The sequence below is a fragment of the Hafnia alvei genome (assembly GCF_964063325.1).
GTDB lineage: Bacteria > Pseudomonadota > Gammaproteobacteria > Enterobacterales > Enterobacteriaceae > Hafnia > Hafnia alvei_B.
The window spans coordinates 2588868-2702075 of record NZ_OZ061315.1 but is presented as its reverse complement, the minus strand read 5'-3'; the positions used below and the strand labels follow the sequence as shown (position 1 = coordinate 2702075).

The following is a 113208-nucleotide window of genomic DNA, read 5'->3' as shown; positions in this document are numbered from 1 at the left end:
GAGCATCTGAAGAAAGAACTCGCGGCGCTCCCTTCGCGACCGGGGGTATATATTTTTCATGGTACGAGCAAGACAATGCCGCTTTATATCGGTAAAAGTGTCAATATTCGCTCTAGAGTTATGTCGCACTTTCGGAATAAGAATGAAGCAAAACTGCTTCATTTAACTACCCATATTGAGTATATAGAAATGGCTGGTGAGCTAGGGGCGTTACTCATAGAAGCTCAGTTGATAAAGGCACAAAAACCATTGTTCAACAAAAAGCTGAGGCATGCTAAGCAGCTTTGCTCGCTATCGCTAAAGCATAGCGGCGTTGAGGTTGTTTATGCTGGCGATCGTGATTTTTGGCACGAAACCCAATTATTCGGTTTATTTCCCAATAAATTGTCAGCATTAGATGCATTGAGAGCGGTAGCTGATCAGCAAAAACTCTGTTATGGCGTATTAGGTCTGGAGCGTTTGGTTCAAGGGCGTGCTTGCTTTCGTTATGCTCTTAAGCGGTGTGGTGGAGCATGCTGCGGTAAGGAGTCGCTTGAAGAGCATCAGTTGCGTTTGGTGCAAGCGATGGAGAGCATGCGAGTACAGTGCTGGCCATATAATGGCAAGGTTGCTGTTGAGGAAAGCTGCGAGACTTTCACTCAGTATCATATTATTAATAACTGGTTTTACCTAGGAACAGTCGGAAGCTTGCAAGAGGCCAAATCAATCAACACTACGGCAGATTGCTTCGATAGGGACGGCTACAAAATATTATGCAAACCGTTACTGAGTGGGAAGTTTAATATTATTGCTTTGGAATAAATTGAAATGTTACGAAAGGCCGTTTGCTGCGCCACATGCAATGGTTCGACGCGGCAGATTTAATGCTTAAAGGTATAATTGTTAAAAGCATGAAAGGCTTAATCGTTGCCAAGACCGTGATCTATAACTTTGAACGTCAGTTAGAAGGCGCTAACCTGCTGAAATGTTCAGAGTTTGGTGACGCGATTATTAAGCACATGTAATCGGATAACTTCGATATATGCCAACGGGAGCCTAGTGCTCCCGTTTTGTTATTATTCAATTTGAATTGGTTATTAAAACGTATGGGTAAACGAAGGCAGGAATAAAAGGAATACCAAATAAAAATTCAGGGGACGCCGATTATTACCGAAGGTAAATCCTCTGAGGCGTAAACACCTCAGAGGATTTTTTTATGGTGTCACAATATTGAACCAGAACTCGAACTTGTCCATATAGCCCAACATTTCGTCCATCTTCGCACCGTTACCCGTTACCTTCACATCACCTTTATCTTCGGCCTGTTTCAGCGTTTCTTCTTTCAGGATGATTTTATTCAGCGTGTCGCGGTTTAGCGTAATAGTTGCGTCGGCGTCTTTTGCTTCTGCATTAGGGGTGTGGTTCAGTACACCGTTTTCCAGCTCCAACTTGTACTTGCCGCCATCATTACCCAAGTCGATATTAAACACCGCCCTAGCATTACCTGCTTTTTCACCGTTGATGTGAACAGCAAGGTAGTCGAAGAACATTTCAGGCGTCATGGCACGAACGGTGTCCGGGCTTGCTGTGTTCGGCGTTGGACCTTTCACCACGCCATTACGCAGCTCCTGAGCTCCGGTCAAATAGAAGTTACGCCACGGGCCAGACTCTGCTTGGTAACCCAGCTGTTCCAGTGCATCAGCTTCAAGGTTACGTGCATTCTGGTTATTTGGGTCGGCGAATACGACTTTACTGACAACCTGCGCCACCCAGCGGTAATTACCCTGGTCAAAGTCGGTTTTAGCTTTCTTAAGAATTGCATCGGCACCGCCCATATATTCAACAAATTTCTTTGCTGCTTCTTCTGGCGGCAGTTCATCGAGAGTGGCTGGGTTGCCATCGTACCAGCCGAGGTACAGCACATAGGTCGCTTTCACGTCGTGGCTAATGGAGCCGTAGTAACCACGGTTAGCCCAAGTTTTCGCGAGACTATCTGGTAACTTGAAGTTTGCCGCAATTTCATCGCGGGTCAGACCCTCGTTCGCCATACGTAGGGTCTGGTCGTTGATATAGCGATACAGATCACGCTGGCTCTTCAGCAGGCCAACCACGTTATTGTTACCCCAGGTTGGCCAGTGGTGCTGGGCCATAATTATTTCGGCTTTATCACCCCAGCGAACGATAGCTTCGTTGATGTATTTCGACCATGGCAATGGTTCACGAATTTTCGCACCGCGTAGCGAATAGGTATTGTGCAAGGTGTGGGTTACGTCTTCTGCGGCTTCGATGAGTTTTTTCTCTTCGATATACCACAGCATTTCGGATGGGGCTTCAGAACCTGGCGCCAGCATAAAGTCATAAGTCAGACCATCAATGACTTCTTTTTGACCATCTTTTTCGATGATATTCGTTGGCGCAATCAGCGTAACGGTACCCGCAGACGTCGTAGTACCTAAGCCCGCACCAACCTGTCCAGTTGCTTCGGGTTTGAGCAAGTTGCCATACATATAGCTGGCACGGCGGCTCATGACATTTCCGGCCATTATGTTTTCAGCAACGGCGGCCTCCATGAAGCCAGCAGGCGCATAAACTTTTACTTTACCGGATTTCACATCTGCTTCATCGACAACACCACGCACGCCGCCGTAATGGTCAACGTGGCTGTGGGTGTAAATGATGGCGACGACAGACTTGTTGCCACGGTTTTTATAGTATAAGTCCATGCCAACTTTTGCTGTTTCAGCTGAAACGAGCGGATCAACTACGGTAATACCTTCTTTACCTTCAATGATGGTCATATTGGATAAATCAAGGTTACGGATCTGGTAAACACCGTCTGTTACTTCGAACAGGCCACTGATGTTGATAAGTTGGGACTGACGCCACAGGCTTGGATTCACGGTGTCAGGGGCTTTTTCCCCTTCTTTAATAAAAGCGTATTGTTGCGGATTCCAGATGACATTCCCTTGCTCGCCCTTGATAACGTCCTGTGGCAACGCGGCGATAAAACCTTTGTGGGCGTTTGTGAAATCAGTGTTATCAGAGAAAGGAAGCTGGTTATAGAGTGCATCGTTAGCTTGTTTTGTTGAAGGTGTCGCTTCTTTTGGTGCTTCCTGCGCAAACAGCGGTGTCAGTGCAGTGGAGGAGAGTAGCCCCGCCAGCGCAAGGCTTTTGACGATCAACTTAAGTCTCATTTGCCATCCTTATGTGAAAACTCTAACTACCCAACGAGCTCGAGCAGTTACCTCTGGATATAATTCGTTAATTTCAATGACAATGATTGTCATCAGGCAAAAACATTTTTTAAATATAACCAAGTTGTTACATTTCGCCATGTAATAACACAAAATATTCAAAATTTGAGGATTGTATATTTGAGATTCATTGGAGGAGCACTGAAAGTTAATAGGGCGAGGTCTGGGTTCGGTATCTCATTGATAATTATGAATTGTTTGTATTTGAGCTGAAAAAAGATGCTTTAAAGTGCCTGCGAAGGGCGATAATTTCTAGTTTGGTGCAGTATGTGATAGAAGATATTTCTTAAAATTAACCCTACTTAACTAAAGCATATGCTTTGTTAATCTTTCCGATGTTAAATAATCATTACATGGACTAACAGAGGATATAGCATGTCAATTACACTTCTTGAGACAACACCAAAACAGAATCGTCATTATTTTATCGCCCTAGTTATCGGGGTTATTACCGGGATCATTTCAGCATTCGTGAAATCAGGAACGGAGGATATTCTTCCTCCTCGAACCCCAGACCGAATTGCTCCTCCCGTACAGATGCTGACTGATATGGGCATTGATTGGCATTCACTTGTTTATAGTTATTCTGACCAGCTGGTGTATTGGGGAGGGAACTTTGTACATATTGTTTTTTCTATTGCTGCGACTGTTTTTTATTGCGTAGTAGCAGAAGTCTTCCCTCGAATAACCATGCTGCAAGGTATTGTTTTTGGCGTTCTTTTTGCCATTGTCTGTCACGGAGTTATGCTCCCGATTCTTGGGCTATCACCAGCGGTTATTCATCTTCCTGCAGACGAAATCATATCTGAGATCCTAGGAACCTGCTTATGGATATGGTCTGTTGAATTGTTACGTATTGCGCTTAGAGCAAAAATGACAAAAATCTAAGCTTACGCTTGAAACTCAAATAATCTGTTTATTCGGCCATATTTTTATGTGGCCTTTTTTTGTATGTAGCGCCAGCCAAACAGACATCCACATATTGAAGCTTTTGACTTGAGGTTGACGACGGGGACTTCCTTAAATACCAAGATAGTACCTTTGCAATACCGATCGTTTTGAACGATCAATATGAGGTAATTGATCTATACAACCAATTTTAACCATACTCTTCATGCTGTTATCTTCGCTTTTATTTTGGGAAGGAACTCCGCGTGAAGTTTTCCACTGGTGTAAAAGCGATATTTATTACGTTAGGTATTGGGCTGGTATGCATTATTGGCGCCTTAAACTGGGCCATAAACGGCGCTACTTCTCCCGGCGGTAAGCTAGAAATGCCAAGGCCTCAGGGGAAGGAATTCAGGTGTGGTGATCAGGCAACGGTTGTCACTCAAAGCCGATTATTTGAGATGCTGAATAGGGCGCCTGTCGGTATGTGCGTAAGCCGCGTTAATGATGATACGTTTGTCGCTAGAGAGATGGCAGTGATACCGCGGTGATAAAACCCGCCTAGCGGGAGTAACCACGATGCAGAAACAGCTGGAAAGGGCACGGCAGTGGATTAAGGCGCTGTGCCACTCATTCTCGTTCTTATATTGACTCACCGAGCCTTTTTATCCGGCATCATCCTCAAGAGCGTATTGTCTTTTTGTATGTAGTGGTGAAATAACGCCGCAGCGGCATGAAATGCTATTAAGAAATAGCCCGCATTGGCGAGTGTTTCGTGGATATCTTTTATTGTTGTTTTTACTCCGCCATCAGCTGCCACAAAAGGAGAAATAGTAAAACCTAGCAAGCTCCATGATTTGCCACCATAGGCCATTAAGGCAATGCCGAGCACGGGTAAAGCAAGGAAGGTTGCATAGAGGGCAATATGCATGAGCTTAGCTGCGTACATTTGCCAACATGGCGGCGGTGGAACAATATTCGGATCTTTGTATTTATGCTTTAGCCCCAAACGAAAGAACATCAGCAGCCATACAAATACACCCGCATTGTAATGTGTTGCTCTCATGGCAAGATACGCACTTGAGTCCTTGGGGAACCAGCCACGTAGCTCCATCGCTGCATAGGTAACAGCAATTAAGACGAGCGTGAGCCAGTGGAGTTGTATTTGTAGCGTAGAGAATTTTGTCATTGTTATGCCCTTTGAAACTATGAATATAAAGTTTATAAACTAAATCTTAACAAATCCTTAATAACATAATGGTTATAGGGCTTTCATATCTGCCAACGCTCGGTTTAATTGAGAACACCGAGATTACGCGTTAGATTGAATACGCCAGATGCCAACTATGCCAACTATGCCAACTATGCCAACTATGCCAACTATGCCAACTATGCCAACTATGCCAACTTCAGTCAGTCGTGGAATACCGCCCAGAGTTAATGTAACGATGGGGCCATCGCAAACTGCTGCGAAACACCTTTGATAGCCTGAGATAACAGTAACTCCTGCCGTTCCCATTGATGGCTCATTGGCGTGAAAAGGTACATTGAAAACGCAAATCTACCCAGTGAATCCATCAGCAACCTTTAACGTACTGAGGAGTTATCGCGTGGTGAATGCGACATGAATGCCAGAAAACGGAGTAAGAATGATATTATTAAAACCAGCCAATGCAGACCGCAACTGACTTAGACTAAAACGTGGAGATGAACGATGAATAATGAAGTATCCCTGAAATACTATGACATTCTGGATGAGTATTCGACGGAATCGGCAGAGCCAGTGAGCGAGTCGGAGCGTGACGCTTTGGCGCATTATTTCCAGCTACTGATTACCCGTTTAATGAATAACGAAGAGGTCAGTGAGGATACGCAGAAAGCGATGGCCGTTGAGGCCGGAATTAACCAACAACGAATCGATGATATTGCGGAGTTCCTAAATCGATGGGGCAATGAGTAGTTCTTGTTGAGGCTATTCTACTAGCGATATCGTTGTTTGATCTTATCAGCCGCCTATATGAAGCACATTTCTCTATTCGTCGGTCAATAGCCATTCCAATCACTGACGAATAGAGTTGATTAACCTCCGCATTGAGCTCTGAGTTCAGCAATTAATCCGTTTTCAATCAGTTTTGCGATTAATAGAGATTAAACAAATAACGAGAGGTTATTGTTTATGATATTTCATTCGGCTACTCTGTGAAGGTTGCATGTTTTAACCCAGCTTATGGAAAAGGGTGGTTGCCATGAACAACTTAAGTTGGCGCACTATGCGGCAACAAGCCACTATCCCAGCTGGTAACAGCGGATTTATCTTTTGAGTGAATATCTGTGAATAAAGGAAGGGGACTCTATGGGGTTGAATCCTATAAATAATTCTCTTAGATATTGATATTCGCTAAGCTTTGATTATAAGTGATTAATAATGCGTAAATTTATTACTCTTTCAGCGGTGCTGCTTCTTTCTGGATGTAGCAGCTATCAATGGGTAAAACCGGGCTCTAATGCGAACGATGCTTCCATCGCTGAAACAAAATGTGAAGCTCAGGCCCTAAGAGACCTACCTCCTGATAATGTTGTTAGCTCGACTTATACGACCAAAGATAAGAAAAATAAAACGTCTGATACGAGCTATTCAGTTTCTGATGCAAATGAGTCAAAGCGAAAAGTGCTGATTAATGATTGCATGTACAGTAAGGGCTGGTCACAGATCGAAACGCAAAACTAAGGTTTTTTTGGTGGCGTTGATAAATTGAAAAGGCCACCTTAGGTGGCCTCTTTTACGGGCTGAAACTCTATTTTTGAATAGGCCAAGTATCCAGTATTGGAATTACTTAGACCTTGAGCAGTTTCACCGTGGCATCTATGTCTATCTCATCTTCAGTGAAGATCAGCGTTGTTCCTTGGAATGTTGTGATCGCCAGCTTTTTTAGCGAGCGCATTTCATCTGATTGAGTCGATGCTTTCGGTCTGATGCTGTTCATCAATATGCCTACAGACAGCACGGTATTTTCTTTATCAATACCGGTATCGGCGGGTACTTCTTCGCTGTAAACAAGGTAAGACTTGATCGACGTCAGCTTAATACGTTCGCCTGCGATGTAGATGTATTTGCTGTCCGGAATAACCTTCACAGAAAAAGCCGACAGGCCCTTGTTATTTGTGGTGGGTTCGAATGTCACCGCTGCATCTTTTTTAATCAGCTCAGGGTTGGCGACCTTAATCACATGAAAATAACGGTTATCACCGTTTTCATCTTTGATAAACCCAAAACCTTTATCTTCAAACCACGTTGTGATCGTTCCATTCATCGCCATTACCGCCTACTTAAATTGTTTATCTACTCAGTTTTTGCAGCGCGCAGTGTAAAGCACAATGCCTGCGTAGCCTACGTCTTTACATGATCTGGTTGAACATAAATTCGTAATGAAAATCCCAAGGGGATTTTCTAATAGAAACATCCATTACCACATCAAGTCATCGGGCACTTTAAAATCGGCATAAGGATCTTCTTCATCTTGCTCTTCCTGGCTCAGCGAGCTATTCAATACGATACTGTCTGCATCACGCTGCGCAATTTTATCGGCTACGCTGGCAGGAATAATTGCGTACTCAGCGTCACTATTGCCATCTATCACTAAACGAGCAATCGCGAGGCGACCGCTAATCAGCTGTGATTGAGTCAACTTATCAACAAAGAGTTTCTTAATTAAATTATTATCAGTGAAGTTAAAGCCAATGTCGCCTTTTGAAATGTCAATTCTATTCATTTCAATAAGCTGCTTCACTTGGGCTTTGTATTCTTTCGATAGAGCGGCTTGTTTTTGTTGCTCGCTCAGCTGTTTATCGCGCTCAAGCTGTGCTTTCTTATTTTCTTCTACGGCCTCTCTCGCCTCGCGAGCCTGAACGCGCGATTTTTTAGCCGTTCTTTGTACTTTGGCCATTTTTTTGCTGCTGACGAGTCCGGCTTTAAGCATCTGTTCTTGTAACGTGAGTTTTGTCATGTTCGTATCTAAATTCAGGGGATAATGGTGAGATTATACCTGTAGTTTTTGATGTGATGCCAGATTGTCGTGGCCGATCGCTGCATTGTTTAAGTTTGCTGGTGGTTATTAAGCCCGTTTTCAGCCACTGACGGACTGCAACAGCGACGCTATCAATGATCGGCGCAACACCTGTGTAGTGTGTATTTATAAATGATATGGAAATTACTCTTATAATTAAGCAGTAGCGTCCTGCTCAATGTTAACGAGCCATACGCAAAGGGCCGTGCTCACCAAGCCTATTTCAACGACTCAATAAGAGGTCTTACTCCCAATGAAACAACAGAATATTAATGAGTTAACCGAACAGCAAAAAGAAGAGATAGACGAGTTCGCGTTACAGAGAGTTAGGGCAATGAACAGCGATGAGTTTTTATGTCAGGATATTGACGCCAAAATTCACGCGATGGGGGAGAGCGTTAAAGCCTATTTCAAGACTCGTCTTTCATTTCACTCTAAAACAGATAAAGATCAGTAGCCATTCTGACGTGGGGTCGAAAAATCGGTGGGTTTGATGTCAATCGGCCCACATTGCAGTCGTAGCGAGAATATCTCATATGCAATAGCGGCAACGGTTTCTCTGTCTCTTCGAACCTAAACAGAATAAAAACAAAATGATGGCTGCGTTTGAACGCCCGAGACTCGTGGGCTTAGTTCTGGTAGCATGCGCGGCACTATCATTGGGGAGTAGCCATCCTTCAGCCGTACTGGGAGTACTGCTAAGGAGTCCACGTCAACAAACTTGAGGTTTATTTCCTCATGGCGTGGTCAGCCATTGCGAAAGCATAGCCAGGCGAGACTTTTGGTCGCAATACACTTTCCCTGCCGGGCGAGTCGTGTTGTTGCACCATTGGGATCCGACTCGCCCGGCCACATGACTATCATGTATCAAACAATCACCCTCTTTTTCCTTTCTGCGATCGCTATTTATTTAGCCTGTGAGTGTTTTGTTAATGGAATCGAATGGTTTGGGCGGCGGCTAAATATTGGCGCTACAGCCGTCGGTTCTGTGCTTGCTGCTTTTGGTACTGCGCTGCCTGAAAGTACCGTGACCTTTATGGCCGTGGTTTTCGGCGGTACGCCAGAGCAAAAAAATATTGGCGTGGGGGCCGCAATGGGAGGGCCGCTCGTGTTGGCGACTCTGGCCTATGCCGTGGTTGGATTAGCATTGATTTGGCACCATCGCCGTTCCAATCGAAAAAGCACTCAGATACGCGCCGACTATGCGCGCATGAGCCATGATCAGGGCGCATTTCTTGCCGTATTTATCGTTAAAGTGACGTTAGGCTTGGTTGCTTTTACTTTGAAGCCATGGCTGGGCGTTTTATTTCTGGTGGCCTATGCGCTCTATGTTTGGCGGGAAATTCGAAATAGCGATACTGCCCCCGAAGAAGAAATGATTGAACCGCTCAAAATTCGCCCCTCAGCGATTGAGCCGTCTCTGGGTTGGATTGTTCCGCAAATTGTTTTATCGCTTGCCGTTATTGCGATAGCCTCGCATATTTTCATCCGCCAACTTGAGGATATTGGAACCCTTATGCATTGGCCTCCACACTTAGTGGCTTTATTTTTGAGTCCGGTGGCGACTGAACTACCTGAAATAATGAACGCGTTAATTTGGGTGCGTCAGGGTAAAGAGCGTTTAGCTCTGGCGAATATTTCAGGCGCGATGATGATTCAAGCTACCATTCCCAGCGCGCTAGGCCTATTTTTCACACCATGGTTATTTGATGGTCCGCTGCTGGTCGCAGGCATTGCTACCGTGCTAGCCATTGTCTATCTCTGGCAGATTTTTCGTCGTGGCAGCGTGGATGGGCGTGCATTAGTTATTGTCAGTGGAGGATATGGGCTGTTTGTGCTGTTGATATTCGGCTGTTTTGCGTAGCGATAAACATTGACGCGCTATCCGCACTATATGACCTGCATTATATGACGATGACGCCGGAGTGTATTTATAACTTCGGCGTTAACATGTTTATATAAGTTCTAACATTAAACTTGCATAGTACCTGTGAGTTTAAAAAATAGACTTCCCTAATTTTATTTCATTTGACCATAGTCCTTTATAGGCCCACTTATCGTTTGATCTGCCAATACTAAAAATAAATTCCTTATTTTTCTGTTGGCAAAGGCTATGGGCAGTATTGATATTAGCGAAGAGTAAAAGGCTTCCTACGCTAAAATCTTTTATATCGGTGTTAATCCCGCCATTATGATCGTCAAAATAGATCCAATTATTGCACTCTGCTTGATAAATTAAGTCGTAAGCACAGGCTTCACCCTTATAGAACAAGACGTTGCCAAAAATCATTGGTCGGATTGATTCTATAAAGTCGGCCAGCTCTTTGATATCACTGTGATGATGCTGACTCCCCCAACGCATACCAGATAATTTAAGGTAAATTGTGCTGAGCTGCTCGCTGCTAAAGGCGGAAACGGGAACCACTTCTCCGCCGTTGTTGAGAAACTTGTTCATCTCAGATTGTCTTTTCTTATTCGTTTTCTTAGAAAATGAATCTTTAACAAGACATATTGATCGACGGTTTAACACGCCATAGGTGAAGTTAATGAACTGTTTTTTATGCTTTATTGAGAGCTCTTTCGATTTTGCAGGCAGATAACAACGTCCCAGTTCTGGTGAAACGGGTAGAATAATGTTCTCAAATATAACGGGGATTTTCTTGTATGGATGAATAATCTCCCCACGTTTATCAGTGAATAATGCACCAACGATTTTTCCATTCACTTTTTTATGAAAAAACTGAATTTGGTTGGGGTCTCTATCCTCCAGTATTTTTAATACTAAAGGATGGTTGCATACACTCCCACCAAATGTGTGATAAGCCTGGCAATAAATCTCATAGCTAGATGGTTTCCATCCTAATAATTTTATTGGTAACATATTACGATTTTCCAAAATAACTCGGTTTACTTTTCGCAAATTTATCAATCCATACTTCAATATTAAGTAAACCAATTTACGTTACTAAAAAATCGCTGCTAAATACTCCAGAGGAAAACTCATGTTATTTCTGGGGCGTAGATTCGCCGCATTTTATCAGGGCCAAGCTGGTTCAGAATAAGAACTGAGCTGAAAAAAATATAATTCTTTCCAAATCAGAACTTTCTCGCATAGACCTGCCAATCTTGGACGTAGAGGCTGTTCATCATTAGAATCACGCACTATACTGTATGAATATACAGTTAATGGTTTAACATGATGAAATTCTATCCTGCCTGTTTAAGCAAGCTCTCAGTATCAATACCGCTTTATGCCGACAGCGTGCCTGCTGGTTTTCCAAGCCCTGCGGCTGATTACATCGATAAACCTATTAATCTGAATGAGCTACTCATTGCACATCCGGCATCAACCTATTTTGTGCGCGTTTCTGGTGAGTCAATGACGGGCGCGGGGATCTTTGATGGTTCACTACTGCTGGTGGATTCGAGTATTAGGCCTAAGCATAACGACATTATTATTGCGTGCCTCGGGGGAGAGTTCACGGTAAAGCGCTATGTAACCCGCCCGAGGATCATGCTAATTGCCGAAAACCCTGAGTACCCAGCGATCGAATTCAATGACGGGGAAGATCTTGAGACATTCGGGGTCGTTAAGTTTGTGATCAATGAGGCGCGTTAATGTTTGCCCTTGTTGATGTGAATAGTTTCTATGCCAGCTGCGAAGCGGTGTTTCGCCCAGACTTGCATGGCAAGCCGATTGTGGTTCTTTCAAACAACGACGGCTGTGTCATTGCTCGCTCTGCGGAGGCCAAAAAGCTCGGCGTCAGCATGGGAGCGCCTTATTTCAAACAGCGGAAGCTGTTCGAACAATATGGCGTACACGTTTTTAGCAGTAATTACTCGCTTTATGGCGATATGAGCCAGAGAGTGATGTTACTGCTTGAGGCCATGGCACCGCGTGTTGAAGTGTATTCCATTGATGAGGCGTTTCTGGATCTGCGAGGCGTCAGTCATTGCCATAATCTAGAAGCGTATGGGCACGAAGTCCGTGAGCAAATCAAGCGGAGTACTCACCTTGCCGTGGGGATAGGTATTGCTCCGACGAAAACGTTGGCTAAGCTTGCCAACCATGCGGCAAAGCAGTGGCCGCAAACCGCAGGCGTTGTCGATTTATCTCATAAGCTAAGGCAACGCAAACTGATGGCATTAATGCCCGTTGAAGAGGTGTGGGGCGTTGGCCGGCGACTATCTAAGTCGCTCAAAAATGCGGGTATTGATACGGCTCTGAAGCTGGCTGATATGGATCTGGCCTATATTCGCCGTAACTATACCGTTGTCCTTGAAAGAACCGTGCGGGAGTTACGTGGTGAATCATGTTTAAGCATTGAAGATGTTGCGCCGACAAAGCAGCAAATTGTGTGTAGTCGTAGCTTCGGCGAGCGAATTACTGAGTATCAGGATCTGAAGGAGGCTATCTGTAGTTATGCCGAAAGGGCGGCAGAAAAACTTCGAAGGGAAGGTCAGTTTTGCAAGCACGTGAGTAGCTTTATTAAAACCTCGCCATTTTCTGAGTATGAATTGCATTACAGCAACTTGGCGTCGACGCGGTTAGAAATTCCCACGAATGATACGCGAGACATTATCAAACACGCATTACTTTGCTTAGATAACATTTGGAAGCCCGGCAAGCGCTATCAAAAGGGGGGCGTTATGCTCGGCGATTTCTACGATCACGGTATTTCGCAGCTAAATCTGTTTGATGAGTTTAGCCCTAAGCCCAATGCTGAAGCGCTAATGAAAGTGCTCGATGAGATAAATAATAAAGGACGCGGGAAAATATGGTTTGCTGGGCAGGGAATACAGAGAGGCTGGCAGATGAAGCGCAACATGTTATCTCCAGCATATACCACGCGTTTTAGCGACCTGCCGATGGTAATGGCCCACTAGGAATAACTCTATTCCGGCGCTTGGCGCGAGATCAAATTTTATTAAGTGGTATGGGTTTTGGGTTAATTGAGCAGGGCTGCGGCGTGCATTATGGATTACGTTAAGTATATAAAATGTGAATAATTTGATGTGGATCATTCATGTGTGTTGATTATATGTTACGGTTGGTATTCATAATGAGCATGGAGTGTTATATGAAAAAAGTTATTTTAGCTACCGCCCTCGCTTTCTCAATGACGGCATTCAGTGCCACTGCGGCGGACCTGATTTCCAAGGATGAAGCTCATCATTTTAAATATGAGTATATTGGAAATGTATCTGTAGGTGCGACTAACGGAGAAGTTGGCTCTCCTTCCGATCTGCATAAACGTTTATCAAAACTGGCAGATGAAAAGGGTGGCAAATACTACGTGATTATTGCCGCCCGTGAGCATGGTCCTAACTTTGAAGCTGTAGCTGAAGTTTTCAAATAAATAAAATGAATATAAGGGCTACTTTATAGTAGCCTTTTTACATAACAGCCCCGCGATTGAGAGCAAACCTGTTGAAATCAGGTTTGGTAATCCATTTATTACACTCAGATTTTCTACATATTAGCTCATTTTGCTTTTCTGTTAGGGAAGGTAAACGCGTTTTGTTTTGAACCACTCGCTTGAATAATCCTAAAATGATGCCCGATATCTCCCAACAAATGCATATATCTGCTCAGATTGCCTTTGAACTCTGAAAATGAGTTGCGGCTTTGATCCCAGACTTTTATAACCTATCTTCAAATATTCTTAAAAAAAACTGTACAATAGCAGCACGCGAAAAACACCAGCCATAGATAATATGGATAGTAACTAAAATGTAATCAAGGTGATGGAATGCTTGAGCTATTTGATGTCAGTTACGAAGAGCTGAATGGGGTTCGTTCTGATGAACTCTATCGACTGAGAAAAAAAACGTTCAGTGACCGGTTGGGATGGGATGTTGTCTGCAACAAAGACATGGAGTTCGATGAGTTTGATAATCCTAATACACGTTACATCCTAGGATTATATGAGGGACAACTTGTCTGTAGCGTGCGCTTTGTCCCATTGGATGAGCCTAATATGATTACTCACACGTTTCAGGCTTGCTTTGCAGATGTGCCTTTACCCGCAGGTGAAATGGAATCAAGCCGATTCTTTGTTGATAAATCACGCGCGAGGGATTTGTTAGGCGAGCGATACCCGCTAAGTCAGGTGCTATTTTTAGCGATGATAAATTATGCTAGGCACTATGGCTGCAATGGTATCTACACTATCGTTAGCCGAGCAATGCTAACAATATTGAAACGTTCAGGTTGGCAAATTAAGCCGCTTAAGGAGGCATATCTGAGTGAGGATGAGCGAATCTATCTGGTTTATCTCCCAACAGACTCTGCCAGTCAAACAAAAATGGCTGCAAAAATAAGCGCTTCAGTCAGTGGTATTCAGTCCCAGCTGGTTAATTGGCCGATGTCGATAGCCGTTACACCGGCATTGGTGTAATAAGATCAAGTTCAACGCCCAACCTTATTGCTTGTCGGGCGTTGCTTACTCCAAGCTTGCTCACAACGTTGCCCATATGAAACTTCACGGTGCGCACTGAAATACCTACGATCGTAGCAATTTCGGCGTAGGTTTTGCCCATGCTGGCCCAATAGAGCACTTCATTTTCACGCAGAGTGAAAATTGGTTTGTCCGAATCGATTTCGATGTCTTCTTTACCAAAAGATATCGATTGAACGAGATGATACATCTGTTCGTTAATTTCAATCAGGTGCATCTGAATATTGCCGCGCTCAGATGCCAGCTTTTTCTCTAAGTTTTCCTTCATATTGCTATCAATGATTAATGATAAAAGCGCTAGATTATTCAAATGATCGTGCAGTACGAAGGTGAATCCGTTAGCAATGTTGTATTGCTTCGATAGCGAAAAAATCTTTGAAATCTTGAGATCTGACATCAATGTGATGTTCTCGTCCCACGCGAAGGGTGAAGTGCGTTTGAAACCGGTTAAGATGACCGGATCGATATGCTGCAGATTATTAGTACGATAGAGGTTAACCCATTCATCGGGATAGCTTGAAATGATAAGCAGTTTTGACGGATTTTTTTTATTGATAACCGTATATGCGTACTCAGGGCTGCCTAAATGCGACAGTTTTCTATCGATATAATCTCGGAGCGTTTCCGTTAGTATCGGATTTTCATTGAAAACAGAAAACATTTGGGCTCCTAGACGTTCAATTTCCCATATCTGAGTGACAATATGTACTTTAGTACAGGGCGCAAAGTACTTAAGTACAACTTACAGAACTTAGCCAATGACTTATAATGCCCCGGTAAGCTGAAGGTAAAAAAAACCTGACCACGAGAGTCAGGTAGCTAATTCAGCCAACACCAGGGAAAAATCTCTGGACAGTGGATTTGCAAAGCCAATACTGTCCAGAGAGACTCTACTTTATCACTACTTAAATTTCGTTTCAAACACTCCCCATTCTGTTTCTCATTAGTGCTCAAAAAATCTTCTTATTTCAATACGACTAAACTGAATAAAATTGCTTAAAGCTGGCTATATTTTTCTGCTTTTGGGTTAAATAAACACCAGCGTGTACTGTAATTTTGTATTGAGAAATACTAAATAACATCTGGAAACATAAGTGCTTTAGCGAGGCTTATTGTATGGATGACATTTGATATTTCATGGGTTCGTTTCCTCAACAATTCGGCGTAGGATTGCGGGCGAATGATAACGGTGGCGCACCTGAAAAAACGATGTGGAATTCTGCAATAAGCATTAAAGAATAAGCTTTAGGTTATACCGCTCATGTGATAATAGGGCGCCGCGTTGATGCCGTTGATAGAAAGACTCAGCAAGCTCTAACATCAGGAATTATCAGAGGAATATACAATGTTTCTAACTAGTTTTATCTTTGACAAAAAACAATATGATGAAGATTTTTATAAGTTGGATAAAAAAATAGAAGATTTCTCAAAGGACATTGCAGGATTTATTGGGATGGAGTCTTTTACTGATGTTCAGAGTGGTCGTTTGATAAACAACTACTACTGGGATAGCCGCGAAGGACTCGAGTTACTCATGAACAACGTTGAGCACTTACGAGCAAAAGAACAAAGCAGCAAGTGGATTTCTGGTTTTCAGGTAGTTATCGCTAAAATCGAAGGCGCCCATAATGTAAATTTGGATCACCCATTATCCGAACATCCAATGTCTTATCGTAGAGAAAATTGAATACACCAATTGTTCAGGTATCTGATCAGCGTATCTGCGATAGTTATTCACGCAGATACGTTTGAATCACGGCAGCAAGGTGTGCATTGTTAGTTATTTGCTTTATCACTTCCGTTAATTGGCATTTTTAGACTGCCTGAGTGCGAGCATAACGCGATACCTGCCACAATGAATATGGCACTAACCGCATGGTATGTATGAAGTTGTGCATGTAAAAACAAGATACTAAAGATACCTCCGCTGAGCGGAATAATATGGGAGAATATCTCTCCACGTGTCGCTCCAATAGTCGCAATACCTTTATTCCACAGAAGATATGAGAGCCACGATGGGAATATAATCAGATATACAAGTCCCAGTAAAAACTCAGGCTGAACATAGGGAATTATGCTGAGGACCCCGTTTCCTATGACGGTTAGCGCAAGTATAGGAAGCAACACCACTGCCCCTAAAGCAGCGCTAACGGCGACAAAGGCATTACCTTTCACCTCACGCGGTTTTATGCGTAAGAATGCACAATAAACTGCCCAACTGACGGCCGATCCCATTGTCCAAATATCACCTCTATTTAGCTGATTGAAGAGGTCTATGTGTGAAATATTACCTTGCAGGATTAACCAGATGACCCCCAAAGAGCTGAGTATGACGCCGCTGATATTTCGTGATGATATCCTCTCCTTAAATATGGAGTGATTAATCAGTAATACCATCGCGGGCGTTGTTGATAAATAGATGGCGGCATTCAGTGACGATGTGTATTGCAGGCCAATATAAAGCGTTAACGGAAATAAAACCTGCCCACAAAGTGCAAGAAATACAATAGTGCCGGCAGATTTTTTCATGGCAGGCCACTGTTCCCGAACCTGGCGAAAATATAGGGTCATCAGCATAAGCGCGGTAAAAATCCAGCGTGCGGCAGAAAGAATGATAGGGTTTGCGGTAGCAACCAGTACATGGCCTACAACATAGTTCCCACCCCAAAAACATGCGGCGAGGCTAAGCAGGAGATAGGGCATAACTGCTCCAGTAAAGGATAAACTGATTCGTTGGCTCAAGATTACTGCCAACAAATGCTAGGATGCTAATACAAAGTTTTCATCCTCGGATATAGATTAAAACTATGAACTTTACATTGAGACAACTTGAATTTTACATTGCATTAGCTGAGACCTTGCAAATATCAAAAGCGGCTAACCGTTGTCATATTTCGCAGTCCTCAATGACAGTATCTATGCGTAATCTTGAGGAGGCACTGAACTGTCAGCTATTCATTCGACACCCAAAAGGCGTTCGGCTAACGCAGGCGGGAGAGCGGTTTCTTAACCACGCGCGCAAAATTATGATGGATAGCCACGTGGCATTCGAAGATCTACAAAATCAGCCGGAAACTGCGAGTGGTACAGTTCGTATCGGCATTGCTGAAACGCTTTCGGCCTATTTGTTGCCTAATATTCTGAGCGATATAACAAACCGCTTTCCGCTGATGGAAATTATCTTTGAAGAAGCGGCTTCACCGGTTCTTGTTAGCGCATTACGCCAAAAAAGGTTCGATTTCTGTTTATTGCTGACCTCCAATATAAATCATGACGCTGATTTGCAGATCGAGACGTTTATACGTTCGCAGAGAAAGCTATGGACACCTATTGGCCATCCATTGTTGAGTCAGCCGGTCGTCACTCTTTCTGATGTGGAAAAATCACCATTTCTGCTGTTAGTGACCGACGAATACGCAGAGGTATTTCAAGATTATTGGCAGCGTCGGCAATGTGTTCCCGATATTCACTTTCGAACTAACTCTTTCGAAGCTATTCGGAGCCTCGTCGCTCAAGGTAAAGGCGTGACTATTTTATCTGATCTGGTATATCGGCCTTGGTCTTTGGATGGGCTCCGGGTTGTGCGCAGAACTATTGATGACTGCATTACCTATATGGATGTTGGTGTTGTAAATACTAAGGCCGCTGTCCTGTCACCAGACAGCAAGCGATTAGTTGATTTTCTACGCCAAAGGATCATGCGGTTTAGCGATGGGCAATGAAGCGGTAACAGATAGAGAATATCCGTTTTTAAATCAGATGTTAGTATCCAGCGGCTTTGTTCGCTGCTTGAATTCTTGAGTCCATTGTTGAACGGCTATGGTCATCTTTTGCCTGCATAATGCCACCGGCGGCGCTGATCCAATCACTGGCAGTACAACCTGATAAGATAAAAATAGCGGAAAGAAGCATCGTTTTTAGCATGGTGAATCCCAATAAGTATTGAAAATTTAGAATAGTAGTAAAAATCCTAGCGATGATATCACTGGTTATATAAATGTATTGTTCAGAAAGGCTTTTTTTAAGATGTGTTTAGGCTTTGTTTAAAGCGTTGCGCTGAAATTAATTTAATTAAAATTAAAACCATGCTAGTCAAAAGCGTAGTTCTTGCTGCAATAGAGCGAGAAGGAATTACATTAGTTCGCAAAGTTTTGGCGCGTGAAGCCATCACGATAGTTATCGAACAGAAAACTAGCACAGCTGAAAGCCCGTATAACCCCAGCGGAACTGAAATTTGCAGGCTGAGCGGCATTTTCCACCAATATTACTCTGTATAGTTTAGCTCCGTTCCTGAACTGGAGATGCGATGAGACTACTCAGAGAGATAATGCGTAGTAGATTAGTGGGGTATATTGTGGGGCTGCTTGCGACAATTGCATTTGGGTCGAGTTATATTGAAACGGAAGAAGAGGCTGAGAAATTTACACGTGATTAATCGTTATTCTAGTTAGAAGGCCACCAAACGGTGGCCTTTGTCGTTTATGTGATTAAGCAAGCGCTAATACATGCTCGGAACAATGGAGTGGCCACAGGTGCTGTCTGCATTAGCGTCTGCGTTTTGGCAGGTTTGCTGACGACTTTGATCGTCAGTTGCTTTCTGATGATGGTATCCACCAGCGCACCCAGCAAGTACCAGAATAAATAAAACAGATAAAGTTTTGCACATAAGAACCTCAATGCTCACTCAGTTATTGTTTATTCTGAAAGTCTAGTGCATGACAGCGTTTTGTGTAGAGCCCGTTAGCCCAGCATTTTGTTGTAAACAAAGAACTGTGTATCTCTAACGTAGCCTTCTTTTTCATACAAGGCCTGAGCTTTAACGTTGTCAGTAGCCGTGCTTAGCATGATGAAGGCGGAATCAGTCTCTTTTGCCAGTTGATCGGCGCGCGCAATCAGCTGTTGCGCGACCCCAGATTTTCTTGCTTCAGGGGCAACATACAGATCATAAAGCAGCCAAATACGCTTCATTTCTAATGAACAAAACAGCGGATACAGCTGCGTGAATCCAACAGGAACGCCGTCTTTTTCAACAAAATAAATCACGGATTCATGATTGGCGATCCTATCCGTTAGGAATTTTTCGGCTTTTTCGGCTGATTCAGGGACTTGGTAAAATGCCCGGTAGCCTAAGTAAAGCGGAAGGATTTTCTTAACGTCTTGCAGTTGGGCTGTAAATAATTTCATTGTGTTATCACCTCTATATGTGTGATGAAAAGCATAGCGCTAAAAAACAGTTTATGAGAGTGATAGTCAGTATGGACAATTTTGCTGAATTTCAGGCGGCATTTTTATGTAAATTTAACTGAACATTTATTTTCAACGCCGCCATAGCAAAGCGAATGACTTTGAGGATGCCTTTCCCAGCCAAAAACTAATCTTACCTCTTAATTCTACAGAGAAAATAGGTATGAAATTTTCCACCACGTAGTCATAAAACATCTACGCTTGATGAGATAGCAAAGCAAAAACGTTAGCGATCCTAATCACAGACAGTGTGGATGATAAAATGGTGACAGCGACAATCTTACAGAACAAAGGTGAATCGTCAGAGACGGTTTCACTCGAACTGATCTACCGACGTGCCGATTTGTTGATGTTTTTACTCGTCTGGGGGCTATTTGCTATTGCGGTTGGCGTGGGCTGGTATTACGAGCATATATCTACCGCATTAATCGCGGGGTTAATATTGGCACTTAGCTCTACGCTGATAAAGATGTTGTTTCCAGGAAAATTAATCACCCGATTGTTTTATGCGTTTACGCTATTAGGATTTGCTGCTTTATTGATCCAATTAGGTGAAGGGGAGACTGAGTTTCATTTCTCGGTTTTTGTTCTGCTGTCAGCGCTATTAGCTTACCGAGATTATCGACCGCTGCTTATGGGAGCGCTTACTGCGGCGGTTCATCATCTGTTGTTTAATTATTTACAGGAAAACGATCTTTATGGGATCGTCTGCTTTATGCATCCTGGATTCCATATGGTTGTTTTCCACGCAATTTTTGTGGTGGCACAAACGGCTATACTGATTTATATGGCGGTTCATATGGCACGGGATGCGCGCTCGGCAAGCGAAGTCGCACAGTTGGCATCACATATTAATCGAGAGCCAGGCTGTCTGACATTAGATCGCGAGGAGCACCCAAGCCATTCTGCTTTTGCCCGTACCTTTAGTTCCACCTTGAAAACGATGCGCAATACGCTTGGTCAGGTGAGCCACGGGATAGCGATGGTACAAGGTGATGCAGAAAGTATTCTGCGGCAAAATTCAGCGCTATCGCAGCGAACAGATGAGCAAGCATCGGCGCTCGCGGTGGTCGCGAGTGCGATGGCGCAGCTGACGTCTGTGTCTGCGCACACCAGCGAGAAAGCATTACTTGCTCAAGAATTATCCTTAAAAGCCACAAATATCGCGGCTCGCGGTGACGAAAATATTTCTTCTACGATCCAAACGATGGCGCAGATTAGAGAAGAATCGGTGCGCATCAGCAATATTCTAGAAATTATTGATGGTATTGCTTTCCAAACTAATATCCTTTCACTTAATGCCTCCGTGGAGGCAGCGCGTGCCGGTGTGCATGGCAAAGGATTCTCGGTGGTCGCTACAGAGGTCAGAATACTGGCTCAGCGCTGTGAAAATGCGGCGAAAGAAATACGTCAATTAATTGCAGTATCAGTCAGCTGCACTCAAACGGGTTCGCGACAGGTGAGCGCCGCCGGCGTGACCATGCAGGAAGTCATGAGTTCGATTACACATTTGTCACAGCTGGTTGATGAGTTATCGGAAATGAGCGTCCAGCAGCGGGTCAGCATTGCGCAAATGCATAAAAGCATCGCGCAAATTGACAATAGCGTGCAGGAAAACGTAAGCCATGTGGCTGAGACGGTAAGGGTGGCTCAGCAGCAAGGGCACCAGGCCGATGCGCTCAAGCAGGCGATTTCGGTATTTCGTCTGGCGTAGTGTACGACTAAATGCAGCGACTACTTCTCATGCAAACTTTGCTGCAGCTGCATGATGGTAGCCAAAAGTTGAGAAAAACCCGGTGAGTCAGCGACGTGTTTATTATGCAGAACGTAAAACGTAACAGGATCGAACGGAATATCAATATCGATCTGGCGGATATGAGGATAGTGATTATCTGTTAACAAAGAGGTGGGCACGAGGCCAATGGATTCTGTACTTTGTATAATGCTTAAAATAGTCATGACGGAATCACTAGAGAAGATAAAGTTCCGTTCTTTAAACAGGCGCGAAAGCTCAACTTGCCGACGCATAATATAAGGAATCGTCGAGTTTAAGCCACAGAAACGCTCGTTATACAGCTGTGTAATATCGACTTTACCTTGGAGGCGAGGGTGTTCCGTGTTGCATACTAACGTGAGTGTTTCGGTAGAAAACTCGGCCGAAATGATAGAGTGACTGGCCGTAGGGTGAAGATCAAAAACAAGGTCGGCTTGGCGATTAATCAATAGTTCGTCAACGTTGGTATTTTCAGCCAAGGTATGGTGCACGATCTCAACGTTAGGAGACTGGTGCTGTAGCAGATTAATCAGTTTTGGCAGATAGAACGTCGCCATAAACTGTGATGCATAAATAATAAACTTCTTCTTTTCAAGAGGATCAACGCGGCTATTTAGGGAAAAATCAACTAAACGCATGATTTCGGCTAATTGCTCATGGACTTTCAAACACACGAGCGTCGGCTGTAATACGTTTCCCTGTCGAATGAAGAGAATATCGTTGTAGTGATTGCGTATTTTCTGCAATGATTGGCTAACTGCGGATGGCGATATATTCAGCGTTTTGGCAGCCAGACTCACACTCTTACAACTAAAAATAGCTTCAAAAACAGTGAGTAAATTCAAATCTATGCTTCGTACTCGCTTGAGGATTTGTTTCTCATTGATATTACTCATTTCGTATCCCTGAACGCTTGATTTGGTGTGGAGCATATCATGAAGAAACTCACTCTGAGCCTGTGTTTTTATATATGCTTAATATAAAGACTATAAGCTAAAATTTAACCGATTCAATAATTTTAAGATAAAATCACAAATGGATAAATAAGCAAAGTAGGGCGTAAGGGGAGAAGATTGTGAAGGAATGTAAGTGTATATGTTTAAAAGAGTTCTTGGCGTAATTTAAATGGCTTGCTATTTATAACCAGCTACGAATACATCAAGTAACTGGTCGTTAAAAATATTAGTGCGATACCGAATGAGAAAATATATTAATGATCAGTACGCCAGCAATAATAAACCCTAAGCCGATCATCGCAGGGAAATCGAGGCTTTGTTTGAATAAGATATAATTAGCGCCTGCAATGAGTACGATCCCTAGGCAGCTCCATATCGCATAAGCAATGCCAACGGGCATGGTTCGCGTTGCAATAGATAGCATATAAAACGCAATGGCATATAGAAGTGCCATGACAATAGTGAGTGCAGGACGAGTAAACTCTTTGGTATGCGGAAGAATCGACGTGGCTATGACTTCGCAAATAATAGCAAAAGCTAACGCACCATAGGTGATTAACGCGGGGGACATTATATATCCTTACAGATTAAAGGGGAAAGCGTGCAGGTCTGCCTTATTACCACCATTATACGGTAAGGATCAGCGACTGAAAAATGATTCAATATGGTGAAATAAATAGTGCGGGAGCCTATTGGCTTCGTTGAAGTCGAAAATGAATGCAGTCCATATGGCAAGTAAAATGACGACAAGCCCAGTCATTGTATTGATCAAAAATCGCATAAATTTCCCTGCCACGATAATGCCAAAATACACTCTACATATCTTAGCAAGGCAAGTTCAACCTATCTTCAACAATCGCCATTTTTACAGGGTATTTGTTACGCAGGATAGCCGCTAAATAGACGAAATTTTATGCCGTTTACGATTGAAGCTATAATGACAATGCGGGCAGTGCATCATTATGCTGTCTTCAATTTTGAACTCATCAAAGCGACCTTTGTGATTGCATTCCTGACAAATAACAAACGCCTGCTTACTTTTAAATATATCGAGAACCTTAGTCATTAAGGCCATACTACCACCTTTTATAGTAGCGTGTAGCATACCATATCTGCCTTTTTAGCTCTTGGTGTTTTGTTCCATAGGTCGCTCATTTTTTAGAGCAAATTCGTGCTCTGAATGGGAAAAGTCCGTATCTTCTAGCACGAAATGCACCAGATGAAAAATACAGGCACTTACAATACGCCATTATCAGAACTGGAGTTCGTATAGAATGAATAAATCTGAACATAATATGAGCACATTTCCCCCTAGAGAAGAGTGCAATACAGTAGAGCAAAAATAGAATTGGGGGAGAAGTGAGAACGCTTCTTGCCCAATGGCTGAGAAAACCGCGAGACGAGTTTTCGACGTTCTGTAGGCAATAAGACTATGTTGATACAACAAAAGATGTACAGATAATCTTATACCGCAAGTAGAGCCGATGTATGGCGTACTGGTGATGGTGCTAACAACAGGATCGGCGACTCAGCGCGCTAAAGAAATTATGAGTATCAGTTAAAGGCCGGGTGCTCACAGAAAGAGGTTATAAATGTCAGAGGTGATTGTCAGCGAGCTTATTCAGTGGATAGAAGGACAGCTTCAATTGAGTGAGGCAATTAAGGTTGATGCCATTGCAGCGAAAAGCGGGTATTCAAAATGGTATCTACAACGTGAATTCAAACAGAAACAAGGCCTCTCTATTGCTGAATATGTTCGCAAACGACGCTTACATGAAGCGGCAACGTTGCTGTGCGGCAGTGAGCTTCCAATTATTGATATCGCGCTTAAATATGGCTTTAGCTCTCAGCAGACATTTAGCCGTGTATTCAGAGCTCACTTTGAAACATCGCCAGCCAAGTTTCGCGATAAAAGACAGTATCCTAGCCTCGATGAGGTAATGGAAATGAATAAGCGAGACTAGCTAGAACCGCCGTCAAGGCGGTTTTTTATGGTCATTAAATGGATATCGGCATACTGCTTATAATACAGATGCCAAGGTTATGTCTGTTGTTTGTGTATGCCCATAACGAAATACACCTAGTTCATTGAAAGATAAATGAACAATTATTGTCTAAAGAGAAAACGTGTCTAACCGATATATTGACGAGCAGCAGCGTTGCATTTGGTTTACTTAGCGTAGAGATGCTTATAGGCCGCACAATAAAAGGAACAATCTCATTGAAGTTTCAGTTATATCTAATAAAAATAGCGCCGTAATTGTGCAAAAAATTCGCGCACGAGAAAAATCCTAGGGTTTACGTGTATACTTTTTTTGTACTTAATGTTTTCATTATGCTGGCGGATGTTAACGGAGGAATAATAATGTGTAACCTAATTAAAACTGAGGCCGTTGCCATTAGGCTTCTTTTTTCATGATATCACCCTCCAGCCGTACAAAACTTAGTCATTATTTAAGAGGGATACAGAGCAAAGCCGCTGTAGCCTTAATTTTCGTTCTAGTTCTATCAGTACAGAGCGTTCATGTTTTAGCAGCCGAAACGCCTGTAGACACACCACAGTTAATTGCTGTTAAAGAACAAGAAGTTGCAAAAGTTGTTATTGGGATGATCCGCTATACTCGCTGGGCCAATTCTCCTGAACCTATCAAGCTTTGTATTGTTCCTCCTGCACGCTATGCACGCTTATTAGTCGAGGAGAGTATTGTGTTACCTAGTCGTCATGTATCTACGCAGATCGTTGATTTTTCACCAACGAAATTGCTTGAACAATGCGATGTGGTTTACTTCGGAAATATAAAACCGGCCGATCAAGAGTTGCTCATACAAAGCATGCAAGGAAAAAGTATTTTAACCATTGCAGAAGATAATCCAGAGTGTATTAAGGGCAGCGCATTTTGCTTACGCATTGATAATTCAGGGATCGCGTTTGACCTGAACTTAGATATTCTGGCGCGCAGCAATGTACAGGTGAACCCTAACGTGCTGCTTTTGGCGAAGAAAAAGGGTAATTAGATGAATCAAATTTTTGCCTCAAACGCCAATATGCCAAAACCGCGGCCGACTTTACGCCGCATGTTTCAGCGCATTCATCTGATGATCATCGCGATTACATTGCTTATGGCGGGTATACCGCTGTCTGTATTATCTGTGTTTACGTTGAAAACCTATGCAGAGCACAATTTGCAGTTGGTTGCGTCAACGATAAGTTACACCAGCGCAGCGGCGGTCGTATTCGGTGACAAACCCGCAGCTCAGGAAGCCCTCACGTTGATTGCGCGAAAAGAGCAAATTTACGAGGCTCGCATTTATGATCAAAAGAAAGAACTGCTGGCCAGTTGGACTTCACCGACTCGTTTGCATATGACCATCGATGATCCTATTCGCAAGTGGTTGCTGCCAAAAATGGTTGTGCAGCCTGTGATGAGTGAAAACGAAGTTGTGGGGTATGTGACGCTGACCGCAGGCGGCGCGACGATGGTAAAGTTTCTTGGAAACTTGATGCTCGGTCTATTGAGCTGTTTGGTGCTTACCGCACTGCTGTCATTGTGGCTGGTACGCCGGATGCACACCGGAATTGTTGACGAGTTACAGAATATTGCGCACGTTGCTCGTTCGGCCCGAGAAAATAGAGCGTTTTCTTTGCGCGTGAGACCGTCACAAATTGCTGAGATTAATGAACTCAGTAGAGGTTTCAACAGCCTGTTGCGTGAGATGGAGCTACAGCAGGCAGATTTGGTGAATGAAAACGATCAGCTTTCATACAAAGCATTGCATGATCCACTGACATCATTACCTAACCGCTCCAACTTTATGAGCATGTTGGAAAGCATGAATACGGCGCAGGAACAAATATGCGTGATGTTCCTTGATGGCGATGGTTTTAAAGCGGTGAATGATACGTGGGGGCATGCCGCCGGCGATCACGTGCTGACAACTATCGCAGAGCGGCTGAGAATGCAAGTTCGCAAGAACGACTTAGTTGCTCGCATGGGCGGAGATGAGTTTTCAATCTTATTGCGCCACATTGCGCATAAGGATGACGTTATGCAAATCATAGACAAAATTGTTAAGGCAATGCGGGAAACAATATATCTACCTAACGGTGAGCCGGTATTTATTTCATTGAGTATTGGCTTTACGCTTTCACATGCACAGAGCACGCCGGTTGAATTATTAGAGAAGGCAGATGCCGCGATGTATCACAGCAAGCATAGCGGCGGTGGTTGGAGTATCTCATAACGAGAACGTTAAAAAATAGAAATAGGGAGTAGGAAACGTGAAAACGCATATTCACTGGAAATTTATTGGCATGTTCTTAGCCATGTTATTTTTGGCCGGCTGTCAGCATAAAGGCGGGCTTACCGCTGAACAAATTGCAGTACTAAAAGAACAAGGCTTTCAACAAACGGAAGAAGGGTGGATGTTTGGCCTATCTGAGAAAGTTCTTTTCGGTAACAATAAGTCCAATCTAACGCCAGAAAGCGTTGAAACAGTAAAACGAATGGGTAAAACGCTCGCGCAAATTAATATCATGCATGCGCGTCTGAGTGGCTACACTGATAATTATGGCGACGAAAGCTATAACCAACAGCTCTCTTTGAAAAGAGCCAATACCGTGGCGGATGCACTTTCTCAGGGTGGGATCCCACGAATGAATCTGACGACTCGTGGTATGGGTGAGAGTAACCCGATTGCGAGTAATAGTACTAAACAAGGCCGCTCAGAAAATAGACGCGTTGCTATTGTAATCGAGTCACCATAATTCAATTTTGGCTTGGGTATCACGGATGATGCCTACTCAATGATGCCATTCAAAGCCCGCGTTATTCAGCTTTCCTGATAGTAAAAATATTTAATCCGTTAATTAATTCCCTGTCGTTAATATAAGCTTTGCTAGTTATTTTCCTAGCCAAATCATCTTTACGTTTCAGGTGACTAAGATCACAAATTTTGACATTTGGACCATTTTGTTGAATTATTGTTATCTACCCGCTGCGTTATTTGAAGGATTAAATAAGGATAAAAGGGCCGAGAAATGCGTAGTTTAGCGGAGAATGGCTCTCCAATAACGCATATTGACGGCGATTTAGGCCACGTCTATCAGGCATAAGTGGCCACCGTGCGCCTCAGCGAGATGGCTTTCGCTGTGCAGCACAAAATTTAGCAAGGAAACGATAATGAGATTAAGAAGAAAGCAGGCAAAGCCGCTACACATTAACGACATTACAATTATTGATGATGAAAAATTAAAAAAAGCTATCACCGCTGCTGCGCTTGGTAATGCAATGGAGTGGTTCGACTTTGGTGTATATGGCTTTGTGGCCTATGCACTTGGACAGGTATTTTTTCCCGGGGCAGATCCTGGCATTCAGATGATTGCCGCCCTAGCAACATTCTCTGTTCCATTTTTAATCCGTCCTCTCGGTGGCGTTTTCTTCGGCGCATTGGGCGATAAATTTGGTCGCCAAAAAGTTCTGTCCGTCACGATTATTATCATGGCCGTCAGCACGTTCTGTATTGGTTTAATCCCTTCCTATGCCTCTATCGGCATTTGGGCTCCGATTCTGCTGCTGTTAGCTAAATTAGCTCAGGGCTTTTCTGTCGGTGGTGAATATTCTGGTGCGGCAATCTTTGTTGCCGAATATTCTCCAGACAGAAAACGTGGATTTATGGGCAGCTGGTTAGATTTCGGTTCAATAGCCGGTTTTGTCCTTGGCGCAGGCGTCGTTGTTCTTATTTCTAGTATTGTCGGTGAGCAGGACTTCCTTGATTGGGGTTGGCGTATTCCGTTCTTTATTGCGGCTCCGTTGGGCTTAATCGGTCTTTATCTGCGTCATGCGCTGGAAGAGACTCCAGCATTCCAACAGCATGTCGATAAAATGGAAAAAGACGATCGCAACGCGATCCAAAATCCGCCTAAGACTTCATTTAGACAAATCGTTTCCCAGCATTGGAAAAGCTTATTAACGTGCGTAGGTGTGGTAATTTCAACCAACGTAACCTATTACATGCTGCTGACGTATATGCCGAGTTATTTATCACATAACCTGCATTACTCTGAAGACCATGGGGTACTGATCATCATTGCTATCATGATTGGCATGCTGTTTGTGCAGCCAGTGATGGGGTTGATGAGTGACCGTTATGGCCGTAAGCCTTTTATTATTTTCGGCAGCGTTGGTTTACTGTTGCTGGCAATCCCATGCTTCAAGCTGATTAATAGTGATGTCATTGGGTTGATCTTCTTAGGCCTGCTTATCCTTGCCGTATTACTGAATGCCTTCACCGGCGTTATGGCATCGACGCTGCCTGCGATGTTCCCAACCCATATCCGTTACAGTGCTTTGGCGATCTCCTTCAACATCTCGGTTCTGGTGGCTGGTTTAACGCCAACAATTGCCGCGTGGTTAGTTGAGACGACAAACAACCTGTATATGCCAGCGTATTACCTTATGGTTGTTGCATTGATAGGTTTGGCAACGGGGATCTTTATGAAAGAAACCGCAAACAAACCACTGCGTGGTGCAACGCCTGCGGCATCAGACCGCGCTGAAGCCAAAGAGTTGTTACAAGAAACGTATGACAACATTGAGCAGAAGGTCGAAGATATTAACGGGCAGATTGAGGAGTTGGAGCGTCAAAAACAACGCCTTATCGACCAGCATCCCAAGTTGGATTAAAGCATCTGACTGAATCAAGGGCCGCATTGCGGCCCTTTTTTGTTTTATAGCCCTAAGCCTTTACGCTATGTTTTTTGGATATAGTTTTCGGCAAAAGTTTACAATTTAAAAACACAGCTTGAAGCAGAAAGGTATAGGCTTTTTCCTAATAACTGTGAGCGTGTAGGAATAGCGCTCAGTTATCAGAGGAGCCAAATGATGAATGCAAAAAGAGTTAAAATTGCCCAGTCCGTCGCAAAATATGCCGTTGCACGCCATAGTTCAAGTCGCTGGAATACGGCAATGAAAATGCTTAAGGCTTCGCTTTTAGCCGGCGTTAGTGCCTCAGGCAGTGATGCATGATCATAAAAAACCTGCGGTGCCATGCTCTTTTGGGTACTCTCCCAGAGCATGTCACATCATGCTATAGGTAGCGGGTTGACTCATTACATCGACAAAGACGTCTTTTGCAACGGCCCAAAAATGGCTCATGCCGGCCGTGTTAATGGTGGTGCCAGATAACGCCAAAACCAGCCAACATGTGATGGCAAAACCAATGCCGCTGAATGTAAAGGCGACAAAACGATGGCCTTTTTTGCGGAATTTGACATTCAATGAGCTGGCAATAAACATCATAAACGTGCTCATAATTTCCCAGCGGGCGACGATCAGCCCGGTCATAACAGTACCCATGTAACCCAATCCTTACTCAATATTAAAATGTGACGTTGGTCACATTATAAATTCCAGCGAGCGAATGCTCCAGCAGGTTTTTCATCCAAAAGCCTGCATTACTGTTTCCAGAGAAAATCAGAGGTACTGCATCTTCGGATGAGCGTCTACGCTTAATCTAACAATCAGAAGGAGTGCAGAATGAATGATGAGCCAAAACCAGAAGAGATTGTCGATGAGAAACCCTCAGATGATTTAAAGGTCGATAACGAAGAAGAAAAGCAAGGGAAATCGATTAATACCGATGAAGAGCAGCTACCGTCGCGCGCGGCTGCGGTGCACGAAATTATTCGCCAAGAAGGAACGAAGGAGCTGGAGCGTGATATTTGGGCGCTTTTGTGGTCGGCGCTCGCCGCAGGACTTTCGATGGGTGCATCGTTGATGGCGAAGGGGATTTTTCATGTCAAACTGGATGGTGTTCCCGGCGCCTTTTTGTTAGAGAACTTTGGTTATACCTTCGGGTTTATAATCGTCATTATGGCGCGACAACAGTTGTTTACCGAGAATACGCTAACAGCAGTACTTCCCGTTATGACTAAACCCAATAAAACTAATTTTGTTTTGCTGATGCGGCTGTGGGGATTAGTTCTATTCGGCAATTTAATCGGCACAGGCCTTGTCGCGTTTATTTTTTGGTATTTGCCGGTATTTGATGTGGAAACGCGTGAGGCATTTGTAACAATCAGCCAGCAGGTGATGAGTAACTCGCCCACCGAGATGTTTGCTAACGCCGTTATTTCTGGTTGGATTATCGCCTCGATGGTCTGGATGTTTCCATCAGCCGGAGCCGCCAAAATTTGGGTGATTATTATCATGACGTATCTCGTTGCGATAGGTGATTTAACGCATATCGTTGTTGGCTCCGTTGAAGTTCTGTATCTCGTATTTTCAGGTCATCTTAATTGGCAGGCATTTTTATACCCATTTGCTTTACCTACGCTGGCTGGAAATATTATCGGAGGTACCTTCATTTTCGCGTTAATCAGCCATGCGCAGATACGTAATGAGTTGGATAAGTCGAAGAATAAAAATAGGGGCTGATAATCGGTATAGCGGGAGTGGTGTTGATTTCATATACTCGAAATGTTGACTCACCGAGTATCAAAAAACATACCAAGGATAGCATGACTAATGATTGAATTATTTAAAGCAATTGGACTAGGACTGGTGGTTTTGTTGCCGTTGGCAAACCCATTAACAACGGTTGCATTGTTTCTTGGCCTAGCCGGAAATATGAATCGCGAGGAGCGAAATCGCCAGTCGCTGATGGCTTCAGTCTATGTGTTCGCTATCATGATGGTCGCTTTCTACGCGGGCCAATTAGTCATGAACACCTTCGGTATCTCGATCCCAGGGCTACGCATCGCCGGTGGATTAATCGTGGCCTTTATTGGTTTTCGAATGCTATTTCCACAGCAGAAAATGGAAGATCGACCTGAGGTTGAAAGCAAAACCAAAGAGTTGGTCAAGCACCCAACGGCCAATATTGCTTTTGTACCGCTAGCGATGCCAAGCACCGCGGGGCCAGGAACTATCGCGATGATTATTAGCTCGGCGTCCACCATTAAGCACGGTGCTGATTTCCCCGAGTGGGTATTATTGGTTGCACCCGTACTGGTGTTTTTATCCGTCAGCGTTATTTTATGGGGGTGTTTGCGGAGCTCGGGTGCCATTATGAAGCTAGTGGGGAAGGGCGGTATTGACGCTATTTCCCGTTTGATGGGATTTTTATTAGTCTGCATGGGTGTTCAGTTTATCATTAATGGCATTTTAGAGATCGTGAAGACATTTCACGTGATGATCTAACGACACTGACTATCCCTCTCTTTGGCCACGTCTATGCTGCACGATGTGGCCTATCTCATTCACCGCTCGATAATTCTCCATTGTGTTCTAAAATGAAGATAGAAAGGTTGTCTTCTTTTTATACCAAAGGAGTTAAAAATGAGCGACGGTATGAAAGATTCTCTTATTCTTCTTTCCCGAATACTACTGATGCTGCTATTTATTATTTTTGGCTGGTGGAAATTAGCTCATTTTGAGCTAGCCGTTTCTGCGATGCAGGGCTATGGCGCACCGTTACCTTATATCTCTGCCATTATTGCCGTCGTTATTGAGTTTTTCTTTGGTTTAGCGATTATTCTTGGGCTCTGGACCCGGCCTATCGCTGCAATTTTTGCACTTTATGTTTTGGGAACCTCAATTATTGGACATCCATTCTGGAGACTGAGTGGGATGGATATGGTGCTTAACGAAATCAACTTTTATAAAAACATCAGCATTATCGGGGGGCTTTTACTCTTGTTAGTGACAGGTGCAGGACGCTATTCACTTGATTATCGTTTGAGTAAAAAGCTGTAACCCTATTTATTTATCGACTAAACGGCCTCTTAGAAGGCCGTTTGCATATCCGAGAAATGAATTGCCTCTTCAAGCGCGGAGAATTCAGATTCGCCAAAAACGGTTATACCGTTTTCTCTGAGTAGTGAAGTTGTTAACCCCATTCCAGCGATGCGCTTCCCGCTGAAACTTCCATCGTAAATTTGTGAGCTACCGCATGATGGGCTGCCATCCGTGAGCAATGCAAATCGACATTGGTGCTGAAGGGCTAGCTGTAGGGCAATATGAGCCCCCGCCAAATAACCTGACGTCACGTCATGACTATTGGATTCAACCACCGTACGCTCGCCCAGCGGCGCAATACGTATTTCTGCGCTTAAGCGTGGAGTTGGGAAACCCGCACTCACTTCAGGACAGCAAAGTACAAGCCGTCCTTCTTGCTGCCAGCGTAACAATGCAGGAGGCATAAACGGCTTGGCGCTCGCGTTATAGCGAACCGGAAAGCCCATTAAGCAGCTACTAACTAATATTTTGGTGTGGGGTGCCATAAAAAAGCCTAAAAATGGTCGCCTTGCGAAGAGATTTATTTGCTATATACCTCGCATTATCGCATGAAAAACATTGGGAATAGATGCTTAACTGATTAATAAATAGCATTTTCTGGCTGAAAATGATCCGCATGGGATGAATATTGCTCACTTGAGCAAAAAAAACATTTTAACGCTGGACAGCCACCGGGAAGGTCGCTAATATCTGCCCCCATTGGAAGGATGGCTGAGTGGTTTAAGGCAGCGGTCTTGAAAACCGTCGAGTGTAATAGCTCCTAGAGTTCGAATCTCTATCCTTCCGCCAAATTAGAACCCCAAGCTTGTAATGAGCTTGGGGTTTTTGCTTTTCAGCATGACCACAAATCCTATGGCGAGTCTGCACGTTCTGTCCTTTGTTGTCGCTTGGCGAAATTAGCGATCAAACGTGAGACCGAGTGAGTAGGGCTTCGTGTGGCGCTGGCGCCTTTATCGTTGAAAAATATTGGTATCTGACGGCGATGACTTGGAGGTGAGAATAGCAGCGGCTAAAGCGCGATTTTAGTGCTTTAGTTGGGATGACGGTTATGGAATGAGTTATGTACCGGAAACACAATGAGTGTTTTACACTCAATATTATATATTATAAATGGTGTTGGACAGTATCAGAAAATATAGACAATAAATTTTTAATGTTCTTTAGACGTTTATTAGTACGGCTATTTTTATACTAAATATTATTTATAGCTTTGGATATTATATTTATTAGCATCGATAATTTTTCTTTTTTGGCTGATAGATAGAAAATTTCCCTAGGAATGTAAAAACTAAGCCCTTCTACATCAATAAATTCGACGTTATGATCTCTCTCGATAAATGGCGATTTTTCTATCGTTTTTGAAACAAAACTTATCGCAAGGTTCTTTTTCACGAGTTCGATAGTTTGAGTTATTTCTGAAGTTGAAATCAGAGATGAGTTTATACGCCTGTCATTTCTATATTGATGCATGTTTTTAAAGTAGGGAGAGCTAGGGGTGTGTCTTAGCTGTGCCCACGTTGCATTAGAAAGGACGGCTTCTACGTTGTTTTGGTACTTGAGAAGTAGGTCTTTCCCCGTCATCAGCATCAGCCTATCACCTTGGAGCTGCGTTGATTCAATATTTGCATAGGACTCTAAAGCGTCTCCGTTGTGGATATAAAAATCAATATTTTCATTATGCAAGTTGTAAGGAATATCTGTATCTATATTGATAATCTGGATGTTGTAATTATATTGCGTTAGCAAATTATCTAAAGCTGAACAAAGCCCCCAAAAGTAATAATTATTAACACCAATTTTAATGATTGGGTTTTGTGTCAAACCGCGGCCACGAACGATCTCATTTTCTAATTTAACTAGCTCCTCATATTTTGGGAGGAGTTCTGTATATAAACAGTTTCCCTTGCTAGTTAATTTTAAACCATCGTTGCTTCTAGTGAATAGCTCATACCCCAATTGTTCCTCAAGGTTGTTTATTGATTTCCCAAGCGGAGACGGTGTGATAAATAGCCGTTTTGCTGCTTTTTTAAAGGAAAGTTCTTGTGCGGTAATCATGAATAAGTTGAGGTTTTTTGACAGAACAAACATATGTATATAAACCATCCGATAAATAGTTAAATTGCCTACCTAAATTAATACAGATGAGTATTTTATTTTGAAAGCCTCGCAGTTAATAACTTAGGTTAATAATACCTAGTAAAATTATATTTGCAACTAATTTGAAATAACCATGCTTCGTTTTTAGTTTTGATATTTTTAAATCATGTAAAGAAATAATTACATTGTTTTAATTGCCGAAATTTTATTTCGTATTAATTGGATTTAATTCTTTCTGTAGTGTTAATTTATTGATTATGCAAATTACAGAATAAAATTAAATATTGCCAAAATAGTAAGGCTTATTAACATAGCAACGATATGCAGGCGCGTAATGAAATGATAAATTAATGTAACCAACTGAAATGAATCACTTTTATTTTGGTTGTGGGAGGCCGTTTATCAGAGCACAGGCAATAGTTATGATTTTTACTCAATAATGAAGCGTGTTGATTGAATTATTTTCTCTAAGAGTTACTGGTATGTGTAATGTGTGGTTCAGGTTTTACGCCATTGAAAATATATAACTGCATGAATATATATGATTTTGTGCCCATATGCTGCTGGTTATAGCCTGCTTGAGGTTGATTAATTTAACATTCTCAATACAAACTTCAATAAAAAAAATCGATCGGATTATGTTTCTTGAATGTTATGCCGCCGGCGTTCTAATAACCCTGTATATACAGGGTTATATAAAATTAAAGAATCAATACTATTTATAGTTACCTGCTCGTACAGGTCTTAGTAATATTACGTTGCGGTATTAATGTGACTTATGAAAAATATTGCATTATTAGAAAAAATGATGGTTTTTATCTATAAATAATATGGTTTGAGCTATATGAGGGGAGTGCAGAAAACCAATATTGATGGGACAGGACTTTATGAAGGTGGCCCGATTATCGAGCCAATGTATTCTAAGATTCGAACACTACTTACTTATAGAGTTTGCAGACAATGTTTCAATCGCCATCAAAACGCCAGACTGATAGAGAGCATTAGATTCAGTGCCGGCTGCTCCAAAAATAACCCCTTTCTGATTGTCTGTTACCGCAATAGACGGTGCGCTAGCATTGACGCCCGCTGAGTTGATGTTCGATTCTACCGTTAAAGGGATAAAGTCAGAGTTAAACTCATTGAAGCAAATGCCATCAGCATCTGTTTTCCACGCGATAATAAATCTTATGTCAGAGATATCCGTTGTGCAGGTGAAGGGCTGTATAGCGGGAAAACTCGTTTTATGATTCGATAAATTTAGCTCTAACCGATCGGTTCCAACTTTCGGCATCATTTTCTTACTAGGGAAATAAGTAATGCTATCTCCATACACATCACTGTATGAAACTTCGGTTTCGCCGCCATCTGTGTATTCGAGGGTATAGACTATCTTGAGTTTTTTGTTAAAAGAGTCATAGGCGGTGGCAAATTTTTTGATTGCTGTCGTTTGGTACTCAAGAAGATTTGTTTGAATGATTTTGTTGTTTGAGCAGTAGCACTCGAAGAAACCCACGGAATGATCGTCGATATTGACAGCGATAATATCGCTATTTTCGGCCTGAGTTAAACACAGATTGAGTCTTGCTGACGTATGTAAATTGAGATCATCGGCGAAAAATGCGGCGTCGACGGTGCCCTCTAGTTCGGTAATGTAGGATGCATCTTTAAAAGTATCGGCTGCTTCATCAAAGCTGAGATACTGCATCTGAATCGATTGATTAAGTATTGAAAACCAGGTGACGAAAAAGAGCCCACTTGCAGTGTTATAGATAACTCGCGGGGCAACGTTTATGCCAGCGTTATCGCTGATTTTCTGAGGGGCTTGCTGAGAATGTAATGCACCATTAGCATCGAGGCTAAAATAGCGAATAAAAATGCTTTTCTCATTTTCGTCAGTGGCTTCATCCCATACGGCAACAAAGCTATCATTTTGTGAAATACGGGTTAGGTGCGCATTTGATTGTGCATGCTCACTATTATTTGAAATACGAAATGGTTGCGGCATCACACCCGTGTTGGTAACCACTTTACCAAACACGGTGATATCCGCTGAACTCTTTCCGCTAGTGTATGCAATAACAAGATGGTTGGACTTGTCGGTATTAATGGCAGAATAAAGTGTATCTTCGTTGATAGTATCAACAAGGCAATAATACCCATTAAAAAAATGGCTTTTCATATCTGGCCTATTTCATTAAGTAACAGGCAGCGCTATCGCTGCCTGCTATTCACTTTATTGTTAGCGGTAAAGCTAACGTTTAACGTTAATATTAAAAAATTATTCTACTGCAAGCAGAATGGCTTGGGATGACAACGTTTCACCGTCAAGAGCTAAAGCATTAAACATGTAGCAAGTCTGGTTATCAGTAATAACGATACGTACGTTATCGCTATTTTTGTCTCCGTTATTCAATACGCCTTCTGCACCCATTGGGATAAAGTTTTTAGATACTTTGATGGTATGCACGGAGGATTGATCGCATTCCCAGGCAATGACATATTGGCGGTCATTTTGATCGGATAAATGTGGCGTACGTTTAATGTATGGGCGACGACCTAGGAACGTTGATTGGTTAATTTTAATAGCGGCACGCGGTTGAACTGGATAATCACTGCGCATACGCGTTGGGAAATACTGAACGGTATCACCATAGATGTCACCTTTATCACTAGTGGTAAAGACCATCTTAATCGTGGTGGTCTGATCGTCAAAGGCAATATGGAATTTGCTGATGCTGCTTGCCTGATACTCAGGCATGGCGTTTTGTGATACCTGATTATTTGCAAAGCCAAATTCGAAGAAAGCAAGATTAGTCCCATCTACCGTAAAAGCACCAACGATTTTGTCTGCCGCATTAACCAAACAGGCGTTCGTATTGATGGCTTCGTTCAGGTTGAATGTTGGGCTAAAGAAGTTATCACTGACTGGTGCTTCAAGCGTGCTCAGATAACCTTTCTGGGTGAATTGGCTAGCAGCATCATCCCAGTCAAAAAAGCCCATCTTGATCTCTTTATCTAATACCGCAGCCCAAGTGACGAAAAAGAGATCTAATGGTTTATTGTAAACAATACGCGGAGCCATGTAATCGCCATTACTTTGGCTAATAATCTGTGAAGATCCTTTAGGAATGATGTTACCTTCAGCACCAACGGTAAAGCGACGCATGCAAATTTGATACTTTTGGGTGGCAGATGTTGCACTGCTGGCCCAAACGGAGACAAAATCATCGGTGCCTGCGACTGGGGCCAGGTCCGCGTCAATTTGGTTATAGTCTGTAACATCAGGAATGAAGACAGGCTGAGGCATCGCCCCATCTTTGGTAATCACTTTTGCATAGGTTGACTTATAGTCTTTAGTTCGCATAGAAACATAACTGCTAACAAGATGTTTGCTCTTAGCGGTTAAAATAGTTGAGCAGATTGACTCGCTATTGGATGTATCGACAAAAGTGTGCAGTCCGACTGGGAAATTAGTGGTCATACATGGTCCTTTAATTGTTTGTTTAATATTTTCAGAATATTGCCATGACGTGCATGGTAATGGATTACACCCAGCGGAATATGCTCCCGTGAGCGTGATAGTAATGTCCTGATTGCAATGACCAGCAGGAACAATGATGGTTGCAACACCATTCCATAACTGACTGTTGCTGTCATAAGACATAGATAGCGTATGTACGTCTTGATCGGTGCTTAATGTTGCATTGAGCGACATACACTCGTTGTTCCAATATTTAGCATCAACCTTAATAGTGGTCTCTGAATTGTCAGCTGAGCTTGTTACTTCTGTTACTGATATTGACGTATCAACACCGATCAACTGCACTTCTGCGGTTGAGATTATTTTTGTGCCATCCCACGTTGAATTTGGCAGCGTTGGTTTGATAACCAAGGTATATGTGCGATTGCCAAACTCATTAATAATATTTCGTAGGACATCAATGTTTTGATCAGCTGTAATTGCGACCGTTATTTCAGTTCTGTCTTTTGTTACAGGGGTTGAGTTAACAATATGACTGTTCCCAACCAGCAACTCAGCACCGTCAACGGGGTTAATAATGTAAGTGTCGATAACCATGTCTAGCGTTTCACCACTGCCAAAAAAGTAATCTATTTCGGCAGTGAGCAATAGGGTACCGTCAGCATACTCTTGTTTACAGGGCTCTAGCGTAGCGCTATTAAGAATGATCATTTTTTTGTCATGGTCTTTGAATAATAAAATGATGTGCCGTAGTCTTCAAAAATACGGTTATCAATTTGAGCACTCATCACTAATGTATCTGTGCTCATATCGTAGGCAGTTTTGATATTGGCTGGGTTAGATAAATCGAGCATCTCCTCAGGTGATAAAATAAGTAGATTTTTATCTACATAAATAACATACGGGTTTGTGCCTTCCCATGTTACTGCATAATTTGTATTACATTTTTCAATATAAGGACGGTTGTAGCTTCCCTGAGTTTGACTAATAACAACGTTGTTTTCGACGAGATTATGATTTCCATTAGGATCGAGCGACTGAGCCGCTAGATAAATGTCACCTGACTCGGTATTGGCATAGGTAACAAAGATCATTTTCTCTTCTTTGTCGAGATATGTTTCATGGAACCCAATATTGTCATAAGCAAAGTCAAACAGACGCTGCTGTGACAACGATTTGTCTTGATATGTCAGAAGCAGGGTATGAATTGAGTCAGTTTGAACCTTGTACTGTAGATAGAATGTATTATCTCCGCCGTCAACGACTGTTAGGTTAGCAATTTTATTGCGTTTTGAGCTGAGATAGGAATCGCTGACTTTTGACGTAATCACCATTGGTGAGGATACCAGCGTAAAATCGCTTAAACGATACTGAGAGATAGTCACTTGCTCGGTGGAACATTCAACTTTTGCGATGAATAAGAATTCTTCGCAAATAAAGCTTAAAGGCAAAATAGCCGCATTGTTGGTGCTAATAGATTCAACCTCATGCGTACGTACTACCTCCAAGCGCTCATTAATTTCTGCATAGTGCAATGATGTGAAGCCAAAAGCATGCGCTTCAATCCAGGTCATCGCAAGGTTAAGTCCTTTTGGATTAATAGAAGCTTTCACATCAGTAATAGTTGCATTGCTGGTAGCGACTGTGGCCTGTTCGAAACCGGACTGCACAATGATTTCTGATTTATAGGGAAATAAAGTAAGTTCAGTGTGAATAGAGTAATTCTTGTTTCGGTACATTGTTAAACATTCATTTTTATATCTGTTCATTTAAAACGACCTCGTGGTTAGTTGTTGGGTAATACCTTACCCCTTTTGGGTTAGTGGTTAAATCGCAATTAATGGATGTTTAATGGCAATAAATGATACCCCTCTGATTTTGCATTCTCTGTTTCATCTCTATTACCTCAGTAGAGGAGCTGCACTTCTCTTTCATATTTATGAGAAATGAAGTCTTATGTGATTATTCCTAATGCCACAAGGTTGGCTGTGCGATGGGCTTTATCTGCTATTGATAACATTTATTGTTATGAATTTGGTGGTTTGGCTAACAATTATTGTTGTGGGTTTTTAAAAGGAATAATCATCTATGATTGAATTGTTTAATCGAAAACTAAGTCGTGCAATGGTATTTTCCTAGAATAAAAAACCAAAATGCATTCTTGCTTGTTGTGCTTTGTGTTGTAAATCATCCAATGTCTTATTTTTTTCAATATATAAAATCGAAAACATCCTCTTTCGGTGAAATAGGTTTTATTGGTGAATAGGGAGGGATAATATATTTGGGAACACAGTAAGGTGGCATTATTTAGAGAATATAATCTCTATATTCTCTGTGCAGCGGATAATAAAAGCGTATTGCTCATTACTATGAGATTGCTGGGATTCTCGGTTATTGAGTGGGGTTGTCATGTTTGTTATGCGAAGTTCATTTGCTGTTTTCCTTGTCAGTGTTGGTGTCCAATTAAATATAACTTTACTTTAGGGTTTAAAATGAAACTAAATAAATTAGCGGCAGTAGTATCTTTGGTGATGATGGCAGGAACTGCAAGCGCAGCAATTACAGGAACGCCAGGTGGCCAAGGTAAAGTAAACTTCAACGGTCAAATTGTTGATGCGCCATGTACTATCAAAAATGATTCTACTAACCAGACGGTTGAAATGGGTGCTATTACCATGAGCACGCTGGAAGCAGGTCGTTCAGCGCTTATTCCTTTTGAATTGCATTTAGAATCTTGCGAACTAAAAGCTGATGGATCTGCATATAAAGCGGCTATCGTTTTTGATGGTGTTCGTGCGGTAGCTGGTCAAGACGATTTGCTGCTGCTGAACGGCACTGCAAAAGGTGCTGGCTTAGGGATCATTGGTAAAAGCGGTAAAGATTTAGTTCTGGGCGATGAAGCCGATCTTGGTGATATGCTTAAAGGTGATAATACCCTGAACTTTACTGCTTATTTACAGAAGACTGGTGGTTCCTCAGCGGTAATTATTCCAGGTAGCTTTACCAGCGTTGCTAATTTCACAATGACTTATAACTAATTATTCCGATTAGTGATGAGAATAGGGGATTTATTTCCCCTATATTCTCAGCGTTTTTTTATTGTGGAATGGGGGTGGCGTATGTCTTGGTTGAAAATAGTGCGGCGTAATTTTGTGCTATGTGCCATAGCGATAATGCCATTTTCTGTATTTTCAGCTAATGCTGCCGAGCACGGGCGAGTCAATGTGAATGGGTCAATAGTTGCCAGTGCCTGTGCACTCGCGGTTGAGAGTATCGATCAGCATATTGATTTGGGCGCTTTGCCTATCGGTATGATTGCTCGTAATGGGCAGGGGCCTGAGAAGCCATTTCATATAAGTTTAGAAGGGTGTGAAGTATTTAGACCTGGAAATTGGTCATTTAACAGTGTTCGAGTGACATTTGATGGATTACACGATGACGTCCCTCATCTTATTAAACTGATTGGAAACGCTCAAGGGGTTGGTTTACTGATTAAAGACAGTGAAGGGAATAACATATTTCCTGGCGAAGCTTTAACCTCGTTGCCGCTCAAACAAGGTGCTATGACACTGAATTACACGCTATCACTAGAAAAAAATAATGAAAAATTATTGTCAGGGGGATATCGCGCAGGTATTCGCTTCAAAGTTGAGTACGAATAATTGGCGCATTTTAACTACGACTGAATCGACGCTTGAGAAAGTCAGTGGGCAAGCTTATGCCATGCAGTGATTAATCTATTTTCAAGACATATTTGATATTACGTAAGCAGTGCCTGAGAACCTGTGTTGCAGCTTTATTGTATTGGTGCTTCTCCCAAGTAGTGAGCTGTAAATACCTTAGTTTGCGATCTCTTTTTACGTAATAAATTTTGCTGATGATGTGATCGGAAGTCGTTTTCAAGTGCATCTGTGATGTAGCTTGCGATGGCGATTTTGTGCTGGAGTATTGGTTATAATGAATACGAATTTAATATTTGCTGAGTCTAAACTTGCGCTCAGTAAACTAAGTATCATTATTACAGTCGCATTGGTTTCTCTTTATTCCAATACGGTGGTCGCTGTTGAATTCAACACTGACGTTTTAGATTTGAATGATAAAGACAACATCGATTTTTCTCGATTTTCTCAGGCAAACTACATTTTGCCTGGCACATATCGTATGGACGTACGCTTAAATAGTCAGGCACTTAATGAGTACGATGTGGTGTATTTGTCCCTGCCGGAAAATGCAGAGACAAGTGTTCCATGTATTCCTGAAAGTATGATCCGTGAGCTAGGTTTAAAGCCTGATGTAATGGATAAAATTACCTATTGGCAATCCAATTCACAGCTGCAATGTGCAGATATGTCTATGTTGTCAGGAGCCTCTGCGCGGGGAGATTTGGGGACCAGCGCCTTACAGCTGAATATTCCGCAGGCTTATCTGGAATATAGCGATCCTAATTGGACGCCTCCATCTCGTTGGGACAACGGCGAGCCCGGCGTTCTGTTTGATTACAATCTCAATTCAAATTACACCAAGCCTCACGATGGGCAGCAGAGTCAAACTGCGAGTGTAAACGGCACCGTTGGTGCGAATGCGGGGCCATGGCGCCTGCGCGGTGATTATCAAGGTAGCTACAACCACAGCAGTACCGCAGGGCAAGCAACGACGCGAAACCTAGATTGGAGCCGAGTGTATCTGTTTCGCGCGCTGCCACAAATGCGTGCCGTTTTAACGATGGGTGAGAGCTATCTTGCATCCAGTTTGTTTGATTCATGGCGTTATAGCGGCGTTAGCCTAAACAGCGATGAGCGCATGTTACCGCCTTCGCTGCGTGGTTATGCACCTGAAGTCACGGGGATTGCTAAGACCAATGCCAAAGTGACGGTGAGTCAACAGGGGCGCGTGCTTTATGAAACGACGGTGCCATCGGGGCCATTTCGTATTCAGGATTTAAGCAGTGCCGTCAGCGGTAAGCTCGATGTGAAGGTTGAAGAGCAAGATGGCTCAGTACAAACGTTCCAAGTGGATACGGCCACGATTCCATATCTCACTCGTCCTGGCCAAGTTCAGTACAAACTGGCTTCAGGACGGCCATCAACCTATGACCATCATATTGATGGCCCTCTATTTACCTCCGGCGAGTTTTCGTGGGGGGTGACTAATGGCTGGTCATTATATGGCGGCTCAATTATTGCTGGTGATTATAACTCAGCGGCGTTGGGGATTGGTCGCGATCTCTATTCCCTAGGCGCACTATCAGCGGATATTACGCAATCCTTTGCCCAACTTCCGAACCAAGTAAAAAAACAGGGTAAATCTTGGCGAGTGAGTTATTCCAAACGCTTTGATAGCACTAACAGCGAAATTACTTTTGCTGGGTACCGTTTTTCCGAACGTAACTTTATGTCGATGGGGGAATTTCTTGACGCTAAATATCGTGACGGCAGCACTGGCAATAATAAAGAGCTTTACACCATTACAGCCAGTAAGGGCTTTGATGATTTGCGTTTAAGTCTCTATGGATCATATAGCCATCAGACTTATTGGGATCAGTCGGCTGACGATCGCTATAGCCTGTCGGCGAGTACGTATTTTGATTTAGGCCCACTGAAAAGCACATCACTCATGATTTCGGCGACCCGTAGTCAATACGAAGGTAACAATGATGATGTGATCTATCTGAGCATGAGCATCCCGTGGGGCACGGCCTCAGTAAGCTATACCGGACAGTATAACGATAAAACCTATACCCAATCCGCGAGTTATTACGACCGTATAGACAACAATAATAATTATCGCCTTTCTGCGGGTAACACGATGGGGGGCGCGAGTGGCACCAGTACACAAGGGAGTGGCTATTTTACCCACCACGGCGATGCCGCAGAGATGACGGCGAATGCCAGCTATAGCCAAAATAACTATACCTCCCTTGGACTCTCCCTGCAGGGAGGGCTGACTGCCACGGCGAAAGGTGCGGCGCTCCACGCGGGCGGCGGCAATGGCTCAACGCGTTTGATGGTTGATACCGGCAAAGTTTCCGGTGTTCCGGTCAATAACGGCCGCGTTCATACCAATATGTTTGGCCTTGGTGTTATCGCTGATGTTGGCAGTTTCTACCGAAATACAACCAGCTTAGATCTCACGACGATGCCAGACGATATTGAGGCCAATCAATCCGTGGTTGAGTCTTCACTAACCGACGGAGCGATAGGTTATCGCAAGTTTTCTGTGGTTCAAGGTGCGAAAGCGATGGTGGTGTTGGCCATGGAAGATGGCCGTCATCCACCGTTTGGCGCGAGCGTTTTTAGCCGCGAAGGGCGCGAAATAGCGGTGGTGGCGGATAGCGGTCAGGCATGGTTGACCGGTTTACAGGCCAATGAAACGTTAGACGTGAAATGGGATGGCCAGACACAGTGCCAGGTCACGTTGCCCAATAAATTGGACACGCTATCTAGTCTGTTATTGCCGTGCCAAGCAGTTGGTAAGAATGAAGAAGTGAAGTAGTACCAGACGAGATGAACTCCAGTGGCATAGAGAAATACTGGTCTGAAAAAAATAGTGAAATTATCAATGCGAACAAGTGAGTACCTGTGTACTCGTGGTGAAATAACAGGCGAGTTGTCTAGCCTGCACAAATTCAAAAAGAGTAATGAAGCATGAAAATAATGTATAGCGTAGCACTGGGCGGGGCTTTAATGCTGAGCGTTCAAGCAGGTTACGCCGCGATAGCGTTAGATCGTACTCGGGCCATTCTTGATGGAAGCGAAAAAGCGATTGCTTTGACAATCCGTAACGACAATCCACGTTTACCTTATTTAGCGCAGGCTTGGCTGGAGGATCTGGAGGGTCACCGTATCACTGGGCCACTGATTGCTGTGCCGCCGGTTCAGCGAGTAGAACCAGCAACAAAAAGCCAAATCAGCATTAGCAGTTTGCCGAGTGTAAGTGCCTTGCCACAAGATCGTGAGTCTGCGTTTTATTTCAATGTACGAGAGATACCACCGCGCAGCGACAAGCCGAATGTTATGCAGGTAGCGCTACAAACTAAGATTAAATTATTTTATCGGCCGAGCAGTATAACGCCGAAATCTGGCGATGTTTGGCAAGATAAATTGGTACTGACCAAGATAAATAGTGGTTATCAAGTTGACAATCCGACGCCGTTTTACGTAACGGTTATTGGATTATCCGGCACGCCGAAAGGGTTAGTTAAAGATTTCAAAGCGGTAATGATTGCACCAAAATCCACGGTGAAAGTTCAGGCGCATCATTATGATTCTCCTTACATGACGTATATCAACGATTATGGCGGACGACCAACGCTGAAATATCGGTGTCAGGGGGATGTTTGCCATGCGGAACCGCATCAAGAATAAAAGCGATAAAGACCCGCTGAAAACAGCTAATAACGCTTGCTGCTGTCCTTCAGAATTAAACATGAGTATCAGCCAAGGATATAACAATGGGATGGCAACATAATCATTCCGGTTTAAGAATGGGATTACAACTGTGTTTTTTAGCATGTGGCTTTAATAATCAGCCCGTTCAAGCAAAAGAGTCTGCACCGATTGATGGTTGGTTCGTAGAAGGCATGCATGGTGAGATTGACGTCAGCGGCGAATTAACCGAATCGCCTTGTTATCTCAGTATGGAGTCAGCGGAACAGACGGTGAATTTGGGTACTATTCCGCGATATCGCCTACAGAGAATAGGCGACCGTGCACCTGAGATTGCTGTTCATATTCAACTGAAAGACTGTGGCATGGTGTCAAATCATGTGCAAGACGATGAACATGACGAGACGCTATATAGCCTACCGGACCAGCAGGTGGCATTTATGACAATTAACGGTAATGAGGCTGACAATAGCCTGCATTTATTACAGGTCAAAGGTGAGGCGAAAGGCGTAGCACTTCGGTTAGAGGATAGTAAACATCAACAGCTGCGAGTCGGTGAGCATAGTCGCGGTCAGATCATGTCGCAGGGAAATACCGATATGGTGCTATACGCAATGCTTGAGCGAACGGAAATGCCTTTAAAAGAAGGCAAGTTCAATGTACTGATGAATTTTACGCTGGGATACCATTAATATATCAAAGGGAGGGCCAAGTGAAACGAAATACAAAATATGCAAAAGTATTTTCTACGATGTTGATATTAAATTTGCTATTAGCGCCTCTCTTCGGATATGCCGACGAGGGAGACACCGCTACTGTTGAAGTTAAGGGGAAGATTTTTGTCCAGCCACCGTGCCATATCAATAATGATAAAGACATAAAATATGAGTTTGGCAAGGTTGTGGTGAGTGATGTGGGAACAGATAAAACGAAAATAGCACATGATTTAAAATTTGTTTGCGACTATTCACCAACGGCACAGCTATTTTTAACCGTGACAAGCCAAAACCCTGTTCCTTCTATCACAAATGCGATAGCTGTTAATGATTCAGGGCTAGGTGTCGCATTTTTTAATGCAAGTTACAATGATACGGAAGTGGATATAAATTCGCCCATCAAAATTACAGATGGCACCATAATGTCATTAACTGCCCAATTGATAAACTATAAGCCAGGCACGGAGCTTAAGACCGGGGCGTTCTCTGCCAGTGTCATTCTAGAAACGAGTTTCCCATAAAGTATTAGAGGTGTACTCATGATGAATAGATTAAGACCTCAACTTAATTTCTGCCAGAGAATAGCGATTTGCTTTATTGTTTTAATATTTAGCTCATCGGTCAATGCTATTACGGCATCATTTTCTGGCGAGCTGATTGAAATTCCCTGCACGTTTAGCAATAGCGCAGATCTTGATTTTGACTTTAAGGACGTTGTGGCTCAAGAGGTTGATGGAATCAATCACGCGGTTGAGCAACGGGTAGATGTTAGCTGTTATGCCTCAGCGACGCTACCTACTCAGTTACTCTCGCTGACGATTAACGGCTCGCACCTTGCTGGTGCCGCCGACAACATTGTCGATAGCGGTTTACCCAATCTAGGCATTGCGTTAACGAATAGTATCAACGGCAACGAACTTCCTTTAGGGCAGCCGATTAAAGATATAGGTGTTGCTGGGGCCAGTTCAATGAGCTTTATTTTGAAAGCAACACTAATAAATAACTCTACGAATAATGCCACATTAGATGCTGGGGATTTTTCGACGGATCTGGTGCTGAGTGCTAAATACGAGTAAAGGAATGAAAAGGAAAATCTGATGCCGGTCGTAAAAGTAATATTTTTAATGATATTCTATTGTTTGTTAACGGGGGGCGCTCGGGCGGATAGCACCAAAGCTCATCTGCACGGTAAGATCATTTCCGTACCTTGTTATATTAACAATAAAACTGCGTTGGATTTTAACTTTCAGCGGATGGGGATCAAGCGTATTGACGGTATCCGCTATGCGGTGAGTCTAGACATTCCAATTCAGTGTGACAAAGATATTAATGCGCGCTTGTTCTTGAAAATTAGAAGTCAGGCCGTTAGCGCGACTCAATCTCATGTAATAAAAACAGATGTTGATAACCTGAATATTGCGCTATTTGATGAACATCAAAATAAAGAGCTACCGCTGAATACTGAGGTTGAAATAGATAAAACACAGACTTTTCGTATTAAAGCCGTACCCGTGAAAGAAGACCCCAATAAGATGTTAGAGGCTAAACCATTTACCGTCATGGCGACTATGGTTGCGTACTATGAATAATCTGACATACCAACGTGTTTTACAATTCATGCTGAGCACAATATTCATTGCTATAGCGGCATTTAATGTAACAGACCTTCAGGCGAACAATGATTTATCATTTATGGATAAAATAACACGTCGCACTGCGGAGTCTGATGCATCTCCGGTGAATGCCGTATTCCACGGAGAACTGGTAGAAGATCCTTGTGTTGTTTCCACCGAAAGTGAAACACAAGACGTAGAGTTCGGACAGCGCGAGAAGACATTTTTCTATATACACTCGGATAACCCGGTGACGGCGCCAATCGCTTTTAATCTCATACTAAAAGAGTGCGATCTCTCATTAGGTACAAAGGTAAAAGTATCACTTATCGGAGATGATGATCCTGAGGACCCCGGCTATCTGCGCATAAAAGGCCAGGCTGAGGGGGTCGCAATTGGTTTAGCCTCCACTCAAGATGGCACCGCCGTTGCAATGCCGATTAATACCGGGATGACATATTTTTTGCACGATCAGAGCGACAACGTTTTAACCTTTCAAGCGTATTTAAAAGGTAATCCAAAACGTATTGAGAACAGAACAATAGTTGAGGGCGACTTTACCGCCATCGCCGAGTTTCAGTTGGAGTACGAGTGAAGAAGATGAAAAATATTAAAATAATAAGCAGGGTGTTTGTTCTATTTCTGGGGCTAGCAAACTTAGGCGTGAATGCTGTCAGCTACAAATGGCCAGTAATAGAAAGCGCCGATGTGACGATAACCGGTAGCGATTCGGCGACCTATGTGCTTCATTTTGGTTATCCAACAATACCTGACAATTCGACACTAGATCAAATTCCTACGGCATGCGAATCTGGCTCATGCGTGTTTATTGTTACCCATCGCCATAATGACGGCGCGGGAACCATTACCGCAAACCCGAATGATATCCCTTCTTCCTATGTTAGCGAGTGGAAAAGGGGAACGGAGTGGCGAAATATTTTAAAAGACACAACAAATTTCGGCGTGAGTTCGTTTACGGTGAAGCATTTTGGTGGCGTAAATGGTCAGGAATGCGTTGATGCAGCTTTAGCCCCGAGTGTTTATCGAGGATCTTCTGGCGTATCACATTTGTGGAGTGAGTGGCAGGGGGCCCGTGCTACACTGCCTAATTTTGCCGTAAGTTGTCTGGGGTTGCCACCCGTTAATCAATGGTGTGCATTGCATGATCCATTAATAACGTTTGATTTCGGCACGCTACAACTGGCCGATGCTAAGGGCGCGAAGCGTAAGGAAAATATACAGATTGATTGTTCAGTAGCCGGTATGAAATATGTTCTTAAACTGAGAGGCTTGGATTTTATTGCTCTCAACAACGGAATGAATGCCAAGTTTACTGCTGATGGAAAACCATTAGGGGAAACCTTAGAAGGCACGGCAGTAAGTAATATCGTGGCTTTAGAAGCGGAGCTAACCGGCACTCCTCCTCAGGATGGCGGAGACTTTTCTGGTACCAGCATCTTATCCGTGAGCTACCCGTAAAAACAGTTTCATACGTGTTTGACATGCAGCATATTATTTCCATCGTAAAAATAGATAACCTGTTTTATCTGTCATTGTGTAGGTGAAGCTATGAGTCACAATTACCCCTGTTTTTTATGTGCATTTTTATTAACTATGTTCACTTATAAAGCTGAGGCTGCATTATCACTTGATCGTACGCGGATTGTATTTAATCAAGGAAATAAAGCGGTTAGTTTGCGGGTTACAAATCAGAATAATAAATCCCCTTATTTAGCTCAATCATGGATAGAAGATGCCTCTGGGAAAAAAATAAACATGCCACTTGTATCTCTTCCACCGATTCAGCGAATTGAGGCGGGCAGTGAAACGAAGGTGCGACTGCAATTTTCTGAAATGCCGGTGGGATTACCAACCGACAAGGAGAGCCTTTTTTATTTTTATTTTAGGGAAATCCCACCTAAAACGAACAAACCCAATAGCGTAATGTTGGCAGTGGAAAGTAAACTTAAAGTTTTTTACCGCCCTGAGTCTATCGTTGTTGATAAAATGCAAGAAATCCTACCAGGATTAGAAAATATAACGCTTGATAAAGATAAGAAAAAGTATGAAATTAACAATGTTACTCCTTATTACTTGACTATCGTTGAGGCCAGAGAGAGTCAAAGCGCTAAACCAATATCATTTGAATCCGTGATGTATTCACCAAAATCAAGAGGGTTTATTCCCGATAATGTAAGTACTACCGGAAACAAAATATCTTTAGTTATTGTTACCGATTATGGTGAGCAGCGGTCGCTTAATTTTTTATGCGAAAACACGCATTGTCATATTCATGATATAGGAAAAATAGCCCCTAAAAAGAATGCACATAATTAAAAGAATGGTGCTATTTCACGATTTTATTTTTTTGCATCTAACGATGAAAAGAGGATTTAAGTGGCCTGTGTATACATTATGTATATGCTGAGTATCTTATGCAGAGTAAAAATATGTTCAGAATAAAAGCACGCCAGATCTTGATATTCTTTATTTTATTGTATTTAGCATTGATCATGCATATCCGTTTCCCTTCTCAAGGGGGAAGTGGATTGCTATTGCCGAGTAATCAAATTGCGTGGGCGGTAATGGCAATTTTAGTGCTGGTTGTATGTATTTCTCGTTATTCTAGTTCTCACCTATATATATCACAGCTGAGCTATGCATTATGTGCTGCAACGCTGTTAATGGGAATTCCGTTGCTTTATACGCCGGAACACTGGTTGATGAGCGGTTTTACTCAGTGGCTTGGTGTGGCGGCAGGGCTAGTCTTCTATTTTTCAATCCTGCAGATAAAACTGAGTGTTTTATACCAGCGTGTGGTGTTATTGGGTTTGTCTGCCGCTGCGTTAATTCAAACAATAGTCGGTATTGTATATTTATTTATTATTTTGCCTCAGCCAGGTGAGTGGTTTCATTATGGTACGGAAGCTATCGGCGTTCTTGCTCAGCGCAATATCGCGGCAACATGCTTGAATATTGGGTTAGGTGCTTCTCTCCTTTTATGGCTAGAACCTACTGATACTAAAAAACTGCATAACCAGACGGTATTTCCTAAGGTGTCAGCCATTTTGTCGCTGGGATGGCGCGTTTATATCCCTGTAGTTATGACCGCTGTTCCATTTATGCTGATATTTTTACAATCGCGCATCGGCGTTATTAACGCAATTGTCATTGTTAGCGGGTTTGGACTCTTGTATTGGCGTTCTTATTCTCGCCGTTATTTACGCGCTTTAATATGGATATTTACCGGGGTCACCGTGGCTAATCTGGTGATTTGGCTCTCTCCGGCGGCGAGTTTAGATCTGCTGCATGAAAACTCGACGAGCTATCGCGTACAGATGCTCAGTGAAACACTCAATATGATCTTTACTCATCCACTTAAAGGCTGGGGGTTAGGCAGTTTTAGCTATGAATATGCTCACTTCCTTATTCGAACCGGGGTTACATCATTGGAGTCGGTTGTTATTAACCATCCTCACAATGAGATTTTGTTCGGTTGGGCGGAAGGGGGAATCGTTATGCTCATAGCCTACGGTATTCTGGCATTTGCAGGCTGGAAGCTATGGCAGCAGAGCGTGCTGAGCGACAGGATTCATGCTTCTTTTCATTGTCGGGGGCTGTGGTTATTACTGCTTCCTTTCTTATTGCATTCTTTAGTCGAATATCCATTTTATCTTTCAGCCGCGCTTTGGATGGTTTTTTTGTTGTTGCTTGCGCTATGTGACCAAGCGAGCTATTGCAGAACTGATGAAAAACAAATAAATGAGGTTAACCCTCAGGAAGCAAATTCATTTCATAAAATTGAGCACGCCGATTATTCGATATCGTTGTGGCTCCTGCGTTTAGGTACATTAGCTGTTGGTGTCATCGCAGGACTCACCGCGCTATTTATGACCACCGCGCTGCAAAGCGGGCTGCTTTTAACGATGTTCGAAAATGTACAAATCACACAGCCTCCGCAAGAGGTGGCGCGTATCAATATAGATAAAGTCGCTCAGGCGTTATTGAATCCATGGGTGTTTAGAGAGCGACTTGAATTTGATTGTCAGGTTAATAACTTGATTAAATTTAACACAACGAAAAAAACACATTTATTGTTTGATTATTTAGAGTGGTCATCAAGATATTTAGAGTATGGCATTGACCCAAGTGTCTATAAAAGCCGAATGCTTATTTTATCTGCTATTGGGGAGCAGAGTGAAGTGGCGCGTTTATCTACCGAGGTTCATTTTCTTTATCCGAAAGATAAACGTTTTTCCCCATAGTCTAAGGATAATTGATTATGAGTAATTTAATAGAATCCACGGATTTTTCGTTTGTGAACGATAATTGACGTTTACAGCCCATTATTGATGCGCAAAGTGGGGAGGTCTTTGGCTATGAGATGTTGACGCGTTTTTTGTCGCCCTCGCAAGCAGAAAGCTATTTTCGCCAGGCGACGTCGGAAGACGTGATGATGTTATTTGAATCTCAACAGGAGTGGGTTGGGCTGCAAACGGATTCACCTCACCGTTATTTTTGTAATTTGCCTGTAGAGATACTTAAAAATGTCGATTTATGCAGCAAACTAATGCTTGACCTAGATGTATTTCATTCCACTCAGGAAAGTGGATCACCGGATATTTTATTTAATCGCTGCGTTGTAGAGCTACAAGACCCTGAAGTTATTCCACGGCTTAGTGAAAGGTCACGACGTCATTTAAATACCCATTTATCGGCTTTGCGCGATCAATCAGTATCGGTTTGGATTGATGATGTCACCCAAGCGTTACTGCCATCAATGGAACATCTAGCCGGGGCGGTGGACGGAATAAAAATTGATAAAGAGACGTTTTGGCATTTGGCCGATCGTCCCTCAGAACTTAAGCGTTTTATTGCTCGGTGCAAACAAATTTGCTCCCTCACGTTAATTGAAGGGATTGAAACGGCTTTGCACTGTGAACAAGCCATTGAAGCCGGCGCTGATTTTCTTCAAGGGTATTTCTGGCCGGAACTCAGCAGTCATAACAATAAGGTCGATGGATTAAGATTAGGTGGGAATGCATGATGAATAATGAACTTATGGAATTGCAGGTGGCTTTTGATGACGATAATCAGGTATTTAGTGAGGGCTTATGGCAGCTTCTGAAGGATATATTCACTCAACAAAAGAGTATAACTCTGAATAGAAACTATGAAATACCTAAAGATTTGGCTCTACAATTATCTGATATTTACGTGAGCAGCTTTAATGCTGGTGAAGAGCTAATTTGCCGTCCTCAGATGAAATCACGCAAAGCAAAAAGTTTGCTCATTGCGGTGTGTAATGGCTTGAATGAACCTAAAGTTAAAAATTTGCCTCATTGCTTACGCGGGTGTGTATTTGTTCGTCGCACTGAATCGATTGAGAGCATTCGAGACAAAATTGAGCATCAGTGGGCGATCCTAAGTAATAAAAACTATGTAGCTGAAACCGATGAGAAAATGTGTCTCTCTTGCTTTCCCGTTAGGCTAACGGATGTTGAAGAGCGTGTGGCAACGTATTTCTATCGAGGCTTTTCACTTGGGCAAATTGCCAATATTCGCGGAATGCATGTGAAAACGGTTAGCGCCCATAAACGAGCGGTAATGAATAAGCTTAATTTGGCCAGCAGCGCGGAGCTCATTCATATAATGCACCATTGGGCGCCCAATATTGCTCAAAAAGAGTCGCATATTATGGATTATCGTAAAAAGAAGTTGCCTGTGAGGAAAAAAGAAGTATCCATTGACAGCGGGCCCCATACCGTCAGGGTTAAAGAGAGAGCCGTGCAGAAATCAGCGCCGATAAAAGTAGCCAACCAAAATAAAAAAGAAACAGTTTTTAATATATTAATGAAAATGTGTCGTCCCAGTACCTATACAAAGGAAAGCTGGAGTGAAGCTCTGCCGTTATCAGTGATGGAGTGGCCTAAGACTCGAGACATTGCTGATGAGTGCGATGATTCAGTATATGTTGCGAGATATTGGCTGACGCTGTTAGAAAAGGAAGGCCGCGTTCGACGGGTGTGGGCGAGAGGTGTTCGTTGGGGCGTGCAGCCCTTCACTTCTTAGATAGCTACGCTGCGTTCTCATGGAGTTTCCGCTTAATATTTTTAGCACAAGTGGCGATATAATCGGCATGTTTGATTAAGCATTCATCGTGTTGGCTTTTTTTAGAGCACTTGGCAAATAATCTTTTGATAATACTTGATTGTTTCTGCGCGGTTATACTATATTGCGCCCCAAGGAAGCGGAGTGTTGCTCCGCTAGACTTGCCGACTTAGCTCAGTAGGTAGAGCAACTGACTTGTAATCAGTAGGTCACCAGTTCGATTCCGGTAGTCGGCACCATAATTCTGTAAAAAAGCCACCCAATGGGTGGCTTTTTTTCGTCTGTACTTAGCCCTCTTGCTAGGCCGTTGACACTGGGTCGAATGCAAAGCGCCAGTGCGGTTGCCGATGGTTAATTTTGTTTGATTTTGTTGAAGTTCGCTGGAGAGTTAACCAAAACACCATCAGCACCTAATTGCATCGACTTACGATAGTCATCTGGCGTGTTTATATCGAAGAAAATGATATGAGCACCTCCAGCACTACGAAAACATCTCATGGCCTCTTCATCCCACTCTAGGCGTGATTTGGAACGGCCCTCGCCAAGAGTATACTTTTCAATCACTTCAACATCGCGTTTTAATTCAAGACCATACCAGCGTTCTTGAGTCTCGTTTTTATTGATATCGCACTGGTGACTCATGGTGACGTTTGCCAATATCGTGCGGGTTTTATCTCGACTGACAAACTTAGCAATATCACTAGGAAGTGCATCAATGTATTTTTCATCGGTGGAATAGACCCGGGTGCGCGTTAGGCTATTGGTTTTTTGTAAAACAGCCTCTAAGGCTTGAGCCAGCTTGTTAGGATCTGCATCTGGAGATTTGATATCAATATAGAAAAATGTGCTCGGCCATTTTTTTAACACCTGTTCTAACGTCGGTATTCCAATTCCTTTATGGCGGAACGGATATGAAGGTTGTTCAAAGAAATAACCGGCATCTGCTTTGCTTAACTGAGCTGCGGTATGTGATGAAATAGGCCCCTGCAAATTTGTCAGACTTTTGAGGTCTGATGGTCTGTAAAGCACAATAACCCCATCTTTACTCATTTGAACCGTGATCCAAATGGCGTCAGCGTTGTTTTTTAATGATTGGCTAATGGCGACTATCGTATTTTCTGGTGCGTCACCCGTTCCCCCTCGATGCGCAATAATGCTGGGGCTAGCGTGAGCCAGTGTGGCTGAACATAACAGCAGGGCGGCACTAATCATTTGTTTATGCATAGGTCCTCTTTTGTATTATAAGTAATAATTATAATTATAATTATAATTATAATTATAATTATAATTAAAATAGTTATAGTTTCTATGTGTTATTAAGCACTAAATGATACTCGGTGTTAATCAATGAATTGACCTATATGCATTCAAATGCATCATTTTCTGCAAATCTATACAACAGCGGTTCAATGATTCGCCGTGAGCGATATGTGAGTGAAAGGTTTATCTAGCGTTGAGTCGTCGAGCTGGGGAGTGGTTGGTTATGGAGATGTTAATTTCACCTCTCGTTATTTGTGATCCGTATCATATTTCATGGGTTATCTCTTTGGCTTATAGGCGGCCTGACGGGATAATTCGTTCAAGTGATGGTATTAAATCATCAGTGAAAAATTATTACGTTATGGAAGAGTCGTATGTGTATTTGTGATATCAGCGTTGAAGATACCTTTATACGTTTGCCGTTATCGCCAACGGCGGCATGGATGCTCGATCGTCAGGCAACCCGTTCATTAGGCTGGCGTCGATTCCTGAAACCGAAACGCGATCAAAAGCTGATGAGCTGGCGTTTAACACCGCTGAAAGATCGTTATGAAGTACGATTTTCACCTAACCGGCAGCCTGAGCTGTGGATGTTTAGCGCAGAAAATGCAATACGTAAGCGTCTGTAGTCAAGCGTGAGCTTAATTGCCAAACCGCACCGTTCCATCGTTGCGGCTTGGTTATGGTTTTAGATTTTCTCGATACAGCACTTTCCTTCCTTATTTATTCTCTTCCGATAACTTCTGTTTTGATAACTTCTCTTCTTCTTCGCTGTAGGGTGCCAAGATATCTTTCAAGATCTCCAGCCGTTGTTCCGGCGTGAGGTAGAACCCGCACGGTAATTGATAGGGCGGATGTTCTTGCTGGTAGCTGGCTTTCAATTCGTTTAAGTATCTATAAATCTGCTTCATATTTAACCTCCTAGCGCCGATAAACCCATCGTAGGATGTTTAAAGATGAACTAAAACTGAACAAATTTATTTTATTGTTCAGGTTTTATATCAATATGAAAATTAGATGATTTTTCAGTAAACCAACCGTGAATTGTTCGGTGAAATGAAGCGCCAAAGTTTTGGCTAACCAAGGGATAACTTGTTTGCAGAGAGTGGTTCGTTATATAGTTAGTTATATAACATTATTTTAGCCTTCAACTATGAATCTCTCATTGCCTAAATGTAGCCGTGCGCTATTCAGTGGCCTATCGTTGCTGCTGGTTTCTTTTTCATCCTTAGCAGACCGTACCGTTACCGATCAATTAGGTCGTCAGGTAACGATTCCCGATCACGTTAATCGGGTGGTGGTTCTGCAACACCAAACGCTTAATTTGTTGGTTCAGCTCGATGCCACCGACGATGTGGTTGGGATTTTATCGAGCTGGAAAAAACAGCTTGGCCCTGAGTTTGCGCGTTTTTCCTCACGTTTAGCCACGTTGCCGATGCCTGGCGATCTGACGCAGGTCAATATTGAAAGCCTGCTGGCGGAACATCCTCAGGTTGTTTTCGTAGCTAACTATGCACCGTCGGAAATGATCAACCAGATTGAGAACGCGGGAATACCGGTGGTGGCGGTTTCTTTACGCCGTGATCCGCAGGGTGAGCAGGATAAACTGAATCCAAAGATGGCCAATGAAGAACAGACCTATAACCAAGGGCTTCAGGATGGCATTCGTCTTATCGCTAACGTCGTTAATCGTGAGTCGCAGGGTGAGGCACTGATTGATTACACTTTCGTTCAGCGTGAAAAAGTGGCTCAGCGTTTGAAGGATATTCCTGAAAGCCAGCGAGTGCGCGTCTATATGGCAAATCCTGATTTAACCACCTATGGTTCAGGAAAATATACCGGCTTAATGATGCAGCATGCGGGGGCGATGAACGTCGCGGCAGCCAGTATCAAGGGCTATAAGCAAGTTTCGATTGAACAGGTTTTGTCTTGGAACCCGCAGGTTATCTTTGTGCAGGATCGCTATCCTGATGAGATTAATAAAATCCGTAACGATCCGGCATGGCAGGGCATTGATGCCGTGAAAAATCAGCGGGTGTATCTCATGCCGGAATATGCCAAAGCGTGGGGATATCCGATGCCTGAAGCGTTAGCTATCGGAGAGCTTTGGATAGCTAAGAAGCTTTATCCGACTCGTTTCACCGATATTGATATGAATAAAGCCGCCAACGACTATTACAAGCGTTTTTACCGGACTTCGTGGGTTGCTGCGCCACATGCTTCAGCTGAATAAACCACGCATCAATCTGCTATTGCCGATGGCGACATTGATTGTCGCCTTCTTTTCATTGGGGGTAGGGCAATATTCAATCTCACCGGTGAATGTTTGGCATGCGTTAATGTCTCCGCTACAAACTCATGATCTGGCCGGGCAAATTATCTGGACGGTGCGCATGCCGCGTATCTTGATGGCGTGCTGTGCGGGTGGGGCATTAGCGCTGTGCGGCGCCTGCTTACAGGGTGTGTTTCATAACCCGTTGGTTGATCCGCATATTATCGGCGTGAGCTCCGGCGCAGCCTTCGGCGGCACGCTGGCCATTTTGTTGGGTCTTTCACCGCTTTGGTTGATGAGTTCGACCTTTGCCTTTGGTTTGTTGGCTCTGGTGTTGGTGTATGCAATAGCGTCAACGCTCGGTAATGAGAATCGCCTGATGCTGATTCTCTCCGGGATTATTCTCAGTGGCTTTTTCTCTGCGCTGGTAAGCCTGTTGCAATACATGGCGGATACCGAAGAAAAGCTGCCGAGCATTGTGTTCTGGCTGCTGGGCAGCTTTGCTACCGCTAATTGGCACAAGCTTTTGATGATGGCTATCCCGCTCGCTGTGGCCAGTTTTTTACTGTTTCGCCTGCGCTGGCGGATAAACATTTTGTCTCTTGGCGATGCGGATGCGCGCACCCTAGGCGTTTCGGTTGCGGGTTTGCGTCGGTGGGTGTTATTGCTCTGCGCATTGCTGGTTGCCGCTCAGGTTGCGGTGAGCGGGGGGATTGGCTGGATAGGATTGGTGATCCCGCACCTTGCGCGTTTATTAGTTGGAGCAGACCATCGACGCTTACTTCCGGCAGCATTCTGGCTCGGCGGTGGGTTTATGGTTTTGGTTGATGATGTAGCACGCACATTGAGCGCGGCCGAAATTCCGTTGGGGATTATTACCGCATTAATTGGGGCACCGCTGTTTGCCGTGCTGTTGATTCACTCTCGACGGAGATCGCACGGTGAATGAGATAGCGCTCAGCGTGAATGAACTTGAATTCGGCCATCAGAAGGCGTTGTTTGACGCGCTGAGTTTTTGTTGTCGCCGTGGCGAAGTATCGGCCATTCTTGGGGCCAACGGGCGCGGAAAAACCTCGTTATTGAATACGCTGTCCGGCGTTATTCCCCCTCTGGCCGGGGGCATTTCACGCAGAGCGCCGATCGGTTTTGTTGCTCAGTCGTTTTCCTCCGCCTTTGCCTATCGGGTTATTGAGATCGTCTTGATGGGCAGAGTGAGCAACGTTGGTTTGCTACAACAGCCAACGGCCAAAGATGAAAGTATTGCCCGAGAGGCGTTAGACACCCTAGGGATTGCGCATTTGGCCGATTTCAGCTTTCAAACGTTGTCCGGTGGGCAGCGTCAACTGGTGATGATTGCCCGTGCGTTAGCCACCGGCTGTGAAATGTTGATCTTAGATGAACCCACTTCGGCCTTGGATCTATTCAATCAACAGGCGGTATTACGCTTGATCCACCAACTAGCGAAAAAGCGTCAGATAAGCGTTCTGTTTACCACTCACGATCCTGCACATGCGCAGCTGGTGGCGCAAAAGTGCCTTTTATTGCTGGATAATCAGCGGTGGGTATATGGCGACAGCAGGGAAATGCTCACCGAAGATAATTTACATAAGGCCTATGGGGTCAGAGTCGAGCTGGCGGCTGTGCCATCTGCCGTAGGAGCTCGGTCGGTGCTAACCCCGATATTCGATCTTTCTTTGGACTAACGCAGCGCAAACCCTGCGCTCACAAACTGTTGCTGAATATCAATTGATAATAGATAGGCCGCCAGTGGCTGAGCGGCGTCAGTGCGCAGCGCCAGCGCGTAAGTGGCGAATATATTGTCAGCCTCGGAGATGGTGACCGCCGCAATATCGGCGTCGTGCTCTAACCATTGTGCATAGTGTGCGTAACCGACGAAAACATCAGCCAGACCTTGGCGAATCAGCCATGCAGAAGCGATTTCCGTCTCTGGGACTTGCAACCCCGCTTTCCCACCAACTAATTGTTTGGCGTGCGTTTTCAAAAATTCACCTGCGCCGGGACGGCGCTGTTCGACGCGATCAAATAATTGCCACGTATAGTCGCCGGAAGGATCGCAGCCGGGCGTAGAAGTGCCGACGATCATGCGCGGGTCGGTCAGCAAATCGAGCCAGTTTGTGGTCTGCGATACTCTGGCTCGGTGGGTGGTTAAACATAGCTTGTTGCGCAGAAAAGGCATCACGCTATTTGCTAATCCGTGGTCGAGCAACGTTTGTGGATGTTCTTGATTAGCAGAAGCAAACAGATCCCACTGAGCGCCGCTTTCAATCTGTTCCCGTAGCAATCCGGCTGGGCCAAATTGCGCATGGATGCTCACATGATGTCGCTGGCTAAACTGAGACAAAATAGGGGTTAGTGCTCGACGCAAACTGCCTGCGGCTAATACGGTTAAAGAGGCGTTACGAGTATTCACATTGATCCCACGCTGATGATTATCAATTATTCTTTAGGCTGAGGCGGACGTTACGGCGTGGCGCGGGGAGTGTCAATGCAGGATGAAACAGAATAACCACGCTGGCAGGGCGCCAGCGTAGTGAAAACGCATTAATTAACGCGCTAACCAGCCGCCATCGACGGCGATCGTGTAGCCATTGATGTAGTCTGATGCCGGTGATGCCAAGAACACCGCGGGGCCCATTAAATCTTCTGGTAATCCCCAACGACCTGCAGGAATGCGGTCTAAAATCTCTTCGCTACGCGCTTCATCGGCGCGCAACTGCTGCGTATTGTTAGTGGCCATGTAACCGGGAGCAATGGCATTAACGTTAATCTGATGCTTCGCCCATTCGTTGGCCAGCAAACGGGTCACGCCCATCACCGCGCTTTTAGAGGCGGTATAAGACGGCACGCGGATCCCGCCTTGGAAAGAGAGCATTGAGGCGATGTTGATGATCTTGCCGCCTTTGCCCTGGGCGATAAACTGACGGGCAACGGCCTGAGACATAAAGAACACGGTCTTAATGTTCAAATTCATCACGTCGTCCCAATCTTTTTCACTGAATTCCAGTGCATCCTGACGGCGGATAATACCGGCGTTATTGACCAAAATATCAATATGGCCAAACTCACTGGCTGCGCGAGCGACCAGATCGGAAATAACCGACGTATCGCGCAAATCCGCGGTAAGGCTTAAGAAACGACGGCCTAGCGCAGCGATCTGTTTAATGGTTTCAGTTGGCTCAACGATGTTAATACCAATAATATCGCAGCCAGCCTGTGCTAAACCAACGGCCATTCCCTGACCAAGACCGGTATCACAGCCTGTAACCAGCGCCACTTTACCCTGCAACGAAAATGCATCAAGAATCATGTTTTATATCCTTTGAGGGCGGCTGGTTGTCATTAAGCAGCCGCAGAAATGAGTGAGCTAGGGCTTAGCGAATATCTTTAACAGCAACGTGGTCCATATCGTCGAAGACCTGATTTTCGCCAACCATTCCCCAAATAAAGGTATATGCCTTGGTGCCCACGCCGGAATGAATTGACCAGCTTGGTGAAATGACGGCCTGTTCGTTGTGCATCACAATGTGGCGGGTTTCCTGCGGTTGACCCATCATGTGGAAAACGCAGGAATCATCATCCATGTTGAAATAGAAATAGACCTCCATGCGACGCTCGTGGGTATGGCACGGCATGGTGTTCCATAGATTGCCTTCTTCTAACTCGGTTAGCCCCATTGACAGCTGGCAGGTTTGCAGCACGTCAGGAACCATATATTTGTTGATGGTGCGGCGGTTACTGGTTTTTGCATCGCCGAGCGTTTGCGGTGAGGCGTCAGCGGGCGTGATCTTTTTGGTTGGGAACGTGGTGTGAGCCGGTGCACAGTTGTAGTAGAACTTTGCCGGTTGGCTGGCGTTTACGCTGGCGAAAGCAATATCGCGTGCGCCTTTACCAACGTAGAGAGCTTCACGATGGTCGATTTCATAGCATTCGCCGTCAATGGTGATGGTGCCTGGACCGCCGATGTTGATAACGCCGAGTTCGCGGCGTTCTAGGAAATAGCTCACGCCGAGTTGTTTACCTACTTCAGCGCCGATAGCGACGGTTTTTTGCACCGGCATAACGCCGCCGACAATGATGCGGTCAATATGGCTATACACCATGGTGTACTGATCGGCATCAAAAATGGTTTCAACTAAAAACTCGCGGCGTAGACCCTCGGTGTCGAGCTGCTTGGCATGGTCGCTATGAATGCTTTGACGGACTTCCATCTTTCACCTCGTCGATATTCGTTTGAGTGTTTGGCAGGCATGAACAGTCTGGGGCTCTGTTCGTGTCGATGCAGGCATGTTAGATCCTTCTGATACGTAATTCAATTAAAAATGAAACACTGTTTTGTTTTTATGGATTCGGTGTTGTGAATTTGGCTACTGGATCACAAAGCGGGATATCTGGGGGAGGAGAGCCATCCATGCCTGTAGCAAAATATTTGCATAGAGAAGCGTGCTACGGGATAAAAGTGAAAGCGTTATGCTGCTCTGAACAATAATAAACATTGCTTTAAAGAACATCGCAGAGGCTGTAAATATTAATCTGAGCTAGAATAAAACGCCGGAATTTGTTATTTTAAGGTTTATCTTAGCGTTGTGTTTAAAATAAACCCTCAATCTTCACACTCTCTCCATAATTGCCTTTTTTTTGGTTTTTCTCCTTTCGTTTATTTACTCAGCGTGTAACTACTATATATTTAGACCTATAGACTTAATTCCATCAACGCAACAACGAACACACTATTTGAGGAATCATAATTATGCGTAAATTAACTGCTTTAATGTTGGCATCATCTCTGGCTTTTGGCGCTTCAATGGCAAACGCCGCTGAAACCACCGCAACACCAACTACCCCTGCGGCTCCAGTGGCAACCAAGGCTGACGGCGCACCGATGATGATGCATCATCAGATGGGCAAGCAGGGCCCACGCCACGGCGGCATGTTTGAAGGCTTGAAGCTGACAGACCAGCAGCGTGAGCAAATGAAAACCATCGCTAAAGAGTTCCGTTCCGAGCACAAAAAACCAATGATGGGCGATCATTTCAAAGACATGCATAAGCTGGTCGCCAGCGACAAATTTGATGAAAGCGCTGCGCGTGCACAAATCGAAGCTAACAGCAAAGAGCGCAACGATATGATGCTGGAACGCATGAAGATGGAAAACAAAATGTATAATGTTCTGACCCCAGAACAGAAAAAAGAATTTAACCAGAATTTCGAAAAACGCATCGAAAAAATGGAACAGCGTCACGCGGCAATGGTTGCCGGTGAGCAATAATTTTTAAACAGCGACAATGCTAAATATAGAGCCTCCCTTGTGGAGGCTTTTTTTTTCTTATTATTGAATATTTAGCTAGATATCAGCATTAAATTGCCTTTCGTGATTACAATCGTATTTCTTCCTTTTCATCGTCTATCGCAGTAATGGGATGATGTTGCTAAAACGTTACCATCTCTTTGTGTTATCTTTAAAGATAGCCACAGCGTTATCAGGAGATTGTTTCCGGCCATGCGTGTCGTTCCCAGATGAAACCGCATCGATTGTATCCAGCGCCGAGAAACACCGCTTAAAGCATGATAAGGAAGGAGAAGCCAATGTCATCCGATCTTCAACATCGTCTGAGCCAGCCACATCTCGCGCAGCAATGTCAGAAAACACTGAGTGCCCTGAATATCGAGTATCACTATTACAGCTTGCCTGAGCTTGAAAAGCAGCTGGGCGATATCCGCCAACTCCCTAAGTCAATGAAAGTTCTGCTGGAAAACCTGCTGCGCCACCTTGATGGCGAAAGCGTGGTGCTGGAGGATTTACAGGCAATCGTCGATTGGGTGAAAACCGGCCATGCCGACAAAGAGATTGCCTATCGGCCAGCACGCGTTCTGATGCAAGATTTTACCGGCGTACCCGCCGTGGTTGACCTTGCGGCGATGCGCGAAGCTGTGGCTCGCTTGGGTGGCAACGTTGAGCGAGTTAATCCGCTATCGCCCGTTGATCTGGTCATCGACCACTCTGTTACCGTTGATCATTTTGGTCATCAGCAAGCCTTTAGTGAAAACGTTGAGTTGGAGATGGAGCGTAACCACGAGCGCTATATTTTCCTGCGCTGGGGACAAAAAGCGTTTGATCGTTTTCGTGTGGTTCCACCGGGAACCGGCATTTGCCATCAGGTTAACCTTGAGTATTTGGGGCAAGCGGTTTGGCATGAAGAGCAAAATGGCCAGCGAATGGCGTACCCTGATACGCTCGTCGGGACTGATTCCCACACCACAATGATTAACGGTCTTGGGGTGTTAGGCTGGGGCGTGGGAGGAATCGAAGCCGAGGCGGCCATGTTAGGGCAGCCGGTATCGATGCTAATCCCCGACGTGGTCGGTTTTAAGCTCACAGGAAAACTGCGCGAAGGCATTACCGCCACCGATTTGGTGCTGACCGTCACGCAAATGCTGCGCAAACATGGCGTGGTAGGCAAATTCGTTGAGTTTTATGGTGACGGCTTAGCCGATTTGCCGCTGGCTGACCGCGCCACGATCGGTAATATGTCGCCTGAATTTGGCGCCACCTGCGGATTTTTCCCCGTTGATGAGGTGACTTTAGGTTATATGCGCCTGAGCGGGCGCAGTGAAGAACAGATTGCGCTGGTTGAAGCCTATTGCAAAGCACAAGGCCTATGGCGTCACGCCGGCGATGAGCCGGTATTTACCAGTACACTGTCGCTGGATATGAATACGGTTGAATCAAGTTTGGCTGGGCCAAAGCGTCCCCAAGACCGCGTGCCGTTGCCTAAAGTTCCACAGGCGTTTCAGGCGGCGACAGAACTTGAGATTAGCAGCCAAAAAAATCGCGTGGAATTCAAAGAGTTTACGCTGGCGGGAGAGAAACATCGCTTAGCGCATGGCGCGGTGGTGATTGCTGCGATCACCTCATGTACCAACACATCGAATCCTAGCGTGCTGATGGCCGCCGGATTGTTGGCGAAAAAAGCGGTTGAGAAGGGATTAGCACGGCAGCCATGGGTGAAAACGTCGCTGGCGCCGGGCTCGAAAGTGGTGACTGATTATCTGGATGCGGCGGGTTTGACTCCTTACCTTGAACGCCTCGGTTTCAATTTGGTTGGCTATGGCTGCACCACCTGTATTGGCAACTCAGGCCCGCTGCTTGAGCCGATAGAAACGGCAATTAAAGCGGGCGATCTCACCGTTGGTGCGGTGCTGTCTGGCAACCGCAACTTTGAAGGGCGCATTCATCCGTTGGTGAAAACCAACTGGCTGGCGTCTCCTCCGCTGGTGGTGGCCTATGCGCTGGCGGGGAATATGAACGTGAATCTCTCCGTCGATCCGTTAGGGCACGACGCACAGGGTAAGCCGGTCTATCTGAAGGACATCTGGCCAAGCGGTCAAGAGATCGCCAATGCGGTTGAGATGGTGAAAACCGATATGTTCCGCAAGGAGTACGCGCAGGTCTTTGACGGCGATGCGGTATGGCAGGGGATTCAGGTACAGGGTTCTGCGACCTATGATTGGCAAGATGACTCTACCTATATACGCCATCCGCCATTTTTCAGCAGCATGCAGGCAGAACCTGAGCCGGTGAAAGATATCCACGGCGCTCGAGTGTTAGCGATGCTAGGCGACTCGGTGACCACCGATCATATTTCGCCTGCCGGCAATATCAAAGCGGAAAGTCCAGCGGGACGCTACCTGCTGGGACTCGGTGTGGAACTTAAAGACTTTAACTCTTACGGTTCACGACGTGGCAACCATGAAGTGATGATGCGGGGAACTTTCGCCAATATTCGTATCCGCAACGAAATGGTGCCCGACGTAGAAGGTGGTGTGACTCGTCATATTCCCACCCAACAGCAGATGGCGATCTATGATGCGGCGATGAAGTATCAAGAGGAAAACGTGCCGCTCGCGGTGATCGCCGGTAAAGAGTATGGCTCGGGTTCGAGTCGTGACTGGGCGGCAAAAGGCCCGCGTCTGTTAGGTGTTCGCGTAGTGATTGCCGAGTCATTTGAGCGAATTCACCGTTCGAACCTGATTGGTATGGGCATTCTGCCGTTAGAATTCCCGCAAGGGGTAACGCGCAAAACGCTTAACCTAGCCGGAGATGAAACACTGGATATCAGTGGATTACAACATCTGACGACCGGACAAACGATTAACGTCACGATCACCTATGCCGATGGGCGACGTGAAGTGGTGCCAACGCGTTGCCGAATTGATACCGGAAACGAACTGGCCTATTACCGCAACGACGGCATTTTGCACTATGTAATCAGAAACATGCTGTAATCAGAAAAATGCTTTAGGCCGCTAAGCATGCAACGTGCCGCTATCCATTCTGATAGCGGCATCAAAGTGTGGCGGAATGCTGAAATGTTTTACCATTAGTGACACTTATATAAAGCCATCGCTTTATATTGTGGTGCTAAAGTGGGGGGATTACGCTCAAATAACTCTTTTGGGGTCAGCATGACGGGCATGAAAAAAGGCACTTGGCGGCAGAGTTTATATAGCAGTTTATTCGATACCCACACCGCCTTTGGGCGCAAAATGGAGTTCTTTTGGATCACCATGGCTGTCGCCAGCGTCGTGCTGGTGTTTATGGAATCAGGCGATCCAAAACCCTTGCGTGTGCTGGTGGCGCGTGAGGATTTAGGCCTAAAGTTAGAAGTGTTTTTTACGGTGGTATTTACCGCTGAATATCTGCTTCGTTTGCTGACTACGCCCAAGTCTAAAAAATATGCGTCGAGTTTTTTGGGCATTGTCGATCTGCTGACCACGCTGCCGCTCTATTGTTTACTTCTTTTCCCACACATGGCCGTTGAATATGTCACGTTGCTGCGCCTAATGCGTGTTTTAAGGGTGTTGCGCATCTTTAAAATGCTGCGTTATATGGGCTCCGCGACGTTGTTGTGGGACAGCATCGTTGGCGTACGCAAAAAACTATTGGTGTTTTTTACCTTTGTGATGATCCTATTGTGTTTATTTGGTGGGGTGATGTATGTGATCGAAGGCCCCGAGCACGGTTTTACCAGTCTTCCTGTATCAGTTTATTGGGCCGTGGTGACCATGACGACGGTTGGCTATGGCGACATAACCCCTCATACGCCGGCGGGGCGCATTCTGGCTTCGGTATTAATCTTGATCGGCTACTCTATTATCGCTATCCCCACCGGGGTGTTAACGGCCCATATGACCGAAGTATTGCAGCGTCGACGTACCGTACGTCATTGTGAACACTGCCATAAGTCGGGCCATGACGACGATGCGGTGTATTGCAAGTTTTGCAGTAAACGGCTTAGCAAGCAGCCTCATGATTAAAACAAAAACGCACAGCTTCAGCTGTGCGTTTTAATTGGCGTGGTGCAGTGGAAACTTACTCTTTCCACAAAATATGGCAAAGTTTGTGATCTTTCTCGCGGCAAATTAGTACGCGAGCAAACACGTCGGTGATGTCTTCTGATTCGCCATCGGTTAGACCAATCACTACTTCCACGAAGAAATCAGGGTTCAAGTCGAAATCAACGTGATCTTTCCAATCTTCGGCAGGATCAAATAATTCAGCCGCGCCGCGCTCTTCAAACTGCAGGTTAAACAGAATAACGTCAGCAGGGTCGAGGTTGTCGACGGCCAGTTCAAGAAAAATATCGTAGGCCTGATCTAAGGCTTCATCTTCGGTGAGTCGGTTGTCTAAATCCATCATAAGAGTGTCCTGTACTGTCTCATCATCAATTAGCCAAGCTATTTACAGCAATGGGCTGAAAAAGTAAAACAGTCGTTCAACCACGCGCTGCCACAGCGGGCGTTTTAGCCAGCCAGCGTGGTCAAGCAGAGTAGAACGGGCAATATAATCGTCTTGTACACAGGCTAAGTCAGCGCCAAAGCCGTCGTCGTCAATCACTAAGGTGATTTCAAAATTCAGCCACAGGCTACGCATATCCAGATTGACCGTGCCAACCAGACTAAGCTGGCCATCGACCAATACGCTCTTGGTGTGCAGCAGACCACCTTCAAACTGGTAAATTTTAACGCCCGCCTCCAGCAGTTCTGTGAAGAATGAGCGGCTGGCCCAGCCTACCATCATAGAGTCGTTTTTCTTTGGTACGATGATAGAGACATCAACGCCACGCTGTGCCGCGGTGCAAATCGCATGTAGCAAATCATCGCTCGGCACGAAATAAGGCGTGGTCATGATGAGTTGTTCACGGGCGGAATAGACCGAGGTCAGCAGCGCTTGATGGATCAGTTCATCAGGGAAACCCGGACCGGAAGCAATAACCTGAATGGTATGTCCTGATTCCTCTTCGAACGGCAGAGAATGATATTCAGGCTCCGGTGGCAAAATACGTTTGCCGGTTTCAATCTCCCAATCACAGGAGAAAATGATGCCCATGGTAGTGGCTACCGGGCCTTCCATTCTCGCCATTACGTCAATCCATTGCCCAACGCCGGCATCTTGTTTAAAGAAACGCGGGTCAACCAAGTTCATGCTGCCGGTATAAGCGATAAAATTATCAATCAAAACCACTTTCCGGTGCTGGCGTAAATCCATGCGTCGCAAGAAAACGCGCATAAGATTAACTTTCAGCGCTTCGACAACTTCAACGCCTGCATTACGCATCATGGCAGGATAAGGGCTGCGGAAGAAGGTCACACTGCCAGCGGAGTCGAGCAGCAATCGGCAATGTACGCCGCGTCTCGCCGCTGCCATCAACGACTCGGCAACCTGATCGGCTAATCCACCGGGTTGCCAAATATAAAACACCATCTCAATATTGCTGCGCGCCAGCTCGATATCACGAATTAAGGCCTTGAGCGTATCGTCGCTGGTGGTCAGTAACTGTAGCTGGTTGCCCTTAACGCCGGCAATTCCCTGACGGCGCTCACACAGCTGAAACAGCGGCGCGGCGACTTCACTGTTGCCTGTCGCAAAAATGGATTTACAACTTTTAAGGTCGGCTAGCCAATGCGCCGTAGAGGGCCACATCGCTTTAGCACGTTCGGCACGTCTTTTCCCTAAGTGAAGTTCTCCGAATGACAGGTAAGCGATGATCCCCACCAGTGGCAGAATATAGATGATGAGCAACCAAGCCATGGCGGAGGGAACCGCACGGCGCTTCATCAAAATGCGAAGTGTCACGCTGGCAATGAGTAACCAGTAGCCAAAAATCGTAAGCCAGCTAATTACGGTATAAAACGTTGTCATAAAGGCGAGTTGTCCTTTCGCAAAAAAGCGTTATCTCTATTGAGTTTACGCACTGTTGTTGAAAGGTAAAACCTTTTCGCGGATAAAAGTCATCGATTTAAATTTCGTATTAATTTACAGGTTGTAACATTGAGACAAATTTTTGTCTGTCATGTGCTGACGGGTTAAAACGAAGAAAGCAAATCGATTGTGTGACAAATATCACTATAGGTTTATAATGCCCGCGCACTTACCCAGAGAGACGTTTGTCATGCGACGTAGTAGAAATGAAGTAGGGCGCTGGCGTATGTTGCGTCAGGTACACCGTCGACGCAGTTGCTGGTTAGAAGGCCAATCCCGCAGAAACCGACACATCTATAGTGTTCGCCGCTTACACAAAATTCAGCATCATCGTTCATTGCTGTATTCTGTGGCTTATGAGTGGTAGAAAAAATTCAGCCCCGCATTGCGGGGCTGGAGCAAAACTTAACGCGGGATTATTTGCCCAGATAGGCGTTTAACATCCAAACCTGTTTTTCCTGCTCTTTGATGTAATCGCTCATCAAAGAAGACGTCCCTTCGTCACCGGCTTCGCTTGCCAACGCCAGAATTTCACGCTGCTGCGTCAGCAGAATTGAATAACCTGACAGTAGACCTTTCAACGTACCTTTATCGTCGGTCACGTTGGTATCTTCTTTAATATCCGCTGTTTTCAGATATTCACTGAACGCGTGACGCGGTTGATAACCCAGCGTCAGGATACGTTCGGCAATCTCATCGACCTTCAGCAGTAGATCGTTGTAGGTTTCTTCAAATTTCACGTGCAGTTCAAAGAACTGTGGTCCGGTGATATTCCAATGATAGCCGCGTACGTTCATGTACAAAATTTGATAGTTACCGAGCAGGCTATTGAGGTCTTCTGCCAGTTTGGCAGATTGTTTGGTATCGAGACCAATGTGGGATTTTGTCGCTTTTTTCGTTGTCGCCATAATCGTGAATTCCTCATTATTCGGTGAAAGTGAAACATCCGTAATAAATCGATATCGATTTTTTGACTCTTAGCGCGGTGGAGAAGGTTGCCAGCATCGCGCCGGATCATCCAACCTAAAAAAACAGGCTTATATAAACAATAAGTTATCCGTGTTTCCTTGAGTTCTATCCTGCCAGAGTTGCGGTTTGAGGTCTAGGCTCCGGCGGGCATTTTTATCAATAGCTGCAATAGGCTGTAAACAAATAGATAAATCCTAGTGATAAACGCTGCTTTTATCATCGATTAGACCCCGTTTTTTCAGCGTTTTGACGGTTTAATCATCATTTTTGAATCAGCGATTTGTATAACTCATAAGTACAAAGTTGGAGGTGCTGTTTAATTAATTGTTTTTAAATGATTTTAAATGCTGGAAAGTAGAAAAGGGGCACCCAAGGGGCACCAGCAAAATTATGCTGACTCAACTCAACTCAACTCAACTCAACTCAACTCAACTCAACTCAACTCAACTCAACTCAACTTGGCTTGCCAGTATTTTTTGTACAAAACCTGACAGTCGCCAATGAGCGAACATCCTACTGCTATTAAAATTTCGTCATTGCGTGTGAGCACTGCTTTAATTTAGAATATTCTAAATTTAGAAACTACTAAAATAAAGAAATGAATGAGACTCAACTGCTCCAGTTACAGAAAAGTGCCTCGCTGGCAACAACGCTGCTTAAGTCGATGAGCAACAGCAATCGGCTATTAATCCTTTGTATTCTAATTGATAAACCCGGCACCTCGTCAGGTGATTTGGGGCAATTGACCGGTTTAACGCCTTCAGCAACCTCTCAACACCTAGCAAAAATGAAAGAAGACGGCTTAATTGAGTCTGAAAGGGTGGCGCAAAAGGTTAACTATTTCATTAAGAATGACGCGGTGAAAAAGGTTATCTCCACGTTAAAAGGCATTTATTGTCCAGAGGATTTCAAATGACTCCAGAATCAGTATCACCGCAAGAAGCCAAAAGGCTGATTGATCAAGGCGCTGTGCTCATTGATATTAGAGACCCCGCTGAATACCTGCGTGAGCACATACCGAACGCGCGCTCACTTCCTCTTACTGATATCACGGCAGGTAAAAAGTTGGATGGTACAGTGGGACAACCTATCATTTTTCATTGTCTGTCAGGGGGGCGCACGGCTCAAAATGCCAACGTGCTTATGAATGCAGCAAGCCCTGTGCCGGCTTTAATGATGGCTGGCGGCATTAACGCTTGGAAGAGCGCCCATCTTCCGACTATTGAAGACAAGAAACAACCTTTGCCTATTATGAGGCAAGTTCAGATTGTTGCGGGCACACTGATTCTTATCGGCGTTGTATTGGGATACACAATAGATAGCAGATTATTTTTACTGTCGGGCTTTGTAGGTGCAGGTTTACTCTTTGCAGGTGTAAGCGGTTTATGTGGAATGGCGAGTTTACTGCTAAAAATGCCATGGAACAGACCTGATAAATAAATGCTAATTGGCAGCTATGCTCGCTTTTGGCATAAAGCGCTGAAGCACGGCAAGGTCAGCTATGAGCGAGGAGCGGACCTAATCCTTTGACATGCCCTACAATGGGGGCTAGGTTGAACATTTGATTGTTAAACAATGGAGTTTTTATGATCTGGCGTGTTTTTGCGCTTTTTTTTATCATATGCGCATTTGCTGTAAATGCTGCTGATGGCGGGAATGGCGGGAATTATTCTGATGGAGGCAACGGATCAGACGGTAGTAATACTGTTTCTGCTCCGGGCCGGGCGGGTTGTCCGGGCGGAACCAATCCAGACCGGTCGGGAAAATTTTATCTTCCCGGGACAAAACAGCAATGCAATCCCGGGAAGCAGGATGCAATGAAAGACTCCAGGTAAGGTAATAGCATCAAGCGTCTTAAGAGCGGCTGACCTTCTCTTCATTGGGTATGAACTGGTCCACAAAAACTGGCCACATCATAGGAGTCTTTCTAAAACCACAAACGTCCATTCCTGGCACAAAGCGGACGAGCTAACAGAGTTTAAGGTCCGCTGTGAGCGAGAATCAGACGCTTGGACGAAAGTGATTGTGCTAGCGCGCATTGCTATTTTTACGTGACGTGAGAAACGTCATCACTACCGCGCCAAGAAGTAATATACCACTTAATCCGAAAGTACTTCGCCATCCCAAACTATCGAATACCAGACCTCCTGCTGTTGAACCAAGTGCAATCGAGAGTTGGATGACAGCAACCATGAGACCACCCCCAGCCTCTGCATCTTCGGGAAGCGTACGTGCTATCCATGTCCACCATCCCGTTGGTGCAGCCGTCGCAAGCAACCCCCACAGGCTTAGCAACACGGCAACTGCCCAGATGCTGTGGCCTACCAGCTGAAGCGTACCGGCAATCGCTGCCATAAGCAGAGGGATCATAATTAAGGTCTGATAGAACCTAGCGTTTAGGAGTGTCGATACGACCATTGTGCCGACAAAACCTGCTACGCCTATTGCTAGCAAAATTAGGGATAGGCCAGAGGGGCCCACACTGGTTACAGTCTCCAGAAAGGGACGCACGTAGGTAAATAAGGCAAACTGCCCCACAAAGAATAGTCCGCAGGCCACCAGCCCCGTAGGTACGTCCGAGATTCTAAACAGACGAATCATAGATCTCTGTTGCTTTTGTCTTTTATCGTTTTCCATTGAAGGTAGGCTGATGCATTGCCAAATGAACGCAGCTATGGCAAGGGGAACGAGACATAAAAAAGCCCCGCGCCAACCGACGGTCGTCCCCAGATAGCTACCAAGCGGCGCAGCCACAACGGTCGCCAACGCGTTCCCTCCATTGAGAATTGCCAGCGCACGGGGAACCTGATGCTGCTCCACGAGCCGAATGGCAGTTGCAGCCGACATTGACCAGAACCCACCGATAACGACACCGATCATAATCCTCCCCAGCATATAAACCGGATAGTTAGGTGCTATAGCGATGACCATTCCCGATATGGCCATTAAGACCGTCAGTCCCAGAAGAAGATATTTACGATTCAGATTTCCGGCAATACGAGAGATAGTCAGGCTGGTCAGTACCGCTAGTGCGCCAGATATGGCGATCCCCTGGCCTACCAGTCCTTCAGTGATGTGCATATCGTTGGCAATAAGCGTAAGCAGGCTGACAGGCATAAACTCGGAAGCGATTAGCACAAAAACGCAGAGCGTCATGGCAAACACGCCTCCCCAGTGTGCATCTGTTTTAGTGGGTGATGTTTTATGACTTACTGTGGACATTATCAGTATCTCTTTATATCGCTTCGGCGAGACTTAGCCGCAGCCAAAATAGACGCTATTCAGGGAATAACGATAAAAACGTGGGCGGGGATGATGTATGGGAAATAAACAACCGCCTGCAAATATCAGACGGCTTCAGACCATTACTTTAAGTTGGTTTTGAAAAACTGTTCAAATTTAGCAAACGGGATCTTACCCACAACGTTGTCGTACAGGTCAACATGGTTTGCTCCTGAGACAATGACCAGCTCTTTCTCTTTGCTGCCGATCGCCTTAAAGGCATCTTCAGCAAAATAGCGTGAATGGGCTTTTTCGCCGGTCACAATAAGCGTAGGGATAGTGACTTCATTTGCATAACTCAGCAGCGGCATATTCATAAATGACAGTGGCATGGTTGCATTCCACGCGCCGGTTGAGTTGACCGAACGCTCATGAAAACCGCGCGGCATACGATAGTAATCGAAGAACTCTTTCAGAACCGGATTGGGATTGGCGGGTAACGTTTCCGGCAGAATACGACTCGACGCACTGACGTTGCCTTTCTCATCAACATAAATGTCATGCCCGCCGGGCGCGAAAGCGCCATTTTTCGCATCCTTCCAGCGCTGTGCATTCAGGTACTGCAATATGGCACGACGGTCCTGTGTACTATAACGATCTTTGCCATCTCCCACGCCATGTCCCATCGCACGGCTCATGTCGTACATCACGCTGGTTGCCACTGCTTTGACGCGGGTATCCATCGCGGCGTCGTTTAAAGCCATGCCGCCCCAGCCGCAGATACCCAGCAGCCCGATACGGTTGCGATCCACCTCTTTTTGCAGACCTAGGAAATCTACCGCCGCGCTGAAGTCCTCGGTGTTGATATCTGGAGACGCGACATTGCGCGGGTAGCCTCCGCTCTCGCCCGTATAAGAAGGGTCGAACGCTAGGGTAACAAACCCTTGCTCTGCAAGCGTTTGCGCATACAGGCCGCTTGACTGCTCTTTCACCGCGCCGAAGGGGCCGCTGACGGCAATGGCAGCCAGCTTACGCTCGCCACGATCCTTGGGAATGTAGAGATCCCCGACGAGGGTGATCCCGTAGCGGTTTTGAAAGGTCACTTTACGGTGAGCAACTTTCGTGCTTTGAGTAAAGGTTTTATCCCATTTATCGACCAGCGTAGCAGGCGCGTTCGGATTGGTTGTATCGGCATAACTCATATTTGAGACTCCACTTAATGATGCGCATAGCAGCATGGCACCTGTCAGTTTTTTGGTGAAAGCAGTCATCAAAATCTCCTCATAAAACATGATAGATGCAGGTTTCATACGGACAACGCTGCTGTGCTTTTTTGTTGTAATGAGCACATTATAGTTAGCAGTAAAAGTGCTGATTAGTGGGTAAAAATGCTAGAATTAATACCAAATTGTTCTAAATAATGGTGCGACTGCGAGGGAGAGATTATGGCGAAACGGGAAAGCTATAACGATTTATACCTGTTCATGCAGGTGGTGCGGGAAGGGAGTTTTACCGCCGCGGCACAACGCCTTGGCCTGGCACAGTCAGGGATCAGCCGTTCTGTGCGCGAACTTGAAGAACGACTGGGCGTTCAACTTCTGGTACGCACCACCCGCAAATTATCGCTCACCCATGCAGGTGAACAACTGTATGGAACCCTTGAGTCAGGATTCGACGCTTTAGATATGGGGCTAGCCACGCTTGCCCATTATCGTCAGTCCCCATCAGGTACGGTACGCATCAATGCCAGTCAGCACGCTATTGATAAAGTACTCCTGCCGAAGCTTGCAGTGTTTAAGCAGCGCTATCCTGACATCCGATTGGAACTCATCAGCGAAAGCCGGTTTGTCGATATTATTGCGGAGAGATTCGATGCAGGTGTGCGTTTAGGTCCGGAAGTTGGCAGTGGCATGATTGCTGTTCGCATCACTCCTGATATGGAGATGGCTGTTGTCGGTACACCAGAGCACTTTCGTCGCTACGGTTTTCCACAAACCCCCGCAGATTTAGTGGCTCATCCTTGTATCGCTTATCAATTCGGTGACGGTAGCCTGTATGCATGGGAACTACATCAAGATGATAAAAAAATCACCCATCGGCCGCAGGGTCAGTGGGTTTTTGCTGACAGCTATATGGAAGCAAAAGCTGCCAGTTTAGGACTGGGGCTGGCTTATGTTCCGGAAGAGTTAGTTTCCGATGATTTAGAACGAGGTAATCTAATTAGGGTTCTACAACGTTACAGTTTACGTCTTGAAGGTTCATTCATCTATTATCCTCATCGCAATGTGTCACCCGCTCTGCGAGCAGTTATTGATACATTGAGAGTTTGAGGAATAACGGCGATGCATCACATAAGACTTAGCATGACCGTTAAACAGTTTCCGCTTCTAGCATGAAGCGGACGAGCTAACAGAGTTAAAGGCCCTATGAGCGAGGAACAGATGTTGGCAGTTCTTCTAACAACTGTAACTGCATGACTAACATTGAGGAAACATGATTAATGTCGAGGAGGTCAGCGTGTGCTTACCTTGATTAAGCGCATTCAAACCTATAAGGCATTGGAGGCTCATCTGGGTGAATTATCAAGGTTAGTTTTATTAATAATTGGTTAGGAGAACTTACAATTTAAAGGAGGTAGTAATCTTAAAAGCCCTGACCATTGCAGTCAGGGCTTTTAAGGTACTTCAGACTTCAGATTTAACATTAATGAACTTAATAAAATTATACTGCTATTTATACTGCTTTAAATGCACCCGTTTACTACAGATAATATTGGGCATTAATACTAAAAATCCTCCCTCTATTTATCTCGTTATACACCTGCCTGCGCTTTCAGAACCTAAGCGTGGCAACTTAAACAAGCACATCCCCTCGCGATATATACTCTTTGATGCGTTGCCCATTGCAGATACGGTTACAATCAAAAAAAGAAACCGCCAGCATTATCTAAAAAAACAGGGCCTTACATCATCGCGCTAAGACTACCATTTTGCGAGCCAGCACAACCACTACGAGGCCTGAAAGCGAACTACATCCCAAACAACAAACTTCGTGGCCTGTAAAGCAAAATGGTCTTTTCATTACTTCTTTCTATTCAACAAATTACTAACCAATTTCATTGTGCTGCTGAGTACTAATTTACTCATTTGAGATTTGAGGTCAATACTGTTTTTTAAAACATGTTTTTATTTACATCGATAGTGACAGTGCTGCATCCTGCTACTCATTGTACTGACCTACTGGCAACGTCCGCATTTTGCACAATGCTGCCTTACCCTACAGTGTGTCAGCTCAAATCTGGAGTTGCATGGTTAAATAGCGAGTTTTGAGTTCAATGTTTGTACTTGTTCGTTGTTCATTTCTTCAATCCACGTACCATATACCTCAAAAACCATTTTCGAGTTTTCATGCCCCATTTGGCTAGCGATAAATGCCGGATTGGCGCCAGCAGACAGCATCCAGCATGCGTATGTGTGCCTTGTGTGATACGGCGTTCGACGGCGAACCTTAGATCGCTTGATGGCTGTATCCCATAACGTTGCGATCGTCGATGAGCAGTAATGTGGTTTTTTCTCGTTGTTTACTTCTCGCGGTTGAAAAACAAAACGTACGTGCTGCTGCTCAGTTTTCCTATATTCGCGATGCTGAAACGTGATCTCTGTCCGTGGCTGCAATTCGGTAAGTGCTCTCTGTGCCTTAAGCGCCTCAAGTGCAGGAGCCAATAATGTTATTACTCGGTTGCCAGCCCGCGTTTTGGGTGGGCCAAAAATACCGAGCTTATTTAAATTTCTCGAAACATGAATAATCCCAGTATTGAGATCTATATCTTCCCATGCCAATGCGCTGAGTTCGCCATGGCGCATCCCTGAATAGAAAGCAAGTTGGAATAGGTTTTTTGTCTGGCCACGCATAGCGGCGAGCAGTGCTGAGTACTCACTCTTCAATAATGGGTCTGGTTTTGCCTTTGTTGATTTGAGTTTTGTTATTTCTTCGAAAGGCTTGCTTGTGATAAATCCTGAACGATGAGCGAATTTCAGTACGCGGCAGAGTAGGGATACGTATGTTTCAACGGTACGGACACTACGGCCAATCTTATTTGGTCGATGGCTATAGAACGTGCCGCCGTGCAACAGCTCATGCCGGTATGTCAGAATGTTGTTGTGGGTGATCGATTCAATCATGGTGTGTTCGCCGATGACTCGATTTAAAACAGAAATCTGAGATTTCATACTAACAAGAGTACCAGGGCTGACTTCAACGGATTTGGTTTTTAGCCACTGCTCAGTGAGTTCGAAAAAGCTTGAAACCCATTTTTCAGTATCATATTTCGATGCATTTTTTGATGTTGGAAAGCGATTGTGATAGCTGAATTCGCCAAGATTTATTTCACTAACAATCATAGACCGGAGGTTTCCGGCCTTTTTGATGTTTGCTGGTGTATTAGCCCATCCTTTAAGGATTTCACGGCAACGCTTACCGCGGTAGATAAACCAGATGCAGATGCTGTTGCCTCTGATTTCCACGCCGGTCGGTAACGTTGCCATTTTATGCCTCTCTAATAATTTGGTTTATCATTGGGTAGTTGTACCAAATGATCCCGCGTTTTGTTTTATCACCACTGGGCGATACGCGCTTAAAGTGAATCCCTTCAATCCAGCATCCTTGCCGGTACTGCTCAATCTGACGGTCCCCTAGACCCGTTTTAGCTCTGAGCCCATCCTCTACCATCCATTCCTCGATAAAGACAACCTGCGCCATAGGCACCCCACGAACTATATCGAATCACCTATCTGTAAATTGATTTTCAAGAATCAGATCCAACTGTTCAGCGAAGTTCCCATGATGAATAGCGACGTGCTGGTGTGCGTGAAACTTGCACTTTTGGCGCGCAGTATAATTTCCATTCTGCGTGGCAATGATCATCACAGAACTTTTGATATTGTTGGTGCTGACCGACTTTGATCAGCTTCCCGATCATCGCTGCGGCTTCTTTCGATTTACCGCACCAATAGCAGTGGCACTCAGTTTCTGGCGCACTAGGCGCCAGTGGGGTAGGAGTAAGCATCATTTATCCCCCTCGCAAGCCATAAGGAATTTCACGCCTGCGCTAACAAAATTACTAAATAATTGCTGGTGGGTTTTCAGTGCTTGAATCTCGGCCTGCAGCTCTTCAATGGTTGGCTTTTTGGGCTTGGCTGGTTTTTCTTTACTGACCTTTTCTGCTTCGATTTCTGCCCACTCTTTTTTATAGAGTGCAATTTGGTTGGTAAAGAACTGGACGCGTTCGGATGAGTCAGTAATGAATTTGGGGGCGATATCGAATAAATCCATCATGAGGCTGCCTACCGTGCAGTCTTCTAACTCATCGCCCAGCTCGGCCAATTCGATTTCATTAGGCAGCCACTCCAGAAGGTAGGCCGGATCAACATTTTCGCTTTCTAATGTGGTTGCAATGGCTTCTGCGGAATCCAAATCAGTCTCGCCATTAATTACGCTTTGCAGCGCTACCTTGATTTGCAGGGCGCGCGGAGATAAAGCCACATTGGTTGACAAATCTTCACTTTCCCCCAAATGTTTGGTTGACAGATCCGCGTTTTCCCCCAAATGTGCATCATTTATTGCTGGTGGTTTATTCTCAAAAATCTGGCTCACATCAAATTTACTGCCCCCGAGATTCACTAGTTCACCGGTGACCACTTCCGGTTTTGCCCCTTCATTTGAGGCGGTTTCTTCGGTTTTAACTGGTACTGGCTGAATCACACCAAGGTTATGACTGATGTACTCGCGTAGTTTTTTCTTATCACTGGTGATCGCTATCGGCGCGGCTTGGATGCACGCAAAAGTAAAATCAGGGTGAAGGGCTAAAATGCCTGGTGTTTCTGAAAGCGCGTTATACCAATCAATAACATCTTGATCTTTCATTAGCTCAGCGGCGCGATCGACAATGCCCTTTGGTGGTGCCAGTAAGTCATAGCCGTTAGCCGGCTGCATGGCGTAGGCAATAACCTTTTTCAGAAATACAGGGGAGTGAAGCACATCATCAGATAAACGGATCGGGGTGCCCAGTGTTGCACCTGTGCTTGTTGTCTGTGCCTTTGTTTCTGGCATTACTGGTGTGGTTTGTTTATCGCGGTACAATTTAACGATGTTGGCCAGCGCATCTTCACTGGCTTCTGAAACAGCACAGGAACAATATTGCTTAAAGAAATTTGAGATAACGCCGAGCTGGGCGGGGCGATCTGTATATGCGAAAACCTCTTTAGTTGCTTTCACTAATGCGCCGAGTTGCGTGAGAGTGGCATCTTTGGCGTATTGCTCGCTACGAACAGACAATAGGATGTTTTGATAAAAATTATCGTCGGTGTCCATAATCATCGCGACAACAGCACTCATCTGTTCGCGAGAGATTGTTTCTGTTTCATCTCCATGCAGCCACAGAGCCGTGAAACGAAAATCTAAAGGTTTTGCTGATACTTTAATTAGTTCGTCATCAATCTTGGTTTTGAAGTGGTCAACAAAAACTGGCCACAGTTTTAGAGTTTTTCCAGAACAATCGCTCTGATTCATTGGGTGTTAAGCCACCGTTATATTGGTGGGGTCTGAGCTGGCTGTAATAACCAATGATGTAATTCGTTATTGATCTATTTGCTTCGCTAAAATTAACGTATCCACAGTTCGGGACCCATTCTGATTTCAGGCTGCGGAAAAATCGTTCCATTGGGCTGTTGTCCCAGCAGTTCCCTCGTCGACTCATGCTTTGCTTTATACGATAACGCCACAATAACCGTCTGAATTCCCTGCTGGTATAGTGACTTCCCTGGTCAGAATGATACATAACGTCAGCCGGTTTTCCCCTGGTTTCCCAGGCCATCGTTAATGCTTTTCCTGTCAGAACTGAGTCCGGAGAAAACGACATCGCCCAGCCTATTGGCTTGCGAGAAAATAAATCCAGAACAACCGCCAGATAAGCCCAGCGTTTGCCCGTCCAGATGTAGGTCACGTCGCCGCACCAGGTCTGATTAGGTTCCGTTACTGCAAACTGGCGATCCAGATGATTAGGGATATCCACATGCTCTTTTGTGGCTTTTTTGTAGCGATGCTCCGGTTGCTGGCAACTAATAATATTCAGCTCTTTCATTATCTTACTGGCCCGCCAGCGACTCAACGGAACACCTTTTGCGCTGACCATATCGGCAATGCTCCGGGCCCCCGCAGAGCCATTACTGGCATGATGAACTTCACGAACTAGGCTAAGTATAACGATGTGTTTTGCATCAGGTTTCTGCGGTCGGCTTAGCCAGTACCGATAGCTACTGCGATGGATCCCGAACACATTGCAAATAAAGGCAACAGGAAACCGCGTCCTGAGTTTCTCAACTAACGAGAATTGTTCAGGGAGTCTGACATCAAGAGCGCGGTAGCCTTTTTTAATATATCGTTTTCCATTTCAACACGTTGTAGTCGTTTTTCTAATTCACGAATGCGAAGTTGCTCAGGCGTCATCGGAGAGGCCTTTGGGGATTTCCCTGCGCGTTCTTCTTTAAGCTGGCGAACCCATTTATCCATCGTGGATTTACCGACATTCATTGCTGTTGCAGCGGCGGCAACGCTGTAGTGCTGATCGAGTACAAGCTGGGCAGCTTCGAGGCGAAACTCGGGGCTAAAATTGCGTCTGTTACGTCCGGTCATAATGTCACCTGTTTTGACTATGAGGCGATGATATCACCTCTATTCAGGTGGCCAGATTTAGTATTCCACTTCATAGTGCCATGATATTGATTTTAACACTATAATAAGCAAAGGCTTGCCTGCCGGTTTCAAAACTAGCGTGGTGGATTTATGCTGATTCGATGTATGAAGGAGGTGGGAGTGTCTGCAGAGATTAAAGTATACCTTGAGGATGCTAATCAAGCTTATAGCTCTGGTGTGTGGTGCCTATTAGAGGAAATCTTCACTGAAGATATGGGGATGCTTCTGAAACGGATTGATGGAGTTTCAGCAACAGTTGCATTACGTGATGCAGATATCTATGTAACACCATTCAGTGCAGGAATAGACCGAATTTGCGCTTATATGTTTAGTCATCATAAAAAAAATTTCCTTCTTATTGGTATTAGCATCGGACAAAATTTGCCAATTGTTGAGAACCTATTCCCCTGTTTGCAAGGAAGCGTTTTTATCCGAAGAACTGACTCTGTTGAGCAAGTTCGTCATAAGGTGTCTCAAGCTTGGACTATGTCAAACGAAAAAAAAGAAGAAAAATGCCGTTCATGCCGTCGCTTATTATTAACAGCAGGTGAAAAACGTGTAATCTATTATTTAGATAAAGGTTTTAGCGTGTCTCAAATTGGTAGTATTCTAGGGATAGGAATGAAAATGGCAAGTCAAAGAAAACGGGAGGTTATGAGGAAGTATAATTTGCACTCAGATGTAGAACTGTGGAATTTTCTTAACAAATGGCGAGAATATTTAATTCCTTCTGAATAATGCTCCCACCACTCTAGCGAGCTTATGTTGAGTAAGTTCGAAGGAAATCCGTAAGTATTAGAAAAATCAGAGTGTATATAACAGGCCGGCGCAGTGACAATAAAAGTGGATCGCTAATGTGTTTAATTGATTAAAATGGTTATTGTCAGGCATGGATCAAATGATATACATACGCTTATAAGTGCATGTATATCATTAATCCGGTAATCAATCAGAGGTCAGCTCATAACTTTCGGCCAATAGATCGTGAATTTCTTTCGGCGATAACGGACCAGAGAGTATGATACTTATCCAATGTTCTGTGCTCATGTGGTAAGCGGATAATATACCCTCTTTTTGTCGTAGGGACCCGATGTGTTCTGGCCTGATTTTAACCTCAATAACGTCGATTTCATCATCGGTTTTAAGGCCAAGTTTAGAGCCTGACACATTCATGACTATAGCGAACCACTTTTTGCCATCATGGTGACGAAGAACTGCATAGTTGGGAAATTTATTCCATAAATATTCTGGTTCAGATTTATAATGCTCTCGTGCATATTCGAACAGCTCCTCTCTTTTCATTATGAATTCCTAATTACTTTCTTTGATTGACGATTATTAATGTCCTATCACTTGAAAATTTGAAGAGGGCATCGCTGATATATTAACCGTAGTGGGGACAGATTTCATTTATCGGTAGCATTTCATTAGAATTTCGGAATGCTGGCCTATGCAGATAAGCCAGCATCTTTTGAAAATTAACGGAATGGGTTATCGAGCGGTACTTCAGCGTCAGGCTCGTGAGTAATTCTATTTCGGAGATCACGCCTTATAATTTCAATAGCCCAGAACCAAACGATATGTCCAAATAGCTCAGAAATATATTCATCAGCTGGAAGCATCGAGAGAGAAGGCGTTAACCCCAGCAATGGGAAGCTAATCCAATGCACTGCAATTGTAGCAACAATACCGGCTAAAGCGCCTTGCCAGAGTTTAACTTTTGGGAATATCTCGGCAACGACGCAATAGCCGATAGCGAATATCAACGAGAAGATGATATGAGTGACCATTACTGGATTGATAATGTGTTCTGAAAAGGTATAGACAGTAGCCGTTGGATCAATGCCTAAGTAGTCTCTAAGGAAAAGAAATGGCGGATTAAACTCATCACGACCGCCAGTAAATGTTCTAGGAGGTAATGGTACTTCGGCTCCCCATTTTACAAACGCAGACATAACTCCTGCAATGAAACCAACAAAAACTGCAATACCATATTTGCGGCGGCCGGGCTGCGTTCTCATCAACAAATCAGATACTTTCATTAGTCATCCCTTTATAAAATTATAAGTACTCTAGTTTGAATAAAAATAGTACTTCATCAGCTTAACCGATTTAGCAAACGTTGTTTAATATGTTTATTTTTTCAGCTATGTATATTTAATCAGTAATAAGACATCACAAAGAAACGCAAGGTTGGATACTAGAGTCGTAAATTAAGGTGACCAATCTGCCTCACAAGGGCGCTAAGTCATATATTTGAACTCTAAATTCAGAAATACCTGAGCTGCGATTGATTGCATACCTCCTGACTTAAGGCCGTATCATCATGTTAATTGTCAGTATTGAACGATTTAAGTCTATGACTGGAGGTTGGCAGAGCATGATGATAATCCTTGCATATAGTCGCTGCGGTGAAATCTAGATTTCTCTTTATTTTTCATGACCGAGCATCACAATAAAGGTAAGTGAAAAGGGGCATAAAAAGGGGCATTTTGGCTAAAAGGGCATAAAAAAGGGCACTATAAATGTAGCTAGTTGTACATATATGTAGCAGTTAGATAATGCCAAGACCCTGTTTTTGAATGATAAATTATATATTTCAAAGGGTTATGTTCTGTCATGTAACATATAAGTACTAATTATCAGGATGTTGCGGGGCTCGAGGTTTAAGGGTAGACTGCGCAGCATCACTTGATTGTGACAGAAAAGCGCATTTAGCATTATCAATGGAATCTCCATGTAGCCCCGCTAAATGCACTTCTCTGAATTAAGGAGGGCCTGCGCAAGCAGGCCTTTTTTATATCCAGAATTTGGCAATAACGTTCTGTTTTAAAATACTTTCTTATATGGAACCACGGTAACCGCCTGATACACGCCAGCGGCGACGTACGGGTCAGCATCGGCCCATTCTTTGGCATGCTCTAACGATTCAAATTCGGCAATGATGGCTGAACCTAAGAAACCGGCAGCACCAGGGTCGTTAGAGTCAATGGCAGGAAGTGGACCGGCGGTCAGCAGACGTCCTTCATCACGTAAGACCTGCAAGCGAGCCAAATGATCAGGGCGTGAGGTCATTCGCTTATCCAGTGCGTCGGGAACATCCTGAGAGAAAATGAGATATAACATAAGGCTATCCTGATTGTTGGTATAAAGAGTGTGATACAAACAATATCACGTTACGGCATCTGTACTCAGGGTGCAATAAGCCTGTTATCTTGCTGTTAAGGAGTTTGCTGGGCTGCTGTTTTAACCGTCAATCGCGCGTTTTCTTTCGCTCTGGGCGCCTTTGCACATTGCACATGATTGCTATTTGCATTTAAACTTGCGGCTTATTGAGTAAAGAACATTTGGGTTAAATCAATCCGTCAAACCAGGTTGCTAACACTTTGTCGCTGAAAACATCACCACTGAAGAAGTTTTTCCTGACACGTCGTCTTTCATGGCCAACGACGCTGTCCATCGGGTTGCATTCAACGCTAATCGCTGGTTTGCTGTATGCCTCTGCGCAGGAAATGCTGCATATGCCCGCTGAGGAGCCGGAACCGATCAATGTGGTAATGGTTAACCCTGCGATGTTTGCCGCTCCGGCGCCTGTCGCGATCCCTCAGCCTGATGCCAAACCGGAGGCTGCTCCGCCGCCACCGCCAAAAGAAGAGCCGAAGCCAGAGCCTAAACCCGAGCCTGAGCCAAAGCCGGAACCAAAGCCCGAGCCTAAACCTGTCATTAAGCCAAAACCCAAACCGGTGAAGAAAGAGGTCGTTAAACCTCAGCCGAAAAAAGTGGTTGAAGAAAAGCCGCGTGAAGAGACGCCAACCCGCACGGTGACGTCGCCTGAAACGTCGGCCTCTAGCACGTCGACGCACAGCAGCACATCAACGACGAAAGCGAGCAACAACACCGCCAGTGCACCCGCGGTTGCCGCAGTACCTAGTGGCCCACAGGCGCTAAGCATTGTCAGGCCAATATACCCAGCGCGTGCCGTTGCGTTGAAACTAGAAGGTAAGGTTGTTGTTCGTTATGACGTTGATAGTAACGGGCGGACGACAAACGTGGAGATCATCTCCGCAGAGCCACGCAACTTGTTTGAACGTGATGTGAAACAGGCGCTGAAGAAATGGCGTTTTGCGACGGGTCGTGAAGGGAAGGGACTGACTAAGACGATTATCTTCCGCATGTCGGGTGAAACTGAAATCCAATAATCGATTCAGGGTCAATAAAAAAGCCAGTCACAGTGTGACTGGCTTTTTTTGTAGGCTTAAATCGCCGCGAAGATCTTAATCGTCGAAGCCAACGCGGAAGTTCTCTTTGCCCGCAGGCAAGGTGCGTGACTTGTTGTCATCATCAACTGCAACGTAGGTAAAGACGGCTTCAGTGACGCAGTAACGTTGTCCAATAGGGTCAGAGGACACCTTTTTCACCCACACCTCGATATTGACAGTAATGGAACTGCGGCCGGTGCGGATACAGCGTGCATAACAACACACCACATCGCCCACGGCGACCGGCTTTAAAAAGGTGATACCGTTAACCGCCACGGTAACAACACGTCCTTCAGCCACTTCTTTTGCCAGAATTGCGCCGCCGATGTCCATCTGCGACATAATCCAGCCACCGAAAATATCACCATTGGCGTTAGTGTCGGCTGGCATTGCCAAAGTACGAAGGACAAGCTCTCCCTCAGGGAAACGATGTTTTTCGTTCATAAATGTCAGTCTTATTCTTTTCAGTTACCACTTCCCTGAAGCCGATTGCGTTCAGGAAAAACCTTATTTGCCGAGCTTTTGTTCTTCAGTCATATGACGGTAGATATATACGCCGCTTAATAACGTGAAGACCAGCGTCAGTGCCGTGAGTCCGAAGACTTTAAAATCAACCCATACGCTTTGCGGCATCCAGAACGCCACATACAGGTTAGCGATACCACAGGCCATAAAGAACAGCGCCCACGCCGCGTTCAGACGTGACCACACGATATCGGGCAGCGAAATTTCTTTGCCAAGCATGCGTTGGATCAACGGTTTTTTCAGTACGATTTGGCTTACCAGCAGCGCGATGGAGAACAGTGCATAGATAACGGTCACTTTCCATTTGATAAACAAATCGTTATGGAATACCAACGTCAGCGTACCGAAAATAGCGACCATCACGAAGGTGATAAGCGTCATTTTTTCTACTTTACGATATTTAAGCCAGGTCACGATTAGCGCTACCGCAGTGGCTGCGATCAACGCGCCAGAGGCCACGTAAATGTCATAAAGCTTGTAACAGACAAAAAATACTACTAGGGGCAGAAAATCTAAAAGCTGCTTCATATACCTGTCCATAAATCAGTTAACCGAGCGACTATACCCGATTCAGTGCGGTGAGGCATTAAAACCCTAACGCGTACCTGCCTTCATTATCGCGCATAATGCCGCCGAGTGGGATGCAACGACGGCTATTTTTGCAAATACTTACAAGATGGCATAATGCTTGCTATCACCTTGATAAGTTTGTTGCTTACACGCATGATGTAGCAGGCGTGTAAAGAAGGTAAGCGACATGAAATGGAAATTTATTAACGGCTGGATGCCGGGTTTAGCCCTCTTGATGGGTTATCAGCGGGAGTGGCTGACAAGTGATATTCGTGCCGGGCTTTCGGTTGCCGCCGTGGCTTTGCCGGTGGCGATTGCCTACGCCGATTTAGCCGGCGTTGGGGCTATCGTTGGGCTCTATTCCTGCGTGTTCCCCATGATTGCCTATGCGCTTTTCGGTTCCTCGCGTCAGGTCATCGTGGGGCCGGATACGGCTACCTGTGCGGTGATCGCGGCGGTTGTGACGCCGCTCGCCGCCGGTAACTCTGAGCTTCAATGGCAGCTGTGCATCATGATGACGCTGATGACCGGCGGTTGGTGCTTGATCGCCAGCCGTTTTCGTCTTGGCGCGCTGGCTGATTTACTGTCGCGGCCCATCCTCACCGGGTTATTAAACGGTCTGACAATAACGATTATCGTCGATCAGTTAGGCAAAATTTTTGGCTTCCAAACTAAAGCGCGTGAGCTTATCGAACGCTTGCTTTCGCTGCCGTATGATTTGCTGGGAAGCCATTGGCCGACCATGCTGTTGTCACTGCTCACGTTGGCGGTGTTGATCGGCGTGAGGCGACTACGCCCCAGTTGGCCAGGGCCGCTCATCGCTATGTGCCTCGCAATGTTGCTGGTTTGGCTCTTTGAATTACCGCGTCACGGCATACGTACGATTGGCGGATTCAGCGACGGCTTGCCGATTGTGCAATGGCCAAGCTTCCAACCCGGTTTGCTGCGTGACTTGGTGATCCCTTCACTTAACCTAGCGCTGATTAGCTTTGTGAGTTTGATGCTGACCGCGCGCAGCTTTGCCGCTAAAAACAATTATGAGGTTAACGCCGATGCCGAGTTCCGTGCGCTTGGCGTAGCTAACATAGTCTCGGGTTTGTCTCAGGGTTTTGCTATCAGCGGCACCAGCTCGCGTACGGCGGTGAACGATGCCAACGGTGGCAAAAGCCAGCTGGTGTCCATCGTGGCGGCGATTGTGATCGGCGTGGTAGTTTTATTCTTTACCTCTCCGCTGCAATACATTCCAGTTTCTGCTCTTGGCGTGGTGTTAGTTTATGCGTCGTGGTCGTTGCTGGACTTCCGCACGATTATTCAACTGCGTCGCCGCAATCCACCGGCGTTTCGTTTGGCGCTGTTTACCTTTGCTAGCGTGATGTTAGTCGGCGTTATGCCGGGGATCGGTCTGGCGGTTTTACTCGGTCTGCTGCAGTTTTTACGTACCGTGTTTCGCCCAACCGAACAGCTACTGGGCGTGAACGAAGAGGGCATGATCCATTCGTTAGGCAACGGGGCTCAGGTTAAAGCCGTCGAAGGCGTGCTGATGTACCGTTTTAACTCGCCGCTAACCTATTTCAACGTCAGCTATTTTAAAAGGCGAGTCCTCAATTTGGTTGACGGCATGCCTTTCCAGCCGCGCTGGGTGGTAATTGATGCGGTCGCTAGCTTTACCTATCCCGATATCAGCGTGATTTCAGCTATCGATGAACTGAAACGAGATTTAAAACAGCGCAACGTCAAATTAGTCTTAGCGGGTAGAAGAACCGATCTTAAACGCTGGTTCAGCGCAAACCGAGCGAAGGGCGAAGAGAAAGGGCTGTTGTTTGTTTCCGATCTCTATTTAGCGCTGAAGTTTATTCAGAGTAGCGAATGCGTTAACTGCGAACCATCGCCGCCAAGCGAAACTAAGGTGCTGGCGCTTGAAGATAAGAGGATGCCATATCAACCGCCAATAGAACCCTAAACCATCATCATAAAAAATGGGAGCCAGTGGCTCCCATTTTGCTATCAGTTATTGATTAAGCAGTTATTGATTAAGCGGGTTGTCTCACCAGCATATAAAGACGAGACAGATAGATAATCAGCATGGCGGAAACCAGATTGCTCAGCGCGCCCATAATCACCATACCCACGGTTGGGTGCAGCGCAGAGAGCACGCCAACCAACAGCAGCAGCGCCAGTTTCGCCGCCAGCCATAGCATGATGGCTGGGCTAATTAAACGCACATTGGCGAACGATAAGCGGAAGCTACTGCGAATCGCTCTGATTACGCCGACTTTTTCTTCGGACATAATCATCGGCGCTAACGCCAGCCCAACGGCCAATACGATACCCGGCACGATAAAGGCGGTAATACCAAGCTGAACCATTAGCGTACACAGGAACATTAACAGTAACAGACGTGGCAGCATCGGTGCAGAGGTACCAATCGCACGCAGTGCGCTAAGACGCTGTCCTTGGGAGACCAATGGAATTAACGCCAACATGCCGCCAAGCAGCAGCACATTACCAATTAGCGCGGAGAAACTGGCCGCAGCGGATACTTTCAGCAGCACCATTTGTTGCTCTGGTGTCATCTGCTGCACCATTTCTTGCAGTCCCATACCTGACGTTAGCGTGCCGTCGGCACCGGCTAAAATACTCAGATCGTCTGCGCCCGGCGTGAATGCCTGATTCAGGATCACTGAAATAAATGCGGTTAATAGCGCTAACAGGCACAGCGTGCTTATCTGATGACGGAAAAAGTTAAAACTGTCACGGTACAATGTACGGGCCGTGATTGGCATGCAGGCGCTCCTTGGCATTTGCAACGACGCCCTAATTCACAGAAAACGGCTACAGGATCGGAGCCGTCTTAGATTATTAGGGGATTTAGAATAATCAATGTGCGCCGATTGTACCCTGTTAACCGGGGAAGTGGCACCCCGTCGCTATTTTACTGGCGATTTCTTCGGCGTTTGCTGAGGGCAGAGGGGCAAGCCCATAGGCGGCGCGGGCGCGGGCGCGTTCGCAGGCTTCGTTACGTTCTCCAAACTCCCAGGATTGAGAAAATTCTCGGCAGGGTGAGGGCCGGCTCTCATACATAGAACACATGACGTGTTGGCCAATTTCACCGCGCAAGTTCACACAGCGCGGTTTTTTAGTATTGGTGCCCTGCATACAGCGCATATAAGGGCTGACCTGTTCGGTCAGCGAAGCCGGTACAAGGCCTCCGGCATCATCCGCTTCGGCCCAATAAAATGACACTCGGAAATAACCGCAGCATGCACCACATGAGATGCAGGGATTATGCTGTGAGATCGCTGGAATTGTTGGCATGTCACTCATCTTGATTTCCCACCACTCCTTATGGTTTCGAACCAAAACAATCGGAACAGAAAAACTACCCCGAGGTTAATTTTACGTCAATCAACTTAGCTGAGATGCGTGAGATATGTTTATAACTCGTTAAAATTGATCCATATCAATTTACGTAAAATCATATAATTAATGCATGTTTAATATATGTCATTTTGTGAAAAACAATGTCGTTGATGTGATCTGTGTTAGATCACGCATCATCCTTTTTGGTTATATTTCCGCACGCAGTGATAACCATATAAAGGGAAGGGATGATGAAAAAAATTACACTTGCGCTATGTGTGGCAGCAACGCTGGCACCATCTTTCGCTATGGCTCATCAGGCGGGTGATATTATTGTTCGTGCCGGTACCGCGACGGTACGTCCAACGGAAAGCAGTGATAACGTGATGGGACTGGGCGGATTTAAGATCGATAACGATACCCAGTTAGGATTAACGTTCAGCTACTTAATCACGGATAACATTGGTGTTGAATTGCTGGGTGCAACGCCGTTCCAGCATAAGGTGGGATTGCAGGCGACGGGTGACATCGCGTCGACGCGTCAATTGCCACCGACGTTGATGGCTCAGTGGTATTTCGGTAAGGCCGAAGACAAGCTGCGTCCTTATGTCGGTGTAGGTATTAACTACACCAATTTCTACGATGCGAAGTTTAATAACACGGGCAAAAGTTTAGGTTTACACGATCTGAGCGTGGATAATTCCTGGGGCGCAGCAGGTCAGGTGGGCTTGGACTATTTGGTTGATAAAGACTGGATGATAAACGCATCACTGTGGTACATGGATATTGATACAACCATCAAGTTCAGAGATGGAAATAACCAAAAGCAAAGCATCGATACACACATCGACCCATTTGTATTTATGTTTGCCGTTGGCTATCGCTTCTAACGAGAAGCGTATATACCCAAGATATTTCAAGCGACTTGAACGGGGGCAATCAACGGGTAGGCAGCTTGAAGTATCACGGGTATAGCAGGGTCAATAAAACGGTCAGTTTTACAGACGCAGATAGCAGACAAAAGTTACAGACAATAAAAAGGCGCGTTAAGCGCCTTTATTGATCGCGAAAACGGTTACTTAACCCGCATATCGTTTTCAACAACGCGAACGCCTTTCACCGTTTTGGCGACAGAAACCGCACGGTTGGCGTCAGCAGAAGAAGAAACGAAACCGCTCAGCTGAACGCGGCCTTTGAAGGTTTCAACGCTGATTTCGGTTGATTTGAGAGATTTCTCCGCCAATAGCGCAGACTTCACCTTAGTTGTAATAACGGTATCATCAATATAACCGCCGGTGCCTTCCTGTTTGGCCGTTGGCGCACAGCCAGCCAACGCAACGGAAAAAATCGCCGCTGCGCAAAAAGTGGTAATCGCTTTAACCCATTTCATCAATGTCTCTCCTTGCTGTTTATAGTGAGAATGACCGATTTAATACCTAATCCAATGATTAGCCGTCATGTCATCCGTAATTACTATAATCCATTTTTAAAAAACAGGCTTATCAATATGTAAGCGTTACTAATACAAAAAAACCGTGCGGTACGAATACGGCACGGTTGTTGAGGCTATGTTTCTATACGGCGTTTATATACGGCTATCTTAACGCCGAGTCGCGGCTTTCATTCCACTGACGAAATCATGTAATTTTTTCAGCATCACATCGGGCTGGTGCTGATTCTTCTCAATGATTTTAACAATGGCGGAGCCAGAAATCGCCCCCGCGGCACCGGCATCGAGAGCCTCTTTCACCTGCGAAGGTTCAGATATGCCAAAACCTTGCAGCGCAGGAGGCGCCTTCAGCTCATCTAAACGCGCCACTAAATGATGCAGCGGCAGTTGAGCCCTGGTTTCTGCCCCAGTAACGCCGGCGCGAGAAAGCAGGTATGTGTAGCCTTGTCCCTGCGCGGAAATACCTTGCAGCAAATCATCATCGGCGTTCGGTGGGCAGATAAAGATAGGGGCAATGCCGTGGCGTAACGCGGCCTGACGGAACGGCATGGATTCTTCGATCGGTACGTCGGCAACCAGTACGGAATCAACGCCCACTTCGGCACAGCGCTGATAAAACTCGTCAATTCCGTTATGGAATACCAAGTTGGCATACATCAGTAAGCCAATTGGGATCTGCGGGTGTTTTTTACGAATTTCAGCCAACAGCTCAAAGCAGAGCGTCGGCGTCACGCCAGCGGCAAAAGCACGTAGCGTTGCGTCCTGAATGGTTGGGCCGTCTGCCAGCGGATCGGAGAACGGTATGCCCAGTTCTAACGCATCGGCACCGGCGTCGATTAAGGTGTTTACGATCTCCAGAGAGAGCGCGGGAGTGGGATCGCCAAGGGTAACGAAAGGAACGAAAGCACCTTCATTGCGGGTCTTTAGTTCAGCGAACAGTTGTTGATAGCGTTCCATTAGATTTCTCCCCGCGCAGTCAAAATATCGTTAACGGTAAAAATGTCTTTATCGCCGCGGCCTGAAAGGTTCACCACCAGCAGTTGTTCTTTATCTGGATCCTGCTCAATCATTTTTAATGCGTGCGCCAAGGCGTGTGAAGACTCCAGCGCCGGAATGATACCTTCTTCACGCGACAAGCGTTTGAAGGCATCCAGAGCCTCATCATCGGTAATGGACACGTAATCAGCGCGCCCAATGCTGTTCAGATAAGCATGCTGTGGGCCGACAGAAGGGAAGTCTAAGCCCGCAGAGATGGAGTAAGACTCTTCGATTTGGCCTTCTTCGGTCTGCATCATCGGTGACTTCATACCAAAGTAGATCCCGACTTTGCCATGCTTGAGCGGTGCGCCGTGCTGTCCGGTTTCAATGCCTAATCCACCGGGCTCAACGCCGATCAAACGCACCGATTCTTCGACGATAAAATCTGCAAACATGCCGATAGCGTTCGAACCGCCGCCGACACAGGCGAGAACCGCATCAGGCAAACGGCCTTCAAAGCCTAAAATCTGCGCCTTGGTTTCTTCCCCAATCATGCGCTGGAATTCGCGCACGATGGTTGGATATGGGTGTGGGCCAGCCGCCGTGCCGAGCATGTAGTGCGCTTTGTCGTACGAACCAGACCAATCGCGCAGCGCCTCGTTGCAGGCGTCTTTCAGCGTAGCGGAACCGCTGGTCACCGAGATAACCTCAGCGCCCATTAAACGCATACGGAAGACGTTTGGCGATTGACGCTCAATATCTTTAGCGCCCATGTATACGCGGCATTTTAGGCCGAGCAGGGCACAGGCCAGCGCAGAAGCCACGCCGTGTTGCCCAGCACCTGTCTCGGCGATAATTTCTGTTTTACCCATGCGCTTAGCCAACAGTGCTTGGCCCAGTACTTGGTTAGTTTTATGTGCGCCGCCGTGCAGCAGGTCTTCACGTTTCAGGTACAGCTTGGTTTTAGTACCTTTGGTTAAGTTACGACACAGCGTTAATGCAGTAGGGCGACCTGCATAGTTTTTCAATAAATCGATGAACTGTGCTTGGAACTCAGGATCTTTCTGAGCACTGACAAAGGCTTCTTCCAATTGCTTCAGTGCTGGCATCAAGATCTGGGGAACGTACATCCCGCCAAATTCGCCAAAATAGGGGTTTAGTAATGTCATGGTATGTCCCAACCTAATTATTGATTTAATTAATAAGCGCGCAGCGTTTGAAATACGGCTTCTAGTTTTTGCTGATCTTTAATGCCGGGTGCAGTTTCTACGCCAGAGTTGAAATCAAGTCCCGCACTGCCGAGCTTCGCGGCAAGAACGCAGTTGCTGGCGTTAAGACCCCCTGCGAGCATGACGTTATCCAGCGTTTTCCCGGCTAACAGGTTCCAATCAAACGGTTCGCCGGTGCCGCCGTTGCCGTTATCGAAGACATAGCGATCGACATGCAGCAAATTACGCGCAGGAATGTGGTCGCTGATGCTGATGGCCTTCCAAATCTGGCAGTTAACCGGCAACAGCTGACGAAGCTCGCGGATATACTCCTGTGATTCATCCCCGTGAAGCTGAACGGCATGCAGCGCGAGACGCTCTACGGTGAGACGCACCGTTTCCAGTTTGGCGTTGCGGAACACGCCAACGTATTTCAATGGCGCAGCGGCAATCACTTCACGTGCCTGAGTGATGTCAACGTAGCGCGGCGAGCTGCCAACGAAAATCAAACCGCCGTATACGGCTCCGGCGTTGTAGGCAGTGGCGGCATCTTCGGCGCGAGTGAGGCCGCAGACTTTGTTATCACCCAGCAGCACGCGGCGTAACGCCAAACTTAAATCAGGCTCAGACATCAACGCGCTGCCAATCAAGAATCCGTTGGCAAAGTGGCTGAGTTCGCGGATCTGGCTGTAGGTATGGATGCCTGATTCGCTAATCACGGTAACACCCTGCGGCAGACGCGGTGCCATTTGGCGCGTGCGGTTTAAATCAATCGACAGATCGCGTAGGTCGCGGTTATTGATACCGACGACTTTGGCCTTCAAGGCGATAGCGCGATCCAGCTCTTCTTCATTGCTGGCTTCTGTTAAGACGCCCATGTTTAAGCTGTGAGCCACGGCGGCCAGATGTTGATACTGCTCATCGTCTAATACCGAGAGCATGAGTAAAATCGCATCGGCCTGGTAATGGCGGGCCAGATAGATTTGATACTCGGAAATCACAAAGTCTTTACACAATACCGGTTGATGAACGGTGGCGCTGACCTGACGCAGGTAGTCGAAGTCGCCCTGAAAATACTTTTCGTCGGTTAACACCGAGATTGCCGAAGCAAAGTCACGGTATAAGGTGGCGATTTCAACCGGATTAAAGTTTTCACGGATCACGCCTTTTGACGGCGAGGCTTTTTTGCATTCCAGAATGAACGCGGTTCGGTTGCCTGCTAGCGCGTCGTAAAACGAACGCGATGACGGCCCAATGCTCCCGAGGAAACTCTCCAGAGGCTGCTGGGATTGACGTGCTTCAACCCAGACGGCTTTATCGCGAACGATGCGATTTAATACGGTTTCTTGCTTCTGTGGGGAAAGATTACCTTGCAACATACTCAGCCTCGTGCTGCCAATGCGGTCACTCGCTCAAATGCTGTTCCGCTTTGGATGGTTTCCAGTGCCAGTTGCGCGTTGTGGCGCAGATTATCCTGACCGAACAATTTCAGCAGCAAAGCAACGTTAGCGGCGACTGCCGCAGCGTGCGCTGCATCACCTTTACCTTGTAATAAGCGCGCCAGAATGTCACGGTTTTCTTCTGGGGTTCCACCTTGTAACGCATTCAGCGAATAGCTCGGTAAGCCAAAATCTTGCGGAGAAAGCTGATAGCTTTCGATTTCACCGTTGTTTAACTCAGCCACCTGCGTCGGTGCGTGAATGGCAACTTCGTCCATCCCGCCACCGTGAACCACGGCGGCATTCTTATAACCCAGAACTTTTAGCGCCTGCGCAATCGGCAATACCAATTCAGGGCTGTAAACGCCGATCAGGGCCTTAGGCGGGCGCGCTGGGTTAATCAGTGGGCCGAGCACGTTAAAAATGGTGCGGGTTTTCAGCTGTTGGCGAACCGGCATCGCGTGGCGAAAACCGGTGTGATACTGCGGTGCAAACAGGAAGCAGACATTTAAATCATCCAACGCTTGGCGTGAATCTTCGGCGCTCATATCTAAGCGAATGCCGAAGGCTTGCAATAAATCAGACGATCCTGAACGGCTGGAAACGCTGCGGTTGCCGTGTTTAGCCACTTTAGCGCCGCAGCTGGCCGCGACAAAAGCGCTAGCGGTAGAGATATTGATGCTGTTGGTGCCGTCGCCGCCGGTGCCTACGATATCCGCAAAGTCATAGTCTGGGCGCGGGAACGGTTGAGCATCAGCCAATAGGGCGCTGGCAGCTCCCGCAATTTCTTCAGGACGTTCACCGCGCATTTTCATGCTAATCAGCGCCGCTGCCAGCTGGCTGTCTTCTAATTCACCGCGCACGATGGCGGCAAATAGCTGGTGGCTCTCTTCTTGCGTCATCGACTGTGATTTGAACAGTTTTTCTAAAATAGGCTGATGCGTAAAAATGGTTGGTTTGATCAATGTGGCTTGCATGGTGTTTACTCCGTCAATTCTTTATAAGTTAGTCTTTTGATTTTGTTTATATTTATCGTATTTAGACTAATGCCCAAGCTAGCGTCTGCTCTAACAAACGAGCGCCTTGAGTGGTAAGAATGGATTCTGGGTGGAATTGGAAACCACACACGCGATCTTCATCCTGACGAACAGCCATCACCATGCCGTTAAAGGTGGCATTGACCGTTAACCCCTGAGGGATCTGGCTGCCGACCAGTGAGTGATAGCGTGCAACCGGCAGCGGAGAAGGCAAACCGGCAAACATGCCTTCGCCGTCGTGTTCAACCTGCGATGCTTTGCCATGCAGGATTTCACCCGCTTGACCCACGTGACCGCCGTAGGTTTCCACAATCGCTTGATGACCCAGACAAATACCTATGATAGGCAATTTGCCGCGCAGCTTGGTTAATAGCTCAGGCATACATCCCGCCTCAGACGGCGTGCCTGGGCCTGGAGAGAGCATCAGGACCGGATTCTCCATTTCAGCCAGTTTGCTGATAATCACATCGGCAGGAATTTGATTACGGTAAATCACCACGCGGTGACCGCTAGAGCGCAGCTGATCGACCAAGTTGTAAGTAAATGAGTCGATATTGTCGAGCAGAAGAATGTCAGCCATTAGAACACCTCTTTCACGTGATGAGCGGTGGCGATGGCTCGCAGCACGGCACGGGCTTTATTACGGGTTTCGTCGGCTTCAGCCTGTGGAACAGAATCTAAAACCACACCAGCACCGGCTTGAACGGTGGCAATACCGTCTTCTACGTAGGCTGAGCGGATCACGATGCAGGTATCCAAGTCACCGTGTGCGGTGAAATAGCCCACCGCACCACCGTAGCTGCCACGGCGAGTTTGTTCCGCCTGTGAAATTAATTGCATGGCGCGAATTTTTGGTGCGCCGCTCAGGGTGCCCATGTTCATGCAGGCCTGATAGGCGTGCAGCACATCCAGATCTTGGCGCAAGGTGCCCACCACGCGAGAAACTAAGTGCATGACGAACGAGTAACGGTCGACTTTGGTCAGGTCTGCAACATAGCGTGAGCCCGGTTCACAGATGCGCGCCAGATCGTTGCGTGCCAAATCGACTAACATCAAATGCTCCGCCAGTTCTTTATGGTCGGTACGCATTTCAAGCTCGATACGGCTGTCTAAATCGCGGTCTAATTCACCATCGGCGCGGCGTCCGCGTGGGCGAGTGCCTGCAATCGGATAGATTTCAATCTGGCGGTTGGTTGCGTCATATTTCAACGCGCTTTCCGGCGAGGCGCCAAACAGAGAGAAATCGTTATCCTGCATGAAGAACATGTACGGGCTTGGATTGCTGTGTTTCAGGGTATGGTATGCCGCCAGTGGAGAAGGGCACGGCAGGCTGAAACGGCGTGAAGGCACCACTTGGAAAATTTCGCCGATGCGAATGGCCTGTTGCATTTGGCTGACCACGGCACCAAAAGCGTCGTCGCTCAAATTGCAGCTCAGCTGCATATTTTCAATGCGAGGATGGGTAATGGGCGCAGCTTCTTGCGTCATTTGCTGGGTTAGCTGCTCTAAACGAGCCTGCAAACGCTGTGCCTCAGCGGCATTCTCGGTAAACACCGAGGCTTGCAGGCGAGCGCTGCGGTGCTGGTGATCGAGCACCAACAAGGTTTCTGCCAGATAGAAGCAAAAATCTGGGCAGCGCTGATCGCTGTTTAGCGCCGCCAGATTTTCAAAGCCCGCCACCAAATCATAGGCGAACAGCCCCCCGATAAACATGGCCTCACGTTCCTGTTCAGGCACGATAACCAGCGTGAGCAGGGTACGCAGTGCGTCAAACACCGAGCGTGATTTCAAACGCGCATCTTCATCTTGCAAAGTATCGATAGCAGGGAAATGCAGAACGCGCTGGTTTGGGGATATCTCGTTCTCAACGTCTGCGGGCAATGCCGCGTCTAACAACGGAAGCAGGCCACGACCGTTTTCGGTCAGCGCCTGAAGGGTGACGCTGCGGCCCATCGCGGTGATACGCAGGGCGCTATCGATAACTAACAGGCTTTTCAGATCTTGTTTGTTGTCGATCTCGGCGGATTCTAACAGTAACGTAGCGGGGCGCGCGCCACACAGCAGGTGAAACAGCGCCGTGGGATCGTTACGATAGGCCGCCGTTTGCGTTAACAAGGTCAAGGTGGGTTTTGTCGAATTCATTATTATGTCCGCTTGTTCGCTAGTGTTGTTTAAAAACGTTTTTTGCTGAATTTTGGCTATAAAAAAGCCCGCAGGGTGCGGGCGGGATTGTGCTGGATTTCATATCCGTAACACAGTTACTCCGCCCAACCGAATGAGTCGCGCCACCAACGTGCAGAAAGGGTCATTGCGGACGCCTGCACCTGATTTAGAAACTGACTGTTTAAAGAAATCTTACGCATCTCATTCACCTTAATTTTCTGTCGGTACTTTTCTGCTGGTATTTGCTGTTGGTACTACAAAAGAATGGGGCAGCACCGAACCTGCGTACTAGTAAACTAGTTTCATGGTTATGTGTCAACACCTTTTAAATGAATAAATTTCAATCATGTGAAATGCGAGAAAAGGGCGTAGCGTCAGTGAATGATTTAGGAATTAGGTGAATAGGTTAGCGCTCGGCTAGGCATCCTAGGTATGATAGCGCCAGATACCGCAATAGGATGGCTATTTTGCAAGATACACTGCTTGAATCAGAAGATGTGACACTGTCACCTCAACCCCTATTTGACCTGCACAGCCACACGACGGCATCTGATGGTTTGCTCTCTAGCGCAGAGTTGGTGTCTCGCGCTGTAGAAATGGGGGTGACCACGTTGGCCATCACCGATCACGATACCACGGCAGGTATTCCTGCTGCGCGCCAAGCTATTGTTGAGCAAGGGCTTGAACTTGAGCTGATTGCGGGCGTGGAGATTTCAACGCTGTGGGAGAATCATGAAATCCACATTGTTGGGCTCAACGTCGATATTGACAGCGCTGAGCTACAAACGCTGCTGAGCGAACAGGTGACTCGCCGTCAGGCGCGGGCGAAAGAGATCGCGCTGCGGCTTGAGAAAGCGCGTATCCCCGGAGCGCTTGAGGGCGCTATGCGCATTGCCGATGGCGCTGAGATCACGCGCGGTCATTTTGCCCGCTATTTGGTGGAGCAAGGCTATGCAACCAACGTCGGTGGTGTTTTTAAACATTATCTGGCGCGCGGTAAAACCGGTTACGCTCCGCCTCAGTGGTGTACAATTGAAGAGGCCATCGTTGCGATTCACCATGCGGGTGGACTGGCCGTGGTGGCCCATCCGGGCCGCTATCAGTTGAGCAATAAGTGGTTGAAACGACTGCTGGCTGATTTTAAAAGCTGGGGCGGCGATGCGATGGAAGTCGCACAGTGCCAGCAAGCCCCGAATGAGCGTTCGCAGTTGGCTGCCTACGCGTTGCAGTTTACGCTATTAGCTTCGCAGGGCTCTGATTTTCACCAGCCCTGCGCGTGGATTGAGTTGGGCCGCAAATTGTGGCTCCCGACGGGCGTTGAGCCTGTATGGCGAGATTGGTAACTTAGACAATTCATCGTTCTGAGCTATCGACAACGTCCTGAATAATGAGGAATTACAATGAGTCAGCTTTTTTATATTCACCCGGATAACCCTCAGCCGCGCCTGATTAGTCAGTGTGTGGAAGTCTTGCGCAAGGGCGGCGTTATCGTCTATCCAACGGACTCCGGCTATGCGCTGGGTTGCATGCTGGGTGAGAAAAACGCGATGGAGCGTATTTGTCGTATTCGCCAGTTAGACAGTAACCATAATTTCACCTTGGTGTGCCGCGACCTGTCTGAGATCTCGACCTATGCGTTTGTCGATAACACCGCATTTCGTCTCATCAAGAATAATACGCCGGGCAACTACACGTTTATTCTGAAGGCTACGAAAGAAGTGCCGCGTCGCTTAATGAGCGAAAAGCGTAAGACGATTGGCTTACGCGTGCCGTCTAACCCGATTGCGCTGGATCTGTTGGCCGCGCTAGGCGAGCCGTTAATGTCGACGACGCTGATGCTGCCGGGCAATGATTTTGCGGAGTCCGATCCGGAAGAGATCCAAGATTCATTGGGTAAAGTGGTGGACTTGGTTATCCACGGTGGTTTCTTAGGCCAGCAGCCAACCACGGTGATTGACCTGACCGAAGATTCGCCGGAAGTGGTGCGCGTTGGCGCGGGCGATCCGAAGCCATTTATGTAATAACCCGCAGGAATAAAATTCCTGCTGATTTTCACACGAGCAAATTTGAATTTAAAAAGGAAAATGTATGTCTCAGATGCTGACTGAGAGTGAAGAACTGGCGTCCGATCTGGTTGCCTGCCAGCTGGTAATTAAGCAGATTTTAGACGTTATTGATGTGATTGCGCCTACCGAAGTGCGCGAAAAAATGGCCAGCCAGCTGAAGAGCATTAATTTTGACAAGGCCAGCATTGACCCTGTCACCAAGCGCGGCGTGCAAAAGGCAATTGCGCTGATTGAGTTGAAGTTTGCTCAGCAGGAACAGGCGCACTAACGGTAAGGTGTGGTACGACTTCTATTCCGAATCTTTAATGTGAGAGCGGTGAAGGGTTTCGAACGCCTATGCGCACATGTGTTTCCATGAAACCGCTGGCGTAGGTGTTCGAGTGAGGCGGCTCAAGCAACGCCGCCTTGTATATAGAATCTTTAATGTGAGAGCGGTGAAAGATTTCGTCCGCCCGTGAGCATTTGCGTTTCTATGAGACGGCTGGCGTAGGCGTCCGACGAAAGGTTGCCAGCGCGCAACCTCTCGACTCTCGCGCTTTTTACCGCGTCGTTTGGCCGACCGGTCTCGGAGCGCACGTCCTGTGCGCCCTCAACCTGCCACCAGCATCCCTGCTGGCGGCTCTAAAATGCATTCTTTAAACATAAAAAAAGGCAACAAAGATAAAAAGACCAAAGATATTTTCTATCTTTCTATCTTTCTATTTTCTTTTAACTGTTTAGGTTTTGGTAGAACGAGCCGCCGGTACAGGGATGTACCGGTGGAGTTTGGGGCGCCCTGGATGGGCGATACCAAACCGGAGCGAAGATGGCATCTCGGATAAAAGCGCGCGAGTTGAGAGCCCCCGCGCAACGGGGCTCTCATCGGACGCCTTCGACTTAATTTATATGTGAATACCGCTGCTAAGAGGCGGTCGAAACCTTACATCGTGAGTTCATAGATATCCGGTGAATATGCTTCGCCTTACACACGAATTTCATTGTTAGGAGGTCGAAACCTTACACCGCAAGCACATAAGCAGCATCAGCGGTCAAAACCCTTAACCATCTATAAACTATCTTTCCCCCACCCATATCCTCATCTCCCCCTCACCGCGATTAGCCCAGCTAAACCACGGGATAAAGGTCAGCTTCTGCTGTTCTTGTTTCTCCGGTGCAGAGTCATAGCGATACAGCGGCTGATGGGCGGCATTATCACTCACCACGCGAATTCCCATCGTCTGAATCAGCATTTTATGGGCGAAAATACCTTGGCCTTCCAGCAGGGTAAATGTGCTATCGATGGGAAGGGAAAGATTATGTAATTCAGCACCGTTGTCGGCTTGTTCTAAGCAGTAAACCAACGGACCGCGCTGGATCGCCACTTTCCCCGCAACGTGGCGCAGGAGCGGATTGCCATATACGCGGCGTACCGGCATCGGCAAGATCATCTCAATATGATCGTTATTTTGCCATTCTCGCGAGATGTGCAGATAACCACGTTTAATCATTCCGTCGCAGGGAGCGCCGTTCAATAAAACTCGTGGAGAGGCGCACCATTCAGGCAGCCGTAACGCTAAGGCTTGGCGAACAGGCTTTGTGGTGCGGATTTTCAGGCTGACATGTTCATCCCAAGGATAGTTGCCGGCTATCGATATTTTTAGCCCATTATCCAATGTGGTTTCATTGCCGACATATAATTGGATATACAAAGCATCGTCGCGCTGGGTGTAAATGTAATGGCCGATAGAGGTTAAAATGCGCGCAATGTTGGGTGGGCAGCAGGCGCAGCCAAACCAGCGCTGGCGGATCGGTTTTACGTGATCGTAGATGTGGTTAAACGGAATGCTTTTCGGATGAACTTCCAGTGGATTGACGTAGAAAAAATGGCGTCCATCGAGCGCCATACCGCCGAGCACCGTATTGTAAAGGGCACGTTCCATAACATCGGCATATTGGCTATCGCCTTCCATTTGCAGCATGCGGTTGGCAAACATCATCAGACCAATCGACGCGCAGCTTTCGGCGTATACCGTATCGTTAGGCAAATCGTAATCGGAACTAAAGGCTTCACCACTGCTCTGCGAGCCAATGCCTCCAGTAATGTACAACTGGCGTTGCACCATGTTGTTCCACAGGCGTAAACAAATTTGGCGCTTCTCTTCGTCATGGTTTAAGCGAGCCAAATGCGCGACGCCAGCCAATAAATAAACAAAACGTACCGCATGCCCAATGGCGCTTTCTTGTAGCGCTAGCGGCTGGTGTGCTTGGCTATAGGCCTTGTCTTTGATCATCCACGCGGGGCCGTAGGTATTCCAATAAGAGGTTTTCCCACGTTTTTCATATTCTTGATCGTAATAGTGTTGCGGCTGGTGTGGTGGCTGAGCACCTCGCTGCTCAACAAAATACTGAGTGAGCTTCATGTAACGCGAATGGCCGGTAACTTCATACAAACGCATTAAGGCCAGCTCAATTTCAGGATGCCCAGGATAACCATGCAGTTGGTTTTCATTGGGGCCGAAAACGCTATCGATATGATCAGCTAGTCGACAAACTACGTTAAGCAGGCGATGTTTGCCCGTGGCCTGAAACCACGCCACACCGGCCTCAATCATATGCCCTGCGCAGTAAAGTTCATGGCACTCGGCAAGGTTCGTCCAGCGCTCCTGTGGCGCTTTCACGGTGAAGTAAGTATTGAGATAACCATCCTCGCACTGAGCTGCTTCAATCAGTTCAATAACATGCTCGGCGGTGCGCTCTAATTCGCGGTCGGCTTTTTGGCACAAGGACCACGCAACGGCCTCTAGCCACTTGGCGACGTCGCTGTCTTGAAAAACCATGCCGTAAAACTCACCTTTTTCTCGCCCAGCGGCGATGCGGAAATTTTCGATAGCGTGGCTGGGTTCTGCGTCGCTGATACGGTCGTTGAGTGCATCCCACTGGTAAGGGATCACCACGTCGCGAACCAGCCGTTGATACTGGCCTAAAAATGGATCGTTAACGTGCACATGGTTTAAATCCAGTTCTTGAGCCTGTACTAAGACACTTGGCGCGGTGGCGTTGGACTGAATGGTTTCTAAAAAACTCATATTTACGGCTCCTAAAAAGATGGCAAATTAGCTCTAACCCGCATGGCGAAGGTGTAGATCGTGAGCAATGCGGATCATCATTGGGTTATTCAGGCGGCAGAATCGAATAGCGAAAGCCAGCGCTAAATGGAAAAAAGCGGGTAGCAAGGTTTCGAGCGAAGTCATACCGTTTAGCGAGGCAGGCGTTTGATTCTCCATCCCCGGTTGATAGGCAACCCAGATGAATACCAAGCTCAAAACACCGGCGCTGGATGCCCATGCAAGCTTGATAAAGAACAGATTGAAAGCGAAGTTCATGCCGGAAGAACGGATCCCATTTTTCCATTCGCCGTAGTCGTCGGCGAAAGCCATGATGGAGAAATGCAGCGGCAGGGTGAACCCGAGAATAATCCCGTTCCCCAGGATCACCGCGAGCCACAGCGTTTGAAATTGCGGGCCGGTTGGGATAAACCACATAATAACGGCCAGTAGCGCGAGGATAAGATTGGTGACGTAGTACAGGCGGACGGTGTCAAACTTGCGCGACAGCGGGCTGACAATAATCGCGCCAAGTATGGAGGCAACGGTGACCATGGTGAAGAAGAGCGATGCAAATCCGGTGCTGCCTTGTAATACGTAAGTGATGAAATACATATAGCCGCCGCCACGTAGGTTAAATACGTTGATCAGCAGGAATGACATCACGAGCACCAGCAGCATTTGATCGTTATGGCGCAGCCCGGACAGATGCTCGCGCAGGGTAAATTTTCCCATCAACGCCAGCGGGATCCGCTCTCTCACCCAGAAGAAGCAGCATAGGAACATGACAACGGCCACGGCACACAGTACGCCGACGCCCAACTGATAACCCGCCGCCTGATCGCCTTGCCCCAATACCTTAACCAGCCAAGGTAACCCAACCGATACCAGAAAACCGGCGACGCCACACAACACAAAGCGCCATGATTGGCAGGAAATGACTTCGCTATGGCGGGTCGTCATGGTGTTTATCAGCGCACAATAGGGCACATTAATCGCGGTGTAGCTAATGGAGAGCAAAAAATAGGTTATGAACGCCCACAGTATTTTCATGTTCATACTGACGTCAGGCACCGTAAAGGTCAGTATGCCGACGATGCCGATGGGTAAAGCAATCCACAGCTGCCACGGACGAAAACGCCCCCAGCGGCTGTGGGTTCGATCGGCGAGAATCCCCATCAGCGGATCTGAGATGGCGTCAATCACGCGTAGGGCAATGAACAACGTGCCGACCAAGGCCGGCGTCAGGCCAAAAATATCGGTATAAAAAAAGGTGAGAAAATTCATGATGAGGCAGGTAATGACGGTGCCGCCGGCATCGCCTAAGCCATAGCCAATTTTTTCCCGAATACTCAGTGATTCTTTATTATTTTTAGCGACAAAATCAGTTTGATTAATGGGCGTAGCGGTCATGTTGAATCCTCGCATATTGGCGACGTAATCATGCCGAAGTGAATATACCCGCCATACTTCAAGCTGCATTTTTGTTAGCTGTGTTTGTGCACCTGAATGACTTACCTGAGTAAGATTCATTGGGATGCGCTCACTTGCTGCTCAATACAACTCGAATTATGTTGGGTATAAATTTATTTATTCACTTTAGGGAGTTTATTATTTTTTATGTTTATTTCTGGTGTCGACGGTTATTAATCTGGCACAGAGCATAGGGAGCAACAAGGGGAGGAAAAAGTATAAAAAGATGACGATTCCGACTTAATAAGAAAAGTGTGAAGGCGATCGGTTAGTCTATTTTTAAAACACGAGGGTGGCGTCTTTGTAGGCTAGACTAAGCCAAATTTACCCACAGGTAACCGCCAATGCTTGAGGTCACTGTTGATTTTCCACTTACGGTACAAAACGGTGGGTTGTTTATTTCACGCGGCGTGGGCGCTCATCCGGCAAGGACACTCTCCTCATGGGAGTTGATTTTTGTTGAGAGTGGAACGCTGGCCATTCGTGAAGGCGATGCCGATTTTTATGTTTCTGCTGGCGAAATTCTCCTGCTAAGACCACTGTGTCACCATGTCGGATTAGAGACGTTTCCGCTTGATCTAAAATTTTATTGGCTGCATTTTGATATCTATTCATTTGATATTAACGAAACGGCTATGAAACATGGATGTAATAGCTCAACGGCGACGTTGTTGTCTATTCCTCAACATTGTAAGGCTCATGAACCACAATATATTAGTTCTTTATTTCGCCAATTTCTTAGTGAGCAAGAAAATAGGAAACAATCCCCAGCATTAGCGCTTATATTATTGCTTATGCTACAACAAATATCGGCTGGGCTACCGGATGATGCCAATATAACCCACTCAGGCGTTGCCTTAGCCTATAAGGCTAGGCAGCTGATTAAAACCCAGTATCATTTACCGATGAGCACAGCATCATTAGCTGAGCAGCTGTTTTGTAACCCTGACTATTTGGGACGAGTATTTCGTAAAACGTTTGGTGTGACCTTAACAGAGGCGATTCATCGGCAGCGTGTGAGCAGCGCAGAGAGGCTGCTGTTAAATGATATGTGTTCATTAACCGAAGTGGCTGAACGTAGCGGGTTTAACGATGTAGGCTATTTTAGGCAGATCTTTCGTAAGCAGATTGGGCTCACACCGGTGGCATATAAGCGCCGCTACTGTAAGGAACATATTAATTCGGACTAAAGAGAGCCGCTCTAGCACGGCACAAACGCTTAATTTGATGATCCTGCTCACAAAATCATGAAGATAAATTGTTAATTAAATGCGTAATGATATTATCCACTTGTTGAATAACTTCGACATAGAGTTTCTCATGCATTTGCACCCGCTTGATTCGTTTGCTGACTTTTCGGTAAATGACGGCGGGTTTTCTTTTTGTTGCTGCGGCATGGTGTTTCGAGGGTTTCTATCCTAGCCACCTTGTTGAAGGTGACTTTCTTGCTGCTGTTTGATACTACTTTAAGGTGTTCTAAAAGCGGAAAAAGATAAACGGCTTAGGGTGACAGAGGTGAAGGCCGCCAGAAATCTTGGTAGTCTTTGTACATCTAACGTACTTTTTTAAAAATAAGCAGAATTAACGCGATGGAGATTAAATACCCAAAAAATGCAACATATGTAATCTCAACAAAAGTTATAGATACTTGTTCAACGATGGCATTGCATCTGATTGCTGTAATTTTTTCATATTGATCTATGTCTGCGTACTTTAAGGTTACGCCGTAGTCCATGATTATAAGCGCTAAAGCACATATGTATATGAACATAATGATGAATATGCTACCCCATCGAATTACCCCCTTAATTGACATTGCATGATCCTTTTATAATTGCGCTACTACATTCATTTTTTTATTACCATCAAATAGAAAGCGAAGGCTGCAACATATGAAGCAAAACTCATTGTGACTAAAATCACTTTCAGTTTTAGCCATCTTGTTTGCTCCTTAGGATGGGATTTGATGAATCTTACCTCATCCTTGTTCATATCTCTTGTGTAGAACCCACTTTCTCTTGCCAGCAACGCTATTATGAAAAATGAATCCGCCATCCCGATAGATCAATACTTGAGTAGGGAGTTTATTGAATCTAGTCATAAATAAAGCACACGTTTCTTGGAAGTTTCTTTTGATGACAGATTTTGGATAAAGCAAAGTAATGTCGATAGCAAAGCAATTGTCGCAAGTACGGCCATAATGAGTTCTTCAATGGTACTAAAGATACTATTTATCATAAGCCCCCAATCTTATCACCTAGTAGTTCAGCACCTGATTTGCCAAGTTCATAGCCTATATATTAAGCAGTTTATGATTGTATCAACTTGGAATATCTCTAGCCCTTGAAGTTGTATCAAACTGGTATTTATTATTATCTGTTTTTGACTTCGCCAGCATCAGCCCTAGGAGGAAAACACCGTTAACGATAGGTCCGACTCCTTCTCCGATAGCCTCAATAGCAAAAGCAATAATAATTGGGATAAGTAATACCCATCCGCTCAAACCAATGTCATGTAGTCGACGGACACAGAACGCAAGCCCGGCCAGCCAGGTATAAATCCCAATAGCGAGGACGATAAAAAAACCGATGACAGCCAGTATTACCGTCCCTGGCATGATCTGTAAGTTTGAATTAACCATAAAAATGCTGCTCAGATAAAATGAAGCCAGTACGAGCAGACAAAACATCGGCAACTGAAACAATGCAAAAAAGAAATAAGCCCGGCGACTGGCTACGCCTTTGTAGCAAAATGCCTTCCTGTAACCCTCGATCCCGTTTTTTAAAAAAAACATCTAACTTCTTTCCAATTAGTGATAAAAGTAAGGTTTCTTTATACACACAAATAGAAGGGATTTCATCTGATAGATATTTATTAGCAATGTTTGCAAAGCGCTACTGACGGGATCTTCGTCCACTGCATGACGTATTAGGGGGGCATTCAGTTTTTATCATGTAAGCAAAGGAAAAAAATATACCCCAAAGAAAATTGTTATTTCTTTGGGGTAGGTGATGCGGAATGAACGTAATCAGAAATTGGGAAGCGTAGGGCTGATAACAAAAACTTACTCGTAGCGGCGGTAATACACTTCTAGCTTGTTTTGCAGTTTTCCTAGCACCGTGCTGAATACCAGATAAATCAGCGCCGCTTCTACATATAAAATCAGCGGCTCGTAAGTGACAGAAACAATGCGCTGCGCCGCCAAGAACATCTCAGGTACGGTGATAACCGCGGCCAATGAGGTATCTTTGATAAGCGAAATAAATGAGTTAGACAGCGGCGGTAGTGATACGAATACCGACTGTGGCAGGATCACGCGGCGCATGGCCTGTGAACTGCTCATGCCTATAGAATAAGACGCTTCCCACTGGCCTTTAGGCACTGAGATAATCGCCCCACGGATGATTTCAGAGGTATAGGCACCCACGCTGAGCGTGAAACCAATCAGCGCCGCCGGAAACGCATCGAGAGTGATCCCCGCACTCGGTAAACCATAAAAGATTAAGAACAACTGCACTAACAGCGGCGTGCCACGAATAACCCATACGTAGAAATCAAAAATCCACTTGACCGGTTTTGGGGCGTATAAGCGTACCAATGCGGTAATAAAGCCGAGAATAATCCCGCCAATAAAAGAGAGGATTGCTAAAGGCAGCGTGAATTGCAGTCCTGCAGACAGCAGACTCCAAAACGAATCCATCATCAGCTGTAGCCAGGCAAGGCCGTGAATATAGTCAGTCAGGCTGTGTAGCCATGCCATATGCCGTACTCCTAATACAGTAAGTCTAAAAAATATGCCTTAAAACGATATGTCTAAAAACAGTATGTCCAAAAGCGGTCTTCCTAAATACAACAGCCCGCCTCATGAAGTGATACCCAGTTAAGGATTCACAGAGGCAGGCTTGTCACTATTTTGGCTATAGTGTTAAAGACGATTACTGAGAAACGTCCTGACCGAAGTAGCGTACAGAAATCGTTTTATAAGTGCCATCAGCTTTCATTTCATCCAGCGCTTTATTTACCGCTTTCACTAATTCAGGCTGATCTTTACGCAGCAGAATCGCTGAGTTCTCGGTATTTTCATCGGTTGCGACGATTTTAACTTTCGCGTCTGGCTTATGCTTTTTGAAATCCAAGAATGACAGGTTGTCGTTTAACGTTGCCGCTGCACGGCCGCTTAACACCAGATCCAATGATTGGTTGAATCCATCGGTTGGCACTAAATCTGCGCCGTTTTTAGTCGCCAGTTTTGAATAGTTACTGGTCAGGCTTTGAGCCGCTTTCTGGCCTTTTAAATCAGCAAAGCTTTTGATGGTGGTGTTGTCATCACGGACAACCAACACTGCTTTAGAACCGATATACGGCTGAGAGAAATCAAACTTGGCTTTACGTTCGTCGGTAACGCCGACTTGGTTAATAACCGCGTCGTAGCGTTTGGCGCTTAAGCCCGCAATCAAACCATCCCAACGACCTTCGACAAACTCAGGCTTAACGCCCATTTTTTCTGCCACGGCGCGGGCGACATCCACGTCAAAACCAACCAGCTTGCCGCTTTTGTCATGGTAGGTATAAGGCGCATAGGTGCCTTCTGTTCCGAATTTCATCACGCCAGCAGACTTGATTGCCGCCAAATCATCGGCTGCTTGAGCCAGTGCGGAGGTAGCAAATAATGAGGTTGCAAGCAGAGCCAAGGTCATTTTTTTCATAGGTATCCCAATGTCTTACTTAAATTATTTGTTTAAAAAAAACGCAGGTAATTGCGCTCCGTTATTGATGATGAAGCTAAACCATTGTCTGCGGTTTGCTAAATCACATTCTGCGATTATCAATAACCAAATGGAATAAAGCCTAAAAATCACGCAGTGCTTATCAGTTTAGATTAACCACCAGCCAAGCGCCGCAGAGATGATAAGAGCGGGAATAGAAAATAGATGAAACGTCAGCCAGATGCGCTTTTCATTTGCCATGCGTAAGGCGATGAGGTTGGCCATTGATCCCAGCGCAAACCCAAATCCACCAATATTCACGGCGTAGGCCAGCGTGGTGGTGGCAGGAATAAAACCCAGCAGCAAAATGGTAGCCGGCACGTTACTGATAACCTGAGAGAGCAGAATGCCGATCGTGTAAGTGCCAAACGTTGAAAGATGCTGCATGTTTTCAGTTAGCGGTAATAGCGCCGGTAACTGAGTGAGTAATTTCACATCAATAAACATCGCCATGAAAATGAAAATAAGTGCCCAATCGACCAACAAAATGACTTTGGGAGACAAACACAGTAAGGCGACCAGCACGATTAACAGTCCGAGATAGGGCAAGCCTAAATCAACGCTAACGAGAAACACCACGTAGAGCACCGCACAGGCCAGCAATAGCCCGCGCTTGCGTGAGCTGTCTTGGCGATCGGCTAGAGGGCGAATGGTTTTGTTTGGGAAAAACATCAGCGTGAACAGCAATAGCAGAAACAGCAGCACGCCAGACAAAGGCAGCATTTGTCCAATAAAGGCGCTGAACGACAGGCCGCTATGATTCCACAGCAATATGTTTTGTGGATTGCCAATCGGCGTCAGCAAAGAACCTACGTTGACCGCCAATGCTTCAAAGATGATTAAACGGGTCACGGGTAAGGCGCTGAGCTTTTTTAACGTTATCGTGAGTGGAACCACGATGAAAAGGGCCACATCGTTGGTAAGAAATGTGGAAAGCAGCGCAGAAGCCACAACCATAAACAGCGCTAAGGTGCGTTCATTGCTGAGGCGAGCCATCATTTTTCGCCCCAGCCAATCGAAATAGCCGCTCATCTCAACGCTTTTCGTCAGCAGCAGCAGCCCGAGCAGGGTGGTAATGGTGGGCCAATCGATCCAGTGAGGATAATCGCGCAGCGGGGAAGACGTAAAACAGGCCAATATTACGCCAGCAAGCAGGAGAAATTGCAGTAAACGATCGCGCAAAACAGCGCCGAGAACGTGACGTAACGAGGTTTGCATGATGCTGTTTCTCAGTGAGTTCAGGCGCTTTGTTTATACATCACGTGCAGGGGCTGAATAGTAGATAGTTGAATGTCGGTTTGAAGCCGATAGTTGGTTGGCGTAATGTCGAAATGCTTGCGGAACATATAGGTGAAATGTGACTGCGAGGCAAAGCCGTAGTACACCGCGATATCGATAATTGACTCTTCGGTGTGGCGTAAACGTTTTGCTGCACCAGACAACTTACGTTCGCGAATATAGCGGCCTAAGGACATGCCGGTTGTTTCACGAAAAATTTTCTGCATATGCCACAGTGAATATCCAGAGTAGCGGGCCAGCTCATCCAGATAAATATCGCGGCCTAGATGCTGCTCTATCCACTCGCTTAGCGCACATACTAGGGCAATATTGCGTTCGTTCTGCGTCATTCGTTCTCCGGTAATCGTTCTCATTAGCAACATGCCGTCTACTACATATTACGACATCATGGCGTTTACCTCTATACCCATGATAATACCCATCATACTTGAAGCCGTTTCAACCTCAGCTACACTGGCGATGAACATTAATTTAACAAGGAATCGCTGTGAATTCATCTCCAGTTGCTCTCGTGACCGGTGCCAGCCGCGGTATAGGGCGGGCTACGGCATTATTACTCGCTAAACGTGGCTATCGCGTGTGCATTAATTACTCTCAAAACCATGCAGCCGCACAGACGCTGGCGCTTGAAATAGCGGCTTTGGGGCAAGAGTGTTTGCTGCTCTGCGCCAATATTGAGGATGAAATGGCCGTTTGCGATATGTTTAACCAAATTGATCGACATTGGGGACGGTTGGATGCGCTGGTGAATAACGCTGGGATTTTGCAAACCCAGTCCACAATAGAAAGCTTAACGGCAGAAAGAATTAACCAGATTCTGCGTATTAACGTGACCGGGACTTTTTTGTGTTGCCGAGAAGCGGTTAAGCGGATGGCAAAACGCCACGGAGGGCGCGGTGGAGCGATTGTGAACGTTTCTTCTGCGGCAGCCAAAAGTGGTGCTGCCTTCGAATATCTGGATTATGCGGCCAGCAAAGGCGCGATGGATACGCTGACGAAAGGGTTATCAGTAGAGGTGGCGGGGGAAGGGATCCGCGTTAACGGCGTACGGCCAGGGTTTATTTATACGGAAATGCATGCGGATGGAGGCGAGGCCAATCGTGTCGATCGAATAAAAGCCTCATTACCGATGCAGCGTGGTGGACAGCCAGAAGAGGTTGCTGCAGCCATCGTTTGGCTATTGTCGGATGAGGCGTCTTATTCCACCGGCAGCTTGCTTGATTTGGCCGGTGGAAAATAGCTTAGACAGACATTATTTCATTGGCGGTTCGTATGGCAGGGTATCAATGCGTAGGGTGCGATAATAAGCCAGGCGCTCACGAAAATAGTTGCGCAAATGTTCAGGCTGCTCACGCTCAACCAGTTCCGCAATAACCGGCATGTGATAGCGCTCTTTATAAGATACGCCGCCTGCAGCTAAGTCGACATTGACTTTGTCCATCTCTTCTTGAGGAAGATTTGCCAGATTGAAACTCATATGACCTCCTGTTGCGTCGGCTTCATTATTCCAGAATGTTTCGTTTGACTCTATGGCTTATTGCTAATGAAAAGCAGGGCCGTAGCGCTCGAACCTGTCTCAAGCGTGAATACTACAGAGACAAAACAGCAGAGTACAAACTCAAACACTGCAAAATATTTAATCATTGCTGGGTTGGGATAAGTCCAGTATCGCTGAATAAATGCTGCAATTTCAGATCTTCCGTTGTAGTCACCGATAGTTTTCTTAATGTAATGTTTAACTTATAACCATTCATTAATAAGGGCTATTGCTGCATGACGACCAATAAACTCCCCCAGATGTACACGAATGAGCTCACACCTGAAATCCTCTCAAACCTTGATGTATCGCCGTTTAGCGACGAAACGCTATCAACCCTAAGTGACGATAGCATGGCAATTATCCAAGAGCAGGAAGCCTATATTCGCGCTCATCCTCCCATCGGGATTTTTCGCTTTGCAGCAGAAGGTAGCCAGACCAGAGGCGGTGGAACGGTCAAAATAGCCTCGAGTGGGGTGCTGATTAATCTGAAAAATGGCTCATCGGTACAACTAGCAAAAGTGGGCGATAGCGTAATTTATCCTGATGGCACGACGACACTGATTTCAAGTGGAGCGGGTAAGGAGCATCGCTTTGGACAGGTTCAAGCCGCGCTGGTGGGCAGCGGTTTAGATAATGGTGATGAAATTATCAATACGCCTCAGGATAGCCTGCTGATTATCAAACGTTTAGGAGAGGCAATGCCCGATGATTTTCTGGTGGAGCTTAGGTAATGGGCTACCGACCGAACATTATGGGTAAGGGTAAGGCATTATCCTGTGACAAAACGACAACCGGAGCAAAGTTGATTGCTTCACTGCCTACCAGCCAATATATGGTCTACGGTCATGCGGTTATCAGGGTTGGTGATAGTACGACGGAATGCCCAAAATGCGGCAAACGTGGGCGCGTCATTGAGGGCGAGCCCAGCTTTATTATCATGGGTAAGGTGTTGGCGGTAGATGGTGCAATTGTTCTGTGCGGCTGCCCCTCTGGCAGTAACCGGATCATTGCCCCGTTGGGGCAGTGGCTTGGCGCAGGGTTATCGCCAGCACAGCAATCTGCAGAAAAGCAGGCCGCAAAGATAGCAGCAGATGCGGCTGAACGGGCTGAGAATAAGGCGAAAGAGCAGGCAAAACGTTCTATGCCTGTATTTGCCAAATCACAAGAGCGTGGTGAAGGAAATACCGAGGCAGGAACGGGGCCGGAGACGCACGAGAACTTTGCGCTGATGGGGTATTTTCGCGCGGTGCCGTTGCCTGAACCTGAGCAACATGCGCAGAGTGCGAAACGGCCCGCATCACCGCCTCCCGAGCCGGAAAAACCGTGGTACAAAAAGCTCTTTGGCGGAGCATCATCCGCAGCACCGGCAGTCGCCGTGCCTGTAGCGGTTAGCACAGTGTTTCCATCAGGTTCGGCGGC

Annotated in this window: 112 protein-coding genes, 2 tRNA genes, 4 pseudogenes and 1 riboswitch (2 of these 119 running past the window's edge); of the genes and pseudogenes, 63 read left to right on the top strand and 55 right to left on the bottom strand. The window is 45.7% G+C overall.

Going from position 1 to position 113208, the window contains the following annotated elements; genetic code table 11:
- Together cho and AB3Y96_RS12975 are read left to right on the top strand one after the other, a co-directional pair.
- Positions 1-735: pseudogene (cho, locus tag AB3Y96_RS12980) on the top strand (excinuclease Cho) (its annotated part extends 15 nt beyond the left edge of the window); the annotation flags it as partial.
- Positions 725-1004: pseudogene (locus tag AB3Y96_RS12975) on the top strand (hypothetical protein); the annotation flags it as partial. The pseudogenes cho and AB3Y96_RS12975, both read left to right, overlap by 11 nt.
- 189 nt (positions 1005-1193) lie before the next feature.
- On the opposite strand, the gene AB3Y96_RS12970 reads toward AB3Y96_RS12975, so the two are convergent.
- A complete protein-coding gene (locus AB3Y96_RS12970) occupies positions 1194-3173 on the bottom strand; it encodes an alkyl/aryl-sulfatase (RefSeq protein ID WP_367299379.1) in 1980 nt (659 codons plus the stop codon).
- Positions 3174-3608: 435 nt separating this feature from the next.
- Here AB3Y96_RS12970 and AB3Y96_RS12965 point away from each other — a divergent pair, with 435 nt between their 5' ends.
- Entirely contained in the window at positions 3609-4121 is a 513-nt protein-coding gene (locus AB3Y96_RS12965) for a DUF1440 domain-containing protein (RefSeq protein ID WP_072309749.1), read from the top strand.
- 652 nt (positions 4122-4773) lie between these two features.
- Here AB3Y96_RS12965 and AB3Y96_RS12960 read toward each other — a convergent pair.
- Positions 4774-5310 (bottom strand): cytochrome b, encoded by a 537-nt coding sequence (locus AB3Y96_RS12960; RefSeq protein ID WP_072309747.1) that lies wholly within the window; start codon positions 5308-5310, stop codon positions 4774-4776.
- Between the two features lie 228 nt (positions 5311-5538).
- Positions 5539-5705, bottom strand: a pseudogene (locus AB3Y96_RS12955) (MFS transporter); the annotation flags it as partial.
- Positions 5706-5835: 130 nt separating this feature from the next.
- Between AB3Y96_RS12955 and AB3Y96_RS12950 the strand changes: the two are divergent.
- Positions 5836-6081, top strand: coding sequence for a YmjA family protein (locus AB3Y96_RS12950; RefSeq protein ID WP_072309746.1), 246 nt, complete (start codon positions 5836-5838; stop codon positions 6079-6081).
- A gap of 465 nt (positions 6082-6546) precedes the next feature.
- Positions 6547-6849 carry a hypothetical protein gene (locus tag AB3Y96_RS12945; RefSeq protein ID WP_072309745.1) on the top strand — a complete coding sequence of 101 codons (303 nt, stop codon included), beginning with the start codon at positions 6547-6549 and terminating at the stop codon, positions 6847-6849.
- Positions 6850-6955: 106 nt separating this feature from the next.
- On the opposite strand, the gene AB3Y96_RS12940 is transcribed toward AB3Y96_RS12945, so the two are convergent.
- On the bottom strand, positions 6956-7438 hold the full coding sequence (locus AB3Y96_RS12940) for a cold-shock protein (protein WP_367299378.1): 483 nt from the start codon (positions 7436-7438) through the stop codon (positions 6956-6958).
- 147 nt (positions 7439-7585) lie between these two features.
- Positions 7586-8125 (bottom strand): DUF2058 domain-containing protein, encoded by a 540-nt coding sequence (locus AB3Y96_RS12935; protein WP_072309743.1) that lies wholly within the window; start codon positions 8123-8125, stop codon positions 7586-7588.
- Between the two features lie 313 nt (positions 8126-8438).
- Between AB3Y96_RS12935 and AB3Y96_RS12930 the strand changes: the two genes are divergently transcribed.
- Entirely contained in the window at positions 8439-8642 is a 204-nt protein-coding gene (locus tag AB3Y96_RS12930; protein ID WP_367299377.1) for a hypothetical protein, read from the top strand.
- A 185-nt stretch (positions 8643-8827) separates the two neighbouring features.
- Positions 8828-8955, top strand: a riboswitch (yybP-ykoY riboswitch).
- A gap of 92 nt (positions 8956-9047) precedes the next feature.
- Positions 9048-10049, top strand: coding sequence for a sodium:calcium antiporter (locus tag AB3Y96_RS12925; protein WP_367299376.1), 1002 nt, complete (start codon positions 9048-9050; stop codon positions 10047-10049).
- A 132-nt stretch (positions 10050-10181) separates the two neighbouring features.
- On the opposite strand, the gene AB3Y96_RS12920 is transcribed toward AB3Y96_RS12925, so the two are convergent.
- Positions 10182-11081: a GNAT family N-acetyltransferase gene (locus tag AB3Y96_RS12920; RefSeq protein WP_175421621.1), complete on the bottom strand. Its 900-nt coding sequence runs from the start codon at positions 11079-11081 to the stop codon at positions 10182-10184.
- Between the two features lie 303 nt (positions 11082-11384).
- Between AB3Y96_RS12920 and umuD the strand changes: the two genes are divergently transcribed.
- The 4 genes from umuD to AB3Y96_RS12900 all read left to right on the top strand — a co-directional run bounded on the left by umuD (position 11385) and on the right by AB3Y96_RS12900 (position 14586).
- Positions 11385-11804 (top strand): translesion error-prone DNA polymerase V autoproteolytic subunit, encoded by a 420-nt coding sequence (gene umuD, locus AB3Y96_RS12915; RefSeq protein ID WP_072309739.1) that lies wholly within the window; start codon positions 11385-11387, stop codon positions 11802-11804.
- On the top strand, positions 11804-13072 hold the full coding sequence (umuC, locus tag AB3Y96_RS12910; protein WP_367299375.1) for a translesion error-prone DNA polymerase V subunit UmuC: 1269 nt from the start codon (positions 11804-11806) through the stop codon (positions 13070-13072). Before umuD ends, umuC begins: the two co-directional genes overlap by 1 nt.
- 194 nt (positions 13073-13266) lie before the next feature.
- On the top strand, positions 13267-13545 hold the full coding sequence (locus AB3Y96_RS12905; protein WP_072309737.1) for a DUF1471 domain-containing protein: 279 nt from the start codon (positions 13267-13269) through the stop codon (positions 13543-13545).
- A gap of 393 nt (positions 13546-13938) precedes the next feature.
- Positions 13939-14586, top strand: coding sequence for an acyl-homoserine-lactone synthase (locus tag AB3Y96_RS12900; RefSeq protein WP_072309736.1), 648 nt, complete (start codon positions 13939-13941; stop codon positions 14584-14586).
- Here AB3Y96_RS12900 and AB3Y96_RS12895 read toward each other — a convergent pair.
- Positions 14567-15307 carry a LuxR family transcriptional regulator gene (locus AB3Y96_RS12895; protein ID WP_072309735.1) on the bottom strand — a complete coding sequence of 247 codons (741 nt, stop codon included), beginning with the start codon at positions 15305-15307 and terminating at the stop codon, positions 14567-14569. The two genes, AB3Y96_RS12900 and AB3Y96_RS12895, sit on opposite strands and share 20 nt — an antisense overlap.
- A 684-nt stretch (positions 15308-15991) precedes the next feature.
- On the opposite strand from AB3Y96_RS12895, the gene AB3Y96_RS12890 reads away from it, so the two are divergent.
- Entirely contained in the window at positions 15992-16333 is a 342-nt protein-coding gene (locus tag AB3Y96_RS12890; protein ID WP_367299374.1) for an antibiotic biosynthesis monooxygenase, read from the top strand.
- An 89-nt stretch (positions 16334-16422) separates the two neighbouring features.
- On the opposite strand, the gene AB3Y96_RS12885 is transcribed toward AB3Y96_RS12890, so the two are convergent.
- A complete protein-coding gene (locus AB3Y96_RS12885) occupies positions 16423-17349 on the bottom strand; it encodes a DMT family transporter (RefSeq protein WP_367299373.1) in 927 nt (308 codons plus the stop codon).
- 104 nt (positions 17350-17453) lie between these two features.
- Between AB3Y96_RS12885 and AB3Y96_RS12880 the strand changes: the two genes are divergently transcribed.
- Positions 17454-18368 (top strand): LysR family transcriptional regulator, encoded by a 915-nt coding sequence (locus AB3Y96_RS12880; RefSeq protein ID WP_367299372.1) that lies wholly within the window; start codon positions 17454-17456, stop codon positions 18366-18368.
- 40 nt (positions 18369-18408) lie between these two features.
- Here AB3Y96_RS12880 and AB3Y96_RS12875 read toward each other — a convergent pair whose 3' ends face one another.
- From AB3Y96_RS12875 to AB3Y96_RS12865, 3 genes are all read right to left on the bottom strand, one after another.
- A complete protein-coding gene (locus AB3Y96_RS12875) occupies positions 18409-18570 on the bottom strand; it encodes a hypothetical protein (protein ID WP_168780328.1) in 162 nt (53 codons plus the stop codon).
- 574 nt (positions 18571-19144) lie between these two features.
- Positions 19145-19312, bottom strand: a complete 168-nt coding sequence (locus AB3Y96_RS12870; protein ID WP_367299371.1) for a hypothetical protein — start codon at positions 19310-19312, stop codon at positions 19145-19147.
- Positions 19313-19386: 74 nt separating this feature from the next.
- Positions 19387-19830 (bottom strand): N-acetyltransferase, encoded by a 444-nt coding sequence (locus AB3Y96_RS12865; protein ID WP_072310518.1) that lies wholly within the window; start codon positions 19828-19830, stop codon positions 19387-19389.
- A gap of 322 nt (positions 19831-20152) precedes the next feature.
- Between AB3Y96_RS12865 and AB3Y96_RS12860 the strand changes: the two genes are divergently transcribed.
- The gene (locus AB3Y96_RS12860) at positions 20153-21604 is read left to right on the top strand and encodes a methyl-accepting chemotaxis protein (protein WP_367299370.1); all 1452 of its coding nucleotides are present in this window, start codon (positions 20153-20155) and stop codon (positions 21602-21604) included.
- A 20-nt stretch (positions 21605-21624) separates the two neighbouring features.
- Here the strand turns inward: AB3Y96_RS12860 and AB3Y96_RS12855 are convergent, their stop codons facing one another.
- Complete coding sequence (locus AB3Y96_RS12855) at positions 21625-22560, bottom strand: LysR substrate-binding domain-containing protein (RefSeq protein ID WP_367299369.1); 936 nt, start codon at positions 22558-22560, stop codon at positions 21625-21627.
- A 286-nt stretch (positions 22561-22846) separates the two neighbouring features.
- Positions 22847-23176, bottom strand: coding sequence for a multidrug efflux SMR transporter (locus AB3Y96_RS12850; RefSeq protein WP_217492957.1), 330 nt, complete (start codon positions 23174-23176; stop codon positions 22847-22849).
- Between the two features lie 1036 nt (positions 23177-24212).
- On the opposite strand from AB3Y96_RS12850, the gene AB3Y96_RS12845 reads away from it, so the two are divergent.
- The 6 genes from AB3Y96_RS12845 to AB3Y96_RS12820 all read left to right on the top strand — a co-directional run bounded on the left by AB3Y96_RS12845 (position 24213) and on the right by AB3Y96_RS12820 (position 29645).
- Positions 24213-24584: a helix-turn-helix domain-containing protein gene (locus AB3Y96_RS12845; RefSeq protein ID WP_367299368.1), complete on the top strand. Its 372-nt coding sequence runs from the start codon at positions 24213-24215 to the stop codon at positions 24582-24584.
- A gap of 451 nt (positions 24585-25035) precedes the next feature.
- Positions 25036-25635: a YfiR family protein gene (locus tag AB3Y96_RS12840; protein ID WP_367299367.1), complete on the top strand. Its 600-nt coding sequence runs from the start codon at positions 25036-25038 to the stop codon at positions 25633-25635.
- Entirely contained in the window at positions 25636-26862 is a 1227-nt protein-coding gene (locus AB3Y96_RS12835) for a diguanylate cyclase domain-containing protein (RefSeq protein WP_247650335.1), read from the top strand.
- A 70-nt stretch (positions 26863-26932) separates the two neighbouring features.
- Positions 26933-27385 (top strand): OmpA family protein, encoded by a 453-nt coding sequence (locus AB3Y96_RS12830; protein WP_072310522.1) that lies wholly within the window; start codon positions 26933-26935, stop codon positions 27383-27385.
- 415 nt (positions 27386-27800) lie between these two features.
- The gene (proP, locus tag AB3Y96_RS12825; RefSeq protein ID WP_072310513.1) at positions 27801-29303 is read left to right on the top strand and encodes a glycine betaine/L-proline transporter ProP; all 1503 of its coding nucleotides are present in this window, start codon (positions 27801-27803) and stop codon (positions 29301-29303) included.
- Between the two features lie 195 nt (positions 29304-29498).
- Positions 29499-29645 carry a hypothetical protein gene (locus tag AB3Y96_RS12820; RefSeq protein ID WP_367299366.1) on the top strand — a complete coding sequence of 49 codons (147 nt, stop codon included), beginning with the start codon at positions 29499-29501 and terminating at the stop codon, positions 29643-29645.
- Positions 29646-29696: 51 nt separating this feature from the next.
- Here the strand turns inward: AB3Y96_RS12820 and AB3Y96_RS12815 are convergent, their stop codons facing one another.
- A complete protein-coding gene (locus AB3Y96_RS12815; RefSeq protein ID WP_072310512.1) occupies positions 29697-29975 on the bottom strand; it encodes a YjcB family protein in 279 nt (92 codons plus the stop codon).
- 180 nt (positions 29976-30155) lie between these two features.
- Between AB3Y96_RS12815 and AB3Y96_RS12810 the strand changes: the two genes are divergently transcribed.
- The 3 genes from AB3Y96_RS12810 to AB3Y96_RS12800 all read left to right on the top strand — a co-directional run bounded on the left by AB3Y96_RS12810 (position 30156) and on the right by AB3Y96_RS12800 (position 32375).
- Positions 30156-31055, top strand: coding sequence for a formate/nitrite transporter family protein (locus AB3Y96_RS12810; RefSeq protein ID WP_072310511.1), 900 nt, complete (start codon positions 30156-30158; stop codon positions 31053-31055).
- Between the two features lie 90 nt (positions 31056-31145).
- Entirely contained in the window at positions 31146-31820 is a 675-nt protein-coding gene (locus AB3Y96_RS12805) for a MarC family NAAT transporter (RefSeq protein ID WP_072310510.1), read from the top strand.
- 138 nt (positions 31821-31958) lie between these two features.
- Positions 31959-32375 carry a DoxX family protein gene (locus AB3Y96_RS12800; protein WP_168780282.1) on the top strand — a complete coding sequence of 139 codons (417 nt, stop codon included), beginning with the start codon at positions 31959-31961 and terminating at the stop codon, positions 32373-32375.
- 29 nt (positions 32376-32404) lie between these two features.
- On the opposite strand, the gene AB3Y96_RS12795 is transcribed toward AB3Y96_RS12800, so the two are convergent.
- A complete protein-coding gene (locus AB3Y96_RS12795; RefSeq protein WP_367299365.1) occupies positions 32405-32902 on the bottom strand; it encodes a DUF523 domain-containing protein in 498 nt (165 codons plus the stop codon).
- Positions 32903-33118: 216 nt separating this feature from the next.
- On the opposite strand from AB3Y96_RS12795, the gene AB3Y96_RS12790 reads away from it, so the two are divergent.
- A tRNA-Ser gene (locus tag AB3Y96_RS12790) sits at positions 33119-33206 on the top strand.
- Between the two features lie 402 nt (positions 33207-33608).
- Here AB3Y96_RS12790 and AB3Y96_RS12785 read toward each other — a convergent pair.
- The 4 genes from AB3Y96_RS12785 to AB3Y96_RS12770 form a co-directional block, all read right to left on the bottom strand.
- Positions 33609-34505 (bottom strand): LysR family transcriptional regulator, encoded by an 897-nt coding sequence (locus AB3Y96_RS12785; protein ID WP_367299364.1) that lies wholly within the window; start codon positions 34503-34505, stop codon positions 33609-33611.
- A gap of 943 nt (positions 34506-35448) precedes the next feature.
- Entirely contained in the window at positions 35449-36693 is a 1245-nt protein-coding gene (locus AB3Y96_RS12780; RefSeq protein WP_367299363.1) for a hypothetical protein, read from the bottom strand.
- Positions 36694-36792: 99 nt separating this feature from the next.
- Positions 36793-38706: a hypothetical protein gene (locus AB3Y96_RS12775; RefSeq protein ID WP_367299362.1), complete on the bottom strand. Its 1914-nt coding sequence runs from the start codon at positions 38704-38706 to the stop codon at positions 36793-36795.
- Positions 38703-39764, bottom strand: a complete 1062-nt coding sequence (locus tag AB3Y96_RS12770) for a hypothetical protein (RefSeq protein ID WP_367299361.1) — start codon at positions 39762-39764, stop codon at positions 38703-38705. The genes AB3Y96_RS12775 and AB3Y96_RS12770 overlap by 4 nt, the downstream gene beginning before the upstream one ends.
- 723 nt (positions 39765-40487) lie before the next feature.
- Between AB3Y96_RS12770 and AB3Y96_RS12765 the strand changes: the two genes are divergently transcribed.
- The 15 genes from AB3Y96_RS12765 to AB3Y96_RS12695 all read left to right on the top strand — a co-directional run bounded on the left by AB3Y96_RS12765 (position 40488) and on the right by AB3Y96_RS12695 (position 54059).
- On the top strand, positions 40488-41033 hold the full coding sequence (locus AB3Y96_RS12765) for a fimbrial protein (protein ID WP_072310504.1): 546 nt from the start codon (positions 40488-40490) through the stop codon (positions 41031-41033).
- 81 nt (positions 41034-41114) lie between these two features.
- The gene (locus AB3Y96_RS12760; protein ID WP_367299360.1) at positions 41115-41657 is read left to right on the top strand and encodes a fimbrial protein; all 543 of its coding nucleotides are present in this window, start codon (positions 41115-41117) and stop codon (positions 41655-41657) included.
- Between the two features lie 295 nt (positions 41658-41952).
- On the top strand, positions 41953-44487 hold the full coding sequence (locus AB3Y96_RS12755; RefSeq protein WP_367299359.1) for a fimbria/pilus outer membrane usher protein: 2535 nt from the start codon (positions 41953-41955) through the stop codon (positions 44485-44487).
- A 152-nt stretch (positions 44488-44639) separates the two neighbouring features.
- Positions 44640-45359 (top strand): fimbria/pilus periplasmic chaperone, encoded by a 720-nt coding sequence (locus AB3Y96_RS12750; protein ID WP_072310502.1) that lies wholly within the window; start codon positions 44640-44642, stop codon positions 45357-45359.
- 86 nt (positions 45360-45445) lie between these two features.
- Positions 45446-46072, top strand: coding sequence for a fimbrial protein (locus AB3Y96_RS12745; RefSeq protein WP_367299358.1), 627 nt, complete (start codon positions 45446-45448; stop codon positions 46070-46072).
- A 20-nt stretch (positions 46073-46092) separates the two neighbouring features.
- Complete coding sequence (locus AB3Y96_RS12740; protein ID WP_367299357.1) at positions 46093-46617, top strand: fimbrial protein; 525 nt, start codon at positions 46093-46095, stop codon at positions 46615-46617.
- Positions 46618-46635: 18 nt separating this feature from the next.
- Positions 46636-47172 (top strand): fimbrial protein, encoded by a 537-nt coding sequence (locus AB3Y96_RS12735; RefSeq protein WP_367299356.1) that lies wholly within the window; start codon positions 46636-46638, stop codon positions 47170-47172.
- A gap of 21 nt (positions 47173-47193) precedes the next feature.
- A complete protein-coding gene (locus tag AB3Y96_RS12730; protein ID WP_367299355.1) occupies positions 47194-47685 on the top strand; it encodes a fimbrial protein in 492 nt (163 codons plus the stop codon).
- A complete protein-coding gene (locus AB3Y96_RS12725; RefSeq protein ID WP_367299354.1) occupies positions 47678-48304 on the top strand; it encodes a fimbrial protein in 627 nt (208 codons plus the stop codon). The genes AB3Y96_RS12730 and AB3Y96_RS12725 overlap by 8 nt, the downstream gene beginning before the upstream one ends.
- On the top strand, positions 48301-49188 hold the full coding sequence (locus AB3Y96_RS12720; RefSeq protein ID WP_367299353.1) for a hypothetical protein: 888 nt from the start codon (positions 48301-48303) through the stop codon (positions 49186-49188). Before AB3Y96_RS12725 ends, AB3Y96_RS12720 begins: the two co-directional genes overlap by 4 nt.
- Before the next feature lie 90 nt (positions 49189-49278).
- A complete protein-coding gene (locus AB3Y96_RS12715; protein WP_367299352.1) occupies positions 49279-50046 on the top strand; it encodes a molecular chaperone in 768 nt (255 codons plus the stop codon).
- Positions 50047-50144: 98 nt separating this feature from the next.
- Complete coding sequence (locus AB3Y96_RS12710; RefSeq protein ID WP_367299351.1) at positions 50145-51974, top strand: Wzy polymerase domain-containing protein; 1830 nt, start codon at positions 50145-50147, stop codon at positions 51972-51974.
- 80 nt (positions 51975-52054) lie between these two features.
- Positions 52055-52756: an EAL domain-containing protein gene (locus tag AB3Y96_RS12705; protein ID WP_367300318.1), complete on the top strand. Its 702-nt coding sequence runs from the start codon at positions 52055-52057 to the stop codon at positions 52754-52756.
- Positions 52753-53781: a LuxR C-terminal-related transcriptional regulator gene (locus AB3Y96_RS12700; RefSeq protein WP_072310492.1), complete on the top strand. Its 1029-nt coding sequence runs from the start codon at positions 52753-52755 to the stop codon at positions 53779-53781. Before AB3Y96_RS12705 ends, AB3Y96_RS12700 begins: the two co-directional genes overlap by 4 nt.
- A 202-nt stretch (positions 53782-53983) precedes the next feature.
- Positions 53984-54059, top strand: a tRNA-Thr gene (locus tag AB3Y96_RS12695).
- Positions 54060-54171: 112 nt separating this feature from the next.
- Here the strand turns inward: AB3Y96_RS12695 and AB3Y96_RS12690 are convergent.
- The gene (locus tag AB3Y96_RS12690; protein ID WP_072310491.1) at positions 54172-55044 is read right to left on the bottom strand and encodes a glycerophosphodiester phosphodiesterase family protein; all 873 of its coding nucleotides are present in this window, start codon (positions 55042-55044) and stop codon (positions 54172-54174) included.
- A gap of 410 nt (positions 55045-55454) precedes the next feature.
- Here AB3Y96_RS12690 and AB3Y96_RS12685 point away from each other — a divergent pair, with 410 nt between their 5' ends.
- Positions 55455-55709: a hypothetical protein gene (locus AB3Y96_RS12685; RefSeq protein ID WP_025796933.1), complete on the top strand. Its 255-nt coding sequence runs from the start codon at positions 55455-55457 to the stop codon at positions 55707-55709.
- A 90-nt stretch (positions 55710-55799) separates the two neighbouring features.
- Here the strand turns inward: AB3Y96_RS12685 and AB3Y96_RS12680 are convergent, their stop codons facing one another.
- On the bottom strand, positions 55800-55991 hold the full coding sequence (locus AB3Y96_RS12680; RefSeq protein ID WP_367299350.1) for a hypothetical protein: 192 nt from the start codon (positions 55989-55991) through the stop codon (positions 55800-55802).
- Between the two features lie 242 nt (positions 55992-56233).
- Here AB3Y96_RS12680 and AB3Y96_RS12675 point away from each other — a divergent pair, with 242 nt between their 5' ends.
- Genes AB3Y96_RS12675 through AB3Y96_RS12665 form a run of 3 tightly spaced genes read left to right on the top strand, consistent with a single transcriptional unit; the run spans position 56234 to position 59055 of the window.
- Positions 56234-57313, top strand: coding sequence for an ABC transporter substrate-binding protein (locus tag AB3Y96_RS12675; protein WP_367299349.1), 1080 nt, complete (start codon positions 56234-56236; stop codon positions 57311-57313).
- Entirely contained in the window at positions 57297-58301 is a 1005-nt protein-coding gene (locus tag AB3Y96_RS12670) for a FecCD family ABC transporter permease (protein ID WP_367299348.1), read from the top strand. The genes AB3Y96_RS12675 and AB3Y96_RS12670 overlap by 17 nt, the downstream gene beginning before the upstream one ends.
- Complete coding sequence (locus AB3Y96_RS12665; RefSeq protein WP_367299347.1) at positions 58294-59055, top strand: ABC transporter ATP-binding protein; 762 nt, start codon at positions 58294-58296, stop codon at positions 59053-59055. Before AB3Y96_RS12670 ends, AB3Y96_RS12665 begins: the two co-directional genes overlap by 8 nt.
- On the opposite strand, the gene modA is transcribed toward AB3Y96_RS12665, so the two are convergent.
- The 3 genes from modA to kduI form a co-directional block, all read right to left on the bottom strand.
- Positions 59052-59783, bottom strand: coding sequence for a molybdate ABC transporter substrate-binding protein (gene modA / locus AB3Y96_RS12660; protein ID WP_367299346.1), 732 nt, complete (start codon positions 59781-59783; stop codon positions 59052-59054). The genes AB3Y96_RS12665 and modA overlap by 4 nt on opposite strands.
- Before the next feature lie 135 nt (positions 59784-59918).
- Positions 59919-60680, bottom strand: coding sequence for a 2-dehydro-3-deoxy-D-gluconate 5-dehydrogenase KduD (gene kduD / locus AB3Y96_RS12655; RefSeq protein ID WP_072310485.1), 762 nt, complete (start codon positions 60678-60680; stop codon positions 59919-59921).
- A gap of 64 nt (positions 60681-60744) precedes the next feature.
- Positions 60745-61581, bottom strand: coding sequence for a 5-dehydro-4-deoxy-D-glucuronate isomerase (gene kduI / locus AB3Y96_RS12650; RefSeq protein ID WP_367299345.1), 837 nt, complete (start codon positions 61579-61581; stop codon positions 60745-60747).
- Between the two features lie 539 nt (positions 61582-62120).
- Between kduI and spy the strand changes: the two genes are divergently transcribed.
- From spy to AB3Y96_RS12635, 3 genes are all read left to right on the top strand, one after another.
- Entirely contained in the window at positions 62121-62639 is a 519-nt protein-coding gene (gene spy / locus AB3Y96_RS12645; RefSeq protein WP_072310483.1) for an ATP-independent periplasmic protein-refolding chaperone Spy, read from the top strand.
- Positions 62640-62956: 317 nt separating this feature from the next.
- On the top strand, positions 62957-65656 hold the full coding sequence (gene acnA / locus AB3Y96_RS12640; RefSeq protein ID WP_367299344.1) for an aconitate hydratase AcnA: 2700 nt from the start codon (positions 62957-62959) through the stop codon (positions 65654-65656).
- Positions 65657-65836: 180 nt separating this feature from the next.
- Entirely contained in the window at positions 65837-66688 is an 852-nt protein-coding gene (locus tag AB3Y96_RS12635) for an ion transporter (protein WP_367299343.1), read from the top strand.
- Positions 66689-66743: 55 nt separating this feature from the next.
- On the opposite strand, the gene AB3Y96_RS12630 is transcribed toward AB3Y96_RS12635, so the two are convergent.
- Both AB3Y96_RS12630 and cls read right to left on the bottom strand, forming a co-directional pair.
- Positions 66744-67067: an HI1450 family dsDNA-mimic protein gene (locus AB3Y96_RS12630; protein ID WP_035502449.1), complete on the bottom strand. Its 324-nt coding sequence runs from the start codon at positions 67065-67067 to the stop codon at positions 66744-66746.
- 45 nt (positions 67068-67112) lie between these two features.
- Complete coding sequence (gene cls, locus AB3Y96_RS12625; protein ID WP_072310480.1) at positions 67113-68573, bottom strand: cardiolipin synthase; 1461 nt, start codon at positions 68571-68573, stop codon at positions 67113-67115.
- A 250-nt stretch (positions 68574-68823) separates the two neighbouring features.
- On the opposite strand from cls, the gene AB3Y96_RS12620 reads away from it, so the two are divergent.
- On the top strand, positions 68824-69000 hold the full coding sequence (locus AB3Y96_RS12620; protein ID WP_071603101.1) for a YciY family protein: 177 nt from the start codon (positions 68824-68826) through the stop codon (positions 68998-69000).
- Positions 69001-69049: 49 nt separating this feature from the next.
- Here AB3Y96_RS12620 and AB3Y96_RS12615 read toward each other — a convergent pair whose 3' ends face one another.
- Positions 69050-69541 carry a Dps family protein gene (locus AB3Y96_RS12615; protein ID WP_072310479.1) on the bottom strand — a complete coding sequence of 164 codons (492 nt, stop codon included), beginning with the start codon at positions 69539-69541 and terminating at the stop codon, positions 69050-69052.
- A 659-nt stretch (positions 69542-70200) separates the two neighbouring features.
- Between AB3Y96_RS12615 and AB3Y96_RS12610 the strand changes: the two genes are divergently transcribed.
- From AB3Y96_RS12610 to AB3Y96_RS12600, 3 genes are all read left to right on the top strand, one after another.
- Complete coding sequence (locus tag AB3Y96_RS12610) at positions 70201-70518, top strand: helix-turn-helix transcriptional regulator (protein ID WP_046359899.1); 318 nt, start codon at positions 70201-70203, stop codon at positions 70516-70518.
- Positions 70515-71042, top strand: a complete 528-nt coding sequence (locus AB3Y96_RS12605) for a rhodanese family protein (RefSeq protein WP_046359900.1) — start codon at positions 70515-70517, stop codon at positions 71040-71042. The genes AB3Y96_RS12610 and AB3Y96_RS12605 overlap by 4 nt, the downstream gene beginning before the upstream one ends.
- Positions 71043-71188: 146 nt before the next feature.
- Positions 71189-71437 carry a hypothetical protein gene (locus AB3Y96_RS12600; RefSeq protein ID WP_130999421.1) on the top strand — a complete coding sequence of 83 codons (249 nt, stop codon included), beginning with the start codon at positions 71189-71191 and terminating at the stop codon, positions 71435-71437.
- Positions 71438-71630: 193 nt separating this feature from the next.
- Here the strand turns inward: AB3Y96_RS12600 and AB3Y96_RS12595 are convergent, their stop codons facing one another.
- Both AB3Y96_RS12595 and AB3Y96_RS12590 read right to left on the bottom strand, forming a co-directional pair.
- Positions 71631-72824, bottom strand: coding sequence for an MFS transporter (locus AB3Y96_RS12595; RefSeq protein WP_046359904.1), 1194 nt, complete (start codon positions 72822-72824; stop codon positions 71631-71633).
- A gap of 143 nt (positions 72825-72967) precedes the next feature.
- Positions 72968-74095 carry an alpha/beta hydrolase gene (locus AB3Y96_RS12590; protein WP_046359905.1) on the bottom strand — a complete coding sequence of 376 codons (1128 nt, stop codon included), beginning with the start codon at positions 74093-74095 and terminating at the stop codon, positions 72968-72970.
- A gap of 174 nt (positions 74096-74269) precedes the next feature.
- Here AB3Y96_RS12590 and AB3Y96_RS12585 point away from each other — a divergent pair, with 174 nt between their 5' ends.
- On the top strand, positions 74270-75154 hold the full coding sequence (locus AB3Y96_RS12585) for a LysR family transcriptional regulator (RefSeq protein WP_046449200.1): 885 nt from the start codon (positions 74270-74272) through the stop codon (positions 75152-75154).
- A gap of 981 nt (positions 75155-76135) precedes the next feature.
- Here AB3Y96_RS12585 and AB3Y96_RS12580 read toward each other — a convergent pair.
- The 5 genes from AB3Y96_RS12580 to AB3Y96_RS12560 all read right to left on the bottom strand — a co-directional run bounded on the left by AB3Y96_RS12580 (position 76136) and on the right by AB3Y96_RS12560 (position 80513).
- A complete protein-coding gene (locus tag AB3Y96_RS12580; RefSeq protein ID WP_367299342.1) occupies positions 76136-77368 on the bottom strand; it encodes an Arm DNA-binding domain-containing protein in 1233 nt (410 codons plus the stop codon).
- 1 nt (position 77369) lies between these two features.
- Positions 77370-77582, bottom strand: coding sequence for an excisionase family protein (xisR, locus tag AB3Y96_RS12575; protein ID WP_046359908.1), 213 nt, complete (start codon positions 77580-77582; stop codon positions 77370-77372).
- Positions 77583-77649: 67 nt separating this feature from the next.
- A complete protein-coding gene (locus AB3Y96_RS12570; protein ID WP_046359909.1) occupies positions 77650-77892 on the bottom strand; it encodes a hypothetical protein in 243 nt (80 codons plus the stop codon).
- Positions 77889-79391, bottom strand: coding sequence for a hypothetical protein (locus AB3Y96_RS12565; protein WP_367299341.1), 1503 nt, complete (start codon positions 79389-79391; stop codon positions 77889-77891). Before AB3Y96_RS12565 ends, AB3Y96_RS12570 begins: the two co-directional genes overlap by 4 nt.
- Positions 79336-80513, bottom strand: a protein-coding gene (locus AB3Y96_RS12560; RefSeq protein ID WP_168780224.1) for an IS3 family transposase whose coding sequence is annotated in 2 segments (ribosomal slippage) — positions 79336-80255 and positions 80255-80513 — 1179 coding nt in all. Because the reading frame shifts where the segments join, the coding sequence is not laid out codon by codon here. Before AB3Y96_RS12560 ends, AB3Y96_RS12565 begins: the two co-directional genes overlap by 56 nt.
- 180 nt (positions 80514-80693) lie before the next feature.
- On the opposite strand from AB3Y96_RS12560, the gene AB3Y96_RS12555 reads away from it, so the two are divergent.
- Positions 80694-81311, top strand: coding sequence for a LuxR C-terminal-related transcriptional regulator (locus AB3Y96_RS12555; protein ID WP_227658596.1), 618 nt, complete (start codon positions 80694-80696; stop codon positions 81309-81311).
- A 207-nt stretch (positions 81312-81518) separates the two neighbouring features.
- On the opposite strand, the gene AB3Y96_RS12550 is transcribed toward AB3Y96_RS12555, so the two are convergent.
- The 3 genes from AB3Y96_RS12550 to AB3Y96_RS12540 form a co-directional block, all read right to left on the bottom strand.
- Positions 81519-81875 (bottom strand): MmcQ/YjbR family DNA-binding protein, encoded by a 357-nt coding sequence (locus AB3Y96_RS12550; protein ID WP_046359922.1) that lies wholly within the window; start codon positions 81873-81875, stop codon positions 81519-81521.
- A gap of 176 nt (positions 81876-82051) precedes the next feature.
- Entirely contained in the window at positions 82052-82615 is a 564-nt protein-coding gene (locus AB3Y96_RS12545) for a DUF1440 domain-containing protein (RefSeq protein WP_046359923.1), read from the bottom strand.
- Between the two features lie 787 nt (positions 82616-83402).
- The gene (locus AB3Y96_RS12540; protein ID WP_367299340.1) at positions 83403-83699 is read right to left on the bottom strand and encodes a YciI family protein; all 297 of its coding nucleotides are present in this window, start codon (positions 83697-83699) and stop codon (positions 83403-83405) included.
- Between the two features lie 395 nt (positions 83700-84094).
- On the opposite strand from AB3Y96_RS12540, the gene AB3Y96_RS12535 reads away from it, so the two are divergent.
- Complete coding sequence (locus AB3Y96_RS12535; RefSeq protein ID WP_072310520.1) at positions 84095-84772, top strand: TonB family protein; 678 nt, start codon at positions 84095-84097, stop codon at positions 84770-84772.
- Positions 84773-84847: 75 nt separating this feature from the next.
- Here the strand turns inward: AB3Y96_RS12535 and yciA are convergent, their stop codons facing one another.
- Both yciA and AB3Y96_RS12525 read right to left on the bottom strand, forming a co-directional pair.
- On the bottom strand, positions 84848-85276 hold the full coding sequence (gene yciA / locus AB3Y96_RS12530) for an acyl-CoA thioester hydrolase YciA (RefSeq protein WP_072310478.1): 429 nt from the start codon (positions 85274-85276) through the stop codon (positions 84848-84850).
- Positions 85277-85339: 63 nt separating this feature from the next.
- Positions 85340-85885, bottom strand: coding sequence for a septation protein A (locus tag AB3Y96_RS12525; protein WP_072310477.1), 546 nt, complete (start codon positions 85883-85885; stop codon positions 85340-85342).
- A 229-nt stretch (positions 85886-86114) separates the two neighbouring features.
- Here AB3Y96_RS12525 and AB3Y96_RS12520 point away from each other — a divergent pair, with 229 nt between their 5' ends.
- Positions 86115-87887, top strand: a complete 1773-nt coding sequence (locus tag AB3Y96_RS12520; RefSeq protein ID WP_367299339.1) for a SulP family inorganic anion transporter — start codon at positions 86115-86117, stop codon at positions 87885-87887.
- Between the two features lie 70 nt (positions 87888-87957).
- Here AB3Y96_RS12520 and AB3Y96_RS12515 read toward each other — a convergent pair whose 3' ends face one another.
- Both AB3Y96_RS12515 and AB3Y96_RS12510 read right to left on the bottom strand, forming a co-directional pair.
- Complete coding sequence (locus tag AB3Y96_RS12515; protein ID WP_025796895.1) at positions 87958-88710, bottom strand: YciC family protein; 753 nt, start codon at positions 88708-88710, stop codon at positions 87958-87960.
- A gap of 118 nt (positions 88711-88828) precedes the next feature.
- Positions 88829-89224, bottom strand: coding sequence for a YkgJ family cysteine cluster protein (locus tag AB3Y96_RS12510; protein ID WP_367300317.1), 396 nt, complete (start codon positions 89222-89224; stop codon positions 88829-88831).
- A gap of 314 nt (positions 89225-89538) precedes the next feature.
- Here AB3Y96_RS12510 and ompW point away from each other — a divergent pair, with 314 nt between their 5' ends.
- Positions 89539-90177: an outer membrane protein OmpW gene (ompW, locus tag AB3Y96_RS12505; protein WP_072310475.1), complete on the top strand. Its 639-nt coding sequence runs from the start codon at positions 89539-89541 to the stop codon at positions 90175-90177.
- A 185-nt stretch (positions 90178-90362) separates the two neighbouring features.
- Here ompW and AB3Y96_RS12500 read toward each other — a convergent pair whose 3' ends face one another.
- From AB3Y96_RS12500 to AB3Y96_RS12475, 6 genes and pseudogenes are all read right to left on the bottom strand, one after another.
- Positions 90363-90677 (bottom strand): BON domain-containing protein, encoded by a 315-nt coding sequence (locus AB3Y96_RS12500; RefSeq protein WP_025796889.1) that lies wholly within the window; start codon positions 90675-90677, stop codon positions 90363-90365.
- A 210-nt stretch (positions 90678-90887) separates the two neighbouring features.
- Positions 90888-91694, bottom strand: coding sequence for a tryptophan synthase subunit alpha (gene trpA / locus AB3Y96_RS12495; protein WP_040044829.1), 807 nt, complete (start codon positions 91692-91694; stop codon positions 90888-90890).
- Complete coding sequence (gene trpB, locus AB3Y96_RS12490; RefSeq protein ID WP_040044830.1) at positions 91694-92884, bottom strand: tryptophan synthase subunit beta; 1191 nt, start codon at positions 92882-92884, stop codon at positions 91694-91696. The genes trpA and trpB overlap by 1 nt, the downstream gene beginning before the upstream one ends.
- 29 nt (positions 92885-92913) lie before the next feature.
- Entirely contained in the window at positions 92914-94302 is a 1389-nt protein-coding gene (gene trpCF, locus AB3Y96_RS12485) for a bifunctional indole-3-glycerol-phosphate synthase TrpC/phosphoribosylanthranilate isomerase TrpF (protein ID WP_367299338.1), read from the bottom strand.
- Positions 94303-94304: 2 nt separating this feature from the next.
- Positions 94305-95979 (bottom strand): annotated as a pseudogene (gene trpD / locus AB3Y96_RS12480) (anthranilate phosphoribosyltransferase).
- Positions 95979-97541: an anthranilate synthase component 1 gene (locus tag AB3Y96_RS12475; RefSeq protein ID WP_072310471.1), complete on the bottom strand. Its 1563-nt coding sequence runs from the start codon at positions 97539-97541 to the stop codon at positions 95979-95981. The pseudogene trpD and the gene AB3Y96_RS12475 overlap by 1 nt, the downstream one beginning before the upstream one ends.
- 479 nt (positions 97542-98020) lie before the next feature.
- Between AB3Y96_RS12475 and AB3Y96_RS12470 the strand changes: the two genes are divergently transcribed.
- The 4 genes from AB3Y96_RS12470 (at position 98021) to AB3Y96_RS12455 (ending at position 100449) form a co-directional block, all read left to right on the top strand.
- On the top strand, positions 98021-98905 hold the full coding sequence (locus AB3Y96_RS12470; RefSeq protein WP_367299337.1) for an RNase RNM: 885 nt from the start codon (positions 98021-98023) through the stop codon (positions 98903-98905).
- 57 nt (positions 98906-98962) lie between these two features.
- Complete coding sequence (locus AB3Y96_RS12465) at positions 98963-99583, top strand: L-threonylcarbamoyladenylate synthase (protein WP_040044834.1); 621 nt, start codon at positions 98963-98965, stop codon at positions 99581-99583.
- A gap of 67 nt (positions 99584-99650) precedes the next feature.
- The gene (locus tag AB3Y96_RS12460; protein WP_004093204.1) at positions 99651-99896 is read left to right on the top strand and encodes a DUF2766 family protein; all 246 of its coding nucleotides are present in this window, start codon (positions 99651-99653) and stop codon (positions 99894-99896) included.
- Between the two features lie 313 nt (positions 99897-100209).
- A complete protein-coding gene (locus AB3Y96_RS12455; RefSeq protein WP_367299336.1) occupies positions 100210-100449 on the top strand; it encodes a hypothetical protein in 240 nt (79 codons plus the stop codon).
- A 231-nt stretch (positions 100450-100680) separates the two neighbouring features.
- On the opposite strand, the gene AB3Y96_RS12450 is transcribed toward AB3Y96_RS12455, so the two are convergent.
- Positions 100681-102693, bottom strand: coding sequence for a glycoside hydrolase family 127 protein (locus AB3Y96_RS12450; protein ID WP_367299335.1), 2013 nt, complete (start codon positions 102691-102693; stop codon positions 100681-100683).
- 33 nt (positions 102694-102726) lie between these two features.
- A complete protein-coding gene (locus AB3Y96_RS12445; protein ID WP_367299334.1) occupies positions 102727-104124 on the bottom strand; it encodes an MFS transporter in 1398 nt (465 codons plus the stop codon).
- Between the two features lie 404 nt (positions 104125-104528).
- Here AB3Y96_RS12445 and AB3Y96_RS12440 point away from each other — a divergent pair, with 404 nt between their 5' ends.
- Positions 104529-105374: an AraC family transcriptional regulator gene (locus tag AB3Y96_RS12440; protein WP_072310468.1), complete on the top strand. Its 846-nt coding sequence runs from the start codon at positions 104529-104531 to the stop codon at positions 105372-105374.
- Between the two features lie 1130 nt (positions 105375-106504).
- Here the strand turns inward: AB3Y96_RS12440 and AB3Y96_RS12435 are convergent.
- From AB3Y96_RS12435 to AB3Y96_RS12415, 5 genes are all read right to left on the bottom strand, one after another.
- Positions 106505-106978, bottom strand: coding sequence for a DUF805 domain-containing protein (locus tag AB3Y96_RS12435; RefSeq protein ID WP_367299333.1), 474 nt, complete (start codon positions 106976-106978; stop codon positions 106505-106507).
- Between the two features lie 270 nt (positions 106979-107248).
- Positions 107249-107944: an amino acid ABC transporter permease gene (locus AB3Y96_RS12430; RefSeq protein ID WP_367299332.1), complete on the bottom strand. Its 696-nt coding sequence runs from the start codon at positions 107942-107944 to the stop codon at positions 107249-107251.
- Between the two features lie 175 nt (positions 107945-108119).
- Positions 108120-108890: an amino acid ABC transporter substrate-binding protein gene (locus AB3Y96_RS12425; protein WP_040044839.1), complete on the bottom strand. Its 771-nt coding sequence runs from the start codon at positions 108888-108890 to the stop codon at positions 108120-108122.
- A gap of 168 nt (positions 108891-109058) precedes the next feature.
- Entirely contained in the window at positions 109059-110168 is a 1110-nt protein-coding gene (locus AB3Y96_RS12420; RefSeq protein ID WP_367299331.1) for an SLC13 family permease, read from the bottom strand.
- Positions 110169-110188: 20 nt separating this feature from the next.
- A complete protein-coding gene (locus AB3Y96_RS12415; RefSeq protein WP_025796861.1) occupies positions 110189-110578 on the bottom strand; it encodes a helix-turn-helix domain-containing protein in 390 nt (129 codons plus the stop codon).
- A 158-nt stretch (positions 110579-110736) separates the two neighbouring features.
- On the opposite strand from AB3Y96_RS12415, the gene AB3Y96_RS12410 reads away from it, so the two are divergent.
- A complete protein-coding gene (locus AB3Y96_RS12410; protein WP_367299330.1) occupies positions 110737-111489 on the top strand; it encodes an SDR family oxidoreductase in 753 nt (250 codons plus the stop codon).
- A gap of 12 nt (positions 111490-111501) precedes the next feature.
- On the opposite strand, the gene AB3Y96_RS12405 is transcribed toward AB3Y96_RS12410, so the two are convergent.
- Complete coding sequence (locus AB3Y96_RS12405) at positions 111502-111726, bottom strand: DNA polymerase III subunit theta (protein WP_367299329.1); 225 nt, start codon at positions 111724-111726, stop codon at positions 111502-111504.
- Positions 111727-112022: 296 nt separating this feature from the next.
- Here AB3Y96_RS12405 and AB3Y96_RS12400 point away from each other — a divergent pair, with 296 nt between their 5' ends.
- Positions 112023-112520, top strand: a complete 498-nt coding sequence (locus tag AB3Y96_RS12400) for a PAAR domain-containing protein (protein ID WP_367299328.1) — start codon at positions 112023-112025, stop codon at positions 112518-112520.
- Positions 112520-113208: the start of an S-type pyocin domain-containing protein gene (locus AB3Y96_RS12395; RefSeq protein ID WP_367299327.1), read on the top strand. The gene runs 1000 nt beyond the window's last position; 689 of the gene's 1689 nt are visible here — the first part of the coding sequence; it begins with the start codon at positions 112520-112522; its stop codon lies beyond the right edge, outside the window. The genes AB3Y96_RS12400 and AB3Y96_RS12395 overlap by 1 nt, the downstream gene beginning before the upstream one ends.

What these genes read in the sequence shown, in the direction of transcription:
- AB3Y96_RS12890 (WP_367299374.1), top strand. Translation starts at nt 15,992, where the DNA reads ATGTTTCTAACTAGTTTTATCTTTGACAAAAAACAATATGATGAAGAT.
- AB3Y96_RS12730 (WP_367299355.1), top strand. Translation starts at nt 47,194, where the DNA reads ATGCCGGTCGTAAAAGTAATATTTTTAATGATATTCTATTGTTTGTTA.
- AB3Y96_RS12885 (WP_367299373.1), bottom strand. Translation starts at nt 17,349, where the DNA reads ATGCCCTATCTCCTGCTTAGCCTCGCCGCATGTTTTTGGGGTGGGAAC.
- AB3Y96_RS12620 (WP_071603101.1), top strand. Translation starts at nt 68,824, where the DNA reads ATGCGACGTAGTAGAAATGAAGTAGGGCGCTGGCGTATGTTGCGTCAG.
- AB3Y96_RS12585 (WP_046449200.1), top strand. Translation starts at nt 74,270, where the DNA reads ATGGCGAAACGGGAAAGCTATAACGATTTATACCTGTTCATGCAGGTG.
- AB3Y96_RS12460 (WP_004093204.1), top strand. Translation starts at nt 99,651, where the DNA reads ATGTCTCAGATGCTGACTGAGAGTGAAGAACTGGCGTCCGATCTGGTT.
- AB3Y96_RS12780 (WP_367299363.1), bottom strand. Translation starts at nt 36,693, where the DNA reads ATGAAAAGCCATTTTTTTAATGGGTATTATTGCCTTGTTGATACTATC.
- AB3Y96_RS12820 (WP_367299366.1), top strand. Translation starts at nt 29,499, where the DNA reads ATGATGAATGCAAAAAGAGTTAAAATTGCCCAGTCCGTCGCAAAATAT.
- kduI (WP_367299345.1), bottom strand. Translation starts at nt 61,581, where the DNA reads ATGGAAGTCCGTCAAAGCATTCATAGCGACCATGCCAAGCAGCTCGAC.
- AB3Y96_RS12845 (WP_367299368.1), top strand. Translation starts at nt 24,213, where the DNA reads ATGTCAGAGGTGATTGTCAGCGAGCTTATTCAGTGGATAGAAGGACAG.
- AB3Y96_RS12430 (WP_367299332.1), bottom strand. Translation starts at nt 107,944, where the DNA reads ATGGCATGGCTACACAGCCTGACTGACTATATTCACGGCCTTGCCTGG.
- AB3Y96_RS12515 (WP_025796895.1), bottom strand. Translation starts at nt 88,710, where the DNA reads ATGCCAATCACGGCCCGTACATTGTACCGTGACAGTTTTAACTTTTTC.
- AB3Y96_RS12940 (WP_367299378.1), bottom strand. Translation starts at nt 7,438, where the DNA reads ATGGCGATGAATGGAACGATCACAACGTGGTTTGAAGATAAAGGTTTT.
- AB3Y96_RS12865 (WP_072310518.1), bottom strand. Translation starts at nt 19,830, where the DNA reads ATGAAATTATTTACAGCCCAACTGCAAGACGTTAAGAAAATCCTTCCG.
- AB3Y96_RS12440 (WP_072310468.1), top strand. Translation starts at nt 104,529, where the DNA reads ATGCTTGAGGTCACTGTTGATTTTCCACTTACGGTACAAAACGGTGGG.
- AB3Y96_RS12680 (WP_367299350.1), bottom strand. Translation starts at nt 55,991, where the DNA reads ATGAAGCAGATTTATAGATACTTAAACGAATTGAAAGCCAGCTACCAG.
- AB3Y96_RS12835 (WP_247650335.1), top strand. Translation starts at nt 25,636, where the DNA reads ATGAATCAAATTTTTGCCTCAAACGCCAATATGCCAAAACCGCGGCCG.
- ompW (WP_072310475.1), top strand. Translation starts at nt 89,539, where the DNA reads ATGAAAAAAATTACACTTGCGCTATGTGTGGCAGCAACGCTGGCACCA.
- trpB (WP_040044830.1), bottom strand. Translation starts at nt 92,884, where the DNA reads ATGACATTACTAAACCCCTATTTTGGCGAATTTGGCGGGATGTACGTT.
- AB3Y96_RS12450 (WP_367299335.1), bottom strand. Translation starts at nt 102,693, where the DNA reads ATGAGTTTTTTAGAAACCATTCAGTCCAACGCCACCGCGCCAAGTGTC.
- AB3Y96_RS12405 (WP_367299329.1), bottom strand. Translation starts at nt 111,726, where the DNA reads ATGAGTTTCAATCTGGCAAATCTTCCTCAAGAAGAGATGGACAAAGTC.
- AB3Y96_RS12635 (WP_367299343.1), top strand. Translation starts at nt 65,837, where the DNA reads ATGACGGGCATGAAAAAAGGCACTTGGCGGCAGAGTTTATATAGCAGT.
- AB3Y96_RS12905 (WP_072309737.1), top strand. Translation starts at nt 13,267, where the DNA reads ATGAAAAAAGTTATTTTAGCTACCGCCCTCGCTTTCTCAATGACGGCA.
- AB3Y96_RS12540 (WP_367299340.1), bottom strand. Translation starts at nt 83,699, where the DNA reads ATGTTATATCTCATTTTCTCTCAGGATGTTCCCGACGCACTGGATAAG.
- AB3Y96_RS12935 (WP_072309743.1), bottom strand. Translation starts at nt 8,125, where the DNA reads ATGACAAAACTCACGTTACAAGAACAGATGCTTAAAGCCGGACTCGTC.
- AB3Y96_RS12445 (WP_367299334.1), bottom strand. Translation starts at nt 104,124, where the DNA reads ATGACCGCTACGCCCATTAATCAAACTGATTTTGTCGCTAAAAATAAT.
- AB3Y96_RS12970 (WP_367299379.1), bottom strand. Translation starts at nt 3,173, where the DNA reads ATGAGACTTAAGTTGATCGTCAAAAGCCTTGCGCTGGCGGGGCTACTC.
- AB3Y96_RS12685 (WP_025796933.1), top strand. Translation starts at nt 55,455, where the DNA reads ATGTGTATTTGTGATATCAGCGTTGAAGATACCTTTATACGTTTGCCG.
- AB3Y96_RS12930 (WP_367299377.1), top strand. Translation starts at nt 8,439, where the DNA reads ATGAAACAACAGAATATTAATGAGTTAACCGAACAGCAAAAAGAAGAG.
- AB3Y96_RS12415 (WP_025796861.1), bottom strand. Translation starts at nt 110,578, where the DNA reads ATGACGCAGAACGAACGCAATATTGCCCTAGTATGTGCGCTAAGCGAG.
- AB3Y96_RS12765 (WP_072310504.1), top strand. Translation starts at nt 40,488, where the DNA reads ATGAAACTAAATAAATTAGCGGCAGTAGTATCTTTGGTGATGATGGCA.
- AB3Y96_RS12945 (WP_072309745.1), top strand. Translation starts at nt 6,547, where the DNA reads ATGCGTAAATTTATTACTCTTTCAGCGGTGCTGCTTCTTTCTGGATGT.
- acnA (WP_367299344.1), top strand. Translation starts at nt 62,957, where the DNA reads ATGTCATCCGATCTTCAACATCGTCTGAGCCAGCCACATCTCGCGCAG.
- AB3Y96_RS12675 (WP_367299349.1), top strand. Translation starts at nt 56,234, where the DNA reads ATGAATCTCTCATTGCCTAAATGTAGCCGTGCGCTATTCAGTGGCCTA.
- AB3Y96_RS12725 (WP_367299354.1), top strand. Translation starts at nt 47,678, where the DNA reads ATGAATAATCTGACATACCAACGTGTTTTACAATTCATGCTGAGCACA.
- AB3Y96_RS12550 (WP_046359922.1), bottom strand. Translation starts at nt 81,875, where the DNA reads ATGAAAAGAGAGGAGCTGTTCGAATATGCACGAGAGCATTATAAATCT.
- AB3Y96_RS12580 (WP_367299342.1), bottom strand. Translation starts at nt 77,368, where the DNA reads ATGGCAACGTTACCGACCGGCGTGGAAATCAGAGGCAACAGCATCTGC.
- AB3Y96_RS12960 (WP_072309747.1), bottom strand. Translation starts at nt 5,310, where the DNA reads ATGACAAAATTCTCTACGCTACAAATACAACTCCACTGGCTCACGCTC.
- AB3Y96_RS12500 (WP_025796889.1), bottom strand. Translation starts at nt 90,677, where the DNA reads ATGAAATGGGTTAAAGCGATTACCACTTTTTGCGCAGCGGCGATTTTT.
- AB3Y96_RS12895 (WP_072309735.1), bottom strand. Translation starts at nt 15,307, where the DNA reads ATGTTTTCTGTTTTCAATGAAAATCCGATACTAACGGAAACGCTCCGA.
- AB3Y96_RS12615 (WP_072310479.1), bottom strand. Translation starts at nt 69,541, where the DNA reads ATGGCGACAACGAAAAAAGCGACAAAATCCCACATTGGTCTCGATACC.
- AB3Y96_RS12700 (WP_072310492.1), top strand. Translation starts at nt 52,753, where the DNA reads ATGATGAATAATGAACTTATGGAATTGCAGGTGGCTTTTGATGACGAT.
- AB3Y96_RS12855 (WP_367299369.1), bottom strand. Translation starts at nt 22,560, where the DNA reads ATGAGTAATATCAATGAGAAACAAATCCTCAAGCGAGTACGAAGCATA.
- AB3Y96_RS12690 (WP_072310491.1), bottom strand. Translation starts at nt 55,044, where the DNA reads ATGCATAAACAAATGATTAGTGCCGCCCTGCTGTTATGTTCAGCCACA.
- AB3Y96_RS12775 (WP_367299362.1), bottom strand. Translation starts at nt 38,706, where the DNA reads ATGATCATTCTTAATAGCGCTACGCTAGAGCCCTGTAAACAAGAGTAT.
- cls (WP_072310480.1), bottom strand. Translation starts at nt 68,573, where the DNA reads ATGACAACGTTTTATACCGTAATTAGCTGGCTTACGATTTTTGGCTAC.
- AB3Y96_RS12735 (WP_367299356.1), top strand. Translation starts at nt 46,636, where the DNA reads ATGATGAATAGATTAAGACCTCAACTTAATTTCTGCCAGAGAATAGCG.
- AB3Y96_RS12785 (WP_367299364.1), bottom strand. Translation starts at nt 34,505, where the DNA reads ATGTTTGTTCTGTCAAAAAACCTCAACTTATTCATGATTACCGCACAA.
- AB3Y96_RS12965 (WP_072309749.1), top strand. Translation starts at nt 3,609, where the DNA reads ATGTCAATTACACTTCTTGAGACAACACCAAAACAGAATCGTCATTAT.
- AB3Y96_RS12950 (WP_072309746.1), top strand. Translation starts at nt 5,836, where the DNA reads ATGAATAATGAAGTATCCCTGAAATACTATGACATTCTGGATGAGTAT.
- AB3Y96_RS12565 (WP_367299341.1), bottom strand. Translation starts at nt 79,391, where the DNA reads ATGAATCAGAGCGATTGTTCTGGAAAAACTCTAAAACTGTGGCCAGTT.
- AB3Y96_RS12900 (WP_072309736.1), top strand. Translation starts at nt 13,939, where the DNA reads ATGCTTGAGCTATTTGATGTCAGTTACGAAGAGCTGAATGGGGTTCGT.
- AB3Y96_RS12590 (WP_046359905.1), bottom strand. Translation starts at nt 74,095, where the DNA reads ATGACTGCTTTCACCAAAAAACTGACAGGTGCCATGCTGCTATGCGCA.
- umuD (WP_072309739.1), top strand. Translation starts at nt 11,385, where the DNA reads ATGAAATTCTATCCTGCCTGTTTAAGCAAGCTCTCAGTATCAATACCG.
- xisR (WP_046359908.1), bottom strand. Translation starts at nt 77,582, where the DNA reads ATGGCGCAGGTTGTCTTTATCGAGGAATGGATGGTAGAGGATGGGCTC.
- AB3Y96_RS12770 (WP_367299361.1), bottom strand. Translation starts at nt 39,764, where the DNA reads ATGAACAGATATAAAAATGAATGTTTAACAATGTACCGAAACAAGAAT.
- proP (WP_072310513.1), top strand. Translation starts at nt 27,801, where the DNA reads ATGAGATTAAGAAGAAAGCAGGCAAAGCCGCTACACATTAACGACATT.
- AB3Y96_RS12745 (WP_367299358.1), top strand. Translation starts at nt 45,446, where the DNA reads ATGGGATGGCAACATAATCATTCCGGTTTAAGAATGGGATTACAACTG.
- AB3Y96_RS12420 (WP_367299331.1), bottom strand. Translation starts at nt 110,168, where the DNA reads ATGCAAACCTCGTTACGTCACGTTCTCGGCGCTGTTTTGCGCGATCGT.
- AB3Y96_RS12755 (WP_367299359.1), top strand. Translation starts at nt 41,953, where the DNA reads ATGAATACGAATTTAATATTTGCTGAGTCTAAACTTGCGCTCAGTAAA.
- AB3Y96_RS12830 (WP_072310522.1), top strand. Translation starts at nt 26,933, where the DNA reads ATGTTCTTAGCCATGTTATTTTTGGCCGGCTGTCAGCATAAAGGCGGG.
- AB3Y96_RS12630 (WP_035502449.1), bottom strand. Translation starts at nt 67,067, where the DNA reads ATGGATTTAGACAACCGACTCACCGAAGATGAAGCCTTAGATCAGGCC.
- spy (WP_072310483.1), top strand. Translation starts at nt 62,121, where the DNA reads ATGCGTAAATTAACTGCTTTAATGTTGGCATCATCTCTGGCTTTTGGC.
- AB3Y96_RS12435 (WP_367299333.1), bottom strand. Translation starts at nt 106,978, where the DNA reads ATGTTTTTTTTAAAAAACGGGATCGAGGGTTACAGGAAGGCATTTTGC.
- AB3Y96_RS12670 (WP_367299348.1), top strand. Translation starts at nt 57,297, where the DNA reads ATGCTTCAGCTGAATAAACCACGCATCAATCTGCTATTGCCGATGGCG.
- AB3Y96_RS12760 (WP_367299360.1), top strand. Translation starts at nt 41,115, where the DNA reads ATGTCTTGGTTGAAAATAGTGCGGCGTAATTTTGTGCTATGTGCCATA.
- AB3Y96_RS12545 (WP_046359923.1), bottom strand. Translation starts at nt 82,615, where the DNA reads ATGAAAGTATCTGATTTGTTGATGAGAACGCAGCCCGGCCGCCGCAAA.
- AB3Y96_RS12750 (WP_072310502.1), top strand. Translation starts at nt 44,640, where the DNA reads ATGAAAATAATGTATAGCGTAGCACTGGGCGGGGCTTTAATGCTGAGC.
- AB3Y96_RS12710 (WP_367299351.1), top strand. Translation starts at nt 50,145, where the DNA reads ATGCAGAGTAAAAATATGTTCAGAATAAAAGCACGCCAGATCTTGATA.
- AB3Y96_RS12610 (WP_046359899.1), top strand. Translation starts at nt 70,201, where the DNA reads ATGAATGAGACTCAACTGCTCCAGTTACAGAAAAGTGCCTCGCTGGCA.
- AB3Y96_RS12470 (WP_367299337.1), top strand. Translation starts at nt 98,021, where the DNA reads ATGGCTATTTTGCAAGATACACTGCTTGAATCAGAAGATGTGACACTG.
- AB3Y96_RS12605 (WP_046359900.1), top strand. Translation starts at nt 70,515, where the DNA reads ATGACTCCAGAATCAGTATCACCGCAAGAAGCCAAAAGGCTGATTGAT.
- AB3Y96_RS12465 (WP_040044834.1), top strand. Translation starts at nt 98,963, where the DNA reads ATGAGTCAGCTTTTTTATATTCACCCGGATAACCCTCAGCCGCGCCTG.
- umuC (WP_367299375.1), top strand. Translation starts at nt 11,804, where the DNA reads ATGTTTGCCCTTGTTGATGTGAATAGTTTCTATGCCAGCTGCGAAGCG.
- kduD (WP_072310485.1), bottom strand. Translation starts at nt 60,680, where the DNA reads ATGATTCTTGATGCATTTTCGTTGCAGGGTAAAGTGGCGCTGGTTACA.
- AB3Y96_RS12840 (WP_367299367.1), top strand. Translation starts at nt 25,036, where the DNA reads ATGATATCACCCTCCAGCCGTACAAAACTTAGTCATTATTTAAGAGGG.
- AB3Y96_RS12600 (WP_130999421.1), top strand. Translation starts at nt 71,189, where the DNA reads ATGATCTGGCGTGTTTTTGCGCTTTTTTTTATCATATGCGCATTTGCT.
- AB3Y96_RS12475 (WP_072310471.1), bottom strand. Translation starts at nt 97,541, where the DNA reads ATGAATTCGACAAAACCCACCTTGACCTTGTTAACGCAAACGGCGGCC.
- AB3Y96_RS12860 (WP_367299370.1), top strand. Translation starts at nt 20,153, where the DNA reads ATGGTGACAGCGACAATCTTACAGAACAAAGGTGAATCGTCAGAGACG.
- AB3Y96_RS12595 (WP_046359904.1), bottom strand. Translation starts at nt 72,824, where the DNA reads ATGTCCACAGTAAGTCATAAAACATCACCCACTAAAACAGATGCACAC.
- trpA (WP_040044829.1), bottom strand. Translation starts at nt 91,694, where the DNA reads ATGGAACGCTATCAACAACTGTTCGCTGAACTAAAGACCCGCAATGAA.
- AB3Y96_RS12425 (WP_040044839.1), bottom strand. Translation starts at nt 108,890, where the DNA reads ATGAAAAAAATGACCTTGGCTCTGCTTGCAACCTCATTATTTGCTACC.
- AB3Y96_RS12525 (WP_072310477.1), bottom strand. Translation starts at nt 85,885, where the DNA reads ATGAAGCAGCTTTTAGATTTTCTGCCCCTAGTAGTATTTTTTGTCTGT.
- trpCF (WP_367299338.1), bottom strand. Translation starts at nt 94,302, where the DNA reads ATGTTGCAAGGTAATCTTTCCCCACAGAAGCAAGAAACCGTATTAAAT.
- AB3Y96_RS12875 (WP_168780328.1), bottom strand. Translation starts at nt 18,570, where the DNA reads ATGCTAAAAACGATGCTTCTTTCCGCTATTTTTATCTTATCAGGTTGT.
- AB3Y96_RS12800 (WP_168780282.1), top strand. Translation starts at nt 31,959, where the DNA reads ATGAGCGACGGTATGAAAGATTCTCTTATTCTTCTTTCCCGAATACTA.
- AB3Y96_RS12400 (WP_367299328.1), top strand. Translation starts at nt 112,023, where the DNA reads ATGACGACCAATAAACTCCCCCAGATGTACACGAATGAGCTCACACCT.
- AB3Y96_RS12870 (WP_367299371.1), bottom strand. Translation starts at nt 19,312, where the DNA reads ATGTGCAAAACTTTATCTGTTTTATTTATTCTGGTACTTGCTGGGTGC.
- AB3Y96_RS12795 (WP_367299365.1), bottom strand. Translation starts at nt 32,902, where the DNA reads ATGGCACCCCACACCAAAATATTAGTTAGTAGCTGCTTAATGGGCTTT.
- AB3Y96_RS12805 (WP_072310510.1), top strand. Translation starts at nt 31,146, where the DNA reads ATGATTGAATTATTTAAAGCAATTGGACTAGGACTGGTGGTTTTGTTG.
- AB3Y96_RS12520 (WP_367299339.1), top strand. Translation starts at nt 86,115, where the DNA reads ATGAAATGGAAATTTATTAACGGCTGGATGCCGGGTTTAGCCCTCTTG.
- AB3Y96_RS12815 (WP_072310512.1), bottom strand. Translation starts at nt 29,975, where the DNA reads ATGGGTACTGTTATGACCGGGCTGATCGTCGCCCGCTGGGAAATTATG.
- AB3Y96_RS12810 (WP_072310511.1), top strand. Translation starts at nt 30,156, where the DNA reads ATGAATGATGAGCCAAAACCAGAAGAGATTGTCGATGAGAAACCCTCA.
- AB3Y96_RS12570 (WP_046359909.1), bottom strand. Translation starts at nt 77,892, where the DNA reads ATGATGCTTACTCCTACCCCACTGGCGCCTAGTGCGCCAGAAACTGAG.
- AB3Y96_RS12535 (WP_072310520.1), top strand. Translation starts at nt 84,095, where the DNA reads ATGCCCGCTGAGGAGCCGGAACCGATCAATGTGGTAATGGTTAACCCT.
- AB3Y96_RS12715 (WP_367299352.1), top strand. Translation starts at nt 49,279, where the DNA reads ATGAGTCACAATTACCCCTGTTTTTTATGTGCATTTTTATTAACTATG.
- AB3Y96_RS12925 (WP_367299376.1), top strand. Translation starts at nt 9,048, where the DNA reads ATGTATCAAACAATCACCCTCTTTTTCCTTTCTGCGATCGCTATTTAT.
- AB3Y96_RS12880 (WP_367299372.1), top strand. Translation starts at nt 17,454, where the DNA reads ATGAACTTTACATTGAGACAACTTGAATTTTACATTGCATTAGCTGAG.
- yciA (WP_072310478.1), bottom strand. Translation starts at nt 85,276, where the DNA reads ATGAACGAAAAACATCGTTTCCCTGAGGGAGAGCTTGTCCTTCGTACT.